The following is a 105,735-nucleotide window of genomic DNA, read 5'->3' on the forward strand; positions in this document are numbered from 1 at the left end:
TACCCGGCGGGCGGCATCGTATCGATGCCGCCCGCCTTTGCGTGTCTGCCTCTGCGGGATTGCCGGATAAGGCGCCGTAATCCCGTAGCGGCACAGACGCAACAAACATGGTTTATAGCAATACTTTCAGAATAATTACTTTGCTAAACTGGCGCCGGTTCTTGCCAAGGAGATCACACATGAAGGTTAAAAAAGCTGCGCTGCTGCTCGCGACTCTCGGACTGTTTACGGTTGGCGCGCATGCGCAAGACGCTGGTACGCTGAAAAAGATCAAAGATACGGGCGTCATTTCGCTGGGACACCGCGAATCGTCGATCCCGTTTTCGTACTACGACGACAAGCAGAATGTCATCGGCTACTCGCAGGAATTCGCGCTGAAGGTGGTTGAGGCGGTCAAGCAGAAGCTGAACATGCCTAACCTGAAGGTCAAGCTGACGCCTGTCACGTCGCAAAACCGTATTCCGCTGGTGCAAAACGGCACCGTCGACATGGAATGCGGCTCGACCACCAATAACGCCGAGCGCCAGCAACAGGCTGCGTTCTCGAACACGATCTTCGTGATCGGCACGCGTCTGATGACCAAGAAAGACTCGGGCATCAAGGACTTCGCGGACCTGAAGGGCAAGACCGTCGTCACGACGGCCGGCACCACCTCCGAGCGCCTGCTTCGCAAGATGAATCAGGACAAGAGCATGGGTATGAACATCATCAGCGCGAAGGACCATGGCGAGTCGTTCCTGACGCTCTCCACCGGCCGTGCTGCTGCGTTCATGATGGACGATGCGCTGCTGGCAGGCGAGCGCGCCAAGTCGAACAACCCGGGCGACTTCGTGATCGTCGGCACGCCGCAGTCGCATGAAGCGTACGGCTGCATGATTCGCAAGAACGATCCGGAGTTCAAGAAGGTGGTGGACGACGCCATCGCGAAGGTCGAAACCTCGGGCGAAGCCGATCAGATCTACAAGAAGTGGTTCGAATCGCCGATTCCGCCGAAGGGCCTGAACCTGAACTTCCCGGAAAGCGACGACATCAAGGCGCTCTACAAGAGCCCGAATGACAAGGCAATCGATTAAACCTTAGCTGTTTTTTTGAAACGCTGAACGAAACGGAAGGGGCCACGCGCTTCTTCCGTTTCTTTTTGCTGGAGTCTTGGTCATGTCATATCACTGGAACTGGGGCATTCTGCTGAGTCCGGTCTCCACCGGCGAGCCGACCACCTACCTGGGCTGGCTGATGTCAGGCTTCTGGGTGACGATTACCGTGTCGCTGTCGGCATGGGTGATCGCGCTGATCGTCGGTTCGTTTTTCGGTGTGCTGCGCACGGTGCCGAACAAATGGGCGTCGGGCATCGGCACGCTCTATGTCGCGATTTTCCGCAACATCCCGCTGATCGTGCAGTTCTTCATCTGGTATCTGGTGATACCGGAGTTGCTGCCTGCGTCGATCGGTAACTGGTACAAGCAACTGCCGCCTGGCGCGCAGTTCTTTTCGTCGTCGATCGTGTGTCTTGGGCTCTTCACCGCCGCGCGCGTGTGCGAGCAAGTGCGCTCGGGCATCAACGCGTTGCCGCGCGGCCAGCGCGCCGCGGGTCTGGCAATGGGGTTCACGCAATGGCAGACGTATCGTTACGTGCTGCTGCCGGTTGCGTACCGGATCATCGTGCCGCCGCTCACGTCCGAGTTTCTGAATATCTTCAAGAACTCGGCGGTCGCGTCGACGATCGGTCTGCTGGATCTGTCCGCCCAGGCGCGCCAACTGGTCGACTACACGTCGCAGACGTATGAGTCGTTTATCGCGGTCACGCTGGCGTATGTGCTGATCAATCTGGTCGTGATGCAACTGATGCGCTGGGTCGAAGCCAAAACCCGGTTGCCCGGCTATATCGGAGGTAAGTGATGCATCATTTCGACTGGAGCGGTATTCCGGGCGCACTGCCTACGTTGTGGACCGGCGCTATTGTCACCATCAAGATCACGCTGCTTGCGATTGTGATCGGCATCGTCTGGGGCACGATTCTCGCGATGATGCGGCTCTCGCCGATCAAGCCGTTCGAATGGTTCGCGAAGGCGTATGTCACGGTGTTTCGTTCGATCCCGCTGGTGATGGTGCTGCTGTGGTTCTTCCTGATCGTGCCGCAGGTGCTGCAAAACGTGCTGGGTTTGTCGCCGGATATCGACATCCGGCTGGCTTCGGCGATGGTCGCTTTCTCGCTGTTCGAGGCAGCGTACTATTCGGAGATCATCCGCGCCGGCATTCAGGCCGTGCCGCGTGGCCAGGTCAATGCCGCGTTCGCGCTCGGCATGAGCTACCCGCAGGCAATGCGCCTTATCGTGCTGCCGCAGGCGTTCCGCGCGATGGTGCCGCTGCTGCTTACGCAAGGTATCGTGCTGTTTCAGGATACGTCGCTCGTCTACGTGATCAGCCTCGCTGACTTCTTCCGCACCGCCACGAATATTGGCGACCGTGACGGCACGAATGTCGAGATGGTACTGTTCGCGGGCGCGTGTTATTTCGTGGTCTGTGTGATCGCGTCGAGCCTCGTCAAAGGTCTTCAGAAAAAGGTCGCAAGATGATCTCTATCAAGAATGTTTCGAAGTGGTACGGCCAGTTTCAAGTGCTGACCGACTGCACGACGGAAGTCAAAAAAGGTGAAGTGGTGGTGGTGTGTGGCCCGTCGGGTTCGGGCAAGTCCACGCTGATCAAAACCGTCAACGGCCTCGAGCCGTTCCAGAAGGGCGAGATCGTCATCAACGGCCAATCGCTGACCGACAAGAAAACCAATCTGTCGAAGCTGCGTGCGAAGGTCGGCATGGTGTTCCAGCACTTTGAGCTGTTCCCGCATCTGTCGATCGTGCAGAACCTGACGCTCGCGCAGATCAAGGTACTCGGCCGCTCGAAGGACGAAGCCACGACCAAGGGCTACAAGCTGCTCGATCGCGTCGGTCTGCGTGCGCACGCAGATAAGTTTCCGGGACAATTGTCGGGTGGTCAGCAGCAGCGTGTGGCGATTGCGCGCGCGCTGTCCATGGACCCGATTGCGATGCTGTTCGACGAGCCGACTTCCGCGCTCGATCCGGAAATGATCAACGAAGTGCTCGACGTGATGGTCGAACTCGCGCAGGAAGGCATGACGATGATGTGCGTCACGCACGAAATGGGCTTTGCCAAGAAGGTCGCGCACCGCGTGATCTTCATGGATAAGGGCTTGATCGTGGAAGACGATCGCAAGGAAGACTTCTTCGCGAATCCGAAGTCGGATCGTGCGAAGGATTTTCTGGCGAAGATCCTGCACTGAGTGTTCTATCGGGTCACGCTGCTTATGCGGCGTGGCCGGCGCAGAAAAAAGCCGCTTCGGAAGAAGCGGCTTTTTTGTTTCTGGCGTGCTGGTGTGCGCGAGGTGAGCACGGGTTGCTCGTTCTGCCGAGCGGGATGCGGACGCGGGTTAAGAAATCACGCGTTTGTGCACACAGGCATAGAGCCGGTGTTCCGACGTTAGCGAGCGCATTCGCAGGTCAGGATTCGAACGCGGCGGCGTCGTCCGCCGCTTCGAGGTCGACCTCGGCCGTGGTCACCGCCTCAACCGAGGCTGCAATCGTGGTCGCCGAAGCCGATGCATCCAACTCCGGATTGCGCAGTTTCTCCAGCACCGAAGCCGGCACGGGAACGTTGACACGGCCGATGACTTCGCCATGCTGGAACATCATCAGATCGCCTGGCTGGAAGGCGGTCCAGATTTCGTTATCGGTGAGCGGTTTAGTCGCGATCACGGCGACGCGGTCTTCCGGCGTGGTGTATTTGGCGAAATCGATCGATACATCCGCATCGACCAGATGGGCGGTCGAGAACGGCCAGCGCCGCACGATGTAGTACAGATGCGTCGAGCAATGCGCGAATAGCGCCTGGCCATTCGACATCAGGAAATTGAAAACGCCGAACTGCGTGATCTCGCGCGTGAGGGTTTCGAGCGCCGCGAATAGTTCTTCCAGCGGCGGCTGCGCGCCCGGGAAAGCCTTGCGCAAGCCTTGCAGCAGCGCGCAGAAGGCGAGCTCACTATCGGTTGTGCCGACCGGTTGATAGACGCCGTTTAGCGCCGGCGAATAATCTTTCAGGTCGCCGTTGTGCGCAAAGATCCAGTGACGTCCCCACAGTTCGCGCATGAATGGATGGCAGTTTTCGAGCAGAATGTGCCCTTGCGTCGCCTTGCGAATATGCGCGATCGTGTTCTTCGATTTGATCGGGTAGCGCTTGACCATCTCGGCGATCGGCGAGGTGGCCGACGATTGATGGTCGATGAACAGGCGGCAGGCTTTGTCTTCGAAGAAGGCGATGCCCCAGCCGTCCGCGTGGTGATCGGTGACGCCGCCGCGCGCCGCAAAGCCGGTGAACGAGAACGTGACGTCCGTCGGCGCGGCGCAGTTCATTCCGAGAAGTTGGCACATGTTGCGGGTAAGCCTGTGAACGGGGCGAGCCGTTACAATGATGATTTTCCAAGCATATCACCGAGCCAGAAGCGCCAAATAGCAAAATTGACGTGTGTTCAGGCCGCAACGGCACGAATTGCCGGGGTGTGCCCACGTCGGCCACGCTTTTATCGCCGAATCTCGTTCCCCTCTCGCCATGACCGCTTCCAACGCCTCCCTCGATTCCATCGACACCGTTACGCTCGCCCGCCCGGACGACTGGCACCTGCACGTTCGCGACGGCGAGATGCTTGCTGCCGTGTTGCCGGATACCGCGCGCCAGTTCGGCCGCGCGATCATCATGCCTAACCTGAAGCCGCCGGTCACCACCACCGCGATGGCACAGGCGTACCGCGAGCGCATCGTCGCCGCGATCCCGGCCGGGGCGAAGTTCGAACCGCTGATGACGCTGTACCTGACCGACAACACGCCGCCCGACGAAATCCGCCGCGCGCACGAAAGCGGCTTCGTGCATGGCGTGAAGCTGTACCCGGCGGGCGCTACCACTAACTCGGACGCGGGCGTAACCGACATCATGAAGTGCGCCAAAACGCTCGAAGTGATGCAGGAAGCCGGCATGCCGCTGCTGGTGCACGGCGAAGTGACGGATTCGTCGATCGATCTGTTCGACCGCGAGAAAGTGTTCATCGACCGCGTGATGACGCCGCTGCGCCGCGAATTTCCGGCGCTGAAGGTGGTGTTCGAGCACATCACCACGAAAGATGCAGTCGACTACATCCGCGATGCCGGCGTGGCGCCGGGGCTGCTGGGTGCGACGATTACCGCGCACCATCTGCTGTACAACCGCAACGCAATTTTCCAGGGCGGCATTCGCCCGCATTACTACTGCCTGCCGGTGTTGAAGCGCGAGACGCATCGCGTGGCGCTGGTCGAGGCGGCGACCTCGGGTAATCCGCGCTTCTTCCTCGGCACGGATAGCGCGCCGCATCCGAAGGGCTTGAAGGAACACGCGTGCGGTTGCGCGGGTTGCTACACGGCGCTGCATGCGCTCGAACTCTATACGGAAGCATTCGACAAAGCCGGCGCGCTGGACAAGCTCGAAGGCTTCGCCAGCTTCTTCGGCGCAGACTTCTACGGTCTGCCGCGCAGCGACGAGAAGGTCACGCTGCGCCGTGAAGAATGGACGCTGCCGGCTGAATTGCCGGTCGGCGACACGCCTGTTGTGCCGCTGCGTGGCGGCGAGTCGATTGGTTGGCGGCTCGTCTAAGGTTGCGCTAGATGCAGGTGCAAGAGGCGGCGCGTGTGGTCCCAGGCTTGGGTTTCGCCGATATCGACTGGTCGAAGCCGTGGTTCGCGCCGTTTGCGGCGCGCGGCGAGCGCTGGCAGCAGGGCTCGCTGACGAGCTACGCGGCTTTGCTCGCAGAAATGAATGCCGATGCCGGCGAGATGCGGCAAGTCACGGGGCGCGGTCAGAGACTCGCGTTCATTGCGCAGGACGATCTGCCGCCGGGCGCGGCTTACGAGGCGCACATCGCGGCGACGGGCTGCGTGCCGACGCGCCACAACCTGCATGACTTCTTCAACGGGTCGATGTGGTTTGCGTTTCCGCGTATCAAGGCGGCGTTGAATGCGCGGCAGTCAACGGCGATCGACTTATTAGGCGTCGGTCCAACCCGCGGCGGTGTGCGTGACGCGTTGACCTTGTTCGACGAAAACGCGCTGCTGTTTGCCTGCGCTGACCCGGCGTTGAGCGTGGCCTTGCGCGGGTTTGACTGGCAGACGCTGCTGGTTGCTAACCGTGATGCCTGGGGGATGCGCTGTGAAGTGCGCTGTTTTGGTCACGCGCTGCTGGAAAAGCTGATCGCGCCGTTCAAGGCCTGCACGGGTCACGCGTGGATTGTCGACGTGCCATCCGAATACTTCGGCTGGGGCGCCGCGGCACGAGACGCATGGCTGGACGAGTCTGTCAGCGCGACATTACTGAATACCGATGCATTGACGAGCCGCATGTTTGCTCCGCTGCCCGAACTGGGGATTCCGGGCTGGTGCGCCGGGAACGAATCGCCTCTGTTTTACAGCGACACGTCCGTATTTCGCACGGGGCGGCGTTCGCGCTAAAGGTCGGCGGTTCACGTGAACCAGTTCGCCTGGCTTAAGCGATTGCCCAACGTAGGCGCGGCTCGGACCGAAGCGTCGACGGGGTTGAACGTGATAGATGGCCATCGGACTATTCCAGCCGTCAAAGCCACTCCCTATCCGTCACAGTGTTAAAATGCGCCCCAGCAAAGCAGGCCAGGCAGTCGCGGCCTCTGCGGCTTCGGCCAAAGAGGGCGAGGAAAGTCCGGACTCCATAGGGCAGGGTGATGGCTAACGGCCATCCGTGGTGACACGCGGAACAGGGCAACAGAAAGCAAACCGCCGATGGCCCGGCGCAAGCCGGGATCAGGTAAGGGTGAAACGGTGCGGTAAGAGCGCACCGCGGCTGCTGCAAGGCAGACCGGCACGGTAACCTCCACCCGGAGCAATTCCAAGTAGGCAGGCTAGCATCTTCGAGATGCAGGACGGGGCCCCCGTCACGTCTGCGGGTAGGAAGCTTGAGCGCGTCAGTAATGGCGCGCCTAGAGGAATGACTGCTACGCGCGTCGCGTTTTCGAACGTGATGCGCGCACAGAATCCGGCTTATCGGCCTGCTTTGCCACCCAACAAAAAATGCCGGCGTCCGTATGGACGCCGGCATTTTTACTTTGCCCCGCGCTTTGAGTTACCTGCGCCGAAGCGCCGTGCTCAACCCGCGACGATGTCGAACGAGTGCGTGAGTTCGGCCGTCTTCGCGATCATGATCGACGCCGAGCAGTATTTGTCGTGCGACAGATTGATCGCGCGTTCCACTGTAGCCGGGTTCAGATTCTTGCCCGTCACGGTGAAGTGGAAGTGGACTTTGGTGAACACCTTCGGATCTTCGCTGGCGCGTTCGGCCTTTAGCGTCACCGAGCAACCGGCGATTTCCTGGCGGCTCTTCTTCAGGATCATCACGACGTCGTATGCCGTGCAGCCGCCCGTGCCGAGCAGAACCATTTCCATCGGACGCGGCGAAAGATTGCGGCCGCCGCCTTCCGGCGCGCCGTCCATCGTGACCAGATGACCGCTGCCCGTTTCGGCCGCAAATGCCATCCCGTCTTGCCCCATCCAGCTCACTTTGCATTCCATGCTGTGCTCCACCGCGCTGCGCTTATATCGAAACGGCATTGTAGCCCGGTGTTTGCGTGTCCGCCCGAAGGGACTTTCGCCAAAATTTATGCTCAATGACTGCTTGCGTGTTGCGATGCGGCATGTTTCGCCGGTTCGGGAATGCCCTGACGGGTTTAGGGGTTTTACTCTAGCTGATGTCTGCTTAGGCAGTCGCCTGAAATGGTTTTTGCTATTGATTTTAAAAGGAATTCAGCGTTTTTCGGCCTGCGGACGTATCTGTCACATTGTGAAGTCATATTTCACAATGCAAATGTTCTTGCGTCGCACAAGGCTGCCTCATATAATCGATCCCATCGGTTGCAGCAGTTCTGCAACCTCCGCTGTCTCCTCCACCTCCTCCTTTGGTGGATTAAACCCGAACCACTAGTTCGGGTTTTTTTTCGCCCGCACTTTCGATCTCGCCGACGCCGGTTTCAGGGCTAGTGGGAAGGGCAAATGGTTGTATCTGGCCACCGGATCGCCCGATTTCTCGCCCAAACCCCCGCAGACTTTGACTCGGCGTGACAAATTCCTTTATAATTCAGAGCTTTTCCGCATCCGCGCCCGCGGAGGAAGAACCAGGGAGAGCCTGCACGCGCCTCGATGCGCACACTACAAGCAGGAAAAAATACATTGGGCGCAGCAATTTTTTTGGATCGATCATGAAGACGTTTTCCGCAAAAGCCCATGAGGTTACGCGTGAATGGTACGTGATTGACGCGACGGATAAGGTTCTCGGGCGTGTCGCCAGCGAAGTGGCACACCGTCTTCGCGGCAAGCACAAGCCTGAATTCACTCCGCACGTCGACACCGGTGATTTCATCATCGTTATCAACGCCGGCAAGTTGCGCGTCACGGGTAACAAGGCTACTGACAAGAAGTACTACCGTCACTCGGGTTACCCGGGCGGTATTTATGAAACGACGTTCGGCAAGATGCAAGAACGCTTCCCGGGCCGTGCGCTCGAGAAAGCGGTCAAGGGCATGCTGCCGAAGGGCCCGCTCGGCTACGCGATGATCAAGAAGCTGAAGGTCTACGCTGAAGCAACGCATCCGCATTCGGCACAACAGCCGAAAGCGCTCGAGATCTAAGGGGAGCCCACATGATCGGTAACTGGAATTACGGCACGGGCCGCCGCAAGAGCGCCACTGCACGTGTGTTCATCAAGGCAGGCAAGGGCGATATCGTTGTGAACGGTAAGCCCATCGCTGAGTACTTCTCGCGCGAAACGTCGCTGATGATCGTGCGTCAGCCGCTGGAACTCACGAACCACGGCGTCACGTTCGACATCAAGGTCAACGTGTCGGGTGGCGGTGAAACGGGTCAAGCCGGTGCGGTTCGCCACGGCATTACCCGCGCGCTGATGGACTATGATGCAACGCTGAAGCCGGAACTGTCGAAGGCTGGCTTCGTTACGCGTGACGCTCGTGAAGTCGAACGTAAGAAGGTCGGCTTCCACAAGGCACGTCGCAGGAAGCAATTCTCGAAGCGTTAATCGCTTCGTGTGCGATCCGGCTTTCGGGCTGGAACGCTGCAAAAGCCGCCAACGCTTTCGCGAAGGCGGCTTTTTTCATTGGTTCGCGGCCTGGCTTCACGCTGACGGCTTCGTTGCCGGGGTCGCGATGTGGCCCGCTCAGGCCGGCCGGTGGCAGCATCAGGGCCGTCCATTGAATTTGTGGAAGAACCCATTGATTTTGTGGGCTTCGGCACGATATCGAGATCAGCCCTACAATAGCGGTTAGAAGCTTTTTGGAGAGTTCGAATGAACGCAGTCACCGATACACCCGTGACCGAGATGCCCGCCCCCTTCGTTTTTACCGACGCAGCGGCTGACAAGGTCAAGCAACTGATCGAAGAAGAAGGCAATGCGGACCTCAAACTGCGCGTTTTCGTGCAGGGCGGCGGCTGCTCGGGCTTTCAGTACGGTTTTACGTTCGACGAAGCCGTCAACGAAGACGACACCGTCATGAACAAGAGCGGCGTCCAGCTGCTGATCGATTCGATGAGCTACCAGTATCTGGTCGGCGCAGAGATCGACTATAAGGACGACATCAACGGTGCGCAGTTCGTCATCAAGAACCCGAATGCTCAAACCACGTGTGGTTGCGGCTCGTCGTTCTCGGTTTGATCGCCTGCCGGTTAGGCGACAGGTTGTAAAGGAAAACGGGGCTTTGGCCCCGTTTTTTATTGCCTGAGTTCAAACCCCGGCTCTTCGATTAACGGGGGTAGATCGCACCCAGTACGCGCTCGTCAGCAGCGCCAGTGACTGCCGGCAAATTGCCCGGCAGCCGCGCCACGCAGCGCATCGCCAGCCATGCGAACGCCAGCGGCTCGACCTGGCTCGGCGGTACGCCGAGCGCGTCGGTTGTCATCACCGGCACGCCACTTACGCCGCTATCCTCCAGCGCCTGTTGCAGCGCTTTCAGAATCTCCGGATTGCGCGCGCCACCGCCACACACATAGACCGCTTTAGCGTCCGACGCATGCCGTTCGATTTCGCGAGCAACTGTTACCGCGGTTAGCGCGACTAGTGTGGCTTGCACGTCGGCGGGGGCGAGCGCGGAGAACGGCTGGAGCTTTGCATCCAGCCATTGCGGATTGAACAAGTCGCGGCCGGTGCTTTTCGGCGGTTGTTGCGAGAAAAAGGGCTCGTCGAGCAGTGCGTTCAGCAACGTGCGGTCGACCTGTCCGCCCGCGGCGAAATGGCCGTTCTCGTCGAAAGGCTTGCCGAGATGGCGCTGCGCCCATTCGTCGAGCAATGCGTTTGCCGGCCCGCAGTCGAAACCGCGCACCCCGCCGGTTGCGTTGAGGATCGTGATATTGCTGATGCCGCCAAGATTGCAGACCACCCGCGTTTCGTCTTTCGCGCCGAATACCGTGGCGTGAAACGCCGGCACGAGCGGCGCGCCCTGTCCGCCGGCCGCGACGTCGCGGCTGCGGAAGTCGGCGACCACGTCGATGTGCATCATTTCCGCGAGCAGCGCAGGGTTGTTAATCTGCCGCGTGTACCCCTTTTCCGGCCGATGCCGCACCGTCTGGCCATGCACGCCGATCGCGCGAACTTCCGAGGCTGGCACCCGGCTGCCTTGCAGCAATTCGTGGCAGCACACGGTGTAGCGCGTGGCGAGCGCGTTGGCCGCCAGCGCTTCGCGTTCGATCTCGTTGTCCCCCGGCTGTTGAAGCGCGAATAACGCCTCGCGCAAGCCTGCCGCGAAGCCGACAAACGCCTCGGCCAGCACCACAGGCGGCTTCCCTCGTGCAAATTTGACGGCGACACCGTCCACGCCGTCCATGCTCGTGCCGGACATCAATCCAAAGTAGACGCCGTCTGCGGGGTCTTGCGCCACGTTGCTGCTCCTCTCGATGATTCGTTGCCGTCTGTTTTAGCAGATTATCGACTCAATATCGACTCAAGCGCGGCCGAATATAAAGCGCCACGATGCCGATGGCGCGGCGCGGCAGCCCGAAATCGTGTGCCGGCGGGCGCTCGTGGCTGAGTCAGTGGGCGCGGCGGCGCGCATCTATGGGACAATCTCCCTTTTTCGCGACTTCAAGTTTCCAGCATGAGCACCGAGTCCACCAAGCCCAGCCCCGCCTTCCCGATCACCGACGAAGTCCGTCACGCACTCGCCGTCACTAAACGCGGCGTCGACGAACTGCTGATCGAAGACGAATTCGCGCAAAAGCTCGCGAAGAGCGCGGCTACGGCCAAGCCGCTGCGCATCAAGCTCGGTCTCGATCCGACCGCGCCTGACATCCACATCGGCCACACGGTCGTGTTGAACAAGATGCGTCAGTTGCAGGACCTCGGTCACACGGTGATTTTCCTGATCGGCGACTTCACCTCGCTGATCGGCGATCCGTCGGGCCGCAACGCCACGCGCCCGCCGCTCACGCGCGAGCAGATCGAATCGAACGCGAAGACGTATTTCGAGCAGGCCGCGCTCGTGCTCGACCGCGACCAGACCGAAATTCGCTACAACAGCGAATGGTCGATGCCGCTCGGCGCCGACGGCATGATCAAGCTCGCATCGCGTTACACGGTGGCGCGTATTCTCGAGCGCGAAGACTTCACCAAGCGTTTCCAGGGCGGTGTGCCGATCTCGATCCACGAACTCCTGTACCCGCTGATGCAAGGCTACGACTCGGTCGCGCTGAATGCCGACCTCGAGCTCGGCGGCACGGATCAGAAGTTCAACCTGCTGGTGGGTCGTGAACTGCAGAAGCAATACGGTCAGGAACAGCAGTGCATCTTGACGATGCCGTTGCTCGAAGGCCTGGACGGCGTCGAGAAAATGTCGAAGTCGAAGAACAACTACATCGGCATCAGCGAAAAGCCGACGGACATGTTCGGCAAGCTAATGAGCATTTCCGACGTGCTGATGTGGCGTTACTTCGAACTGCTGTCATTCCGTCCGATGGACGAGATCTCCGGCTTCAAAAAAGAGATCGAAGCGGGCCGCAATCCGCGCGATTTCAAGGTGATGCTTGGCCAGGAAATCGTCGCGCGCTTTCACTCACAAGCCGATGCCGAGCGCGCGCTCGAAGACTTCAATCATCGCGCGAAGGGCGGCGTACCGGACGATATCCCGGCCGTGACGCTCGCGGGCGCACCGCTCGCAATCGGCCAGTTGCTCAAGCAGGCCAACCTCGTGCCGTCGACCAGCGAGGCCTTGCGCAATATCGAGCAAGGTGGCGTGAAGATCGATGGTGCGACCGTGTCCGACAAGGGCCTGAAGGTCGAGGCCGGCGAGTACGTTGTGCAAGTCGGCAAGCGCCGTTTTGCGCGCGTCACGCTGACGGCCTGATGGCTCGCGATAACACGATGATGATTCAGGCGTTGCATCTGGAGTCGAGCCGATGATCGCGCTGATTCAGCGCGTGCGGCGCGCGGAAGTGCGCGTGGGCGACCATGTGACCGGTGCGATCGAGGCGGGCCTGCTCGCACTCGTGTGCGCCGAACGTGGCGACACAGAGGCTGCAGCTGACCGGCTACTCGCCAAGGTGCTCGGCTACCGCGTCTTCAGCGATGCGGCCGGCAAGATGAATCTCTCCGTACAGAATCTCGACGGCGCCGGGCGTGCGGGCGGCTTGCTGCTCGTTTCGCAGTTCACGTTGGCCGCTGACACCAACAGCGGCCTGCGTCCGAGCTTTACGCCCGCCGCACCGCCCGATGAGGGCAAGCGGCTGTTCGACTACTTCGTCTCGGCCGCTCGTGCAAAGCACCCGATCGTCGAGACAGGTGAATTCGGCGCCGATATGCAGGTGTCGCTCGTCAATGACGGGCCGGTCACGTTCTGGCTGCAGACCAACGCTTGAGATTCAATCGCCGCTGCGTGGCGCAAGCGGTGGCATGTGTCTACTCCTACTCCTCCAGCCGCCTTTTGCGACAATAGCGGCTCGGCATAACCTGCTACTGGCGCTCACTTTCATTCCATGACCACGCAGATTCTGTTCATCCGCCACGGCGAGACCGACTGGAACCGCATCAAGCGCATTCAAGGTCACATCGACATTCCGCTCGCGACGACCGGCCTTGCCCAGGCGCAACGCCTTGCACGCCGAATCGCAAGTGAGGTGAAAGAGGGCGCGCGGCTCGACGCCATTTATTCGAGCGATCTGCTACGTGCACAGCAAACCGCGCTGCCGATCGCTGACGCGCTCGGTCTGCCGTTACAGCTGCGTGAAAGCTTGCGAGAGCGCTCGTACGGCGCGTTCCAGGGACATGACAGCGACGAGATCGCCGTCCGTTTTCCCGATGAGTACGCGCACTGGCAAACCCGCGACGCGGGTTTCGCGCCCCCTGAAGGTGAATCGCAGCGCACGCTTTACCATCGTGTGCTGCATGCGATTGAGCCGATCGTCGCCGCGCATCAGGGCGGACGGGTCGCTGTCGTCGCCCATGGTGGCGTGCTGGATTGCGCGCGGCGGTTCGCCTGTGGATTGTCGCTCGATGCGCCGCGTGACTACGCGTTGCTGAATACGAGCGTCAACGTGGTCGACTATGCCGACGACGCCAGCAAGGCGACGATCGTGTCGTGGGCGGACGTGTCGCATCTCGACGCGCCGAGCGATGACGATAGCTTCAAGAGGGTGCCGGAACCGGGACGCTGAGCGCTCAGGGTGCGGCGGAATCCCATATGCCGGCTATGGGGCTCGAAGCGTCTGGCGCGGCGAGACCGAAATGCCGGTACGTGAGCAGCGTGGCGACGCGGCCGCGCGGCGTGCGCTGCAGGAAGCCCTGCTGGATCAGATACGGTTCGAGCACGTCTTCGATCGTGTCGCGTTCTTCGCCGATTGCCGCTGCGAGATTGTCGACGCCGACCGGGCCGCCGTCGAATTTATGCAGAATCGCTTCGAGCAGCTTGCGGTCCATCAGGTCGAAGCCGACCTCGTCCACGTCGAGCATTTTGAGCGCGGCGTCGGCCACTTCCGCGGTGATGTTGCCGTCTGCTTTCACCTCGGCGAAATCGCGCACACGGCGTAACAGCCGGTTCGCGATCCGTGGCGTGCCACGCGCACGCTTGGCGATTTCGAAGGCGCCATCCGGATGGATCTGCGCATGCAGCAACGACGCCGAACGCGTGACGATGCGCGCCAGTTCTTCCGCGTTATAAAACTCGAGCCGCGCGACGATCCCGAAGCGATCGCGCAGCGGATTGGTTAGCATGCCCGCGCGAGTGGTCGCGCCGACCAGCGTGAACGGCTGCAGATCCAGCTTCACGCTGCGCGCAGCGGGTCCCTCGCCGATCATGATGTCGATCTGATAGTCCTCCAACGCCGGATAGAGAATTTCTTCGACGACCGGCGAGAGCCGGTGGATTTCGTCGATGAACAGGACGTCGTTGGCTTCGAGATTGGTGAGCAGCGCGGCGAGGTCGCCGGCGCGTTCGAGCACCGGGCCGGAGGTTTGCCGCAGATTGACCCCCATTTCCCGCGCGATGATGTGCGCGAGCGTGGTCTTGCCGAGACCCGGCGGCCCGAACAGCAAGACGTGGTCGAGCGATTCGGAACGGCGCCTGGCGGCCTCGATGAAGATTTCCAGCTGACCGCGTATTTTTTCCTGCCCGACATATTCTTCGAGCTGGCGCGGGCGCAACGCGCGCTCGAACGCTTCTTCGTTCGGCGAGACGGGCGTGGCCGCAATGATGCGCTCGGCGGCGAGTTTGTCGGTTTCGATCATGCGTTCATTGTACCGCGCGCCCCCGCCTTAACTTCAGCCCTTGGAGAGCGCCTTCAGCGCGAGCTTGATACCTTCGGAAACGCCGGTGCCCGCCGGCACGTTCTTGACGGCTGCCAACGCTTCTTTTTCGGAGTAACCCAATGCGATCAGTGCGTTCAGGATATCGGAGGCGTGGTCGGATGCCGACGCCGCGCCCGCCATCGCGCCCAGGTCGGCGCCGATCTTGCCCTTCAGTTCGAGGAGCAGCCGCTCAGCGGTTTTCTTGCCGATGCCAGGCACGCGAGTGAGACGCGCCGCGTCCTGCATCGTGACCGTTTGCGCCAGTTCATGCACGCTCATGCCGGAGAGCACGGCGAGTGCCATGCGCGCGCCGATGCCCGTGATCTTCAGCAGTTCACGGAAGGTCGAGCGTTCGTCGGCGGAGCCGAAGCCGTAAAGCAGATGCGCGTCTTCGCGCACGATCATTTGCGTGAGCAGCACGACGCGTTCACCGGTCGACGGCAGGTTGTAGAACGTGCTCATCGGCACATCGACTTCGTAGCCGACGCCATTGCAGTCAACGAGCAGATGCGGCGGGTTTTTTTCCAGCAGAACGCCGGCAATGCGACCGATCATGGCGGATTCAATCTTGAGAGAAAGGGCGAGTGTAGCGCAGCGAGAGGGCAGCGGTAACCTGCAAAAGGGCGCTGAGCAGCGGCGAGCCCGGATCGGGGCGGCTAGTGAACGCGCGGAATAGTCGCGGCGCACTACGCGCAATCGCGGTTGACCCGCGCATTGCAGCCCCCTAGACTGAGATCCCTTTTGGCGGGTTCTCGCCCGGCACAACCCAGAAGGAGTTTCCATGCTGAGCCTCACCACGCTCGCGCTGTTTGCCGGCGCGTGTCTCGCCTTGACCGCCACGCCCGGCCCCGACATGTTGCTGATCACTTCGCGCAGCGTGAGCCAGGGACGTCCTGCTGGTTTCGCCTCGTTGGCGGGTATTCTGGTTGGCACTTACTGTCATGCACTGGCCGCCGCCTTCGGTCTGTCGCAGCTGTTTCTGGCCGTACCGATGGCTTATGACGTCGTGCGTTTTGCCGGCGCCGCTTACCTGCTGTATCTCGCCTGGAAGACGTTCCGCACGCAAGGTACGGTGCTGTCGCCGAATGCGTCGATGAGCCGTTATCCGGTCGGCCGCATTTTCCGGCAGGGTCTCTTCACCAATTTGCTGAATCCCAAAGTCGCGCTGTTCGTGCTCGCGCTGTTTCCGCAATTCGTGCGGCCCGAAGCGGGTTCGGTGGCGTTGCAGATTATGGTGTTGGCTACGGTGCTGAATCTGATCGGGTTCTGCGTGAACGGCGCGGTGATTCTGATGGCGAGCAAGTTGAGCCGCAAGCTGTCGGCGGGGCGCCGGCCGTCGCGGGTACTGCAGTATCTGCTGGGGACCGTGTTCGCCGGGTTAGCTTGCCGGTTGGCGCTGGCGAGTCGGAACTGAGTGCCTACCCAACCAACCGTCCACGCCTGACGCGCAGCCCCTTCTTCGCCAGCGAAGGCGCAATGCCGCCCAGCGTACTAAGCGTCGAGCCGCTGTGCGCGTGGCAGATCGCCATGCCGAGGGCGTCAGCGGCGTCGGTGCCGGGCACGCCGGAGAGGTTGAGGAGCCGTACCACCATCTGCTGCATCTGCTCCTTGGTCGCGCGGCCGTAACCGACCACAGCCTGCTTCAACTGCAGCGCCGTATATTCCGCGACCGGCACGCCGCCCGCCACCAGTCCACAGATCGCCGCGCCGCGCGCCTGGCCGAGCAGCAGGGTGGATTGCGGGTTGACGTTGACGAATACCTTTTCGATCGCCGACTGATCCGGCGAATGCTGGCGGATCAGTGTCGAAATGCCGTCGAAAATGGTGCCGAGACGCGATGGCAGATCGGCGTCGGCGGTTTTGATCACGCCGCTTGCGACGTAGCTGAGCGTGTGTCCGGTTTGATCGATGACGCCAAAGCCGGTCACGCGCAAGCCGGGGTCGATGCCGAGAATTCTCATGAGGTGCCGCACATGCGGTAAAAACCAGGTGCTTGCGATACTACAACGAACGCGTTGTGTGGCGGTCGGCGTGCCAAAAGAAAACGGCCCGGTGGAAATCTCCACTGGGCCGTTTCGCTCAAGCTACGTTAGCGACTACCGCACCGCAAAGAACCAGGCGGTGTCCGCGAAGCCGAAATCAATGCCGGAAGTGACGCACCCCGGTCAACACCATCGCGATGTTGTGCTCGTCCGCTGCGCCGACTACTTCATCATCACGCATCGAGCCGCCCGGTTGAATCACGCAGGTCGCGCCTGCCGCGACCACCACATCCAGACCGTCACGGAACGGGAAGAATGCATCCGAGGCTACGGCCGAACCGGTCAGGGTCAAACCGGCGTTCTGCGCCTTGATGCTCGCAATACGCGCCGAGTCCACCCGGCTCATCTGGCCCGCGCCGACGCCGAGCGTCATGCCGTTGCCGCAGAACACGATCGCGTTCGACTTCACGTACTTCGCGACGCGCCACGCGAACAGCAGATCGTCCATTTCCTTCGGCGTCGGGTGACGCTTCGTGACTACGCGCAATTCGTGCGGTTGCACGTTCTTCGAATCGAGCGATTGCACCAGCAGACCGCCGCCGACGCGCTTCAGATCGAACGCGTTATGGCCTTCGCCCAAAGCGATTTCCAGGAGACGCACGTTCTGCTTGGCCGCGAACACCTGGCGAGCCGCCGCGCTGAACGACGGTGCGATCAGCACTTCGACAAACTGCCTGGCCACCGCTTGCGCCGCCGTTTCGTCGACTTCACGGTTGAAAGCGATGATGCCACCGAACGCCGAGGTCGGATCGGTCTGGAACGCCTTCGCATACGCTTCGTTCGCGTCCGCACCCACGGCCACGCCGCACGGATTCGCGTGCTTGACGATCACGCAGGCCGGCACGTCGAACGTCTTCACGCATTCCCACGCTGCATCGGAATCGGCGATGTTGTTGTACGAGAGTTCCTTGCCTTGCAACTGGCTGTAGTTCGCCAGCGCGCCTGCGGGCACCGACAGGTCGCGGTAAAACGCGGCGCTCTGGTGCGGGTTTTCGCCGTAGCGCAGATCCTGCACCTTGTTGAAAGCCAGGTTGAACGTAGCCGGGTAAGCATTGCGCGACGAATGTTGCAGTTCGTCGGTCAGGCTTGTCAGGTAGTTCGTGATCGCGCCGTCGTACTGCGCGGTGTGCGCGAACACCTTGGTGGCCAGACGGAAATTCGTCTTGTACGACACCGCGTTGCTGTTCGCGCGCATTTCGTCGAGCACGACCGCGTAGTCGGCCGGATCGACCACCACCGTCACGTCGCGATGATTCTTCGCGGCCGAGCGCAGCATGGTCGGGCCGCCAATGTCGATGTTCTCGATCGCGTCTTCGAGCGAGCACTCTTCTTTCGACACGGTCTGCACGAACGGATACAGATTCACGACCAGCAGGTCGATCGTCGGGATGTCGTGCTTTTCAAGCGCTGCCATGTGTTCCGGCAGGTCGCGGCGCGCGAGAATGCCGCCGTGCACCTTCGGATGCAGCGTTTTCACGCGCCCGTCCAGCATTTCCGGGAAGCCCGTGTAGTCGGCGACTTCGGTGACGGACAGACCCGCGTCCGCGAGGAGTTTCGCGGTGCCGCCGGTCGACAGGATCTTGACGCCGAGGTCCGACAGCGACTTGGCGAAGTCGACGATGCCGGACTTGTCGGAAACGGAGATGAGCGCTTGCTTGATCATGATGAAGACGAAAAGCCGAAGGGAAACGTGGCAGGGCGCAAAAGAAACTAAAACGAGCTACAACGAGCTACAAGAGGCCGTGCTGTTGCAGTTTCTTGCGCAGCGTATTGCGGTTGATGCCGAGATACTCGGCGGCCAGCGACTGGTTGCCGCCGGCCTGCTCGAGCACCACTTCGAGCAATGGTTTTTCTACGCATGAAATGACCATGTCGTAGACGTCATGCGGATTGGAGCCGTCGAGATCCTGGAAATACATCCCCAGGCTGTCGCGGACAGATTGTTCGATATTGTTCTTGCTCATGCTGCTAGTCGGTCGGTATGGTCCGGCTCGCCGTCGTTCTTGGTGAGCGTCTCGTCGACGTAGACGAGGCGCTCGGAGATCGCCTTTTGGGCGTCGAAGAACTCGTTGACGGCGAGGAGTTGTTCGCGCGTGGTGTCCAGCGTATTCATGCGGTGCCGGAACACGTTGGCGCCAGAAAGGCCGCGAGTGTACCAGCCGATATGCTTGCGCGCTGTGCGTACGCCCGTAAATTCGCCGTAGAACGCGTAGTGATCTTCGAGATGCTCGTTCATCACCTGCTGGATTTCGTCGATGCGCGGCGGCAGCAGCAATTCGCCCGTTTGCAGGAAATGCTCGATCTCGCGGAACAGCCACGGACGCCCCTGTGCGGCGCGGCCGATCATGATGGCGTCGGCGCCGGTGGCGGCGAGCACTTCGCGGGCTTTTTGCGGCGACGTTATGTCGCCATTGGCGACCACCGGAATGCGCACCGCCGCTTTAACGGCAGCGATGGTCTCGTATTCGGCGTCGCCGTGATACAGGTCGGCGCGCGTGCGGCCATGCACGGTCAGCATGGAGATGCCGGCGGCCTCCGCCAGACGCGCGACCGAGAGCGCGTTCTTGTTGTCGCGGTCCCAGCCCGTGCGGATCTTCAGCGTGACGGGCACGGCATCAGGCCCGATACCCACGGCGCCTACGACCGCCTCGACGATGCGCTGTACCAACGGTTCGTTCTGCAGCAAGGCAGAACCCGCGGCCACGTTGCACACTTTCTTGGCCGGGCAGCCCATGTTGATGTCGATGATCTGCGCGCCGTTCGCCACGTTGTAACGTGCCGCTTCGGCCATCATGGCCGGATCGGCGCCTGCGATCTGCACGGCGATCGGCTCGACCTCGCCCGTGTGGTTGGCACGGCGCATGGTCTTTTCACTTTTCCACAGCTGCGCGTTCGAGGCGACCATTTCCGACACCGCATAGCCCGCGCCCAGCCGTTTGCACAACTGCCGGAACGGCCGGTCGGTCACGCCGGCCATGGGGGCGACGAACAGGTTATTACGCAGATTGTGGGAGCCGAGAGTGGGCATGACTAGGACGCGCCTGCGACCGATTGTTCAATTTCTGTCAATCGGCGCATTCGCGAAATGCGAGGGAAAACAGCTATTTTAGCGTTAACAGATAGCCGACACCCGACTTGCCTCTGTCGTAACTCATTAAATCTTCTATGAAAGTGGTCCGGTTCATAGAGCCGGCACCGCTCGCGCGGCTTCGCCTAAATGCCTGATTGTGGTGCCTAAAAAGCTTGCAGAGGCTGTGGGGCGCGACCGGGTGGCGCGCTCAGCGGCGTTGACCGAACATCATTTGCCGCGCCAGCGCGGTTTTCACCGGCGGCACGAATTCGAGCGCAGTGAGGGCGAGGCCGCGCAAGGTGGCAAGCGGCGCGAAGTCGACAGTGAAAAGACGTGCGAGTGTGTCGGTCGCGCCGATCGTCAGGCGCCGGTCGAGCGCGCGGCGTTGCGCGAACTTCGCTAGTGCGAGCGGAGTGGGACCTTCCGCCGACAAAGCATCGGCGAGCGCATGCGCGTCGCGCAGACCGAGATTCAGCCCTTGGCCCGCGACCGGATGCAGTGTCTGTGCCGCATTGCCGATTGCGACGACATGGCCCTTCACAAGCGTATCGACCGCGTTGAGTCCCAGCGGGAACGACGCGCGTCCTTTTATTTGCGTAAAACTGCCCATGCGGTTGCCGAATGCGGCACCGAGTTCGCGCAGGAACTCCTCGTCCGGGAGCTGCGCGCGTCGTGCCGCTTCGTCGGGTGCGCAGCACCAGACCAGCGCGTAATTCGCGCCGCGCACACCGCCCATCGGCAGCAGCGCGATCGGCCCTTGCGACGTGAAGCGCTCCCACGCCACATGCGGTTGCGGCGCCGAGACGCTGACCGTGCCGACCAGCGCGGTTTGCCCGTAATCACGCGTACCGCCGCCGTCGCTGTGGCCAGCGCTCCTCGCTGTTTTCTGGTCGCCAAACAGGCCGCCTTCGGCATTCACCAGAATCCGCGTGCGCAGATTGCGTGTGACGCCCGCGGTTTCGATTGGCAGCGTGACGCCGTCGAGATCCTGAGCCGGCGCCGCGGCGGAAGTGGAGCGGAACCAGTGCACGGACGTCGCGTGAACCGCGTCGGCGAGACCATGCACGATCGAGCCATAACGCAGCACGTAGCCGAGCGCCGGCAAGCCGTGCTCGCTGTGGTCGATCAGCGTGCGGCCGAAGTGGCCGCGCTGAGACACGTGGATGCGCTGGATCGCGGTAGCGTCCGCGGGCCAGCTAAGCGGTTCGAGAATCATCCGGCTGCCGTGCGACACGGCGATCGCGCGTGGATCGGCAATGGAATCTTCCGGCTCGCGCGCGTCGATCAGCGCGATCTTCAGCGCCTGCGTCGCGCTGCGGCGCGCCAGCCAGCCGGCAAGCGCCAGCCCGACCGGCCCGGCGCCGACGATCGTCACGTCGAAATCGAACGGATGGTCGGACGCGGCGGGTTTCAGAATCACCGTCGACTGGGAAACGTCGTTCATTGCGGGTTACTTCCTTGGGTTACTGCCTGGGTTGCTTCTGGGGCGCTTCTGGGTCAGTCGCCAGCTTCCTGGGCCGCGCGGGCTTCCTGCATCAGCGCCTCGATCTCGTTGGCCGCCACCGGGGCGTCGCGCGTGATCAGCTCGCAACCGGCCGGCGTGACGATCGCGTCGTCCTCGATGCGGATGCCGATGTTCCAGTAGCGCTCGGGCACGCCTTCGGTCGGACGGATATACAGACCGGGCTCGATGGTCAGCGTCATCCCCACCTGCAGCGTGCGCCACGGTAGCGCGCCCGCTTCGTCGCGCGGGGCGCCTCGTTCGCGATAGTCGCCGACATCGTGCACGTCCATGCCGATCCAGTGGCCGGTACGGTGCATATAGAACGGCGCATAGGCGCGCTCGGCGATCACGTCGTCAACCGAGGCGAACTTCGTGCGGTCGATGATGCCGGTGTCGAGCAAGCCTTGCGACAGCACGCGCAGGGCGGCCTGGTGCGGATCGTCGAAGGTGGCGCCGGCGCGGGTAGCGTCGACGGCAGCCTGCTGCGCGGCCAGCACGATGTCGTACAGCTCGCGCTGCGCCGGCGTGAAGCGGCCGCTTGCGGGGAAGGTGCGGGTGATGTCGGATGCGTAGCCGTCGAGTTCGCAGGCGGCGTCGATCAGGATCAGATCGCCGTCCTGGGCAATCGCATTGCCGGCCGGGTAGTGCAGCACGCAGGCGTTGGCGCCCGCAGCGACGATCGACGTGTAAGCCGGTGCCTGCGCGCCGAATTTGCGGAACGTGTAGAGCAGTTCGGCTTCGAGTTCGTACTCGCGCACGCCTGGGCGGCAGGCAGCCATGGTGCGGCGATGCGCCTGCGCGGAAATCTGTCCTGCGCGGCGCATGATGGCGAGTTCGTGGGCATCTTTGAAGAGCCGCATGTCGTCGAGCAACGGGATCAGGTCACACGCAACGGTGGGGGCGGCGACGCCGCCGCGGCCTTGTGCACGCACTGCGTCGAGCCAGCCGCGCACCTGTTCGTCCAGTTCCGCCGACGTGCCGAGCGCGTAGTGCAGCGAGGGCTTGTCAGCGAGAATGCGCGGCAGTTGCGTATCGACTTCGCTCACGGCGAAGGCGGCGTCGAAGCCGAACACCTCGCGCGCGCCGTCCGGCCCGAAACGGAAACCTTCCCACGTTTCGCGCTCGACATTCTTCTCGCGACAGAACAGGATCGAAACCGGCTCGCCAGACGCCGCGCTTGCGTCGAGCACCAGCAGCGCATCAGGCTCGCTGAAGCCGGTCAGATAGTAGAAGTAGCTATCGTGCCGGTAGGGGTAGTCGGCGTCCCGGTTGCGCACCTTTTCCGGCGCGGTGGGGACGATGGCGACGCCCCCGCCCGCTGCGCGCAGCGCGGCGAGTACGCGCTCGCGGCGCGTGCGGTAGACGTCGATGGCGATGGAGGGTTCGGTAAGCTGGTTCATCTTGCGATTGTAGCGCCCAATGCGGAGACTTATTTTGCGCGGATACTGGCGGTGAGAAGGTGGTCACCTCAACCGCGTTAGCCATTCGGCCGGGTAGACGGCGCGTGAGCGTCGCGGCAATGTTGCAATCCATCCACAGCGAGCATCCATGCGGCTTGCGAAGCGACTGCGCTGTGCTCGGGAATGCCGCCGACCACTTATACTTTCGCCGAATTCAAGAAAAGGCAGATGGTAATGATGAAACTCATCGGTTCGCTCGCCAGCCCGTTCGTGCGCAAAGCGCGGATCGTTCTGGCCGACAAGAAGATCGACTACGAACTCGTGCCCGAGAACGTCTGGGCGCCGGAGACCACGATTCACACCTTCAATCCGCTCGGCAAGGTGCCGTGCCTCGTGATGGAAGACGGTGAAGCGGTGTTCGACTCGCGGGTGATCTGCGAATACGTCGATACGCTGTCGCCGGTTGGCAAGCTGATTCCGCCGTCGGGCCGCGAGCGCGTCGAAGTGCGCTGCTGGGAAGCGCTCGCTGACGGCATCCTTGACGCCGCGGTGCTGATTCGCCTCGAAAGCACCCAGCGCACGCCCGAGCAGCGCGTGGACGCGTGGGTCGCGCGGCAGCAACGCAAGATCGACGAAGGCCTGATCGCGATGTCGCAGGGCTTGGACAGCAAGCCGTGGTGCACGGGCAATCACTACACACTCGCGGACATTGCAGTGGGTTGCGCGCTGGGCTACCTCGATTTCCGCATGCCTGAGTTGAACTGGCGCGAAGGGTATCTGAATCTGGATAAGCATTTTCAGAAGCTGTCGCTGCGTCAGTCGTTTATTGACACGGCGCCGGCGAATTGAGCCAAGTGTTCGCGGTTGCCTGACGGTGCGGTTGTCTGGATCACGCCGCCTGCAATTTCTGCCAGATTGCAAAATGATGTCATTGAAGCTTCCAGAATCATGAATATAAGCTTACGTTTGTGGTAAAAATGCGCCTGCTCGTCAGGCGCATTTTTTTGTCTGTCGCGTGGTGCAATGGTTTATGTAATCGACATACACGGAGTTTTTCTCCGGTGATATGCAGCCATTGCGAATGGCGGTGCATTGATGGCGCCGTCGACATTAATAACGTCCGCAAAAGAGACTTCCACCATGAAACCGTACCGCTTTGTCATTGCCGCTTCCGCCTGCGCATTGCTTGCTGCGTGCTCGAACATCAGCAACGTCAATCCGACCGCGTTGATCCAGTCCGGCCAGCAGGCCGCTCAGGCCGCCACATTAAGCGACGCTGACGTGCGCGCGCTGACCGACAAGTCGTGTGCGCAGTTGGATAGCGAAAATCAGATTGCCGCCCCGAGCAGCAAGTACCAGAAACGTCTGAACAAAATCGCCACGCAACTGGGCAATAACATCAATGGCGTGCCGGTGAACTACAAGGTGTATGTCACCAAGGACGTGAATGCATGGGCGATGGCAAATGGTTGCGTGCGTGTCTATAGCGGTCTGATGGACATGATGAACGACAACGAAGTGCGCGGCGTGGTCGGCCATGAAATGGGCCACGTCGCACTCGGCCATACGAAGAAGGCGATGCAGGTGGCGTACGCGACCTCGGCGGCGCGCTCGGTGGCATCGTCGGCGGGTGGCGTGGCGGGGTCGTTGTCCGGTTCACAGCTCGGCGATTTCTCCGAGAAGCTGATTAATGCGCAGTTCTCGCAAACCCAGGAAAGTGCCGCGGACGATTATTCGTTCGACCTGCAGAAAAAGAAGAATCTCGATCCGTCGGGATTGGTGACGGCGTTCAACAAGCTCTCGCAACTGGACGGCGGTAAGTCGAGTATGTTGAGTTCGCATCCGTCTTCGCCGGCACGCGCACAGCATATTCAGCAGCGGATCGCTTCGAATCAGTAAAACCCGATTCTTTATAAGCACGCGCTCACGGTGTTCCGGAGCGCGCGTTTTTCTATTGGGCGGGTTTTGTGCTGCGATTCATCACGACGTATTCGCGTATAAACGCTATGCACACAGTCACACGGTTTGTCGCCGGTTATTTCTTGCCGTTTTGACGCCGCATAATCCCCGGCCCAAACGCAAACCCGAACGCCAGCAGCAGCAACGAAACCGCCAGCACCGTGTTGTTGCCGCTCGTCACGTAAGGCGTGCTGCCCGAGGTCCCTTGCACCGTCACATCGAGCGAACCGATCGTGTACGGCGTCAGGCGTCCTATCACCTTGCCGGTCGCATCGATCGCGGCCGTCATGCCGGTATTGGTTGCGCGCAGCATCGGCCGGCCGGTTTCCAGCGACCGCATGCGCGCAATCTGCAGGTGCTGATCCAGCGCGATCGTGTTGCCGAACCAGGCGAGGTTAGTCGAGTTGACCAGCACGCCCGCCGGCGTGTCGCTCTCGCGGATGTTCCGCGCGATCTCCTCGCCAAAAATATCTTCATAGCAGATGTCGACGGCCACCGGCTGGTTGTGCACGATGAACGGTTTCTGCACCGGTGCGCCGCGCGCGAAATCGCCGAGCGGAATGCTCATCAGATTCACGAACCAGTGGAAGCCCCACGGTACGAATTCGCCGAACGGCACGAGATGGTGTTTGTCGTAGCGATACACGTCGCGGGTGCCCGGCGTGACGCCGAACAGGCTGTTCGTATAGTCGATCACCTGGCCTTCCGGCGTGATCGTGCCGCCGATCGCACCGAACAGAATCGCAGTGCCAGTCGTATCTGAGAAGGTGCGCACCGCCGACGCGAACTGCGGCGGCAATTGCTGTGCGAGCACCGGAATGGCGGTTTCCGGCGTGACGATCAGGTCAGCTGGCTTCGACGTGATCATCTGCTGATACTGGTCGATCGCGGCGCGCATGCCGGCTTCTTCGAACTTCATTTCCTGTTTGACGTTGCCTTGCAGGAGGCGCACCGTCAGCGGCGCGTTGGCGGGCAGTGTCCATTGCACGAGCGGCAGCAGCAGGCCTACCGCGATCAGCACAATCGCGATTCCGCCTGGCACCGCGACGCGCGCGATACTGCGTTTAGCCCCATTCGCCGTATTTCCCGCATTGCCGCCGTCGGTGGCATCGAGCTGCGCGCGCGAAGCCAGCAACGGCGCCAGCGCCTGCACGATCAACGCCGCCACCAACGCCAGCATCCAGCCGACGCCGTACACGCCCGCTACCGGCGCAAATCCGGCGAACGGGCCGTCCACCTGCGCGTACCCGCTCGCGAGCCACGGAAAGCCCGTGAACACGGTGCCGCGCAACCATTCACCGATTGCCCATGCGCTCGCAAAAGCCAGCGTGCCGTGCCAGGTCGGCGAGAACGGTTTGTCGGTGTCTGACGCACCGTTGCGTGCGTGACCCGCGCAGAACGACCAGACGCCTGCAGCGAGCGCCGGATACACCGCCAGATATAGCGAAAACAGCCCGACCGCCGCGCCCGCGAGCGGTGCGGCCATGCCACCGTAGTAGTGCATGCTGACGTACAGCCACCACACGCCCGTGACGAAGTTGCCGAAGCCGAAAGCACCGCCGGTCAACGCGGCACTTTTCCAGCCGGTCGTCCGCGTGAGCCATGCGAAGAAGAACACGAAGATCACGAGTTCGAGCCAGCCGCCATGCGGCGTTGGCGCGAACGACAGCGTGTTGGCCGCACCGGCGACCAGTGCGACGAGGTAATGCCAGCGGGGCAATGCACGGCCGCGTGTTTCTCGGGCGGCAGGGGCACTCACGCCGCGGCGCGAACGGGAAGTAATCGGGTCGGCCATTGTTGCGCGGTCGGCGTGAGGAGTTGAAGAAGCGAAGAAAAGAAGCGGATCAGGTCTGCACGTGCTGTGCTTCGCGCTCGCGCTGGCCGGCGAGCGGGTCGCGGCGCACCAGCAGCATGTGAATCTGGCGGGCGTCGCCGCGCAGAATCTCGAAGATCAGATCGTCAAGGCGGACTTTTTCGCCACGATGCGGCACCCGTCCGAAATGGTGCGTGACGAGACCGCCGATCGTATCGACTTCGTCGTCCGAATAGTGGGTGCCGAAGGCTTCGTTGAACTGCTCGATTTCGGTGAGCGCGCGCACGCGGAAGCGCCCGTCCGGCGAGGCGATGATGTTGCCGCTTTCCTCGTCGAAGTCGTACTCGTCTTCAATATCGCCGACGATCTGTTCCAGCACGTCTTCGATCGTGATCAGGCCGGCCACGCCGCCGTATTCGTCGACCACCACCGCGAGGTGATTGCGATTCACGCGGAAGTCGTGCAGCAGCACGTTCAGGCGCTTCGACTCCGGAATGAAGACGGCCGGGCGCAGCATGCCGCGCACGTCGAATTCGTCTTCAGCGTAGTAGCGCAGCAGGTCTTTCGCGAGCAGCACGCCGATGATGTTGTCGCGATTGCCTTCGAAGACCGGATAGCGCGAGTGCGCTTTCTCCAGCACGTAGGGGATGAATTCGGCGGGATTGTCCGCGATGTTGATCGCGTCCATTTGCGCGCGCGGCACCATGATGTCGCGTGCGCTGAGTTCGGACACCTGGAACACGCCCTCGATCATCGACAGCGAGTCGGCGTCGATCAGGTTGCGCTCGTGCGCGTCCTGCAGGATTTCCAGGAGTTCTGCGCGCGAGTCGGGCTCGGGCGAGATGAAGTCGGTCAAACGCTCGAGGAGTGAGCGCTTTTCTTGCGGTTTGTCGGTTTGTCGTCGACTGGGATACGTGTCGTTCATGGTAGTGCGCCCGGCGAGACTGGGCGCGCTGTTGCAGAGCATTAAGGATACACCAGGCACATGGCAGGACCGTGTCCTGCCTGGCTGGGCGATGAGTTGATGTGACAAAACTGCCCGGCCGCGTGCGGCGGGCGTAGGTCAATCCTAACTGATTACGAGAGGAAAAGCGTTTTCGAGCAAAAAAGCGCGCCTTACGGCTGCCGTGCGGTGTCGGCACGGCGACGTGGCGGGGAGTGCTTATTTGCTGGTCTCGGACTGCGCTTGCTGGTCTGGGCTTGACGAGTCAGCTTCGCGACCCGCTTCACGGCTTTCTTCGCGGCAACGCTCGAGCAGCGCTTCGAGCGCGCGGTCGGGCATGCCGCTTTCGCGCAGCGCATGGACGGTGCGGCTGACGTAGTCGAGCGTGGTGCCGTAGCGGCCGCATGCGCAGCCAAACACGGTTTTGACCACCTCGTCGCGCAGCTTGCCGGTGTAGGTTGGCACGTCGCGGCGCATCACGAACGCGAGCGCGTCGACGCGCCGGCCGTCGGCGAGCACGCAGGGCAGCCACGCCGGGCGGTATGAACCCATCGGCATTTCACGGCGCCACAATGCTTCCAGATGCGGCATCGCACCCTCGGCGGCGAGGCGGAAGGCAATGCCGGAGCACGAGCCGCCGCGATCCAGCGCAAGTACGAGGCCTGGTTGTTCAGGGGTGCCGCGATTCACGCGCGACCACAGATACAGTCCGCGGTGGTAGCCATGCACCTTCGAGCGGGCCGCTTCGACGGTGGGCAGACCGGGATTCCAGATCAGCGAACCATAGCCGAACAGCCACAGATCGCTCTTTCGGTCCCAGTCGCGCAACGTGCATTCAAGCGACGCGCGTAACTCCTCCGCCGTCAGCAGCCGCGATTCACCGAGCGCGGGCGGATAGTCCGGGCAAGGCGTGCTTTGGGTATCGGCTTCAGGGGACGAAGTGCTCACGGTGGTTTCTGACGATGACGGCAAAGACTATTGATAAGGATCCGGGAAACCGAGCTTGCCGAGGATTTCGGTTTCGATCGCTTCCATCTCCTCGGCTTCTTCCTCGACCTCATGGTCGTAGCCTTGCGCATGGAGGGCGCCGTGCACCAGCAGATGCGCGTAGTGCGCGAGGAGCGGCTTGCCCTGCTCGGCGGCTTCTTTTTCCACCACTGGACAGCACAGGATCAGGTCGCCCGTCACCGGATCGTCTTCCGATTCGGCATACGCAAACGTCAGCACGTTGGTCGAATAATCCTTGCCGCGATAGGTGCGGTTCAGCGTACGGCCTTCTTCGGCGTCGACGAAACGCACGGTCAGCTCACCGTCTGCGAAGAGCGCCGCCTTGATCCAGCCGGCCACGGTGGCGCGCGGCAGCAGCGCCTTGTGTTCCGGCCAGGCTTTGGCGGCCGGGAATTGCAGATTCAACGTTAGTTTCGGTGCGCGGCTCATGCGGTGTCGATTTGTTGCTTGGGTTGCTGCGGCATATCCAGTGGAATTCAACGCAAATATTAATGACGCAAATCGCGCCGCGAATTAGCGGGAATCCGCCGGATTGGCGGTCTTCTGCGAATGCGCATCGTACGCCTCCACAATTCGCGCGACCAGCGGATGCCGCACCACGTCCGCGCTGGTAAAGCGCGTGAGCGCAATGCCGCGCACGTCCGCGAGGACCTGCTGTGCTTCGATCAGCCCGCTCTTCGCCCCGCGCGGCAAGTCGACCTGGGTCGTGTCACCGGTAACCACCGCTTTTGAGCCGAAGCCGATCCGGGTGAGGAACATTTTCATCTGTTCGGGCGTGGTGTTCTGCGCCTCGTCGAGGATGATGAACGCGTGATTCAGCGTGCGGCCGCGCATGTACGCGAGCGGTGCGATTTCGATCATCTGCCGCTCGAACATTTTGGCGGTCTTGTCGAAGCCGAGCAGGTCGTACAGCGCGTCATACAAAGGACGCAGATACGGATCCACCTTCTGTGCCAGATCGCCCGGCAAAAAGCCGAGGCGTTCGCCCGCTTCGACGGCCGGACGCGTCAGCACGATGCGTTTGACCTGATCGCGCTCCAGCGCGTCCACCGCGCAAGCCACGGCCAGATACGTCTTGCCTGTACCCGCCGGACCGACGCCGAAGGTCACGTCATGCGCAATGATCTGCTTCAGATACTCGCGTTGCGCCGGCGTGCGGCCGCGCAGATCGGCGCGCCGCGTGTACAGCTTCGGGCCGAGTTCTTCGAGGTCTTCGTCGCCGTTGTCGGCTGGCTGGTCGAACGGATGATCCGGATTGCCCGGAAAGCGCGAGTCGACGGTTTCATCGACGTGGCCATGACTGTTGCCGTTCGTGCGATGCCGTGCCGGCTGACGCACTTCGACGAGCGCGAGCTGAATGTCGTCGACCGACAGCGGCGCCTGCGAGTTGTTGTAGAACTTTTCGAGCGCGGTGAGCGCGAGTTTCGCGCCGCGCCCGCGAATCGTGATGCGGTGGCCACGGCGTTGCAGCGTCACGTCGAGCGCCTGCTCGATCTGCCGCAGATTCTCGTCGAGCGGTCCGCAGAGGTTGGCGAGCCGCGCGTTGTCGTCGCGCGGTGCGGTGAATTCCAGATGCTGCTGAGTGGTCTTCAAGGCGGTGGATCGATCCTGTCGGGTTTGTGACGCTGGCTGGCGTCGCTCAGTGGGTGGTTGCGGGCATGTCGTCGTGCACCAGCACGAGTTCGCCACGTAACGAATGTGGGTACGCATGGACGATTTTCACGTCCACCATCTGACCGATCAGCCGCGCGTGCGATGCAATCGGCGCCGGGAAATTCACCACACGGTTGTTCTCGGTGCGGCCCGCGAGTTCGTTCGGGTCTTTGCGCGCCGGGCGCTCGACCAGAATCCGCTCGACCTTGCCGACCATCGAATCGCTGATGCGCTGTACGTTTTCTTCGATCGTAGCCTGCAGATGGTACAGACGCTTGAGCTTCACTTCGTGCGGCGTATCGTCGTGCAGATTCGCGGCCGGTGTGCCGGGACGCGGGCTGTAGATGAACGAGAAGCTCGTGTCGTACTTCATCTCGTGGATCAACGTCATCATCTTGTCGAAGTCTTCTTCCGTTTCGCCGGGGAAGCCGACGATCATGTCGGTCGACAAAGACAGGTCCGGGCGGATCGCGCGCAGCTTGCGGATCACCGACTTGTATTCGAGCACGGTGTAGCCGCGCTTCATCGCCATCAGGATGCGGTCGGAGCCATGCTGCACCGGCAGGTGCAGGTGGCTGACGAGCTTCGGCACCTTGGCGTAGGTGTCGATCAGGCGCTGCGTGAATTCCTTCGGATGCGACGTGGTGTAGCGGATTCGTTCGATGCCCGGAATATCCGCGACGTATTCGATCAACTGAGCGAAGTCGGCGATTTCGCTCGAGCCAAGCGTGATGCCGGCACGGTACGCATTCACGTTCTGACCGAGCAATGTGACTTCACGCACGCCCTGGTCGGCGAGGCCGGCGATTTCGGTCAGCACATCGTCCAGCGGACGCGACACTTCTTCGCCGCGCGTGTACGGCACGACGCAGTAGCTGCAGTACTTGCTGCAACCTTCCATGATCGACACGAACGCGCTCGCGCCATCGACGCGCGCGGGCGGCAGGTGATCGAACTTTTCGATTTCCGGGAACGAGATGTCGACTTGCGCACGGCCGGTTTCGCGGCGCTTGTCGATCATTTGTGGCAGACGGTGCAGCGTTTGCGGCCCGAACACCAGATCGACATACGGTGCGCGCGCCACGATGGACGCGCCTTCCTGGCTCGCCACGCAACCGCCCACACCGATGATCAGATTCGGGTTCGCTTCTTTCAACTCGCGCACACGGCCGAGTTCGGAGAAGACTTTCTCCTGCGCTTTTTCGCGCACCGAGCAGGTATTGAAGAGAATGACGTCCGCGTCTTCCGGCGTGTCGGTCTTGACGAGCCCTTCAGCCGCGCCGAGTACGTCGACCATTTTGTCGGAGTCGTACTCGTTCATCTGGCAGCCGTAGGTCTTTACATAAACTTTCTTGGTCATCGATTTTCGCCGGTCGCAGTGGTTAACCTGGGGGCGTCGTTTAAAAGGTGAAGAGAGGTGAAAACGTGCGAAGGGGCATGGGGCGGCGCTTGGGCCTTGTTTTAGTCCCTGTTTGTGTCCCGTTTGGGTCCATTGGGATCCACTGTCAATGCACGTTTGCAGCGTAGCTCAATATTATAGCCCTTCATCGGATGCGGTTTCTGCCGCGGCTATGGCTCGAGGACGCTCCGGCGGCAAGCCCAGCAGGCCTTCCAGTTCGTCCGACACCTGCGCGAAGCGCTCGCTCAGAAAATCCAGCAGCACGCGCACGCGCGGCGCCATGAAGCGGTTGCGGTGGTAGAGGGCGTGCAGCGGCGCATCCGGATAGCGCCATTCGGGCAGCAGGATTTTCAGGCAGTCGCCGCGCAGGTCCGCTTCCACGTCCCACATCGACTTGATGACGATCCCGTAGCCGCGCCGCGCCCATTCGCGGGCCACGGCGCCGTCGTTCGTTTCCCGGGAGGTTTCGAACGGCACCGTGTAGTGCTGCACTTCGTCGCCGCGTGTGAAACGCCACTCGTTGACCGGACCCGACGCGGTGCCGAGCACGATGCAATCGAAATTCGCCAGATCGTGCGGGTCTTTCGGCTCACCCCTGCGTGCGATGTAGTCCGGCGACGCACACAGCACACGCCGGTTTGGCGCGAGTTTGCGGGCGACCAGCGAGCTGTCCTGCGGCACGCCGAAGCGGATCGCCAGATCGATGTCTTCCTGCACCAGATTCGCTAGCGAGTCCGACAGCGTCAGTGCGAACGTCACTTCCGGGTAAAGCGCGTTGAACTCGTCGAGCCAGTGCATCAGCAGATTGCGGCCGAAGTCCGAGGTCGCGGAGATCCGCACCTTGCCGCGCACTACGCCCTGGCCGGCTTGCAGCACAGCTTCGGCGTCGTCGAGCGATCGCAGTGCCTGGCGGCAGCAGTTCAGGTAGAGGCGCCCCTCGTCCGTGAGCCTGAGCTGGCGGGTCGTGCGCTCGAACAGACGCGCTTTCAGACCGGCTTCGAGTTTGGCCAGCCGCGCGCTGGCGGCGGCCGGCGTCAGGCCCATCTTGCGGCCCGCCGCCGAGAGACTGCCTTGCTGCGCGGCTTCGACGAACAGGCGGATATCACCGAGGTTATCCATCGCGATCTTCCAAAAGAATTTGAAAATGCTTCAAATGCTACGCCAATTATCAAATTGACGTATTCCGCTCACAATGCACTCCTCGTAAACCCTTCGTGCTCCGCGGAGCCTCCGCCATGCAACTCGATCACGCAACGATCGTTACCGCCGACCTCGACACCGCCCGACGTTTCTTCGTCGACGTCGTCGGGTTGGCGCAGGGCGCGCGTCCGCCGTTTTCGATCGACGGCTACTGGTTGTATGCAAACGGCCGCCCGGTGATTCATCTGATCGACGCGACAGTGCCCGCCATAGCGGGCAGGGCGGCGCCACGCATCGACCATATCGCCTTCCGGCTGGAGAGCGCCGACGAGTGGCAGGCGCTATTGCAGCGCCTGCATGCGGCGGACATGCCGTATCAGCGCGCCGAAGTGCCGCAGATGGGGGCGCAGCAAGCCGAATTGCAACTGTTCGTCGCGCTCGCGCCCGGCGTAGTCATCGAATTCGTGACGGCGCAGCGCCACGCTCATTACAGCTAACACGCTCAACTTTAGAACCGGAGTAGAAAAATGCCCATTCCATTACTGGCGCTAGCGATCAGCGCTTTCGCGATCGGTACGACCGAGTTTGTGATCATGGGCTTGCTGCCCGAGGTCGCGCGCGATCTGTCCGTGTCGATTCCGTCGGCCGGTTTGCTGGTGAGCGGTTATGCGCTCGGCGTGGCAGTCGGCGCGCCGCTGCTCGCGGTGGTCACTAGCAAGATGCCGCGCAAGCTCGCGTTGCAGTTGCTGATGGGCGTGTTCATCGTCGGCAATACGCTGTGCGCGATCGCGTCCAGCTATTCGGTGCTGATGATCGCGCGCGTGGTGACGTCGTTCGCACATGGGTCCTTCTTTGGCATCGGCGCGGTGGTGGCGGCTTCGCTCGTGCCGGCTGAAAAGCGGGCGAGCGCGATTGCGCTGATGTTCACCGGCTTGACGCTGGCGAATGTACTTGGCGTGCCGTTCGGCACGTTCGTCGGCCAGGAATTCGGCTGGCGTGCGGCGTTCTGGATTGTCAGCGCGTTCGGCGTGCTGTCGCTGGCGGGCGTGTCGCTGCTGGTGCCGAATCGTCATGATGCCGGCCCGGTCGGCCTGGGCCACGAAGTACGCGTACTGAAGGATCCGCAGGTCTGGACCGCGCTCGCGATGACGGTGCTGGGCTTTGGTGGGGTGTTCGTCGTGTTCACTTATATCGCGCCGATTCTCGAGCAGGTCAGCGGCTTCTCGCCGCGTGGCGTGACGTTGATTCTGGTGCTGTTCGGCGTGGGTCTCACGATCGGCAACACCGTGGGCGGCAAGCTCGCGGACCGTGCGCTGATGCCTTCGCTGATGGGTATTCTGGTGGCGCTCGCGGTGGTGATGGCAATTTTCGCGCGCACCAGTCATTCGCAGGTGGCTGCGGCGATTACCATTTTCGTCTGGGGTATTGCTGCGTTCGCGACCGTGCCGCCGTTGCAGATGCGCGTGGTCGAGAAGGCCGCTGCCGCGCCAAATCTGGCTTCGACGTTGAACATCGGCGCATTCAACGTGGGCAATGCGGGCGGCGCGTGGCTCGGCGGTCTGGTGATCAATCATGGCCATTCGCTCGATACGCTGCCGTGGGTCGCGGCGGCGGTCAGCGTGGCGGCGTTGCTGCTCACGTGGTTCGCGGCGCGGATGGATGCGCCGGCATCGGTCGTCGCGCAGCGCGCATGAGCGTGCCTGGGTGTGCATGAGTCGCACCTGATCTCCCGGATGGATGTGCCGAGTGCGTGTACGCGCTCGAGCGCATCTGGGTCCGAACACGTCCATATGAAAAATTCGCACAAGCTTTGCGAGAATCGTCCTCCGCAATGCTGATAACAGTGTGAAGATAACTTCGTTGGGCGCGGCAAGGCGCGATGCTATCTTGCTTCCACTAACCGCTTGCCCGCCGTCCGGCGGCGCTACTGGAGGCAATCATGCATTCCCCGCTTGCGCTGGTTCGCGATCCCACGGCTGACACCGATGCGTCGCCGCGTGCCGCCGAACCCTTCGATGCTCTTGAATATCTGGTCGGCGTGAATCTCGCCCGTTTGCGCGCCGAGCGCCAACTTTCGCTCGACGCCCTGGCCCGCGCTTCCGGCGTCTCGCGAGCGATGCTCGCGCAGATCGAGTCGGCGCGCAGCGTGCCCTCCATCAAGGTGCTGTGCAAGGTCGCAGCGGCGTTGAAGGTATCGGTGGCGGCGTTCTTGCGGCGTCATGCGACCAACGGCTTCGAGCATTTGCCGGCTGAGCGGTCGTCGCGGCTCGTCAGTTCGAATGGACGCTACTCGGCCCGGCCGCTTTATCCCGACGCCGAGCCGACTGCCGCCGAGTTTCACGAGTTGCGTATCGCGCCGTTGCATACCGAGGCCGGCACGCGCCGCGCGCCGGGCACCACGGTGAATCTGGTGGTGAGCGAAGGCACGCTGGAAGTCAGCGTGCACGATCAGCGCCAATTATTGGCCACCGGCGACGCGATCGTGTTCGACGCCGACCAGCCGCACAGCCTGCGCAATCCTGGTGACACCGAAGCGCGTGCGTTTCGTGTGACGCTGAAGGCGGAAACGCCGCCGCGTTGGGATGTGCCTGCGCCGCACGATTTGACACGGCAGGCCGCGCCGGTCTGATACGTCAGGATTTTGATGACGGATCCGCTGCGAAGCAGAGATGTCCGTCTAATCAGTAGGGGTTGCGCTGCAGGTCTCGCGCGACTGTTGTATGCTTTGCCAGCCGGTCGATCCGGCAATCAGTGCGTCTTCAGGGCGGGGCGAAATTCCCCACCGGCGGTATGCCGGCAGCGCGAAAGCGTGAGCCGGTGAGCCCGCGAGCGCCCGCGTCGTCAATGTATTTGGCACTGTGCAACTAGGTTGCATGGGACCAGAGTAAGCGCTAAAGCGCTAACTCTGTTCGACACGGGGTCAGCAGATCTGGTGAGAAGCCAGAGCCGACGGTTAGAGTCCGGATGGAAGAAGATGTGCAGATAGTCATGTTCGTTTCCGTGGCGCCGCCCGAGGTTGGAGCGGTGCGCGAGCGCCGCTTTGCGCGGTGTTCAACGGCGCGTCTTTGCCTGTTTGCAATGCCCTGAAACGTTTTTCGCCCAACTTTTGCGATGAGCGTTTCAACTATGTCCTTTGCTACTTTTCCTGCTCCGTCGGTGATTGCGGATAGCGCAATTCTCGATCTCCCCCTGCTCGCCACCGAGCCCGTTCCGCCGCGTATCGCGGCTGCCTTGCAAGCCATGCGCGATGGCCGCGCTGTCGTCCTGCAAGACGATCACGACCGCGAGAACGAAGCTGATCTGATCGTCTCCGCCGAGCGTCTTTCCGTCGAAACCATGGCCTTGCTGATCCGCGAATGCAGCGGCATCGTCTGCCTGTGCCTGCCCGACGACAAAATCCGCGCGCTTGAACTGCCGCCGATGGCAGTCAACAACGAAAGCCGTCACGGCACCGCGTTCACGGTCTCGATCGAAGCCCGCGATGGGGTGACGACCGGCGTGTCCGCACTCGATCGCGTGACGACGATTCGCGCGGCAATCAGCGATACGGCGAAGCCTGCCGATATCGTGCGCCCGGGTCACGTCTTCCCGTTGCGCGCGCAGCCCGGCGGTGTACTCGCGCGTCGCGGCCACACCGAAGGCACGGTCGATCTGGCAATTCTCGCGGGTCTGAAACCGGCCGGTGTGCTGTGCGAACTGATGAACGCGGACGGCACGATGACGCGCGGCGCGGACGTGGAGCGCTTCGCCGCACAACACAATCTGCCGATGCTGACGATCGCCGAGCTGGTTGAATTCCGCCAGGCGCTGGCGACGGCGCGCGAATGCGTTGCCGACGAGGCTTGATGCGTTAAGCGGTGCCGCGTGCGGCGATCTGTTGGCGGTGGAGCGCGGGCGTTCTTTCGCGCTATACGACGGCAGCGATGCCCGCCAGAGCGAACTTCACGCATTCTCGCGCGTTTGAAAAAAGCCAGCTTCGATGAACTGCACCCCGAATCATTGGACGGATGTCCAGCCTTGCGGGGTTAGTTCACGATAGCCGGCTTTCTTATTGCTGCGCCCGTTAAGACTGCACGTCGCCGAATTCGCCTCGCACACCGGCTTCAACCAGTGCGGGCAGCTCATCCATATGCTTCATGATGCGTGTCATGCCCATTTTGCGCAGCGCATCCGCGTAACCATCTGGGATATGGCTCGCACCGACGAAGGCAATCGTCTTCATGCCTGCCGCACGCGCCGCATTCAAACCCGCGACACTATCTTCCACGACGACGCATCGCGCCGGGTCCACGCCTAGCGTATTCGCAGCGAACAGATACACATCCGGATAAGGCTTTGGCCGCGCCACCTGTTCGGCGCTAAAAATCCGCTCGCCGAAAATTTGTTGCAGGCCCGCGCGCCGCACCGACGCATTCACGCGCGCCATCCGGCTGTTCGACACGACCGCGGCCGGCAGCGTCACGCGTTGCAAGGCCTCGCGCACGCCGTTGATCGGGCTGAGCGATGCGGCGAGCGCAAGCTCGACATTGTGTTCGATCGTACTGAAGAAATCGGCGGGTAGCGTGATATCGAACGACTTCTCGATGCCTTCGAGAAAGCGCGAGGTCTGCTGGCCGAACGCCGTTTTGACGACCGGTTCGAAATCGAGACCGGGGAAGGAGGCGGACAGTGTTTCGAGCAACACGCGGTCAGCGATGATTTCGCTGTCGACGAGCACGCCGTCGCAGTCACAGATGAGGTGGTCGATCATGCTTTAAAACGGAAAGCGAGAGGCACGCGAGCAGGACAGTTGCAAGCTCATGCGCGGAGATTGAAAGCATCATGATACGTGCTTTGGCGCCGCGTGCGCGGCGCCATCGCTTTCCGCCGGCGCTTATTTGCGCCGTTGAACGTGCTTTGAGTGGGGCTTTGGTGGCCCCTTTAGTGCGTGCTCTATGCGCGCGGCCAGATCAGTGCGCGTGCAGGTACAGATACAGACCCGCTGCCACCGCGCCGCCCAGCAACGGACCGCACACCGGAATCCACGAATATCGCCAGTCGCTGTCGCGCTTGCCCGGAATCGGCAGCAGCGCGTGCATCAGGCGCGGGGACAGGTCGCGCGCTGGGCTCATCGCGTAACCGGTCGGGCCACCGAGTGAAATACCGATGCCGAGCACGAGCAGGCCGACCGGCAGCGCGTCGAGCGCACCCAGGCCGACTTGCGGCGAAGCCAGATACAGCACGCCGAGAATCAGCACGAAAGTCGCGATCATTTCGGTGAGCAGGTTATGCGGCACGCTGCGAATCGCGGGCGACGTGCAGAACACGCCGAGCTTCACGTCGGCATCGCCTTCTTTGTTGAAGTGCTGACGATACGCGACCCACACGAGCAGGGCGCCCGCCATGCCGCCGAGCATCTGCGCCGCGATGTAGCCAGGCACTTTGGCCCACGCGAATTTACCTGCCAGTGCGAGGCTGATCGTCACCACAGGATTCAGGTGCGCGCCGCTGTACGATGCCGTGACGTAGACGGCGATGAACACGGCCATCGCCCAGCCCATCACGATCACGATCAGGTCCGCGCCTTTGCCTTTGGTGCGCGCGAGCAGCACGTTGGCGACCGCGCCGTCGCCGAGCAGCACCAGAATCGCTGTGCCGATGAATTCCGCAATGTAAGGGGACATCGTTGGTTATCCGAAATATAGTTGTTGGGGAAGCCGCGGAATAAGCGGCTTCGTTATGTCGAAAGGTGTCTTGGCGCTATTGGAAAGCGATCAGGGCGTGTCGGCCCAGGCCTTCGCGGCGCGGATCGCGCGCTTCCAGCCGTCGAGGCATTCCTTGACGTCGGCGTGCGGCAGGGCAGGCGTGAAACGGCGATCTAGCGCCCACTGGCTTTGCAGTTCGTCCACGTCTTTCCAGTAGCCGACCGCGAGACCGGCCAGATACGCCGCGCCCAATGCGGTCGTTTCCGATACCTTCGGCCGTACTGCATCGACGCCGAGAATGTCCGCCTGGAACTGCATCAGCAGATTGTTCGCGCAAGCGCCGCCGTCCACGCGCAATTCGCCAATGCGAATGCCGGAGTCGGCCTCCATGGCTTTCAGCACGTCGAGCGATTGATAGGCGATCGAGTCGAGCGCAGCGCGGGCGATATGCGCCGAGCTCGTGCCGCGAGTCACACCGAACAGCGTGCCGCGAGCACGGGCATTCCAGTGCGGCGCGCCGAGCCCTGCAAATGCGGGCACGAGATACACGCCATCGCTGTGCGATACGCTGCGCGCAAGCGTTTCGATTTCCGTGGCGTTCTTGATGATGCCGAGGCCGTCGCGCAGCCATTGGACCACCGCGCCGCCGATGAAAATACTGCCTTCGAGCGCGTAGTTGATCTGGTCGCCGATCTGCCACGCGATGGTGGTGACGAGATTGTTCTTCGATTCGATCGGCTTGTCGCCAGTGTTCATCACGAGGAAGCAGCCAGTGCCGTAGGTGTTCTTCACCATGCCCGACTGCGTGCACATCTGGCCGAACAGGGCCGCGTGCTGGTCGCCGGCAATGCCCGCGAGCGGAATCTTGGAGGCGAACACGGTGGTCTTGGTCGGTCCGTACACTTCCGATGACGCACGCACTTCCGGCAGCATGTTGCGCGGAATGTCGAGCGCTTCGAGCAGTTCGTCGTCCCACTTCAGCGTGTGGATATTGAACAGCATCGTGCGCGACGCGTTGGTCACATCGGTGACATGCAGACCACCCTTGGTGAAGTTCCACACGAGCCAGCTATCCACTGTGCCGAAAGCGAGACGGCCTTGCTTCGCTTTTTCGCGTGCACCTTCGACGTTGTCGAGAATCCAGCGGATCTTGGTCGCCGAGAAGTACGAGTCGATCGGCAGACCGGTTTTCGCGCGGACTTTTTCTTCGAGACCTTGCTCTTTAAGCTGATCGCAGAAGTCGGCAGTGCGGCGGTCTTGCCAGACGATCGCGTTATAGATCGGGTGGCCGGTTTCGCGGTCCCACACGATGGTGGTCTCACGCTGATTGGTAATGCCGATCGCGGCGATTGAGGTGCCGTTCATGCCGGCACGCGTGACCGCTTCGGCTGCGACGCCGGCCTGCGTCGACCAGATTTCCTGCGGATCGTGCTCGACCCAGCCCGGACGCGGATAGATTTGCTGGAATTCTTTCTGAGCGGTCGACACGATATTGCCGAGCCGGTCGAACAGCATCGCGCGGGAGCTGGTAGTGCCTTGGTCAAGCGCGAGGATGTACTGATCCTGCATTGTCTCTTCTCCATGCGTTTTATGAATCGCCGGGCTGCTGACCGGCGACGGGAACGGCTTGTTGTTTTAAGCGGGCTGCAACAGTTTGAGCTTGTGCGTCCCGGCTTTGTCAGTAGCCGAGGGGTGAAAATCGATTCGGTTCGTGCGGGTTCATCCGCGTAGCCAGGCCGCGTTGCTATAGCCTGACTCAGTGACCTAACTCAGTGACCTGATTAACGGGCTTAACTAAGCGTTCTGTCGGACCGGCTCGCGGTCGAGCCACGTGTCGATGTCGCGTGTGATCGAATCGAGCGTGCCCGGTTCGAGGTGCAGGCCGAGTTTCGAGCGGCGCCACAACACGTCCTGCGCGCTGCGCGCCCATTCGGTGTCGCGCAGGTAAGCGAGTTCTGCTTCGTAGAGACCTGGCGCGAAAGCACGGCCGAGGTCTGCGACCGAACGCGCGTTGCCAATGACGTGCTTCACGCGCGTGCCGTACGCACGGGCTAGGCGGTGAGCCAGGTCGGCGGGCAACCAGGGATTCTGCTGCTTGAAGCCGGCGAGGAAGCGCTCGAAGCTGGCTTGCGGAATATCGCCACCGGGCAAGGGCACACCGGCCGTCCACGAAGGCGTGCCGTTATGCAACGCGTGCGCGAGTTTGTCGACGGCTTCTTCCGCCAGCTTGCGGAACGTCGTGATCTTGCCGCCGAACACTGACAGAAGCGGCGCCTCGCCTGCGGGCGCATCGAGTTCCAGCGAGTAATCGCGCGTGACCGCCGACGGGTTGTCCGCGCCTTCTTCCTCGAGCAGCGGACGCACGCCCGAGTAGGTCCAGCGCACGTCTTGCGGCGAGATCTTCTGCTTGAAGTAGCGGTTGATCGAGTCGCACAGGTACTGTATTTCGTCAGCGTCGATCGCTACTTTCGACGGGTCGCCGCGATATTCGAGGTCGGTCGTGCCGATCAGCGTGTAATCGTGTTCGTACGGAATCGCAAAGATGATCCGCTTGTCCGGATTCTGGAAGATGTACGCATGATCGTGTTCGAACAGACGGCGCGTGACGATATGGCTGCCTTTCACCAGGCGCACGCTGTGCGTCGCCTCGCGGCCGAGCGCGCCATGCAGCAATTCGCCGACCCACGGGCCCGCCGCATTCGCAATCGAGGCCGCGCGCACGTCGAGGATCGTGCCGTCCGAGCGCTTGAGTTGCGCGCGCCATTCGCCGCCGGCACGCACGGCGCTCAGCAGCTTGGTGCGCGTGAGAATCTTTGCGCCGCGCTCCTGCGCATCCAGCGCGTTCAGCACGACCAGACGCGCATCGTTCACCCAACCGTCCGAATACACGAAGCCGCGCTTGATCGAATCGACCAGCGGTGCGCCGGCAGGGTGGTTGCGCATCACGATGCCGCGCGAGCCTGGCAGCAGTTCGCGTTTGGCGAGGTGATCGTAAAGGAACAGGCCGGCGCGGATCAGCCAGGCCGGCCGCAGATCGGGCATGTGCGGCATGACGAAGCGTAGCGGCCACATGATGTGCGGCGCCGCGCGCAGCAGCGTTTCGCGTTCCTGCAGGGCTTTGCGGACCAGCCTGAACTCGCGGTATTCGAGGTAGCGCAGGCCGCCGTGGATCAGCTTGGTACTGGCCGACGACGTATGTGCCGCCAGATCGTCCTGTTCGCAGAGCAGTACCGACAGGCCGCGGCCCGCCGCATCGCGTGCGATGCCTGCGCCGTTGATCCCACCGCCCACGACGAGCAAATCGTATCTCGAGCCTTGCGTCACCTGCTGTGTCCCCTGCGTCTGTTCCGGAAGCCGTTTGGAAAAACTATCGAACCGATAGTGTTCGTTTTCGAACTTTAATGAACATATTCGAAAAAGTAAAGTTCGGTTTTCTTACGCGCACTTCTAACGGCTGGCTAAGGTGGTGGCGTAACGCGCGGCCACGGACGATACTCACGGCAGCAGTCATTTCGAGGTGAATTCATGCGTGGACTTTGGATGATCGGCGCTGCTGCGCTCCTGACGGGATGCGTCAGCTCGCCGAGTTTGAACGGAACGATGGGCGCGCCCTCGTTCGCATCGTTGCAGCAGATGTGCAGTGCCCAGACGGTCGATTATGGCAACGACGCGCAAGGCGTCTACGCGACGCTGTTCGACGCGTACGTGGCGAATCGGCGCGGCAAGTTGCCGAAGGACGATTACTGCGCGTTCCAGGCGTCGCTTGCGCAGCATTACACGAGCCTGGCAGTGAGTCCCGACCCGCAGGTGCGTAATCAATGGGTGACGTTCTTCACCGACCAGCGAGCCAAGGCGTTGAGCTGGCGCGCGGCGGCTGATCCGACCTTGCGGGCGGGCTGAGCTTCGCGCCCGGACCTCGCTTCCCGGTGCCGCCCACCGGGTTATTCGCGTTGAGTGAGTTGAAGTGCTGAAGGGCTAGCCGCGCTGCGGCTGGGCCCCGCGCCACAACATCCCGCGAATCTGCGCGAGCACAGCCTCGCGCGTCGGCGCGTTGCTCGCGGCGGCTTGCTGCGCCTGTGGCAACGGCAACTGGTTGGCGAGTGCCAGCATGGTGAAGCCGTGCAGGCTTGCCCAGTAGGCATAGCCGATCAATTGTGGATCGCCTTCCAGAATGCCCGCGGCAACCAGTTGCTCAAAGTGCACCCCGAGCATGCGCCAGGCACGCTGCGACGCGGCGGTGAGTTCCGGGTACGCGCCTTCCTGCTGATTCAGATCGAACATCAGGCGGTAGGCGTGCGGTTCGTCGAGTGCGAACGACACGTAGGCGTCGCTGATAGCGGAGCGGTCGGTCGCGGACGTTTCCTTGGCCACTGCCTCGAGCCGCGCCGCGAAGCGGTTGAACGCCGCGGTGCGGACCATTGCAAGGATCTCGTCCTTGTCGCGGAAGTAGCGATAGGGCGTCATCGCGCTGCAACCCAGCTCCTTCGCCAGTTCGCGCATCGTCACGCCTTGCGCGCCGCGCGTGGCGAACGCATTTTCGGCCACGCGCCGCATGGTTTCGCGGAAATGCTGGATGTCGTCGGAGGAGAGCGTTTTTGGCATGCGCGAAGGCAGAAGGTCCGTCGCGTCAATTTACTGTGTAAATGAATTGGGCACAACAAAGCGGCCGTTTATGCGGCCGCCTGGCTCGAGACAACAAATGCGCGGCGGCATGAAAGAGACAAGGATGCGCGCAATGTCACTGCGGCGCAGCCCGTTGTCATGCTGCCGGTCCTTGGCTTCAAAACCCAGCGTGCTACGACAAACGCTTGATGGCCCGGAGTGCGTTGTCGCCGATTTCTGTCACGCGCCATTGTTCGTTGCCCGACGCGAGCCGTTCGAGTTGCACAAGCTGGCGTTCCAGCAGGGCGTCGAGTTCTTCTCGCTCCATGTCGACTTGATTGGGAGCGTCCTTGACGAGCAACAACGTGGCGAATTCATGCGGACTCAGCATCGTTCTCTCCATGTCAAGCTAACGCGGACGGCCTTGCCGGCGACTGGCCAGATGCCAGTGAAGTCCGCTAGAGGATCAGGCGGGAGGTACGGCTATCACGACAGGTTCACGCTGCCAGCACTCCGTGCAACGCGGAACGGACGCTGGGGAACTGGAGTGTAGTCAAACGCCCGTTAAACACCAAAGGGGCCCCAGTAAATTTTCCCTTTGACAATTGGAGCCCGCAGAGGCGGTTTGGAGCAGCGGCCAAATCCTTGATTTCACTCGAAGTTTCGCGTGCACTGCAACATGGCCGAAGACGCCTGGAATTACTCGGCGATATACACCTGGCAGTTGGCGGCGGCGAGTATTTCGTTCATCTCGGCGGGCGGCGTGGCGTCGGTGAAAAGTGCGTCGATCTGATCGAGATGACCTTGACGGACGAGCGCCGGGCGGCCGAATTTGGAGTTGTCGGCGGCGAGAAACACCGTGCGCGCATGCTGAATGATCGCCTCGGCCACGCGCACTTCGCGGGTGTCGAAATCGCGCAGCGTGCCATCCGTTTCAATGCTCGACGTTCCGATGATCGCGAAGTCCACCTTGAATTGCCGGATGAAGTCGATTGCCAGTTCGCCGACGATGCCCTTGTCCCACGGCCGCACGATGCCACCCGTCACCAGCACTTCGCAATCCGGATAGCCGCTCATCATGCTGGCGACGTTCAGATTGTTCGTGATCACGCGCAGGCCGCGATGCCGGTTGAGCGCGCGGGCGACTTCTTCGGTGGTTGTGCCGAGGTTGATGAAGAGCGACGCCTGATCGGGAATGTGAGTGGCCACTAGCGTCGCGATGCGCCGTTTCTCGTCATGGAACATCCGCTGACGCGCCGTGTACGAGACGTTCTCGGAGCTCGTCGGCAGGCTGGCGCCACCGTGATAGCGGCGCAGCAGGTTCATGTCGGCGAGCCAGTTGACGTCGCGGCGGATCGTCTGCGGCGTCACGTCGAAGTGGGCCGCGAGGTCGTCCACGGTCACGAAGCCGTCGCGTTGCACCCACTCCAGCAGTTCCTGTTGCCGGGCATTGAGAGTCAGGCGGGGGTCTCGGGTCATGTGTCTCGGGTCGTGGGTTTTTATCGGCGCTGCCCGTCAACGGCGCGATAAGCTGAGCCGGAAAGCGGGTGATGCGTGAACAGGGGTGAACGTATTGTAAGACCATCACACGTCCTGTCCGCTAACTCGTGCGTCATGGTCCGGATCAAGGACGACCGCGCGGCGACCCATTCAGATCATTTGCGCATTTATTCATTTGATAAATGAATTTGTTTTTTGTGCCGGATCGCGCTGCAATTCAAGGTTCCGCGTTTTACTCCGTTTTTACCCGTTTCCCATGGTTTCCGGCGTTCGAGAGCGCGCCGGCCCGCGCTTTCGAGAGTGTTCGACATGACTGGCTTCAACTGGCAAAACCCCTATCCGACACCGCGTCTGCCTGTATTTGCGCGCAACATCGTTTCGACTTCGCACCCGCTCGCGGCACAAGCCGGTCTACGGATGCTGTGGAAAGGCGGCAATGCCGTCGACGCTGCGATCGCGGCGGCCGCCGCCATTACGGTGGTCGAGCCGGTGTCGTGCGGCCTTGGCGGCGACGCCTTCGCGCTGGTGTGGGACGGCAAGAAACTGCACGGCCTGAACGCTTCAGGCGTGTCGCCGGCGGCCTGGAACGTCGATTACTTCAAGCGTAAATACGGTGAGGAAAACGGTCTCGCCAAACAACCCAAGCGCGGTTGGGATGCGGTGACCGTCCCGGGCGTGATTGCTGGCTGGGAGGCGCTGCACCAGAAATTTGGCTCGCTGCCGTTCGCCGATCTGATGGAACCGGCAATCGAAATCGCCGAGCGTGGTCACGCGGTGGCGAGCATCGTCGCTTACAAATGGGCGGCCGCCGTGCCGGAATTGAAGGACCTGCCGGGCTTCGCGCAAACCTTCATGCCACGCGGCCGCGCGCCGGAAGTCAGCGAGCTGGTGCGCTTTCCCGGTCACGCGAAGACCCTGCGCAAGCTCGCTGAACAAGGCCCGCGTGCGTACTACGAAGGCGAGATCGCCGAACAGATCGCGGCGTTTGCGCGTGAAGGCGGCGGCGCGTTGACTCTCGACGATCTGCGCAACTACAAAGCGGATTGGGTCGAGCCGATCGGCAAGGATTATCGCGGCTACACCGTGCATGAAATTCCGCCGAACGGCCAGGGCATCGCGGCGCTGATCGCGTTGGGCATCCTCGAAAAATTCGATGTGAAAGAACTCGCCGTCGACAACGTCGAGTCGCAGCATTTGCAGATCGAAGCGATGAAGCTGGCGTTCGCCGATGTCTACCGCTACGTCGCCGATCCGCGGTCGATGGAAGTGACGCCCGAGCAGATGCTCGACGATGCCTATCTGACCTCGCGCGCGAAGCTGATCGATCACAAGCGCGCCACGCAATTCGACTTCGGCATGCCGAAGGCCGGCGGCACGATCTACATGTCGGTCGCCGACGAGCGCGGCATGATGGTCAGCTTCATCCAGTCGAACTACATGGGCTTTGGCTCGGGCATCGTGGTGCCGGACAGCGGCATCGCGATGCAGAACCGCGGCTGCGGCTTCTCGATGGATCCGAAGTCGCCGAACGTGGTGGAAGGCGGCAAGCGGCCGTTCCATACCATCATCCCGTCGTTCCTGACGCAGCAGGTGGACGGCAAGCAGGAAGCGGTGATGAGCTTCGGCGTAATGGGCGGCGATATGCAGCCGCAAGGGCACCTGCAATCGATCGTGCGGATGCTCGATTACGGTCAGCAACCGCAGGCCGCCTGCGATGCGCCGCGCTGGAAGGTCAACCGCGACTTCACCATCGACATCGAATCGACGCTCGATCCGAAGACCGCTGCGGCCCTGCAGAAGTTGGGCCACACGATCAAGTCGGTCGACGATCCGTACATGGATTTCGGCTCTGGCCAGTACATCTGGAAGCTCGACCGGAACGATCCGGACCGTGGCTATGTGGCGGCGAGCGATAGTCGTCGCGACGGGCTGGCAGCCGGGTTCTGATCGACGCAGACGAAGCGCGACGCCGTCTACGCGGCGGTCGCGCTTCGCTGCATCCGGCGGCGATGCATGAAGCATCGCGTATGGATCAGCATCAAGAAATCGTAATTAAAGCAAGGCGTTGCGCGCAACCTGAACGGACTGCGCGCAACAGCCTCGCATCGAGCACCTCATGCGCATTCAGCGCAACCAGCATCAGGCAGGGCAGGAGACATCATGAATACCCCCACGTCGCAATCCGCGACAGCATTCCCCCATTCCACGTCCGCACCGCTTTCTAAAGCGATGGTGCGGCGTATCGTGTTTTCGTCCTCGGTTGGCAATGCGCTGGAGTGGTTCGACTTTCTGGTCTACGGCTACTTCGCGACCATCATCGCGAAACAGTTCTTCCCGATGCAGGACGAATGGCTCTCGACGCTGCTCGCCATCGCCACCTTCGGCATCTCCTTCCTGATGCGGCCGCTTGGCGCCGTCGTGTTGGGCGTCTACGGCGATCGCAAGGGCCGTAAGGCGGCGCTCACCCTCGCTATCGCGCTGATGATGGTCGGCACCTTCACGATGGCGGTGATGCCGTCGTACGCGTCGATCGGTATCGCCGCGCCCGTGCTGATCCTGTTTGCGCGGCTCGTGCAAGGCTTCGCGGTGGGCGGTGAGTTCGGCAGTGCGACAGCCTTCATGGTCGAGCACAGCGCGTCGCGGCGTGGCTATTACGCAAGTTGGCAGTTCGCAAGCCAGGGCCTCGCCGCGATCACGGCGGCGGCCTTTGGCTCGCTTCTGACCGCCTGGATGCCACCCGAGCAACTCAATAGCTGGGGCTGGCGCCTGCCGTTCATGTTCGGTCTGCTGGTTGGGCCGGTGGGTTATTACATCCGTTCGCATCTCGACGAGACGCCGGAGTTTCTCGCGTTGCGTGAAGCGCGTGAGACTGCGGGCAAGCCTCACGCGACGCCTGAAAAGGGCGCGTCGTTCAGCAACCAGTGGGTGAATCTGCTGCTGGCCGTGGGTATCGTTGCGCAGTCGACAGTCGGCGTGTACGTGTTGCAACTCTACATGCCGATGTACGCGGTCAAGCAGTTGCACATGCCGGCGGCGGCGTCGTTCGGCGTGGTGGTGCTCAACGGCGGCTTGCAGTTCATTTTGTCCCCGGTGATGGGTGCGTTGTCAGATCGCATCGGCCGGATTCGCATCATGCTGACCACGTCGATTCTGATGGGCACGCTGATCTATCCGATGTTCGCGTGGTTGCAGACTCATCCGACGATTGGTTGGCTGCTGGTGTTGCAAGGCACAGCCGGCATTTTCAAGGCGGCTTACTCTGGACCGATGCCCGCGCTGATGTCCGAGATCTTCCCGACGCAGGTGCGCTCGACGGGTCTTTCAATCGGTTACAGCATCGGCGTGACGATTTTCGGCGGCTTTGCGCCGACAATCGTGGAGACCTTCATTCATTTGACCGGCGACAAGCTCGCGCCAAGTTACTACGTCCTGATTGCCGCGGTGCTGTCGGGGTTGTCGCTCGTCGTGGTCGCGTGGCGTATGCGGCGCGTCCGGCGTCTTGAAAGCGTTCAGCTCGCATGAAGGTGTTGCTGACGGCCGTTGTGCTCCGCAGCAAGCCTTGCCGCGCTTAACGCGCACAGTCTGTTCAGGCCGAAGCCAGCTCGTCGAGCTGGCTTTTTTTTGTGCCTTGCGTGTTCGCTTGTAATCAACCGAAGGATTCGACTACCGTGAAATTGGAACTGCGGCGGTCCGGCATGGTCTGTGCTGGGTTATCTGCAGAGTTGCTAAACACCGGCTAAGATGCAAGATACAAGGGGTTAACTCTAATTCAAGGCGCTGTATCTGACACGGCGGACCGCCCTTGCGATAGTGGGCGGTTTCGATCGCTCCACGAGTCGATACAGCTTTCGGAGCAAAGACACAATGCACACTGAGCTGAACCATGTGATGCCCTGGCGGATCGAGGATATCGACCTCACACGCATAGATCGCCAGAAGGCAGTTGCTAACGAAGACCTGCTGCTTCTGTTGTGCGCCGCTTCGTTTATCGAAAGCGGCACCGATCTTTACACCAGTAATCTGAGCACTTTCTTCGACGGTGACCCGGAAGTCTCGGCCTGGCTCAACCAGGAATGGGAGCCCGAAGAGATGCAGCACGGCCTGGCTCTCAAGACGTATATCGCCTACGTCTGGCCCGAGTTCGATTGGGACACCGCGTTCCGCCATTTCATGGAGGAGTATTCGCTGACCTGCTCGGTCGAAGACTTCGAAAAGACCCGCGCGCTTGAGATGGTCGCCCGCTGTGTGGTGGAAACGGGTACGGCAACGCTGTATCGCGCGATCGGCGAATGTTCGGACGAGCCGGTGCTCAAGCAGATCACCGACAACATCCGCACCGACGAAGTCCGTCACTACAAGCACTTTTTCAAGTTCTTCAAGAAGTACAACAAGATCGAAGGCAATGGCCGTCTTGCGGTTCTCGGCGCGCTGATGCGCCGTGTGATGGAAATCAAGAACGAAGACTCGGAGATCGCGTTGCGTCATGTCTTTGCGATTCGTTATCCGGAGCGCGTGCACGATTCGGCCTACAACCGCGAACGCGCGGCACGCATCAATGCGCTGGTACGGCGCAATCTGTCGGCGGACATGTGCGTGAAGATGCTGCTCAAGCCGCTCGATCTGCCGGCCAAGATTCAGCCGGGCGTGCATTATCCGCTCGCCAAGATCACGCAGCACGTGTTCTTTCGCTGATGTTTTTCTGCTGAGTCTACGGCGTACAGAGATGAAGATGAATGGCCCGTTTATGCGGGCCATTCGCTTTTCGAGGCATGATCGATCCTGGCAACCTTGGCAACCTGTTTCAGACTGGATCGACACGATGAGTGATTCCCCTGCACCCGAACGTCCACGCGAACAGAACGTGTTCGACGAATGGCCTGACGCTGTCCGCACGTTGTTCGACGGTTCATCGCTCGCGAGTAAGACGGGTTTCACCGCATCGCTACTCACCGTCGATGCGAACGGTCATGTGCGCACGTCGCTGCTCGGCGTCGGCGAGTTGTATGCGCCTGATTCGCGCTCGCTATGCATTGCATTGTGGCCGCAGGCTCGGGCGGCGCGCGTGATCGCGCAAAGCGGCAGCGCCGCGCTGACGTTCGTCTGCGACGAAGCGTTCTATCAGGTGCAGTTGCGTTTGACGCGGCTAGCGGGCGTGACAGGCGATGACAGCGGCCTCGTGTACCTCATCGGCTCGATCGACACAGGAGAGGCGCAGAGCGTGCGTTATGCGCGCCTGACGAGCGGCATTACGTTTGAGCTGGCAGGGGAAGGGGAAGGAGAGACGGTGCTCGATCGATGGGAACGGCAGATCGAGCACCTGAAGCAAGCTGCCGCCGCGGCTAGCCGGTAGTCTGGGACTACGGCTAGAGAGCTAACAGTTGCTTGATGCTTAACGGCCGCGCTGGCCGCTGCGCGTCGGCTGGCCGCCACGCGGTGCGTCGTTGCGCGACTTCGTGCCGCCCAGCAACGCGCCAGGATTGCCACCTTGCGGCTTTGCTGCCTGCGGCTTGCGCGGTGCATGTTGCGCGGCGCTGCCTTCGTGTGCCGCTGCGCGCGGCTGGCCGTCATGACGCTGGCCGTCGCGGCGAGGTTGCCCACCGTTGCCGGCCGGCTTCGCACCTTGCGGCTTCGGCTGCTGCTGACCATTCGCCGGACGCTGACCCGAACGTTGCGCCGGCTTGGCCGCTGCTGCGCCGTCGCGGCGGCCACCTTCACGCTGACCACCACCCTCGCGCTTCGGCGCGCCTTGACCCTGGCGCGGCGAACGTCCACCGCCACCGCCGCCACCCTGACCACGGCGCAGGATCGGCTCTGGCTTCGCAGTCGGATCCGGCTCAAAACCGGCGATCACTTCCTGTGGCACCTGGCGCTTGATCAGCTTCTCAATGTCCTTCAGCAGTTGCAGTTCGTCGACGCACACCAGCGAGATCGCTTCGCCCGATGCGCCTGCACGACCCGTGCGGCCGATGCGGTGCACGTAGTCTTCCGGCACGTTCGGCAGATCGTAGTTGACCACGTGCGGCAACTGATCGATATCAATGCCGCGTGCAGCGATGTCGGTCGCAACCAGCACTTGCAGGGTGGCGTCCTTGAACTCGGCGAGCGCGCGCGTGCGGGCCGATTGGCTCTTGTTGCCGTGAATCGCCAGTGCGCTGATGCCGTCTTTCGTCAGCTGTTCGGCAAGGCGGTTCGCGCCGTGCTTCGTGCGCGTGAACACCAGCACCTGAAACCAGTTGTATTGCTTGATGAGGTGCGTGAGCAGCTCGCGTTTCTTGTCGCGGTCGACCGGGTGAATCTTCTGTGCAACGAGTTCAGCCGTCGTGTTGCGACGGGCGACTTCGATCAACGCCGGCGAGTCGAGCAGGTTGTCGGCGAGCGTCTTGATTTCGTCGGAGAAGGTGGCCGAGAACAGCAGGTTCTGACGCTTCGGCGGCAACTTCGCGAGCACACGCTTGATGTCGTGGATGAAGCCCATGTCGAGCATGCGGTCAGCTTCGTCCAGCACGAGGATCTCGAGATGCGACAGATCGATCGTCTTCTGCTGCATGTGGTCGAGCAAACGGCCCGGCGTCGCGACGACGATGTCCACGCCGCTGCGCAGCGCACCGATCTGTGGATTGATGCCGACGCCGCCGAACATCACGGTCGACTTCAGCTTCAGGTACTTGCCGTAAGCGCGCACGCTTTCTTCGACCTGTGCGGCAAGCTCACGCGTCGGCGTGAGGATCAGCGCGCGTACGACGCGCTTGCCCGAGGCCGTGGTGACGGCGGGCATGGTGTTCAGACGCTGGAGGATCGGCAGCGTGAAGCCGGCGGTCTTGCCGGTGCCGGTCTGCGCGCCGGCCAGCAGGTCGCCGCCGTTGAGCACGGCCGGGATCGCGTGCGTCTGGATCGGAGTCGGAGTGGTGTAGCCGAGTTCGAGTACAGCGCGGACCAACGGTTCGGACAAGCCGAGGGAATCAAAAGACATAAATGTTCTTTGCAATGCAGTTTCGCGAACGGCACCAGACGGCACCAAATGGGCCCAAGCTGGTACAAGCGCGGCATGAACACGCCCGCATGGCGCGTTCGAGGCCAAAGCCCGGTTCCGGTCGCAGAGAAATCGGCGGCACGCGGGAAACGCGTGCCGAATGCTTCAACGCGCTATGCAGACACGTTGACTGGCCTTTAGTTGCATTTCGCCGCCGTGGGGTGTCACGCGACGTAGCGCGCGACACTGACGAATTGACACAGACTGCCCGCCAGTACGAACAGGTGCCAGATACCATGTCCGTGCCGGATGCGCTCGTCGTTGATGAAGAAGTAGATGCCGGCGCTGTAGATGACCCCGCCGGCCACGAGCCAGGCGGTACCCGCTGCCGGTAAGGCTTGAACCAGCGGGCGGACGGCAACGAGCGCGAGCCATCCCATCAAGACATACAGCACCATCGAAACGCTGCGGGTGCGTCGCCCGAGCGTCAGTTCCTGCACGATGCCGAGAGCGGCAAGCCCCCAGCTTACGCCGAAAAGCGACCAGCCCCACGGTCCGCGCAACGTAACAAGTGTGAACGGGGTGTAACTGCCGGCAATCAGCAGGTAGATCGCTGAATGATCGCATTTTTGCAGAACGGCTTTCACGCGCGGGTTGCGCACGCTGTGGTAAAGCGTGGAGATAGCATACAGCACGAACAACATTGCACCGTACACACTGAAACTCACCACTTTGTACGCGTCACCGTCGAGCGCGCCCATTGTCACGAGCGCAGCAAGACCCGCCACCGACAGTACGGCGCCGACGAGATGGGTAATGCTGTTGAAACGCTCACCGACATGCACGGCTCTTTCCTCCTGCGCGGTTTCATAAGGGTTTATCCCCACATGATACCGGTCCTGAAAAAACGAAGGGCGCGGCCGCGAGTTTCGCTGGCCGCGCCCCCGGTGCATCGAACGCTGCTTAGTCGAGCGGCGCCGAACGCAGATCCGACACTTGCTGCGGCGAGACAGCCGTACCGTGGTTGCCCCACGACATACGAATGTACGTCACGACCGCTGCCACTTCCGTGTTCGACAGCGCCTGCGCGAACGGCGGCATGCCGTACGGATGCGGGTTGGCTGTCGTGCTCGGCGGATAACCGCCGTTCAGCACCATGCGGATCGGGTTGACCGCCGACGGCATCTGGATCGACTGATTGTTCGCGAGCGGCGGGAAGGCCGGCGGCATGCCGAGGCCATTCGTCGCGTGGCACTTCGCGCAGTTGTCAGCGTAGATCTTCTGACCTTGCTTCAACAGTTCGCCACCGAACTTTTCCGAGGTTTCGAGCTGCAGCGGTTCCGGTGCTTCGCTCTTCTGCGGAATTGTCTTCAGGTACGTGGCCATTGCGTTGATGTCTTCGTCCGACATGTACTGCAGGCTGTTGTGAACCACTTCAGCCATCGGACCGAACACCGCGCCACGGTTCGACACACCGGTCTTCAGCAGGTCGGCGATGTCTTTGGTTTCCCAGTCGCCGAGGCCGGCTTCCTTGTTCGACGTCAACGACGGCGCATACCAGTTCTGCAGCGGGATCAAGCCGCCGGCGAACGCAGCCGAGCTGACCGGGCCGCCCATTGCGTTGATCGACGTGTGGCACATGCCGCAGTGGCCGAGGCCTTCGATCAGGTACGCGCCACGGTTCCATTCGACCGACTTGGTCGGATCAGCCTTGTACTCGCCTTCGCGGAAGAACAGCGTGCGCCAGCCGATCAGCATGTTGCGCTGGTTGAACGGGAATTTCAGTTCGTGCGGACGGCTCGCCACATTGACCGGCGTAACCGAGCGCAGGTACGCGTAGATCGCGTCCGAGTCGGCGCGCGTGACCTTCGTGTAGCTCGTGAACGGGAAGCCCGGGTACAGCAGGCTGCCGTCTTTCGAACGGCCCGTGTGCATCGCGCGGTAGAAGTCGTCCTGCGTCCACTTGCCGATACCGTACTGGTCGTCAGGCGTGATGTTCGGCGTGAACATCGTGCCGAACGGCGTAGCCATCGGCAGGCCGCCGGCAAACTGCTTGCCGCCGCGCACCGTGTGGCAGGCGATACAGTCGCCTGCGCGGGCGAGGTACTCGCCCTTTTTGATCAGCGCGGCCTGGTCGGCGGGCGTTGCCGCCATAGCCGTGCCGTTATGCAGGTTGTCGCCGCCCGACCACAGGACGGGAACGAGTGCGGCAGCCGCAACGACGACGACTGCCGAGAGGGCGAACAAAGACTTGCGTTTCATTTGAGTGTCTCTCCCGGTGCCTTATTGCGGTTCGCTGCCGCAGGCAAGCGGAGTCTTCATCGAGCGGGCCGGAGCCGGCACGGGGTTTTGTGGGGCCGTTTGCGTGGCAAGCCATGAAGCGACGGCATTCACGTCGTCATCGGTCAGACGGGTGGCGATGGTGTGCATGCAATCAGGTGCGATGGCATGACGCGAGCCCGAACGCCATGCGCCCAACTGCGCGCTGATGTAGTCCGAATGCAGGCCGACCAGACCCGGGATAGCGGGTTCCATACCGGTCAGCGCCTTGCCGTGGCAAGCCGCGCAGGCCGGAATCTCTTTCGATGCGTCGCCGTGCAGCACGATCTGCTGGCCGCGCGCGACGATGGTTGCCGATACGGTCGGCTTGGACGGCGTGGGGTACGGCGGACGTTGCTGCGAGAAGTACGTGGCGATCTGATGAAGGTAGTCGTCTGAGAGATACGTGACGAGGTAGTTCATCGGCGGGTACTTGCGACGCCCTTCGCGGAAATTCTGCAACTGGTTGTACAGATAGTCGGCCGGCTTGCCCGCCAGACGCGGGAAGTAGTCGTTGTCGGTACCTTGGCCATGCGAGCCGTGGCAAGCCGTGCAGCCTTGCACGCGCGCTTCCATCGTATCGGGGGCCTTCGGTTGAGTCTGCGCTTTCGCAGCGCTATAGACACCCGCGGAGCCGATCAGCAGAAGGGCAAGCAACGGGCGGAAAATGCGTCTTGAAGACACGCGTAACTCCATCAAAATCGGGGACCTGACCGAACTTCGAGCGGCTCGGTGTGAAGGGCAGCCGGCGCTGCGGCGACGCAGCATTCTATCATCGAAGGGTGATGATGACTATTTGCCACAGAAGAGAAGGTTCCGGGTGTGACAGGCGTGCGACAGTTTGACGCGCATCGCCGCGTTGCCGGCGGCCGTGTATCTCGATTTCGTCTGCGGGATCACGGGCGCAGGTGCCGCTCCCGTTGGCATCGATAACAAAGCGGGTTGAACCGACGCGCGCGCCGGCCATCGAAGCGTACACTTCCGGGCGCGCCGGCGTCTGTCCGGCGCCCTCGCTCCCCGGCTCAACGTCCACCGTTTTACTTTCCACACGCTATCGGCCTTACATGAAGCTATTCAATTTTTCCCGTCCGGCGCTGTGCGCGTTGACGTTCGGCGCCGCGGCGCTGGTGATGACGTCCACGGCTTTTGCCCATGCGCATCTGGTGTCGAGCGAGCCGGCGGCGAACGCTGAAGTGGCCGCGCCCACTGAAGTGACGATCCATTTCACCGAGCCGCTCGAGCCGGCTTTCAGCAGAATCGATCTGAGCGACACGAGCGGCAAGCCCGCCGCGCCCGCGGCGTCGCAAGTCGACAAGAGTGACGCAAAGGCGATGCACCTGGCGCTGCCGCAGTTGACGGCGGGCCGCTATGCCGTGCACTGGATCGCGGTTGCCACGGACGGCCACCGTACCCAAGGTGACTTTGCGTTCATCGTCAAATGAGCATCGACGGACTCTGGATCGGGCAGGTCGCCATGGCCGCGCTCATGAATGTCGCGTTTGCGTTTGCTGTTGGGTCGGCGTTGCTCGGCGCGTGGCTCGCCAAGGACGCGCAGGTCAAGATCGCGCCGGCGCGGCCCGCCTGGTTGCGCGCGCAACGGTCGATGCTGACGGCGACCGTCGTGCTGGTGCTCGCGGATCTCGGCTGGCTGTTGTACCAGGCGGCGTCGATGAGTGGCGTCGCGTTGCCGTCAGCCATCGGCGTGGTGCCGACTGTATTGACGCAAACCCATGTCGGTTACGGCTGGAGCGTGGCCTTCGCCGGCGCGCTGGTGTTGCTGGGCACGGCGATGGCCAGTCATACGGGCATGCTGCGCAATGCGCTGCTGTGGTTCGCGGTGATTGCGATTGCAGCGGGCAAGGCGTCGCTCGGGCATGCGGCCGACGCCGGCCCAGCCTCGGCGGCGATCGGCATGCAGACGCTGCATGTGCTGGTCACGAGCGTCTGGGGCGGGCTGGCAATGGCGGCGGGGCTTTCGGTATTGCCTGCGCTCGGTACGTCGACCGCTCGCGGAATGTTGATCCGCACAGCGACCCAGGTGTCGCACGTATCGGTGGTCGCGGTTGGACTGGTGCTGCTGACGGGCATCTTCAATGCCGTGCGCGGTTCGGGCGGCTCGTTCGAAGCCATCGAGATGAGCACATGGGGCCATGTGCTGACGCTGAAGCTCGCGCTGGTCGCGCTCGCACTGGTGCTCGGCGGACTCAACCGCTTCCTGGCGCTGCCGCGCTTGCGCCGCACGGCCTCGACGATGGACGCGCATACCTTCGTCAACGTGCTGTATCTGGAAGCGCTGGCGATGATCGGCGTGTTCGTCGCAGCGGCCGTGTTGTCGCACAGCGTGCCGGCATTCGCCGCGTTGGGCTGAGGTCAAAAAAAGCGCCGCACAGCAAAGGCGTGCGGCGCAATACACACGGTCGCCCGGCGGTGGCCGGCTGATCCGTTACTGCCCTCTAGGCGGCAAGCGCGTTGTGCGTCGGCTCCAGCGTCTCTTCCGGAAACATCTCCTGCTGCAGCTCGCCGTCGTCGCCGAACCACTGGCAGATCAGCCAGTTGCCTGGCGCGAATAGCACTGGCCCGGTCCAGGTGGCCGTCATCGGGCGTCCGCCGGATTTGAGCGTCAGGACGTCGCCGGCGCGGTAGGCGGGTTTTGCAGGTCTCTTTCCCAGTCGCATGGTGGGCTTCCGTTCGATCAAACCGGTTATTCGAGGCCGAGCCGGTGTCCGAGAATCGGTGCGCAGAAGAGCGCGATCGCGCAGCCTGCTGCCTTACCTTCCAGTGCCGCGCCTGCGGCGCGCGAGCCGTACATATGCGTCAGCAGATCGAAGAGTTGCGGCAGGCAGTACAGCACCGCGGCAGCGATAAAGCATTTTTCGACGACCGAGATGCGCCAGCCGCGTTCATAGGCGAGCATCGCGCCGAGGATGCGAAGCACGCCGAACACCACCAGCGCGCCGACGGCAGCCTGTTCGCGGATCAGATAGTCAGGAAGAAATTCGCCCATGATGTTCCCCAATGCATTTGTCGTTTGAATACATTTGAGCAAGGACTGGGCCATGCGTATGTCTGATGCCGAACAAACGGCGTGAAAGCCTTTATCAGAAAGGCTTTGAGCGATGCAGGGGAGCGCTAGGAAAGCGCCGGAGAATGCGGTTTTCGACCCTTTCGGTCCGGGATGTTACGTAACTGCGAGGCCGCGAACGTGACGCGACCGTAACGCGTGGCTACCGTCTGGCTGAGGCGTACCCGGCTCGATGTATCGCCGGATTCGAACCATGCGGCTGGCCGGCGGCAGAAAAGACAACGCCGCCCGCAGGCGGCGTTCGATCATTCAGGCAAACCAGTCACACGCTTACCATTCCGCGACGCTGCCATCCTCGTGACGCCACACCGGATTGCGCCAGCGGTGGCCGACCTTCGCCATTTCGCGCACCTTCTCTTCGTTCACTTCGATACCGAGGCCCGGGCCTTGTGGAATCGACACGAAGCCATCTTCGTATTTGAAGACTTCGGGGTTCTTGATGTAGTCGAGCAGATCGTTGCCCTTGTTGTAGTGAATGCCCAGGCTCTGTTCCTGGATAAACGCGTTGTAACTCACCGCATCGATCTGCAGACAGGTGGCCAGCGCGATCGGACCGAGCGGGCAGTGCAGCGCGAGCGCGACGTCGTATGCCTCGGCCATCGACGCGATCTTGCGGCACTCGGTAATCCCGCCCGCGTGGGACGCGTCCGGCTGGATGATGTCGACGTAGCCGCCCGACAGGATGTGCTTGAAGTCCCAGCGCGAATACAGGCGTTCGCCCAACGCGATCGGCGTGTTGGTCTGGTTGACGATGTCGCGCAAGGCTTCCGCGTTTTCCGATAGCACCGGCTCTTCGATGAAGAGCAGCTTGTACGGGTCGAGTTCTTTCGCCAGCACCTTCGCCATCGGCTTATGCACGCGGCCGTGGAAGTCCACGCCGATGCCGATGTTCGGTCCAACCGCTTCTCGCACGGCGGCGACGTTGTTGATGACGCCTTGCACCTTGTCGAAGGTGTCGATGATCTGCAGTTCTTCCGAGCCGTTCATCTTCACGGCCTTGAAGCCGCGTTCGACCACGGCGCGCGCGTTATTCGCGACATCGCTCGGCCGGTCGCCGCCGATCCATGAATACACCTTGATCTTGTCGCGCACCTGGCCGCCGAGCAGCGCATGAATCGGCACGCCATGATGTTTGCCCTTGATGTCCCACAGCGCCTGGTCGACGCCGGCGATCGCGCTCATGGTGATCGGGCCGCCGCGGTAGAAGCCCGCGCGATACATCACCTGCCAGTGGTCTTCGATCAGCAGCGGGTCTTTGCCGATCAGGTAGTCGGACAGTTCCTCGACGGCGGCCGCCACGGTATGCGCGCGGCCTTCGACCACCGGTTCCCCCCAGCCGACAATGCCCTCGTCAGTCTCGATCTTCAGGAAGCACCAGCGCGGCGGGACGATGAAGGTTTCGAGCTTGGTGATTTTCATGGTGTGCGTCTCCTGGCGGCTTGGGCGTCTGCGAAATATTTCGAGGATTCACATGCTACAACAAAAGGGTGTTTAAGTACTATTAATAGTACTATTGGCCAAATATTGGCTGGACACCGAGTGCGGGCCGGCGTTGAAACAGTGAGTGCGCCGGTTGAGATGCCGGATAATCGCGGTCGTTCCGGGCTCAGGCCCGCTATCAATAGCGCCGAGAGGCCGCTGGGAGAAAGCTATTCAGCACGATCTGCATGGGCGCGTCGCTCATCTGCTGGCGACCGCGATTCTGCGCGGCGACTACGCGCCTGACTCGATCCTGCCGCGCGAGGCGGAGTTGATGGACACCTTCGGCGTGAGCCGGACGGTGTTGCGCGAGGCGCTTCGCACGCTGACATCGAAAGGGTTGATCGAATCGCGTCCGCGAGTGGGCACGCGAGTGCGGCCGAAAATTGCGTGGAATCTGCTCGATGTCGATGTGCTCGACTGGTACTCGCGCGTCGCCGAGCCGATGGCGTTTGCGCTCAAGTTGCAGGAAATGCGCGAGATGATCGAGCCGTACGCGGCGGGTCTGGCGGCGGCCTCGCATATGGACGGCACCTTCAATGCGCTGGCGGCGGCGCATGCGTCGATGGTCGGAGCGCGCAATGTCGACGAATGGGTGCGCGCCGATCTGCAGTTTCATTTGAGCGTGCTGACGGCATGCAGCAACGAATTGCTGATTCCGCTCGGCACGCTGATCGAGCGCACGTTGGAGGCGCAACTACGCCTGAATGCAAAACGCGCGGACGTGTTCAATGCATCGCTCGCGGAGCACACCGCAGTGTTCGAAGCGATTCGCGACCGTGACGCGGCGGCGGCGCGCGAGGCGATGGCGGGATTGCTCGGGGTGACGCGCGGAAGAATCGAAGGGTGAGCACGGCGCGAACGCGCCATGTGTTTCGCCCGGCAATTCATCCCCGGCCTTCGTTAGTCCATCGCGGCGTGCGCCACCGATGCATCCGGCGCTTGGCGTGACGGGCGGATCAACAACAGCAGCGGAATGACCAGCAGTGTTGCCAGGAACATCAGCTTGAAGTCGTTCAGATAAGCGATCATCGACGCCTGCTGTGTAATCGATACGTTCAGCGCCGCCAGGTCGTAGTTCGAGCCGCTGTTGAGCATCGGCTGGATCGCCGGATTGAAGGGCGTGATATTCGCGACGAGGTCCGCGTGCGACACCTGCGTGTTGCGCGTCATCAGCGTCTGTACGATCGAAATGCCGATACTGCTGCCGATATTGCGCATCAGGCTGTACGTCGCGGTGCCGTCCGCGCGCAGTTCCGGCGTAAGCGTGGAGAAGGTGAGCGCGCTCAACGGCACGAACACGAGGCCCAAACCGAAGCCCTGGATCACGCCAGGCCAGACGATATCCGACGCCGACAGCACGATCGTGTAATGCATCATTTGCCACAGCGCGAATGCAGAGATCAGAAAGCCGGCAAGCAGGAGAAGCCGCGCATCGACCCGCTTCAATAGCCGTCCGGCGATCAGCATCGCGACCATGGTCCCCGCGCCGCTTGGCGCCGTGACGAGTCCCGTGGTCGCGACCGGGTAGTTCATCAGGTTTTGCAGCATCGGCGGCAGTAGCGCGCGTGTCGCGTACATCACCGCGCCGATCACGAAGATGAAGAACGTGCCGGTGGCGAAGTTCGGGTCCTTCAGCAACTCGTATTTGAAGAACGATTTCTTGCCGACCGTCGCCGTATGCACGAGGAAGAACGCGAAGCTGATCGCCGCGATCAGCGCCTCGATCACGATTTCATGCGAGCCGAACCAGTCGAGCTGTTCGCCGCGATCGAGCATCGCCTGCAGCCCGCCGATGGCGAGCCCCAAGGTGGCAAAACCGAATGCGTCGAACTTCGCGTCGTGCTTTGGTTCACGCGCGGGCAGGAAGGTTGCCACGCCGAACAGCGCGAACGCGCCGATCGGCACGTTGATGAAAAACACCCAGCGCCAGTTGTAGCTATCGGTGAGCCAGCCGCCGAGCGTCGGCCCGAGAATCGGTCCGACCATCACACCCATGCCCCACACCGCCATCGCCTGGCCCTGCTTTTCGCGCGGATTGATGTCGAGCAGGATCGACTGCGAGAGCGGCACCAGCGAGGCCCCGAAAACCCCCTGCAGCAAACGCGATGCGACGATCTGCGTCAGCGTTTCCGATAATCCGCACAGCGCCGAGGCGACGGTGAAGCCGCCGATCGCGAAGATCAGCAGCCGCTTGACGCTCAGCCGGTCGGACAGCCAGCCGGTCAACGGCGTGGCGATCGCGGCCGCGACGATATACGAGGTCAGCACCCACGTGATCTCATCCTGCGACGCCGACAGCGTGCCCTGCATGTGCGGCAGTGCGACGTTGGCGATGGTGCTGTCGAGCGTCTGGATCAACGTCGCGAGCATGATCGAGACGGTGATCATCGGCCGGTTGAGCGGGGCGGCGCTCGTCGGCGGGAAGTCGGAGGGCATGGGGGAGCCGGATTGTCGATATAGTAAGCATGCTTAGTATATCGGCTGCAAGCGCGTGCGCCCATCAGGAATTATGCGGAGCCTGAATTGCACCCGTTTTGACCATTCCGACGATGACAAACGAAAGCCTTTCGTATAATCCGCGCATGACCACCCAACTCGAAGAACGCTTCGGCTTTCTGATTTCCGACGTCGGCCGCCTGACAGGCAAGCGTTTTGACGATCTCGCGAAGTCATCGGTCGATCTGACGCGCGCGCAGTGTCGCGTGCTGGCCAACCTCGCCCATTACGGCGACGTCAACCAGGCTCGGCTCGCGGATCTGCTCGAAGTCGCGCCGATTTCGGCGGGACGTCTGCTGGATCGCATGGAAGAGGGGGGCTGGATCGAGCGCACGGCCAATCCGCAGGATCGCCGCGAGCGCCAGGTGCGCATGACGCCGAAGGCCGAGCGCACCCTCGGCAAGGCCCGCAAGGTAGGTGATGAAGTTGCGCTCGAGGCGCTGAACGGTTTTACCGACAACGAAGCGAAGCAGCTCATCGCGTTGTTGCAACGCGTGCGCGGTAACCTCAGCCGCCTCGTGGATCGTTGAGCGCGGGGCTTGCCAGGTTTAGCTCGCGCTACACCGGACAAAGGTACTGCAAAGGAGCTAGCGCAAGCCCGCTCCTTTTTCGTTGCGAGCCTTGAAGCCGATGGCTCGCATCCGCAAAGCCATTCGCCTATTTGGATTCGGACGCGGCACCCGAGGGCTGAACCAGTTCGAAGCACGCTGCCCTGGTTTTCGCATCAGTCGGCGACGGGTCGATGCATTTGAAAGCGCTCTGATCGCGCTGAACGAAAATCGTATTGGCCGAGCCGGCATCAACGTGGGCGCCATTCACTACCGCGACGATTTTGTAGCCGTCCTGCAGCAGCGTCGCAAGCATGAGCGAACTGGCGCGCCACTGACTGTCGGGCGGCGTTTGAGCGTTAGCGGTAAGCGGCGACGCGGTGGCGAGAAGCGCGAAGGATGCAGTGGCCGCGGCAAGCGCGGCGGTGCGGAACGTCATCAAGAAACCTCCTTGAAGTTGCTGTTTGGAAAGCCAAAAACAAAAAAGCCGCTGACCTTATGGATCAGCGGCTTTTTCTTGCAACTGGTGGCGAATCAGGGAGGACAACCCGCTCCCGAGAGTTCGTCAGCAAAATCAGACGCTTAGGCGATGGTGAGCCAGAAATCGTATGAAAAATAAACGGCTCACTGATAGTATCACGTTCGTTTTCGATATGTGCGTCAGTCCCAAAGGACGCCGGGCCCGCAACTTCACACTCCGCTCGCAAAGAAGAATGAAATCTCTCTTGCCACCCAAAAAGCCGTGGACCTTCACGCGATGCCTGAATGTGTTTGGAACGATCGGCTATTTGATCGTTATCTTGGTGGTTGGCCTTCTACCTCTTCCGCACTATCCGTGGCATCTTATTGCGATTGAGCAATGGTTGATCGAATCAGTGAGTCCGATGCATTTCGGAATCGGCGCGGTCGCTCCGACAATACTCTTGTTTGGGACGCAGAAATGGAAGCACCTTCCCGATTTTTTTGCTTTTCTCTTGCTTCATGCCTTTGAAATCGTCGAGGCCATTTTTTTAGCGATGGCGATCGCGTCTCTCATTGGAAATGAAACGAAGGAGTGGGTTGAGTGGCTGGGATGGTTTTGGGTGTTCTTCTGCTCTCGGCTTATTGTTCACGAAACGATCCATTGACAATTTGACCGCGACGCAAGCAATTCCCAGAATAATGCCTGCCTCTCCGATAGTAATGACCATGTCAGTCTCCTGTTTGCTTCAAACTCTATTGATCTCACTCGGATGCGCCCTGCCAAAGGCTAGTTTCGTCCGCACAGGCCTTCGAAGAACCTATCCGCAGTGCTGTCTTCTCACCTCATCGGCGGACTGTCAAGGAACGAGATAAGGCTTTCGGTTGGCGCCTCCCCCATCTCTGATGAACGGTCTGATGGGTTTGATGACGGGGCGGCAGGCATTTCTCGCGGCAACATACGGGAATCGACGAGATCGGGTCAGCCTCGGCAAACTCAATACTGATAGAAACCGCTTCGGAGCCGAATCGGCGGCAACGGCCGCCAGTCCCGCACCGCACCGTTTTTTCGCCTACACGCGTCGGTCGTCTTGAACGCGCGACCTCGCGCTTAGCGAGCCGATTTCCGAGCATACGAGCTACTGAAAAATGCAGTGAGCATAATCAGCAAGCCACTCTGGTGGATCGTCCATGTTGATGCCACGGGGCCGACGCCGGTCGCTCATCTAGCGCAGAAATCTTCCGGGCGGCGGATTATTGTTGCTCGTCGTGCTGTTCCTCCCCACATCTCAATCGCGACTTGGCCTGCGCCTTATGAAAGACTCCCTTCCACTGATCGCAGCCGCCTTTTCGTTTCTTGGCGTCGTCATAGGCGCTCTTCTTCAATATTGGCTCACCCGCCACCTCGATCGGCAGAAGCATCACCAAGAGCTTCGAACGCAGGCTTACACGGACTATCTGAAATGTGTGTCCGAGCACGCCAATGCGAGAAACCCGCGCGACTCTGCCGAAGGGCGCGACCTGGGGTTTAGAACAGCGGACGCCAAATGCCGCATTTGCCTATACGGAGCCCCCGTCGTTGTGAGTGCGTTCTCAGCGTTTGAGCGGCTTGGAGCGACGATGAGCACGAAGGAGCAGCGAGCGGCATTCACTCAAATGGTCTTGGAAATGAGAAACGACTCGGCGCGCAATGGACACGTTGAATCGGCTGAACTCGAAACGGTTCTTCTTGGATACGGCGAGAAAAAGAATTGACGCGCAGCGCCGAAAGCGATTGGACGGGGCGAGCGACACCGATCATTTGGGCCTGCCTGCGCGACCACGAAGCGCGGTGGCAAGGCTTTCTTCGCGAGGGCGTTTTCGCCTCCTCAGTCGGCCTCATGGCAGCCACCTCAACAGCAGGCGAAACTTCCTATGCGCCGTCGTTGGCCGGGATGCGCTTCACCGCGCAGGCCCGAAGCGCAAGCTCTTTCGCGGCAAACTGCGGATAGTCGCTCCCAAGCGGAGTTTCACCCGGCCCCTTAAACAGGTCGGCCCGGGCGTCTGAGGCGTCGATCATGCAAAGCGTGTTGTCGTAATAGGCCGCTGCCGCCGCAAGCGTGTTGAGCGACCGAATGATTTCGCGAAGATCGGTCTTTCGCGTTGCCCGCCAGTGCCTTGGCCAATCAAGAACGCTTCCTTGGAACAAACCGTCGCGAGCGTCTTTCAGATGCTTGTCGAACGGCACCAGATACCTCGGCGGAACGATCTGATTCATGAATGAGCGCGTGAACGACGCTCCAATGATCCGTTGCGAGTGCTCCATTCGCGCGGCGTCGATGAGCGGCTGGCCGAGATACACGCAGCGCTCTTTGTGCAGCACCGCCTCGCCAAGAGCAAGCGCGCCACGCAACGGCAAACCGATTTCCAGACTATGGCAAATCATCTCGTTGCAAACGTCGAGCAGGTTGTCACACGGAATGGGGTGATACTGCCAGCCGTGGGCAGGCTCAGACGCGCGACGCTCGCGCTCGGCTGGCGTCAGGTCAAGCGCGGTTGGGTGTCGAGCCTCAGGAAAATCAGTGTGCGTCCACACAAGCAGAGAATCGCTTGCATAAGCGCCATGAAGACGGGAAAAGACAAAGGCGTCGCCGTCTGATAGCCAGTAGGCGCTTTCAGAAAACCCCATCTCTCCGAAAACGCGGCCCATGTGTTCATTCTTCGCGTCCACCAGGTCGATCAGCGCGACATATTTTTGAAGCATGCCGCCTAAGCCGAGATCGGAGAACCGCGTTTCAAATCCCAGCACGTCAAAGAAACAAAGCGAAAAGCGATTGAATTTCATGTGGAACGCTCCGCATCGACCCGGACACTTTGGATTTTGCCTTGTCTGGCAAGCTTTTGCGAAGTAGCGCCCACTCACTATGCCGCAAACGCAGCGAAGGGGATGATTGACCGCAAAGTGATTTAGCATTGAGAAGACGCCATATGGGCGTGGTCATTTTCAGCGCGAAGCGCGGGTGGACTATGGGATTGCTCTTGACGCTGCAAGAGGCGGAGGGGTGGCACGGGCAATACCGTCGCATGCTTCGCTGGCGCGATCGCGTTTGCGCGATCGACGCCGAGCGCTCATCGGCCGACCAGCTTGATTTCCTTATAGCGTTCTTCGTCGCTTGCTTCCATCTGCGGGACTGGCTCAAAGACTCGGGCGTCGACGCCGAGCGCCTGAACGCGTTGTTTCAGGCGAACGTCGAGCTGCGCGTGTGCAGGGACATCGCGAACGGCTTCAAGCATTCCCGCTTGGACCGGGAGCCGTTCCACGATCCAACGTTCTCCGTGGTTCGCGAATATGTTCCGGCCGGTTGGCCGTCCAACCTGGGCCACGCGAACGCGCGTTGGTCGATCGTGGCGGGAGACAGCAAGCTCGATTTGGTCGAACTTGCTGGCCGATGCATCGCGATTTGGGATGGCTTCTTGGAAAAAACTCTTTGCCCTTGGTTTCCGAAAGACTTCGATCTTCTCGGCATGGTTGAAGGGGCTGAGTCTCGCCGACGGGTGTTGCGAGGGCGCCGATCGTGAACGGCGCGCAGCAAGTTGCTGCGTCGGCAAAGGACAGTTTTCGCGTTCGAGAAGCGCACCGCAAATGCACCGCGAAGCGGTGCGTCGGGTGTATAGGAAAGAAACTACAAGCAAAACGAGGCGAGAGCAAACATGCCTCGGCTCAGGCTGGCGGACTCGCAGAGCCGACGCCATGGGCGCAATATTTTGACTTGTGCGCTGTTTGCTTCTCTTTTTTTGGCTATACACCCGACGCACCATTTTTATGGTGAAAACCCACCGGGCGCGATTTTTCGAAAACGGCGCGAAACTCCGCCGCCGCTCATGCGGCGAACGAATCAAAAATCTCCCAAAGATTTCTCTCGCTGTCGATCGGATTGGCGTCGATTTGTCATCGGCCGTTTTGCGCAACGCAAACTACGCCTTCAATCGCCGGACCGCCGCGTCGTATTCGGACGCCAACCCCTGCGCCTCGCCGATCGTTTTTTCGCCCGAAGCCGCGACCGCCGATTGCTCTTCGCGCGCCTCGCTGGGCGTGCACCCAAACCGCTCTTTGAATGCGCGGCTGAATGTCTTCTCGCTTGAAAAGCCGGTCGCGTAGGCGATCTCTGAAACGCGCTCGCGCGCGTGCCGGGGGCTGACGAGGCGGCGCATCGCTTCGTCCAGGCGCTTGCCCCGAACATGCCGCGCCACGCCGCCGGACTCGTTGAACAACTCGTACAAGGTCGTCCGAGACACTTTCAGCGCCTTACACAAGGCGTCCGCGCCAAGCTCAGGGTCCAGCAAATGCCGCTCAACGTGCGCGAGCGCTTGCGCCCGCAGCATCGGCGCGAGCCTCGGGTCGTCCCGTGTCGCGTCGAGCTGCGCCTTCGGCAAAAGGCAAGCCGCCAGCAGGTCGAGCGTGGCCTCCGCCGCCACTTTTGATTGCTCGACCGACATCTCGGTCAAGACGGCCGCCAAAGTCCGGACGTGCGACGCCACCAGCGCGCCAATCGGATCGTTCTCGGCGAAGCATGCGCCGTGGAGGCGCGAGCCCTCGGGGAGCCGCTTGTCCAAGGCCAAGCGCGGGATGCTCAGGGTCAGCATCGGCGCGTTTCGGGCGAAGCCGATGTTCTCGACCGACATGTCTCGAACCGCCACGGAATTCAACGGCACCGCCTGCTGCCCGTCCGCGAATTCCGATGTCAACGAGCCGCCCAGCAAACAATGGACGAGATATTGATCGACCCCGGATGTCGCTATTCGCTTTCTCGTTCTTTGGAATTGCACCTCGTCTCGCGCCGCATGCTGGGTCAAAAGCATCGCCCCGCCCAAATCCCAAGTCTGGATTTTGGCTCGAAACTCGATGCCCTTCGGCCGCTTTATCTCATACATCGCCCGCAGGCTTTCCCGCCAGATTTCCTCGGCGTCGCCTGCGCGCATTTGCGCGCTGTCGAATCTCAATGGTTTTGGCATTCCCAACCCCGTCGCGTTTTTTGCAGTTTATTGGACGAAGGGCTCGCTTAACACCGCGCGGAAATCATTTCTCGGCGCTCTGGACGAAATGAGGCTCAAACGCGGACGATTTGTCCGACGCCGCCAAAAAATCGAACGGATCATACGCCCCATGCGAGTGGCATTTGTCGCTCGCGAAAACACAAAAGCAAATCGGGGAAGCGATGAAACGGATTTCGAGCGACAAAGCGGCGACGGGTTCGCCAGCATGCGTTCAGATTTTGACGCGCGGCGGCTTGCCATCCGTTGTTTGCAAGGCGATCTCAAATCGCTGGCGCATGACCTCCCGTTCCCGGGCGATCGCCGCCACCTCCGAAATGATTCGGAGAATCGCCCGCCGATCATCCTGCGGCAAACCGGCCACCAATTGCGCGATCGCGCCCGCGTCCTCGGCTCCGCCGCCTCTGTATTCTCCAAAAAGGGCGCTGAGCGGGCAGCGAAACAGATCGGCGAACTGGGCCAACCGATGGATCGACGGCACGATGACGCCGGTTTCGATTCTGGAAATGGTTTCCTTTTCCAGCCCCAAGGCGTCGCCCACCCGAGCTTGGGTGTATCCGGCGATTTTTCGCTCGCGCGCGATCGCGCGACCCACTTTGCGCGCCAAATCTTCGCCCCGGGCGTCGCTTTCGGCTTTCATCCTAACGTCTCCACGCGTCACAAAAAAACGACGCTTCACGTCATTTTCATTCTGCTTGCGCGCTGCGAATTGACGCCTGGCGTTATGATGTTGACGCATTAAATCAATTTAGGCGTTTCGAACATTCAACAAATTTGCGCGCGGCCTCAGCGCGAGCGGGGGCTCGCGCCGCCCGCGCGCGCATCGAGGGGCATCAAGTGAAAACGACCAACAAGACCATATTTCTCGCGGCGCTGGCCGCCGCAGCCCTCGCCGCGTGCGGCGGCGGAGGGGGCTCGTCATCCAATCCGACGGGGCAAACCAGCTCAACAGGGCAAACCGGGTCAACTGCGTCAACGCCCCAGCCCATCTCCTTGCTCGCAGCGACAGGGGCGTCCGTTGGCTCCCCGACGTTGACGGGCGACGCCGTCGCAGACTCGTTCGCCTACGCGAACAACAAGCGAGCTCAGCTTGGCCTTTCCCAACTAAAACAAATCGCCGCTGTGAACACTGCGGCTCAAAACCACGCGATCTACATGCATGATGCCAACGCGGTGGGCCACTATGAAGTCGCTGGCCAGCCGGGGTTCACCGGCGTTGCTCCTTCGGATCGCGTAAAGGCTGCTGGCTACACCACCAACTCCGTCGGCGAAATCGCCGCGGGGATCGGCGGCCCGTTCACGTCGTCTGCCGAAGCGGTCGATGGGCTGTTCGACGCGCCGTTCCACCGCGCGATTTTCCTGTTCGACACGACCGGCGTCGGCTTAGGCCAAGGCCCGGCGAACACCGACCCCGCGAAATATTCGACGTTGGTTGGCGATTTTGTTGACTACGTCCAGCAGACGCCCGACTACAAGCTCGTGGCTTATCCCTACGACGGGCAGACGAACGTGAAGCCGTCTTGGGTCGCCAACGAGTCGCCGAACCCCATGGCGAACGCGCCAACCTACATCGGAAAGACGGTCGGCTATCCGGTCACGCTGAGCGCTGCGGGCAACGGCGCGTTCTCCAACATCAACTTCTCGATCGCTGACGCTTCGGGCAACGCGGTGCCGTGCCAAGAGACGGACAACACGAACAACAGCGAATCGACCCGCTTGGCGATGTGCGTGCCGTTCCAGCCGCTCGCCAACAACGCAACCTACAAGGCAACGGTGTCAGGGTCTCTGACGAACACCAGCATTCCGACGGCGCAAGCGTTCTCCGTCTCGTGGTCGTTCACGACAGGCGTCGCGGCGGCGGTGCAAGCGCGCCAGCTTCCGGCCGGATCGGGCACGGCGCTTCCATCCGTTTTCAATTGAGGCGGGTCTCTCCGTGCCACTTGCAACCCTAGCCGCATCCGCCGCCGTGGCGGCTTCCGCTGCGCTCGGCGCATCTCTGCCCGCGCCTGTTTCCGCGCCTCCGACCGAAGCGCAAGCGCCGACTTTCTCTGTCGGAGAAGAATGGGATTTCGAATTCACGAACGCCCTCGACCCAGGGCAAAACTCCCGCTACACGCAAAAAGTCGTCGGTGTCGCGAACGGCCAAACGAGCTTGGCGCTCGGCGGCGGGCGAAGCGGATCGCTGACTCTTGACGAGAGCGCGAACATCGTCCGCTCAGGCTCCGCGAGCTACTCGCCCAGCGATCAAAAGCTGAGCTTTCCGCTCAGTGTGGGCAAAACATGGTCCGCGTCTTACGTCTACGCCAACGGCTCTTGGAAGACTCAATGCGATCGCGACGCGAAAGTGGTCGCGGTTGAACGCATTGAGACCGAGGCTGGCGCGTTCGACGCGTTCAAGATCGAAGAAAAGACGCTTTGGCAAAGCAACGATCTGTATGGAGGGCGAGGCGTCTCCCGAGAAACGGATTGGTATGCGCCCGCAGTCGGCCGGATCGTGAAGCAGGAGTATCAGGACTTGCCGACAAAAGGCCCCGCGACCACGACCCGCCTCCAATTGACACGGCACGTTCCCGCGACGCGCTGACCCGCCCGCGAATTCATGTCCCATCGCCGCCACGCGGCTTTAACCCTTCGAGGCACTTATGGCAAATCCAAAACTCGCGAGCGCGAACACCCAAGCCAAACGCGGCACCGCGTTCTCTAAAACTGCGCTGCTCGTCATGTTCGTGTTGTTTATGTCCATCCCCATTCTTAACCTGCTCTTTGGGATGGGTTTCATCATTTGGTATTCAGTCAACATCTTCGCGCGCAGCGCACAGCGCGGAATCGACTTTCTCTGGCTCTTTGTCGGCACAGTAATTTGCCTGATCGGCATGGCCCTGCCGGTGTTCACCGACTCGAACCACACGAGCTACGCGACATGTTGGTTTGGTGGTGTCATCTTGAATATTTTTGTCGGAGTGTTCATCGCGGGCGGTCGGCTGGGGCATTTGTTGCAAGCCGATCCGACCCCCGGCCAAGAAGCGTCTTGAAGACAATCGAAAGCGAGCGCTTGGGGCGGGCGGCGGCTTCACTCCGAGCGAGCCGCCGCCTCGATCGCCGCAGTGTCCCAGCGGCCCGCGCGCATCGCGTCAGCGAGCATGCCAAGGGTCAAAGGCTGCGCTGCGGCCTTCCGGTCCCGCTTTGAGAAAAGCGACGCGACCGCGCCGATAAGATCAAGCCCTTCGGGTCCAAAATAGCGGTCGTACGGAAAGCCCTCGGCCGCCACGCCAAACCGCTCCGCCCACTTGTCGATGAACTCGACGGCGTCGATGCCGGTCAGCCCCAATTCGCCTCCGAGCTTGCTGCTGGGCTCAATGCGCAACTGCCCGAAAATCGGCTTGCCGAGCTCTTCGCGCGCAAACGCTTCCAGCTTCCCCCACGTTTCGTCTTTGGCGTCGCTCATCAAAGCACCCGGTCTTCCGGCTTCACTATGCGATTGTATGAGCTGACGGTGTGCCGCGCGATCAGAAACGCGTCATAGCCCATCACGACGACGCCGACGACAGGGATCGCGCGGCCAACGAAGGCTCCGATGTTCCGGGTGAAGGCGATTCTCAGCCCTCTCGCGCCGATGCTTGTGATCGTTGGCAGGCGATACCGCACTTGCCAAGGCAACAGCTTGCGCGCGGCCATCGACACGACCGACGTTCCGGCTGTGGCTCCGCCGAGCTTGCCTGCCACCGGCACATCGTTTTGCCCGAGCAGGAGCGCGGCCGCAGCGGCGAGGTCTTCGAACCCGAGTTGCTTTTGGGTTTCATCGAGCGCGACGAAGAAAAACAACTCGCCAGCCGAAATGTTCCTGTATTGAAAATAAGAGTATCTGTTTTCGCTCATTTTCCGAATTGGGCGCTGCTTTTGGATTTCGCAGAATATCAGAGGAAGGAGCGCGGCAAAACCCAAAATGCCAGGGCGCGATAATTGAACGACCACGAAATCAGTCGTGCCGCTCGTCCGTTTTCAATAAAACAAAAACCGCTCGTCTGCATTTTTTTCTCGTGCAACGTTGCATTCACTGTATGCACTGGCCGCTCGGGCTACTCCGATTAGTAGTCGATTCCGCGACAAACGGCCCGGTGGATTAAAGAGCGCTTTCGCTTTGCCTCATTTTTCCGCAAATGTGCCCGTATAAGATACGCAAGAAGCCCGGCGTAAGCCCGCGATCGAATGCTTTTTTAGGTTGGTTTTTCCACGTTTCCAACACGCCTTGCCCCCTTGCGGGGCAAGGCTGTTTACGAGATGACCCACGCCGTCGGCGAACGACGTTGCACAACGCCTCGAAATTGGCCAATGCAACTCGCGCCGTGCGGCGTCCAAACAAAATCTTGTGGCCGCCGCCCTACCAATACGCGCGCAAGCGCAAAACAGGAGAGTGGAGATGGCAAGCATCATCAAGAAGCCGTTGAAAGACGGAGGGGTCTCGTGGCAAGTGTTCGTGACGATGAAGGGTTTCCCCAGAATCACCGCGACGTTCCCCACGGAGACGGAGGCCAAATGTTTTGGCGAAGCGCAGGAAGATGAGTTCAAGCGGCAGCGAAAGCTCAACGGCCCCGTCCTTCCAATCAAGGCTCCGCCCAAAGGCAATCTGTTCAAGGACCGCATCGCTGATCTGGTCGCGGCGTTCGTCGCATCCGACAAAGCCACCAGTGCGAACAAGCGGAACCACAAGGCGGCGATTCGGCTCGTCGGCAACGCTCGCGTTGGCGACATCGATGAATACTGGATCGAAGACTACATTGCCGCAGCAAGGGCCACGCAGTCCCAACAAGCTCGCCCCTACGCCTACGCGACCATCCAAGCGCAGGTGCTCTTGATCAAAAAGGCGATCAGAATGCGTGCGCGCGAATTGCGGGTTCCGCGACCGCCGTTTCCATTCAAGAACTCCATGCTTCCAAAAGGCTGGAACGCTCCGCGCAAGCGTCGTTTGGCGCCGAAAGAGCAGCGCGCTTTGTTTGGCCGGTTGCGCCAAATCCCCGGCCTGCGCGGCGAGCACTGGTGGCTGATGGCGCGAATGGCCATGCTCACGGGGGCGCGTTTGCAAGAGGTCGCGTTGGCGGAATGGAGCGACTTTGACCTCGACGAGAGGGAGTGGATCATTCCCGCGCATCGATGCAAGACGGGAGCCGAGCGCGTCGTCCCTCTCGGCGGCCGCGCGCACCACGTCATGCGGCTCTTGGCTGCGAGGAAAAGCGACGACAGCCCTCGGGTGTTCCACACAATGGGAACGCCGTCGGCCTGCTCGCAGGAGTTTCGCAAGCTTCGCGAATCGACGGACGTCGTTGATTTTCGATTCCATGACTTTCGACATGAGGCGATCAGCCGCATGTATCTGCACGATCACGATCTCGAAGAGCGGGAGATCATGGTGATCGCCGGACACAGCTCAATGGAGCAAACGCGCAACTACGTCGCCCTGCGCGCGAAGGAAGTCGCGTCTCGAATGCGTTGATCCGCCGCAAGGCGCGGCAGGCTGGGGGCGCGACTTTGCCGCGCCCCCAGCCTTTTTTCATTGTTCGGCTTTTCGCGCGTCAAGGGTTCGCTTCGCCGGGCTGCGCCCGCCCTTGACCCGGCATAATATCCCGGGACATTCGCGACCCTTGGCGAAGTCCAAACAGGAGCGCGCCATGCGCTGGCGCTCATAGAAAACGGAGAACGCCATGGCGACGGCAAGCACGGTTTATCACTATTGCGGGGCGGAGTCTTTTCTCAGCATTTTAAGGACTGGCCGCTTGTGGGTTTCGGACGCGAGAAAAACCAATGATCGGCGAGAGCTCGATTGGTTCAAGGACCTCGCACTAAAACACATTGCAAAATCGGCGGCGAAGGGCGACAAGGTGATGAGCGACCTGCATTTGGCGCTGAGAGTCCGCTTCGAACTGGTCGAGGACGTCAGCGATTACTATGTCTGCTGCTTTTCCGAGAAGAAAGACTCTGTTCCGCAATGGGTCGCTTACGCGGATCGCGGAACCGGCTTCGCCATCGGGTTCGACGTGAACGCCCTGCGGAAGAAAATTGGCGCCGCGTTGCTCTCTTCAAACTATTCCCCTGTCCCATTCGGGGCCAGCGCCAGCGGATGGGGTTTCGGTCCCGTCGTTTACGCCGAAGATGGAACGGCCAACACTCAGATCGATGACTTGATGGGTTTGATCGTCTCTGCCCCCTTCGAAGGCGAGGACGCGGCCGACAGCGCCCGCGACTACATTGACCGCGTGTGCGCGTTCTGCAAGCACCCTGATTTCCAGACAGAGCACGAATGGAGGATCGTTTGCAACACGAGCCTCCTGCGGAAGACTGCCGGACTGGCCGGAAGCGACATGCTGCCCGACACGAAATGGCGAAAGGGGGCGTACGGGTTCACGCCTTATCGCGAAACCGTCAGCGTTCTCGATTGCGTCAGGGAGGTGATCGTTGGCCCAGGGAACGCCGACCGGGATTCGATTGAATACGTGAAACAGTTTTTGCGGTTCTCCGGTGTCGAGGCGAAGGTGTTTCCGTCCGCCTCTCCCTATCGGTAGCCCTTTGGCCCCAGCGAAACTCGCGCGGCGAGCTCGGGCAGGTCAAAACCGGCGGGGCAATTGGATGTCGAAGCGGTCGAGCGTCGCTTTGAGCTCAGCCAAAGGCTTGCTGTGCTGGTAGTTGGCGAAGTGCGGACTTGAAAAATCGACTTTCGCTTGATCGTAATGCCCAACCAACGCCATAAGCATCGCCGGGTGAACGTTCAATTCCGTCATGCGCCCGATGAATGTGTGGCGGAAAGAGTGGAACACTTTGCGGTCGTCCTTGATGCCGCATTCGTCGAGGTAGTCGGCAAACCGCCGTGTGACGTTCTTCCCATACCCGTTCTTGCCGGGCCTGAGCTCGGGGAACAGTTGCGTCGCGCCGCTCGCTTTGGTCCGTTCGACGTATTCCATGAATCCGGATTCGACCACGGCTCGATGCAAGGGAATGCGGCGCAGCGAGTTCGCGTTCTTCGCTTTGACGAGCTCGAAAAACCAGACGTCGCCATCCTTTTGAAGTTGCGTAAGGCTTAGGCTCGCGAGCTCTTCAAGCCGCGCGCCAGAGTGGAGGGCGAGAAAGGGAGCCCAATAGTAAGCGGGCTTGTCCATCCGCAAGGCGTAGCGCTCGGGATCGAAGACGGCTTTGAGGTCGTCGGCGGTGAACGGCTTGTAGGAGCGCTTTTGTTGTTCCAGCTTCGACTTTGAAGACACTTTGGCGTTTTCAAACGGATTCGGCCCAAGGTGCTGTCCGTTGGCAATAGCGTAGGCGAAGAGGTCGCGCAGGTAAGAGAGCTTCGAGTTGATCCGGCTTGCGCTTCCACCGAGTTCGATGAGGCGGTTTTTGTAGGAAACGGCGTCGTCGAGCGCGTATTGGTCCATGGGTCGAGCGCCCGCGCTCGCCGAAAAATCGTCAAACGCGCCTTGCTTGGCCGAGATCGTCCGCGCCGTGTTGTCGAGCGCCTTCTCTTTTTTGTAGAGCTTCACAACGTCCGCGAACGGCTTGCCGCGTTTTTTAGGCGCCGAATTGGCTTGTTGCGCGGCGATCGCGGCCATGACGCTCGGCGCGAGGACCGGCAAATCGAGAGAGGCAGGGACTGCGGTTGCGAACCGATCGCCGAACAGGTCTTTCGCTCGGCGCACGTCGTCATCGGTGTTGATGTCTTTGACCTGGGTGCCGTCTGGAAAGACCACGTCGAGCCGTTTGAGCGCGTCCGGGTCAAGGTTGAAATCGGCGGCTTTCGGCTTCTCTGTTGGCGTCTTCATGGCGAGTTCGAGATTGAACGCGAGCGCCAACAGTCTAGCTTGCCGGAAGTCTTTCGTGCGCAGAGACCGTTTGACTTCACGGCCCTGGCGGGTGAGGCGGAGGTAATAGACCCCTAGGCGGTTGCGATACAGGTGCGGAAGTTTGTGCATATTGGCTCACAAACTGGCTCACCGGCGCAAAACGAAAGGCCCGCGCTCAGTTAAGAGCAGCGGGCCTTGCGAGTGATGCTGGTGGCGAATCAGGGACTCGAACCCCGGACCTGCGGATTATGATTCCGTCGCTCTAACCAACTGAGCTAATTCGCCGAAAGAAGCGAGATTATGAGGATAGGGCTGAGGGCTGTCAACCCCCGCCATGCAACTTTTTTAAATCACCTCGTTCGTCAGACGCTTCAGTCCTGCGCGTAGATATCGGAGTTCTTGGTTTCCTTGACGAACAGCATGCCGATCACGAGCGTGATGAGCGCGACCACAATCGGATACCACAGCCCCGAGTAGATGTTGCCCTTCGCCGCGACGATCGCGAATGCGGTTGCCGGCAGGAAGCCGCCGAACCAGCCATTGCCAATGTGATACGGCAGCGACATCGAGGTGTAGCGGATGCGCGTCGGGAACATCTCCACCAGCATCGCCGCAATCGGCCCGTAGACCATCGTCACGTAGATCATCATGATCGTCAGGATCACCACACTCATCGGCCAGTTGATCTGTGACGGATCGGCCTTTGGCGGATAGCCGGCGGTCTTCAGCGTGGTAGCGAGAGTCTTGTCGAACGCCTTGCCCTGGTCCTTGGCGTCGGCGGCCTTGCCGTCATACGTGTTGATCACCGTATCGCCGACCTTGATCTCCGCCAGCGTGCCTGCCGGCGCCGCGACGTTCTCGTAGTTCAAACCGGCTTTCGAGAGTGCGCTTTTGGCGATGTCGCAGGAGCTCGTGAACTTCGCCGTGCCGACCGGGTTGAACTGGAACGAGCACTCGTCCGGGTTCGCAATCACGACGATCGGTGCTTTCGCCGTAGCTGTTTCCAGTGCCGGGTTCGTGTAGTGAGTCAGCGCCTTGAACAGCGGGAAGTACGTGCAGGCAGCAATCAGCAGGCCGGCCATGATGATCGGCTTGCGACCGATCCGGTCCGACAGCGAGCCGAAGAACAGGAAGAACGGCGTGCCGATCAGGAGCGCGATCGCGATCAGGATATTCGCCGTCGCGCCATCGACCTTAAGCGTTTGCGTCAGGAAGAACAGCGTGTAGAACTGACCCGTGTACCAGACCACGGCCTGGCCGGCGGTCAGGCCGATCAGCGCGAGGATCACGATCTTCAGGTTCTTCCACTGGCCGAATGCTTCGGTCAGCGGCGCCTTCGAGGTTTTGCCTTCAGCCTTGATGCGCTCGAACACCGGCGATTCATTCAGTTGCAGGCGAATCCACACCGACACGCCGAGCAGGATGATCGACGCGAGGAACGGAATGCGCCAGCCCCAGACGCCGAACGCGTCTTCGCCCATGGCCGTGCGTACGCCGAGAATCACCAGCAGCGAGAGGAACAGGCCGAGCGTGGCGGTGGTCTGGATCCACGCGGTGTAGAAACCGCGGCGTCCCGGCGGCGCATGTTCCGCGACGTAGGTTGCCGCACCGCCGTATTCGCCGCCGAGTGCGAGACCCTGCAGCATGCGCATCACGATGAAGATCACCGGCGACGCAATGCCGATCGACGCATAGCCGGGCAGGAAGCCGACCAGGAAGGTCGACAGGCCCATGATCACAATCGTGATGAGGAACGTGTGTTTGCGCCCGACCATATCGCCGAGGCGTCCGAACACGATCGCGCCGAACGGCCGCACCGCGAAGCCCGCGGCGAAGCTAAGGAGTGTGAAGATGAAAGCGGCTGTCGGATTGACGCCGGAGAAGAAGCTCTTGCTGATGAAGATTGCAAGTGAGCCGGCCAGATAGAAGTCGTACCACTCGAAAACCGTACCTAGCGACGATGCGAAGATCACCCGCTTCTCATCGTGCGTCATCGGCACGTGCGAGATTTGCCCGCCAACGGTAGCCATATGTCGTCTCCAATATTGATATGTGCACGCGGTCCGCCGGCAAAGGCGTTCCCGTGGAACCGATTATTGGAGTGGAAACTTACGGTGTACTGACGTGGCGGGGTGAAATGGCAGCCTCCGGTGCGATGAGGAAATTCGCATCAAAAAACGACAACTGCCAGATAAATTCTTGTAACGTGCAATTAACTTATCTCAATATGGGCGGAGATCGATGCGTGAATCCTGCGCTCTTAGGGTAAGTCCCGTGGCCGTTTGAGCACGTGCAAGCTGACACGCACAAGCGTTCCGGCAAGCCGTGGGGACGTTTGATAGACGTTATCGTCGATCGTCATCTCCCCGCCATGCATCGTCGTGATCTCGCGGACGATTGCCAGCCCGAGGCCGCTGCCGTCGCCTTCGCGGCCGAGAATCCGGTAAAAACGCTCGACCACCCGCGAGCGTTCGGCCACGGGAATGCCGAGCCCCGTGTCTTCTATTTCCAGATGCACGAGCCGCGCGGTCACATCGTGTCGCACCCGCACGGTGATTCGTCCGCCAGCCGGCGTGTAGCGGATTGCGTTGTCGATCAGGTTCGACAGCATTTCCCGCAGCATGACCGGATTGCCGTCGACTTCGACCGGTTCTTCGGGCGCTTCGTAGCCGAGGTCCATCTGTTTGGCGAGCGCGGCTTGAACCCAGTCGCGCACGGCGTTGCGCGCCATCTCCGTGACCTCGACCGGCGTGAAAATCTGCCCGGACATGCGATTTTCCGCACGCGCCAGCGCCAGCAACTGGGTGACGAGACGCGCCGCGTGCTCCGAACTGGTGGCGATTTGTTCAAGCGAGCGGTGGACTTCCGGGGAGGCGTCCTGGCGCAGCGCCAGCTCAGCCTGGGTGCGCAGACCGGCAAGCGGTGTTTTCATTTGATGCGCGGCGTCGGCGATAAAGCGCTTCTGCAACTCCATATTCTGTTCGAGGCGCGTCAGCAGGTCGTTGAACGATGTCACCAACGGCTCGATTTCCGGTGGTGCGAGGCGGGCTTCGAGTGGCGACAGATCGTCCGGGCGGCGCGCGCGGATGTGCGCCTGCAGGGCGTGCAACGGTGCGAGTCCGCGCGACAGGCCGAACCACACCAGCAGGATCGCCAGCGGCAGGATCACGAACTGCGGCAGGATCACGCCTTTGATGATGTCGTTGGCAAGCTGGCTGCGTTTGTCGAGCGTCTCGGCAACCTGCACCAGCACCGGCTGCGCGCCGGGCGTCTGCGGAAACTCGACCGTCGTATAGGCCACGCGAATATCGTTGCCGCGCAGCACGTCGTCACGGAATTCGACGAGGCCCGGCGGCGGCCTGTCTTCCTCGTGCGGCAGCGGCATGTCGCGCTCGCCGCCCACCAGTTCGCCGCGCGTGCCGAGCACCTGATAGAACACGGTGTCGACGTTGTCGGCGCGCAGAAAATCGCGGGTGGAGTCGGGCAACGACAGCTCCGCCACGCCGTTGATCGGATGGATCTGGCGCGCGAGCACGTAGGCGTCGGTTTCGAGCGCGCGGTCGAATGGCCCGTTAGCGATCGACTTGGCGACCAGGTAGGTGACCGCGAGGCTCATTGGCCACAGCAGCAGAAGCGGCGCCAGCATCCAGTCGAGAATCTCGCCGAACAGCGAGCGCGGGCGCGCCTCGGCGGCGGCTTCGGTCTCGTCGGGCGGGGCGAACGGATTGGCGTAGCGGGCGTCGCGCGCCTCGTCGAGGTCCGCCGCGTGCGCCGTAGCGCGGTCTGCGCGTGCGGACATGGGTGTCCTCTATTTGTAGTGATGGCTCGCCGGCATCGCGGCCGACGCCGGCGAGGAGGGCGGCTCGGGCTCGGGGGGCGCGAGCGCGTTGGCGCTCATGGTCGCGTTCGAAGGCAGGGCGGCTTTCTCGAGGCAATAGCCAAGGCCGCGCACGGTGATGATGCGCACGCCGCTCGGCTCGATCTTCTTGCGCAGCCGGTGCACATAGACTTCGATCGCGTTATTGCTGACTTCCTCGCCCCATTCGCACAGATGGTCGACAAGCTGTTCCTTCGACACCAGCCGGCCGATCCGCTGCAGGAGTACTTCGAGCAAACCGAGTTCGCGCGCCGACAGGTCGATTACCTGCTCGTTGACGTAGGCGATCCGGCCGACCTGATCGAACGACAGCGAACCATGCCGCACCACCGTGGGGCCGCCGCCCGCGCCGCGCCGGGTCAAGGCGCGCACGCGCGCCTCGAGTTCATTTAGCGCGAAGGGTTTGGCCATGTAATCGTCGGCGCCGAGATCGAGGCCCTTGACGCGTTCGTCGACGCTGTCTGCTGCCGTGAGAATCAGCACCGGCACGTTCGAGTTGCGGGCGCGCAGACGGCGCAACACCTCGAGCCCCGACATGCGCGGCAGGCCCAGATCGAGGATCAGCAGGTCGAAAGTTTGCATTGAAAGCGCGGTGTCGGCCTCGACGCCGTTCTTCACATGATCGACGGCATAGGCCGATTGGCGGAGTGATCGAACCAGACCGTCCGCGAGTATGCTGTCGTCTTCGGCAATCAGAATTCGCATGGTGCGCCAACCTGGCCTTGCTGGCACCGTGGGGTGACCTCCCGGCGCACAGCGGTCTCCGAAAATTATTGTGGGTAGTTGGGCAGCGTGACGGTAAAAATGCGCGTTCGCATGAGAATCGCGCTTGCCAAAACTACTGTTTTTTTATACAGTGTCTGAGTTTCGTGTGCTGTCCTCCAAGAACGGGCCGCACATCTGCCTCAGACGCCGTTCATCATAGCAAAGGACGATTCATGGAAGAAAGCAAGAAAGGCTCGGCTGGACTGACTGCTGAAAAGGGCAAGGCGCTCGCCGCCGCGCTCGCGCAGATCGAAAAGCAGTTCGGCAAGGGGTCGGTCATGCGACTCGGCGCAGGTGAGGCGGTCGAAGACATCCAGGTATGCTCAACCGGATCGCTCGGTCTCGATATCGCGCTGGGTGTCGGCGGTTTGCCGCGTGGCCGGGTGGTCGAAATTTACGGTCCGGAGTCGTCCGGTAAAACCACGCTGACGTTGCAGGTCGTCGCCGAAATGCAGAAGCTCGGCGGCACGGCAGCGTTTATCGACGCGGAACATGCGCTGGACATCCAGTACGCGCGCAAGCTCGGCGTGAACGTCAACGACCTGCTGGTTTCGCAGCCGGACACTGGCGAGCAGGCGCTCGAAATTGCCGACGCACTGGTGCGCTCGGGCTCGATCGATATGATCGTGATCGACTCGGTCGCCGCGTTGGTGCCGAAGGCCGAAATCGAAGGCGAAATGGGCGACTCGTTGCCGGGTCTGCAGGCGCGTCTGATGTCGCAAGCGCTGCGCAAACTCACCGGTACGATCAAGCGCACCAACTGCCTCGTGATCTTCATCAACCAGATCCGTATGAAGATCGGTGTGATGTTCGGCAACCCGGAAACCACCACGGGTGGTAACGCGCTGAAGTTTTACGCGTCGGTGCGTCTGGACATTCGCCGGATCGGTTCGATCAAAAAGAACGACGAAGTGATCGGTAACGAAACGCGCGTGAAGGTGGTGAAGAATAAGGTTGCGCCGCCGTTCCGCGAAGCGATTTTCGACATTCTGTATGGCGAGGGCATTTCCCGTCAGGGCGAAGTCATCGACCTGGGTGTGCAAGCGAAGATCGTAGACAAGGCCGGCGCCTGGTACAGCTACAACGGCGAACGTATCGGTCAGGGCAAGGACAACGCGCGCGAATTTCTGCGTGAAAATCCGGACATCGCCCGTGAGATCGAAAACCGTATCCGTGAATCGCTGGGCGTGAATGCCATGGCGGAAGCGGCGACCGGTGCTGCCGCCGAAGTCGCGGGCGAAGAAGAGTAACCATCACGTGATACGCAAGGGCCGGCCGTTGTCCAATGCTGGACGTAACGCGGACGGCCCGCGTGACGGTAGCGACGATTCGCTCGAGTCGTCGTCATCTTCTTCCTCGTCGACTCCCCGGTCCACCCGGTCGTTTGGGCGGTCGCCGGAAAACTCGTCCGGAAGTTCGTTTGGCAAATCTTCCGGAAGCTCCTTCGGGCGCCCCACTTCGCGTTCGCCGCGCTATTCGGGCGGCAACTCAGCCACCCGGCGCTCATCCGCGTCAGATTCCGATCCCTCCGCTACAGCCGGCGACGCTGATCCCTTTGAGTCGTTCGATGAGCACGACCGCGCCGCGGGTCGCCAGCCACAGTCCGATTCTTCTGCGCAAGCCGCAGCGGACCCGTCCGAAACCACCTACACCCGCTCGCGTCGCACGCCCGGCGAGACGAAGCCCGGGCAGGACGATGAAAAAAAATCCCAACGCCCGGCCCGTTCGTTAAAAGGACGTGCACTCGGCTATTTGTCCCGGCGTGAATACAGCCGCTCCGAACTGGCGCGCAAGCTAAAGCCGTTCGTCGAAGAAACCGATTCGCTCGACACTTTGCTCGATTCGCTGGAAGCCGAAAACTGGCTGTCCGATTCGCGGTTCGCTGAGAGCCTGATCCATCGGCGTTCGTCACGGTTGGGCGCGAGCCGGATCGTTGGCGAATTGAAACAGCATGCGGTCGACCAAACGCTGGTCGAAGAAGCCAGTGCGCAACTGCGCGAAACCGAACTGGCGCGCGCTCAAGCCGTCTGGCGCAAGAAATTCGGCCGGCTCCCTGAAACAGCGGCCGAGCGGGCAAAGCAGGCGCGCTTTCTGGCCTCGCGCGGTTTCTCCGGCGCCACGATCGGCAAAATCCTCAAAGGTCTCGACGAAGAGTGGAGCGGCGACTAGCCGGCCTCAGCGCAAAAACCTCCGCGCTTCGCCGCCACGCCGCCACTTTGAGAGAGCGTCTGCCGCGCTCCCCGGCCCGCCGGGCGCCCCTGCGCATTCCGAACTGTCTCAAATACCCAGTATGCTAAAATTCATGGGTTTTCCAATCCGGCCTTTCCTTCCCGTATGCCGCTCTCTCCGCCAGTATCCCGTCAGTTGCGCCACCGTCGCGCAATCAGAGCGGAAGCCTATGAGCGAGCCGATGGCCTGTGGGATGTGGAAGCGTGCTTGACCGACGAAAAACCGCGCGATGTGGTGCTTGCGTCGGGCGTCCGGCCCAATGGTCAGCCGATCCATGAACTCTGGCTTCGCATCACCATCGATCGCAAGCTCAATGTCGTCGACGCCGAAGCGTCGTCCGACTGGGTGCCCTATCCAGGGTTGTGCCAAGCCAGCAACCCCGCCTACCGTGCCCTCATCGGGCTCAATCTGTTCCACAACTTCCGTCGCGATGCTGCCCGTTTGCTGGCCGGCACGGCTGGCTGCACGCATCTCGCCGAGTTGTGCGCGCTTCTGCCGACCGCTGCAATCCAGGCCTTTGCCGGCGACGTGTGGAATACCAATGGAGGCGCGCCGGGCGCGAGCGGAAGTTCAGGAGACGATTCGTCTAACAGCACAGGCGAGCATTCCAACGACAAACCGCCATTCCAGCTGGGACGCTGCCACGCGCTGCGTTTCGACGGCGAGGCGGTGCAACAGTTTTATCCGCGCTGGTATGGCCGCGCTCCGTATACAGCGGATCGCGCGGCATCGTCAGGCGACGGGGCGGCCCGCCAGACAGGTGGGGGCGGCAACACGTCCGGCATGAACGACGGCAGCGGAAACGATGTTCAATCCAACTCTCAGACTGAAGGGAATCACGCATGAAGATTCACGAGTACCAGGGTAAGGAAATCCTGCGGAAATTCGGCGTCGCGGTACCGCGCGGCAAGCCGGTCTTCTCGGTGGATGATGCGGTCAAGGCCGCGGAAGAGCTCGGCGGCCCGGTATGGGTCGTGAAGGCTCAGATCCACGCGGGTGGCCGTGGCAAGGGCGGCGGCGTGAAGGTCGCCAAGTCGCTGGAACAGGTTCGTGAATTCTCGAACCAGATCCTCGGCATGCAGCTCGTCACGCACCAGACCGGTCCGGAAGGCCAGAAGGTGAATCGTCTGCTGATCGAAGAAGGCGCTGACATCAAGAAGGAACTGTATGTCGGCCTGGTGATCGATCGCGTTTCGCAGAAGATCGTCGTGATGGCATCGAGCGAAGGCGGCATGGACGTCGAAGAAGTCGCGGAAAAGACGCCTGAGCTGATCCACAAGATCGCGGTCGACCCGTCGACCGGTCTGAAAGACGCTGAAGCTGACGAGCTTGCCACGAAGATCGGCGTGCCCGCCGCTTCGCTGCCGCAAGCGCGCGCGATCCTGCAAGGCCTGTACAAGGCATTCTGGGAAACTGACGCATCGCTGGCCGAAATCAACCCGCTGATCCTGACCGGCGACGGTAAGGTCATCGCGTTGGATGCGAAATTCAACTTCGATTCGAACGCACTGTTCCGTCACCCGGAAATCGTCGCGTATCGCGATCTGGACGAAGAAGATCCGGCTGAAGTCGAAGCATCGAAATTCGACCTCGCCTACATCTCGCTCGACGGCAACATCGGCTGCCTCGTGAACGGCGCTGGCCTTGCAATGGCAACGATGGACACCATCAAGCTGTTCGGCGGCGAACCGGCGAACTTCCTGGACGTGGGCGGTGGCGCCACGACCGAGAAGGTCACGGAAGCGTTCAAGATCATGCTGAAGAACCCGAACCTGACTGCGATTCTGGTCAACATTTTCGGCGGCATCATGCGCTGCGACGTGATCGCGGAAGGCGTGATCGCGGCGTCGAAGGCCGTGTCGCTGAAGGTGCCGCTCGTGGTCCGCATGAAGGGCACGAACGAAGACCTGGGCAAGAAGATGCTCGCTGAATCCGGCCTGCCGATCATTGCGGCAGACAGCATGGAAGAAGCAGCTCAGAAGGTCGTCGCGGCCGCTCAAGGCAAGTAAAGAGCGCGTTTAACCGGGATTAACCAGGATTACGAATGGCGGCGCGTGAGCGACGCGGGTGGAGAACATCCCGCCTGGCTCGCGGCGCCAGACGAACAGAGGTCAATACATGTCGATTCTGATTAACAAAGACACCAAGGTCATCACGCAGGGCATTACCGGCAAGACCGGTCAGTTCCATACGCGTGCTTGCCGTGAATACGCCAACGGCCGCGAAGCGTTCGTTGCGGGCGTGAACCCGAAGAAGGCCGGCGAAGATTTCGAAGGCATTCCTATCTACGCAAGCGTCGCTGAAGCCAAGGCTGAAACGGGCGCGACCGTGTCGGTGATTTACGTTCCGCCGGCAGGCGCTGCTGCTGCAATCTGGGAAGCGGTCGAAGCCGATCTGGATCTCGCAATCTGTATCACGGAAGGTATCCCCGTCCGTGACATGATCGAGCTCAAGGCCCGCATGCGCGCCGAAAACCGCAAGACGCTGCTGCTCGGACCGAACTGCCCGGGCACGATCACGCCGGACGAACTGAAGATCGGCATCATGCCGGGTCACATTCACCGCAAGGGGCGCATCGGCGTCGTGTCGCGTTCGGGCACGCTGACGTATGAAGCAGTCGGCCAATTGACGGCGATCGGCCTTGGCCAATCGTCGGCAGTCGGTATCGGCGGCGACCCGATCAACGGTCTGAAGCACATCGACGTGATGAAGATGTTCAACGACGATCCGGAAACGGACGCCGTCATCATGATCGGCGAGATCGGTGGTCCGGACGAAGCGAATGCTGCTGAGTGGATCAAGGACAACATGAAGAAGCCGGTGGTTGGCTTTATCGCCGGCGTTACGGCGCCTCCGGGCAAGCGCATGGGCCACGCCGGCGCGCTGATCTCGGGCGGTGCGGATACGGCTGAAGCCAAGCTGGAAATCATGGAAGCCTGCGGCATCACGGTCACGAAGAACCCGTCGGAAATGGCGCGTCTTCTGAAGGCGATGCTGTAAAAACGAAATTCGCGCGCAGTCACGGCGCGTTTTTGATACGCTTACGAAACCCTTTCGTGAGCAGGCAGTCCTAAAAAGCGGGGGAGTGTAGACTCCCCCGCTTTTTTATTGCCCGCGCGCCTGATTCCTTCTTATTCTTTCACTCATGCTCGAGTTCTTCGCCACGCTCCATTGGGGCGCAGTCATTCAGATCATCGTCATCGATATCCTGCTGGGTGGTGACAATGCTGTCGTGATAGCGCTTGCCTGCCGCAACCTGCCGCCTGCGCAGCGTACGAAGGGCGTGCTGTGGGGCACGGCCGGCGCCATCGTGCTGCGCGTGGCGCTGATTGCGTTCGCTGTGGCGCTCCTCGACGTGCCATTGCTGAAATTCGCCGGCGGCCTGTTGCTGCTGTGGATCGGCGTGCGTCTGATGGCGCCCGCGCATGATGTCCATGAGAACGTCAAGCCGGCCGACAAGCTGATGTCGGCGATCAAGACCATCATCATCGCGGATGCGGTGATGAGTCTCGACAACGTAATCGCCATTGCCGGCGCTGCCGAGGCGGCTGACCCGGCGCACCGTCTTGCGCTGGTGATTTTCGGGCTGGTGGTGAGCATTCCGCTGATCGTGTGGGGCAGCCAGTTGGTGCTGAAGCTGCTCGACCGTTTCCCGATCGTCATTACGCTCGGCGCCGCGCTGCTCGGCTGGATCGCGGGCGGTCTGATCGTCAACGACCCGGCCGGCGACCGTTGGCCGATCCTGGATTCGCCGGTGGCCGAGTACGGCATGAGCATTGCCGGTGCGCTGTTCGTCGTGATCCTCGGTTATCTGCTCAAGCGGCGCAACGCGAATCGCGCGGCGGTTTGACGCCGAGTCTGAGGCGAGCGGCGCAGCACAAGCCGCACGGCGGGCTGGGGCTGAATCCGAAGCACGAGCGGACCAGCGTGATGCGAACCGCACGCCGATCTGACCTGACCTGAACGCCGCCGCGTCAGCACAACGTTAGCCATTCGGCTGACTGTGTGGAACGAGCACCGCTGGCTACGATTGAAACGCCTGTCCCCGATTCGAGGGGCCGGCGTTTTTTTGTTTCAGGAGCCTGCCTATGATCGTTACTTTGCCGTACTCCCCTTATTCATACGCCTCGCATTCCCCACGGAATGCGTTCGAACGGGCGCGCTGCGCCGCGCCGCTCGCACGCGTCTGCCGCCGTTTCGGTTTCGGCTTTACGTTGATCGAACTGATGATCGTGCTGGCGATTGTCGGTGTAATCGCGGCCTATGCGATTCCTGCGTATCAGGACTATCTGGCCCGCAGTCGTGTGGGCGAGGGCCTCTCGCTGGCCGCATCCGCACGGCTCGCGGTGTCCGAAAACGCCGCTAGCGGCAATGCATTCGGCGGCGGTTATGCGTCGCCGCCCGGCACCCGCAACGTCGAATCCGTTCACGTCGACGACGACACCGGCCAGATCACCGTCGCTTTCACGACGCGCGTCGCGCCTGCTGGGTCGAACACGCTGACCCTGGTGCCCTCGGTGCCGGACAATGCCGATGCGCCGACTGCGCGGATCGCCTTGAGCAAGGGCGCCGTGCAGGCTGGCGCAGTCACCTGGGAGTGTTTCGCCGGTGGCAAAACGGCCTCCTCGTTGCCTGCACCGGGCGCCGGGCCCGCACCTGCCGATGCGCCGTCCTTGCCGTCGAACCTTGCACCACCGGAGTGCCGTTCATAAGCGATGGGGTGAAAGATCGGGTGAGTTGTTATCCGAACGTAAAAGGATGATTTTCGGGATATTTCAGCCCGGCCGGCGCACAGCAGGAGGATTTTTTTGTATAGTGCGCCGGTTGCTGACGCCCACCGGTTACTCGATGCCCACCCCATTTGCGCGCTACCTGTCTCTCATTCTGTTGGCTCTCGCGTTGGTGCTGCCTTATGCAGTCGTCAACCACACGTATCCGATACCGACCTTCTACGCTGAATTCACGGCGCTCGCGCTGTATCTGCTGATGGGCGCGGGTGTCGTGCTGCTGGTGTGGACTGCCAGGCCGCGCGTGACGTTTGCGTCGCCGGTTGTCGCGCTGGTGCCCTTGCTGTTCGGGCTGGTGCTGGTGGCGCAATCGGTGCTGCTGCCGGTCTCGCAGCCGTCGATGAACTGGCTCGGCGGCGGTTATCTGCTCGCCGCACTCATGGCGACGCACGCCGGCTACGGCTTCACACGCGCCAAGCTGAACGAAACAGCGCTGCGCTGGGCGGCCGGCGCGTTGATCGTCGGTGGCCTGTTTGCTGTGTTCTGCCAGGTGATCCAGCTGTTTCACCTCGAGACGCGCGTGTCGCCGCTGGTCGTCGCGTATAACGTGACCGTCGAGCGCCGGCCGTTCGGCAATATGGCGCAGGCGAACCACCTCGCCACTTATATCGCGTTCGCGATGGCGGGGGCGCTGTTCCTCGTGCAGACACGCCGCCTTGCCGTCAGCATCTGGCTGCTCGTGTCGACGATTTTCGCCGTCGGGCTCGCGCTGACCGTGTCGCGTGGCCCCTGGCTGCAGATGGGCGTGATCGTGGTGGCGGGTTTCTGGATGGCGTTCGCGCAAACGCGCAGCGAGCCGCTTCTTCGCCGCAGCAATCGCGAATGGCTGATCCCGATCGCCTTGGCGGTCCTGTTCTTCGTGGTCAACGCGTTGATCCGCTGGGCCAACGTGCACTACCACCTGGAGCTCGGTCAGTCCGCGGCTGAGCGTTTCAAGGACGCCGGCCAGATCGCGCCGCGCCTTGCGCTGTGGAAATACGGTTGGACGATGTTCAAGGCGCATCCGCTGCTGGGTGTCGGCTGGGGCGAGTTTCCGAGCTATCAGTTCGAGTACGCGAAGTCGCTCGGCGGCGTCGAGATTGCCAATAACTCGCACGACATCTTCATCGACCTGCTCGCGAAGACGGGCTTGATCGGCCTCGCGATCGTGCTGTTCGGCCTGATCACATGGCTGATGCGCGTGGTTCGCGCGCCGCAGAGCGCCGCACGCGTGTTCGGTATCGCGCTGATCGGTGTGCTGGTCATGCATGCGCTGGTCGAGTATCCGCAGCAGTACATGTTCTTCCTGCTGCCGGCGATGTTCGTGTTCGGCTTGCTTGAGACACGGCCGCTGCGCCTCGTGCCTGGCCGTCTGTCGTTCGGCGCGTTTGCCGTGATCGTGTTTGGTGGCCTGGCCGCGCTGTATCCGGTGTATCGCGACTACGCGCGCGCCGAGGTGCTGTATTACGGCTCGCGTCCTGCCGAGCAGTATCGCGCGGACCCGTCGTTCCTGTTTCAGGCGTGGGGCGAGTATGGTCTCGCGACGCTGCTGCCGATGAATTCGATGGACCTGCAGCACAAGCTCGCCATGCACAAGCAGGCGATTGCACTGCTGCCGGGTGAAACCGTGCTGCGCCGGTATGCGGTGCTGCAGGCACTGAGCGGTGATACGGCGGGGGCGTTCGACACCGTCGAGCGTCTGAAGATCTTTGCTCAGGAGTTGAAGGACTGGCCGTCGCAGTTGGCCTACGTGTATGAATTGTGCGACGAGCAGAAGACGCTGGGCGGTTTCAAGGCGGAACTGGTCAAGCGCTACGGCATGCCGGCGGGCGACGTCAATCAGGACGACGACAGCGACGAGGATTGAGCCGCGCCGTCGTTTTGCAGTCTCATTCTTCGCTGTAGCTGTAGCTGTAGCTGTAGCTGTAGAGATGGAGCGGGGCGATGACGCCAGCCGTCATCAACCCGCCACCCAATCCCCCGACTTCCCGCCGTGCTTCTCCAGCACTTTCACGTCGGTGATCGTCATGCCGCGATCCACCGCCTTGCACATGTCGTACACCGTCAGCAGCCCGACCTGAACGGCGGTTAGCGCTTCCATCTCCACGCCCGTGCGTCCCAGCGTCTCGACCTGCACCGTGCAATGCACGCCAGGCAGCTTTTCGTCGAGCTCGAAGTCCACTTTCACGCGCGTCAGCGCGAGCGGATGACATAGCGGGATCAGATCGGCGGTGCGCTTCGAACCTTGAATCGCGGCGATGCGCGCGATGCCGATCACATCGCCCTTCTTGGCGTTGCCGTCGCGGATCAGCGCGAACGTCTCCGGCAGCATGCGAATCGAGCCACGCGCGATGGCGATGCGTTTGGTCTCCTGCTTGCCGCCGACGTCCACCATATGTGCCTGGCCGGCAGCGTCGAAATGAGTGAGTTCAGGCATGGTTGGGCTCCTTCAGAGGGCGCCTATCATAGCAGTGTGGTCGGGCGAGTCAGGGTGATTACAATTACCCTATGTCCGCTATCTTAGTCCGAGCGGCGGGCGTCGCTTTTCGACTTCGTCATACCGACCTCGCGATGCGTACGAAACGGTTTCTTGCTGCGTTGTTGTCTGTCGCGCTCGCGGCTCCGCCGGGCGTGTTCGCGCAATCGCGCGCCGCTTCGAGCACGAGCCTCGCGCTCAACGTGCAGTCCGCGGAACCGCCGTTGGAAAGCGGCCTGGTCGAAATCTTTGCCGATCCCATCGTGCCGCCCGACATCGCCCAAGGTGTCTTCGGCGTTTATGGTGGCGCACAAAGCCGCCTTTCCGGTAAGCCGGGTGCGACCGCCAACTGGCGCACCCCAATCGTCACGCAGCAACTGCCGGACCTCGGCAACGGCGGCTCCGGCTCGCTGACGCCACAAGCGGAGCGCAAACTCGGCGAGCGCGTGATGCGCGAGTTACGCCGCGACCCTGACTATCTCGACGACTGGCTGGTGCGCGACTACCTGAACTCGGTCGCTGCGAAACTCGCGGCGGCGGCGAACGCGCTATACCTCGGCGGCTACCGTCCGGACTTCGAGCTGTTCGCGGTCCGCGATTCGCAGATCAACGCCTTCTCACTGCCGGGCGGTTTTATCGGCGTGAACACCGGTTTGATCGTGACGACGCAAACCGAGTCCGAACTCGCCTCCGTGCTCGGCCACGAGATGGGGCACGTCTTGCAGCGGCACATTTCGCGGATGATCACCACCGGCGAGCGCAGTTCCTATGCCGCGCTTGCCGGCCTGTTGTTCGGCATTCTGGCGGGCGTGCTCGCGCATAGCGGCGACCTTGGCAGCGCGATTGCGATTGGCGGCCAGGCCTATGCGCTCGACAACCAGTTGCGTTTCTCACGCTCCGCCGAGCATGAAGCGGACCGCGTCGGTTTTCTGCTGCTGGCCGGCGCCGGCTACGACCCTTATGCGATGACGACGTTTTTCGGCCGTCTCGACCGCGCGGCAATGAGCGACACCGGCATACCGGCCTACGCGCGTACCCACCCGCTGACCGGCGAACGGATCGCCGACATGGAGGACCGTGCGCGCCGTGCGCCTTACCGGCAACCGCACCAGACGTCCGAATATGGTTTTGTGCGAGCGCGGGCGCGCTTGCTGCAGGACCGCTCGCGCAGTGAATACGCGGACGAGATTTCGCGCCTGCGCTCCGAAATCGAAGACCGTACTGCGCTGAACGTCGCCGCGAACTGGTACGGGATCGCATATGGGCAGATGCTGCTCGAGCGATATGACGATGCCGTGGCGTCCCTGGCTTCGTCGCGCGCTGCGTTTGCAGCAGGCGAACGCCGTGAAGGTGAACCCATGCATAGTTCGCCGAGCCTCGACGTGCTCGCGGCCGACATCGCGCGCCGCGCGGGGCGTGATGACGAGGCGGCTCGTCTTGCCGAGTTTGCGCAGAAGCGCTGGCCGCAGTCGAACGCCGCGATCGACATGCATATCCAGACCTTACTAACCCTGAAGCGATTTGCCGATGCGCAGGCTCTGGCGCTGCAGGAAACGCGTGCGCAACCCGATCAGCCCGCCTGGTGGATGTATCTTGCGCAGGCAAGCGCCGGCAGTGGAGATGCGTTGACGCAGCATCGGGCGCTGGCCGAAAAATTCGCTATCGAGGGGGCCTGGCCGTCGGCCATCCGGCAACTGAAGGAAGCGCGGGATATGAAGGCGATCGGCTACTACGATCTCGCTACCGTCGACGCCCGGTTACATGAAATGGAGAGTCGCTATAAAGAGGAGCGGCTTGACGAGAAGAGCTAGCGGTTGCGAGTCTTCGCTATCTGACCAGAGCGTGGCCTGTGCAAAGGACTCAGGCGGGTAAATAGACAAAAGATCTAAGCATTCGCCGCCGGACTATCGACAAACCCGAACCGCGCGGCCACCTCATTTCGCTGCACGCCCTGCAAGGGCAAAACAATCCCATTGTTCCAGCGAAACGCTCCGCTCAGCGAGTCATCACCCAGCGCGGCGTGATCAGAAAAAACCTCGAGGTCGTGATCGTGCAAAACCGCGACTCTCGGTGGCGCCGAGCCATCGACAAACAGAATCCCACCTTCGTCATCGACAAACGCAGCAGAAGGCTCGAAAGCCCCTCCGGCCTGGTCCGTCAAGGAAAGCACCCCAGCGGCATCGGCAGACAACCTCACCACCCACGGCGTATAACCCAACTCGATATACACCCGCTGCGGCCCATTCTGGAAAAACCACTGACCGTGTTCATCGGCGTCGTAATTCCGATTGATGAATCCGAGCAGCGCCTCATGCCGGATCGGCGTACCTGGCGCACCGCTGGCCTGAGCGGCTTCGTCCCGCATGCGCCAGTTGCCACGCCGGTCCAGCATCAACCATCCGGTGCAACTCGGGACGTTCGGCCATTTGGCCAAGGCCTGCTTGACGATGTCATCCATGATCGATGTGCCGCTCCAGATAACCGAGCACGCGCCGCGACAACCAGTCGATGCGGCCAGGGAAAGGTCCGGTCATAAAGCCGGCGTGGCCGCCGTGTCTGGGTTGATCGAGTTCTACCGATGCCGACACCTCATGCCGGGCCGGTAATGCTTCCGCAGGCAAGAACGGATCGTTGCGCGCGTTCAGCACCAATGTCGGCACGGCAATTCCGCGCAGCAGCGGCCGCGTGGTCGCGCTGCTCCAGTAGTCGTCGGTATCGCGAAAGCCGTGCAGCGGCGCCGTCACCACGTTGTCGAAGTCGTACATTGTGCGGCTCGCCAGCATGGCGTTGCGGTCAAACAGCCCCGGAAACTGCACCAGTTTCTGCTCAGCCTTCTGCTTCAGCGTCTTCAGAAAATTGCGCGTATAGATCATCCCGAAGCCTTGCGATAACGCACGGCCGCCGGCATGCACGTCGATCGGCGTCGAAATCGCCGCGGCAGCCGAGATTACTGGCGACGCATCTTCACGCTGCTCGCCGAGCCAGCGCAGCAGCACATTGCCGCCCAGCGACACGCCCGCCGCCACGATCGGCCCACGATGTGTGGCGCGTAAGCGCCGCAGAATCCAGTCGACTTCGTTGCTGTCGGCGAGATGGTAGAAACGCGGCAAGAGATTCAGCGTTCCGCTGCAACTGCGGAAGTGCGGCACGACGCCGTGCCAGCCGTATTCGCGCGCGGCTGCCATCAATGTGGCAGCGTAGTGCGACGTGGAACCGCCTTCAAGGCCGTGAAACAGGACGAACAGCGGCGCGTCGTCTGCGGGAACTTGAGGCGGGGACGCGGGGGCCAGCGCGGAGGCTGTCGCGCTGTCATGCACCACCCAATCGAGATCGATGAAATCGCCATCAGGCGTATCCCAGCGTTCGCGCTGGAAGGTAATGGCTGGACGGCGCGCAAACAGCGACGGGACAATGGTCTGCGCATGCCGGTTTGGCAGCCAGAGCGGCGCGCGGTAGAGCAGATCGACAGTGGCCTCGACAGCGGCCGCGGCGCGCACTGCGCCGGTAGACACGGATTTATTGTGCGTCATCTCCCAATCCCCTGGTCCCCCAAGAGGACTTCCTTCGGGGCGGGGGATTTCCTTCGGAGCGAGCGACTTCCTGCGGGGCGTACTCATACCAGCGTCGAAGCAAAAAAAGTAAAACCTGTGAAACAGAGGAGACGCCCATCAGGCGTCAGTGCAGCGACCCCTGACCATGCCGCATCTTTGTGGCGAACTGACTGGCGGCCTCATTCGGCATCGGACTCGCGTGGATATGCGCAATCCGCCATTCGCCGCGTTCATGGACCATGACGTAAGTGGTGAACACCATCGCAGGCGTAGCCTTCGGATCGGCCGGCCGGTGTGCTTCGGCAATGGCGTAGACGACGGTGCCGAGGCTGTCGTAGACGCGAATGTCGAGCGGTTCGATTGAAACGGGCGTGGTTTCGAGCTGAATTTGCAAGCCGGCGCGAATGCTGTCGAGGCCGTGCAGGTGCGAGCCGTCGGCACAGATGCAGCTAACGAACTCCTCATCGATCCACAGGCCCATCAAGCTGTCGATATTCACCTCGGCAATGGCCTGGTAATAGGCATTCAGCGTATCGGCGGCGGCTTCGAAGATATGGGCAAAACGTGGCATGGCTCGTCAGTCTCTTGTGCGCGGCGCGCGGTTGCGGGGCAGCGGTCAGCGGGACAGTCCGGAGCACCGGACAATCGCACCTAAGCGCGAGAATGCCCGCGCCGCAAGGCGCGAACATGACGCGACGCGCTCAGGGGCGTGCGGTGTTGCGTGCAAGTATCAGTCGAATCAACCGGGTTCAACGTTGCGCAAGCAACATGCCGCGCAAATCGCCGAAGACCTGCTCGGCGCTCAATTGCTTCAGACAGTTCAGATGCCCGAGCGGACACTCGCGCTGAAAACAGGGGCTGCATTCAAGATGAAGCCATTGTACCTTCGCAAGCTCGGACAGGGGCGGCGTGTGGCGCGGATCGGTCGACCCGTACACCGCCACCAGCGGCCGACGCAGCGCGGCGGTTACGTGCATCAGGCCGGAATCGTTGGTGACGACTGCATTGGCCCGCGAGATCAGCGCACAAGCCTCACCAAGCGCGGTCTGGCCGCACAGATTACGCACGTTCGGCGCTTTCTCGGCGATGGCCTGGGCAAGCGGCGCATCTTTCGGCGAGCCGAGCGCGATGATCTGCGTATACGGGAACGACTGGCCGACCATCTGCGCGAGCGCTGCGAAATGCTCGGGTGGCCAGCGCTTGGCCGGACCGTATTCGGCGCCCGGGCAGAACACCAGCAGTGGCACGCGCGTATCTAGATTGAAGCGCGCGGAGACTCGCGAGGCTTCGTTCAGGTCTGCGTCGAGCCGGGGCATCGGCAGGTCGTCGGGGATCTTGGCGCCTGGCGCGTAGGCGAGGGCGGCGTAGTGGCCAACCATCGGCGGGCGCTCGTCCTTGCGCGGATTCGCGTGGCGCACATTCAGCAAGCCGTAGCGGCTTTCGCCCGTGTAGCCGATGCGCAGCGGAATGCCCGCCATCCACGGAATCAGCGCCGACTTGAGCGAATTCGGCAGGACATAGGCCGCGTCGTAGCCGACATCGCGCAAGTCGCTCGCCAGTTGCCAGCGGCGCAGCATCTGCAGCTTGCCGTGCGCGAGGTCCGTGGCGTAGACGTCGCGGATCTCGGGCATGCGTTCGAGTACGGGCGCGACCCACGAGGGCGCAACCGCGTCGATCACGATGCGCGGATGCAATTTCACGAGGCGCGCAAACAGCGGCTGCGCCATCAATGCGTCACCGATCCAGTTCGGTGCGATAACCAACGCGCGACGCATCAGAGTGAGTGTCCGGTGTCAAAACGAAGCGCCGCGCGAGCTGTACGCGTGGTGTTCGATTGTGTAAAAGGGGAAAAGCCACGTGCCTTGCGGCGCAGATCCGGCATGGCCGGCATCGCTGCGGCTGTACTGCGAAGCGCTTGCCTCGCTACCCTCTGCTGCAAAAGTCCGTCACATGACGATCCAGGCAGCAGGCGCGTTGGCAAAGAGCGCCGCAAGCGATCAGTGCGCAGTGTTCAAGGTTAGTGACCCTTGACCACTTCGCCGTCGCGCAGCTTGTAGCGCGTGCCGCAATACGGGCAGCGTGCTTCGCCGTGCGTCACGTCGATAAACACACGCGGGTGCGTGCTCCAACGCGGCATCGACGGATTCGGGCAATACGCAGGCAGATCTTTTGCCGACAGTTCGACCAGCGGCATTTCCTTGATTTCGCTCATGGGGACTTTCTCGTTGTATGCAGAGTGCGTGCGTTGCACCGCCGGGAGGCCGAGGGCCCAAGGGCGGCGCAGCGCGCGTTAGATCCTGGTCAGCCAGTGCGCGTACTTGTCGCTCTTGCCGTTCACGATATCGAAGAAGCCCGATTGCAGCTTCTCGGTGATCGGGCCACGTGCGCCCGAGCCGATCGTGCGGTTGTCGAGTTCGCGGATCGGCGTGACTTCTGCGGCGGTGCCGGTGAAGAACGCTTCGTCGCAGGTGTAGACCTCGTCACGTGTGATGCGCTTTTCGATCACCTGGATGCCCGCGTCGCGCGCCAGCGTAATGACCGTGTCACGCGTGATGCCGTCGAGGCACGACGCCAGATCCGGCGTGTACAGCTTGCCGTTGTTCACGAGGAAGAAGTTTTCGCCCGAGCCTTCCGACACGTAGCCGTCTACGTCCAGCAGCAGCGCTTCGTCGTAACCGTCGGCGATCGCTTCCTGGTTGGCGAGAATCGAGTTCACGTACCAGCCCGAAGCTTTGGCGCGAACCATCGACACGTTCACATGATGGCGCGTGAACGACGAAGTCTTCACGCGGATGCCCTTGGCAATCCCGTCTTCACCGAGGTAAGCGCCCCACGGCCAGGCGGCGATCGCCACGTGGATCGTGTTGCCCTTGGCCGACACGCCGAGCTTTTCCGAGCCGACCCAGATGATCGGGCGCAGGTAGCAGGATTCCAGCTTGTTTTCGCGGACCACTTCGCACTGCGCGGCCGCCAGCGTTTCGTGGTCGAACGGGACGTCCATCTGGAAGATCTTGGCCGAGTTCAGCAGGCGTTTGGTGTGCTCCTGGAGGCGAAAAATCGCTGTGCCGCCGTCCGCCGTCTTGTAGGCGCGTACGCCTTCGAAAACGCCCATGCCGTAATGCAGCGTGTGCGTGAGCACGTGGATCTTGGCATCGCGCCAGTCGATGAGCTTGCCATCCATCCAGATCTTGCCGTCGCGGTCGGCCATTGACATACGATTCTCCAGCGGGTGCGGTGTAGGGTGTGGGAGCGTCATTTTAGCGTCTTTTGCACACGAAACGGGCATTTGGCCGCACGGCGGGCGCTATAATTCGGCGCACGCATAATTCATATCCGGATGCGCCAGCGGGTGCTTGACGACTTGGCGCCGACCTCCCTTCGTTGCGGCGCCCCTTGGTGCCAAAGCGTTTCGCCTCATGCTCGCTCGTCTGTCAGATACTGATCGCCGTGCCTTTCGTCAGGGCGCGCGCGACTATTCGCCCACGCTGATGGCGATTTTCTCCTGGGGCCTCGTCACCGGCATTGCGATGAGCAAGTCCGTGCTCACGCTGCCGCAGGCGCTCACCATGTCGCTGCTGTGCTACGCCGGATCGTCGCAATTGGCCGTGTTGCCGCTGCTCGCCGCCAAACTGCCGATCTGGACCGTGCTGCTCACGGCCGCGATGGTCAATACGCGTTTCGTGATCTTCAGCGCCGGCCTCGCGCCGCATTTCTCCTATTTGCCCATGTGGCGGCGCATCGTGCTCGGTTACTTCAACGGCGACGTGATCTATCTGCTGTTCCAGAAGAAGAGTTTCCAGACCGGTTACGTGCCGGGTAAAGAGGCGTACTTCTGGGGCATGGCGACGTGCAGCTGGCTGTCGTGGCAGGTGTCGTCGATCGTCGGCATTCTGCTGGCGAGCCTGATCCCGGACAACTGGGGCCTCGCACTCGCGGGTACGCTGGCACTGCTGCCCATCATGGTCTCGGCGATCGCCACGCGTTCCACGCTGGTCGCCGTCAGCGTCGCCGGCGTGGTGTCGCTGCTCGCTTTCGACCTGCCGTACCGGCTCGCACTGCCGCTCGCGGTAATCGCGGCGATTGTTGCCGGCAGCGCGGCCGATCTGATGGTCGAGCGCGCCGACTTGCGCCGCATCCGCAACAGCGCCGGAGATTCCCGATGACATCCACGCAGATCTGGCTGGCCATTATTGGCATGACCTTCGTCACCGCGGTGACACGCGCGATGTTTCTAATCGGCGGCGAGCGCACGGTTTTGCCAGCGCGCGTCCAGCGGATGCTGCGCTATGCGCCGGCCGCGGCGCTTGCCGCCGTCGTGTTGCCCGACGTGCTGGCGACACCGGACGGGCTCTCGTTCGCACCGTCGAACCACGAGTTTTACGCAACGCTGTCCGGTCTCGCGTGGTTTTTGTGGCGGCGCACCATGCTCGGCACGATTGTGCTGGGAATGGTCGTGTTCACGCTCTTGCGCCTCTTCATGTAATTGATCGAGCTGGAAATGCTGCGCCGCGACATGCGCGGTGCATCCTCCAAATACGGGACATTCGCCTGGTTGCCGGTCAGAAGGTAGTGTGGATCAGTTAAAATGGTCGTTTCCGGGATAAGCGCGCCGGTGCATGGCGCGACAGCCGCGGCCATGCCGCCGGCACCCGATTCAGTGGAGCCGCTGCCGTGCCGAAGCGCTGGAGTTTGCCGCATTCGGTCCCTGGCGCGTTGTCCGCCACCGCCTTCCCATCAACTCGCATGCACAAAAGCCCATGAACAAGGTATTGCGTCTCTCCGATCTGATCGCCGAAGGCAAGCTATCCGGCAAACGTGTGTTCATCCGCGCCGATCTGAACGTGCCGCAGGACGATCAAGGCAACATCACCGAAGACACCCGTATCCGCGCCTCCGTGCCGGCGATCAAGGCCGCGCTGGACGCGGGCGCCGCCGTGATGGTCACGTCGCATCTGGGCCGCCCGACCGAGGGCGAATTCAAGCCGGAAGATTCGCTCGCGCCGGTTGCGAAGCGCCTCGCCGAGCTGCTTGGCCGTGACGTACCGCTGGTCGCCAACTGGGTCGAAAACGGCGTGAACGTCGCGCCGGGCCAGGTCGTGCTGCTGGAAAACTGCCGCGTCAACAAGGGTGAGAAGAAGGATTCCGACGAGCTCGCGCAGAAAATGGCGAAGCTCTGCGACATCTACGTGAACGATGCCTTCGGCACCGCGCACCGCGCCGAAGCCACCACGCACGGCATCGCCAAATACGCGCCGGTCGCCTGTGCCGGCCCGCTGCTGGCCGCTGAACTCGAAGCCCTCGGCAAGGCGCTGGGCGCGCCGAAGCGTCCGCTGGTGGCGATCGTTGCCGGCTCGAAGGTGTCCACCAAGCTGACCATTCTGAAATCGCTGGCCGACAAGGTCGATCAGCTGATCGTCGGCGGCGGCATCGCCAATACGTTCATGCTGGCGGCCGGCCTGAAGATCGGCAAGTCGCTCGCCGAAGCCGATCTGGTCGCCGAAGCCAAGGTCATCATCGACGCAGCGAAAGCCCGCGGCGCCTCGGTGCCGATCCCGACCGACGTGGTCACGGCGAAAGAGTTTTCGCCCACCGCGAAGGCTGAAGTCAAGGCTGTCGCCGATGTCCAAGACGACGACATGATCCTCGACATCGGACCGGAAACCGCCAAGGCGCTCGCCGCACAACTGGAAAAAGCCGGCACGATCGTGTGGAACGGCCCGGTCGGCGTGTTCGAATTCGACCAGTTCGGCAACGGTACGAAGACGCTGGCTGACGCGATCGCCAAATCGTCGGCGTTCTCAATCGCTGGCGGTGGCGATACGCTGGCGGCGATTGCCAAGTACGGCATCCACGACAAGGTCAGCTACATCTCGACGGGCGGCGGCGCTTTCCTCGAGTTCCTCGAGGGCAAGAAACTGCCCGCGGTCGAAGTTCTGGAATCACGGGCTTAACGTGGTGACGCGCTCCCCCTCAGCGAAGTCTGCAAAAGCGCGCGGCAGCAAGTTGCCGCGCAACACCGCAGCAGCAACGGCAGGGGAGCGCGAAGCGCGCTCCGCCGCCACACCGGCCGTGGCTGAAGCTGCGGCCCCGCAGCAGCAAGAATCCGAGTTGTCCCTCGCGCTCGCGGAGTTGACCACTGGCAGCGAGGCAGCGGAATTGTCCACCGGACAAGCCGCCCACTCGCCGGCAGAACTCCCGGACGGCGAGGTCACGCTCGCACCCCCACCGGCAGCCCCCGTGCCGGTATCGAACACCGCTTCACCCCATAAAGCGACGCTGGTTTCAACCGGCGCGCAGCCCCCAGCAGCACCCTTCGGTGCGCAGCCTCCGCATCCGACTCGCAGCGCTCATTCCAGCGATCCCACCCAGACGAGGAGACTCATGCATCGCGCCACCAAGATTGTCGCTACCATCGGACCGGCTTCCAGTACGCCGGAAATCCTGCTGCAAATGATTCAGGCAGGAGCCGACGTGGTGCGGCTCAATTTCTCGCACGGCACCGCCGACGACCACCGCCAGCGCGCCGAATTCGTGCGCGAGGCGGCCCGTCAGGCCGGCCGTGAAGTTGCCATCATGGCTGACCTGCAAGGTCCAAAGATTCGGGTCGGCAAATTCGAAAACGGCAAGACCACGCTCGTTCCTGGCAACGCGTTCATCCTTGACGCCGAGTGTGAACTCGGCAACGACGATCGCGTCGGGCTCGACTACAAGGACCTGCCGCGCGACCTGAAGCCGGGCGACGTGCTGTTGCTCAACGACGGCCTGATCGTGCTGGACGTCGTGCGCGTGCTCGGCAGTGAGATCCACACCACCGTGAAGATCGGCGGCGATCTGTCGAACAACAAGGGCATCAATCGCCAGGGCGGTGGCCTGACGGCGCCGGCCCTGACGGCCAAAGACATGGAAGACATCCGCACGGCGATGTCGCTCGGTGTGGATTTCGTCGCGGTATCGTTCCCCAAGAACGCCACCGACATGGAAATGGCCCGCCAGCTCGCGAACATCGCGGGTGCGCCCTACGGCATCAAGCCGAAGATGATCGCGAAGATCGAGCGGGCGGAAGCGATTCCGGCACTGCAAGGCATCCTCGACGCATCGGACGGCATCATGGTCGCGCGCGGCGACCTGGCCGTGGAAGTGGGCAATGCCGCAGTTCCCGCGCTGCAAAAGCGCATGATTCGTATGGCGCGCGAATCGAACAAGTTCGTGATCACCGCGACCCAGATGATGGAATCGATGATCTACGCTCCCGTGCCGACCCGCGCTGAAGTGTCGGATGTCGCCAACGCGGTGCTGGACGGCACGGACGCGGTGATGCTGTCGGCCGAGTCTGCAGCGGGCAAGTACCCGGTGCAGACCATCGAGACGATGGCGGCGATCTGCCTCGAAGCCGAAAAGTCGGAGCAGTCGGAGTTGGACAAGGACTTCCTCGACCGCACGTTTACGCGAATCGACCAGTCCATCGCCATGGGCGCGCTGTTTACGGCGTTCCATCTGGGCGCGAAGGCGATCGTTGCGTTGACCGAATCGGGTTCGACCGCGCTCTGGATGTCGCGTCACTGGACGCACGTACCGATTTTCGCGCTCACGCCGCGCGTCGGCAGCGAACGGGCGATGGCGATCTACCGCAACGTCACGTCGCTGCATCTGGACACCAGCACCGACCGCGACACCGCGTTGCAGCAGGCGCTGGAAACCGTGGTCAGCAAGGGCTACGCGTCGCGCGGCGACATGGTGGTGCTGACCGTCGGCGAGCCGATGGGCCAGGCAGGCGGCACGAATACGTTGAAGATCGTGCGCGTCGGTGAGCCGTATTGATTCGGTGTAGACCGAAGACTGCTCGATCGGCACGCAGGCTTGATTGAGCGAAGCAGGCTGTCATGCCCCGCGAGAGGCGGCGCACAGACTCCAATCGCGCGTGCGGCGAAGGTCCGCAAGTGACGCGCTTTAGGGAAGGTGTGAACGGGTATGCAGCTTGCTACGCGATAAAATCGCCCCAAAAGATGCCGGCGGCACAGAATTCGTTTCAATCTAAGGAGTTAAGCATGCCTCTCGTATCAATGCGTCAACTGCTGGACCATGCCGCCGAAAACGGTTATGGCATTCCGGCATTCAACGTGAACAACCTGGAGCAGGTGCAGGCCATCATGGCGGCGGCCGACAAGGTCAACGCCCCGGTCATCATGCAGGCGTCGGCCGGCGCGCGTAAGTACGCGGGCGAGCCGTTCCTGCGTCACCTGATCGAAGCGGCGGTGGAGTCGTACCCGCACATTCCGGTCGTGATGCACCAGGACCACGGCCAATCGCCGGCGGTCTGTATGGCGGCGATCCGCAGCGGTTTCACCAGCGTGATGATGGACGGTTCGCTCGAAGCCGACGGCAAGACGGTCGCATCGTACGAGTACAACGTCGACGTGTCGCGCAAGGTGGTTGAAGCGGCGCACTCGATCGGCATCACGGTGGAAGCGGAACTGGGCGTGCTTGGTTCGCTGGAAACCATGAAGGGCGACAAGGAAGACGGCCACGGCGCGGAAGGCACGATGACCCGCGAACAATTGCTGACCGACCCGGAGCAGGCTGCCGACTTCGTCAAACAGACGCAATGCGACGCGCTCGCGATCGCGATCGGTACGTCGCACGGCGCGTACAAATTCAGCAAGAAGCCCACGGGCGACATCCTGTCGATCCAGCGCATCAAGGAAATTCACCAGCGCATTCCGAACACGCACCTGGTGATGCACGGTTCGTCGTCGGTGCCGCAGGAACTGCTCGCGGAAATCCGCGAATTCGGCGGCGACATGAAAGAAACCTACGGCGTGCCGGTTTCAGAGATTCAGGAAGGTATCAGGAACGGCGTGCGCAAGGTCAATATCGACACCGACCTGCGTCTGGCGATCACCGGTGCGATCCGCCGCTACATGGCGCAGAATCCGGGCAAGTTCGATCCGCGCGACTACCTGAAGCCGGCGCGCGAAGCCGCGATGAAGATCTGCCTCGAGCGCTTCACGCAATTCGGCTGCGAAGGCCAGGCTGGCAAGATCAAGCCGGTTTCGCTTGATAAAATCGCGGAGAAGTACAAATCGGGCGACCTCGCGCAAGTCGTCCGCTAAGCTATAACCAAGCTCTACACCTGGCTGATTGGCCAGGTTGTCGTTCGATCGCCGTTCCCGCATCATCCGGGGAACGGCGTTTCCCTTTTGTTCCGGTCACACTTTTTGCCCTACTTTTAGCGAACCACGACGATGTCTACCCTTTACGAATCCACGCTCCACTCGCTGCCGCTGCTCGGCCGCGGTAAAGTCCGCGACAACTATGCGGTGGGCAACGACCAGTTGCTGATCGTCACGACCGACCGTCTGTCGGCGTTCGACGTCATCATGGGCGAGCCGATTCCGAATAAGGGCCGCGTGCTCAACGAAATGGCGAACTTCTGGTTCGAGAAACTGAAGCACGTGGTGCCGAATCACCTCACGGGCGTGGCGCCCGAGTCCGTGGTGGCGGCTGACGAAGTCGAGCAGGTCAAGGGCCGCGCGGTGGTGGTGAAACGCCTCGAGCCGATCCTGGTCGAGGCCGTGGTGCGCGGTTATCTGGCCGGCAGCGGCTGGAAAGACTATCAGGCAACCGGTTCGGTGTGTGGCGTAGAACTGCCGCCGGGCCTGCAAAACGCACAAAAACTGCCTGAGCCGATTTTCACGCCGGCAGCCAAGGCCGAAATGGGCCATCACGACGAGAACATCACCTACAACGAGATGGAACGCCGCATCGGCACCGAACTGTCGGCCACGATCCGCGACATCTCGATCAAGCTGTACAAGGAAGCCGCTGACTATGCTGCAACGCGCGGCATCATCATCGCGGATACGAAGTTCGAATTCGGTCTGGACAACCATGGCCAGCTGTATCTGATGGATGAGGCGCTGACCGCCGATTCGTCGCGTTTCTGGCCGGCTGACCAGTACCAGGTTGGCACCAACCCGCCGTCGTTCGACAAGCAGTTCGTGCGCGACTGGCTCGAAGCCCAACCGTGGAAGAAAGAGCCGCCCGCACCGAAGCTGCCGGACGACGTGGTCACGAAGACGGGCGAGAAGTACCAGGAAGCGCTCGAACGCCTGACCGGACACAAGCTCGCTTAACTACGGTTCGCACCGCTCAAGAAACAAGGAAGCCGTAAGATGAGTGAAGTCCAGACTGCCCATACGCATGGCGCGCCGGTTGTCGGCGTGCTGATGGGCTCCAGTTCCGACTGGGAAGTGATGAAGAACGCCGTCGCGATTCTGCAGGAATTCGGCGTGCCGTATGAAGCCAAGGTCGTATCCGCGCACCGGATGCCTGACGAGATGTTTGCCTATGCCGAAAGCGCGCGTGAGCGCGGTATTCGCGCGATCATCGCGGGTGCGGGCGGCGCGGCGCATCTGCCGGGCATGTTGGCCGCCAAGACCACGGTGCCGGTGCTCGGCGTGCCGGTGGCGAGCAAGTATCTGAAGGGTGTCGATTCGTTGCATTCGATCGTGCAGATGCCCAAGGGCGTGCCGGTTGCCACGTTCGCAATCGGCGAAGCGGGCGCGGCGAATGCGGCGCTGTTCGCGGTGTCGATTCTGAGCGGCACGAGCGCCGAATATGCGGAGAAACTGGCTGCGTTCCGTGTGCGCCAGAACGAAGCAGCCCACGCAATGGTGCTGCCGGCGCTGTAAGCGCCAGGGCTGATTGCATTTAGACGTCCCCAATGTCTGACCCCCGGCCGGATGCTGTTATTGCATGTTTTGCATGCGCATCCGGTTGTGACCGACCACTAAGATGAACCCAGACAACACACCGGTTTCACCGATTCTGCCCGGCGCATGGCTTGGCATGGTCGGTGGCGGCCAGCTCGGCCGCATGTTCTGTTTTGCCGCTCAGGCGATGGGCTATCGCGTCGCCGTGCTCGATCCGGACGAAAACAGTCCCGCAGGCGCGGTCGCCGATCGCCATATCCGTGCGGCTTATGACGACGAAGCGTCGCTCACCGAACTCGCGCGGTTGTGCGCGGCGGTGTCCACTGAATTCGAGAACGTGCCGGCCGCGAGCCTCGATTTTCTCGCTAAAACTACGTTTGTCAGCCCGGCGGGCCGTTGCGTCGCCGTGGCGCAGGACCGGATCGCCGAGAAGCGTTTTATTGCGTCGTCAGGCGTGACGGTGGCGCCGCATGTCGTGATCGAATCGTCGGACGCGCTGGCCGCGCTCGACGATGCGAAGCTCGACGCCGTGCTGCCGGGCATTCTCAAGACTGCACGCATGGGCTACGACGGCAAAGGCCAGATCCGCGTGCGCAACGCCGAGGAAGTGCGTGAGGCGCATGCGTCGCTCGCGGGCGTTCCGTGCGTGCTGGAAAAGCGCTTGCCGTTGAAGTTCGAAGTGTCCGCGTTGATCGCGCGCGCGGCGAGCGGCGCGTCGGTGGTGTATCCGCTGGCGCAGAACACGCATCGCGACGGCGTGCTGTCGCACACCATCGTTCCCGCCCCGGATGCGAGCCCGACCCTGGTCGGGCAAGCGCAACAGGCCGCGCTGCAAATCGCGGACAAGCTCGGCTATGTCGGCGTGCTGTGCGTGGAGTTCTTCATTCTCGAAGACGGATCGCTGGTCGCCAACGAAATGGCGCCGCGTCCGCACAATTCCGGCCACTACACCGTCGACGCCTGCGCGACCAGCCAGTTCGAACAACAGGTCCGTGCGATGACCAGTATGCCGCTCGGCGACACGCGCCAGCATTCACCGGCGGTAATGCTGAACATCCTCGGCGACGTCTGGTTCCCGGGTGGGCCGAAGCAGGCGGCGGTGACACCGCCGTGGCACGAAGTCGCCGCGATGCCGGCTGCGCGTTTGCATCTGTATGGCAAGGAAGACGCGCGTTGCGGCCGCAAGATGGGTCACGTGAACTTCACGGCCGCGACGCTCGAAGAAGCCCGCACGGCGGCGCGCGATTGCGCGCGGCTTCTGCATATCATCACGAGCTGACGCGAGCGCCATGCCGGATCAAAGCAAACCTGCCGAGGGAGGCGCCACGAGCGTCTTGCCTGTGAGCGCTGCGCAGATCGAGCATGCGGCCGCGCTGCTCGATGCGGGCGGCCTCGTCGCGTTCCCGACGGAGACGGTCTACGGACTCGGTGGCGACGCCGAGAGTCCGGACGCGGTCGCGCGTATTTACGCGGCGAAGGGCCGGCCGGCGAATCATCCGGTGATCGTGCATCTGGCGCCGCAGGGCGATCCGAACTACTGGGTCGAGCATTTGCCGGCGGAGGCGCAGCGCTTGATCGATGCGTTCTGGCCAGGACCGCTCACGTTGATCCTGAGGCGCGCGGCGCGAATTAATGCAGCGGTCAGTGGTGGGCAGGATTCGGTGGGTTTGCGCTGCCCATCGCATCCGGTTGCCCAGGCTTTGCTGGAAGCATTCAGCGCGTTGCGTGGCGGGCATGGTGGCGTGGCTGCGCCGTCGGCGAATCGCTTCGGCCATGTGAGCCCAACTACAGCGCAGCATGTGCGTGATGAGTTCGGCGGCGCGATTCATGTGCTGGACGGTGGTGCATCGGATGTCGGGATTGAGTCGACGATTCTGGATCTGTCACGCGGCTTTCCGGCGCTGTTGAGGCCGGGGCGGGTCACGCCGCAAGATATCGCCGATGTCCTCGGCGAGGCGCCACGTTTGCCCGATGGGTCGGATGCGACGGCTCCGCGGGCTTCGGGTACATTGAAGGCGCACTATGCGCCGCGTACGCCGTTGGCTTTGTTGCCGTTTGATGCGTTGCAGACTTTGCTCGCGGCGCGCCCAGGCGACGAACGCGTTGCCCTGGTGGCGCGAGCTTCTCGCGCAGGCGACTGGGCTCATGCTGAAGGCGTGCATTTCATTGCCGCGCCTGAAGATCCGCATGTTTATGCGCGTGAGTTATATGGGTTGCTTAGGGCGCTGGATCGCGCGGATGTTAGCCGGATTCTGATCGAGAAGCTGCCGGATACGATTGAGTGGATTGCTGTTAATGACCGGTTAGGGCGGGCTGCGGCTGCTTTTGAAGCGCAAGGTTAGTGAGGTGGTTTTTTTGCCTTCGCGGCGCTTGTTTCGGTGTAGCTGCGGTGTTGGTCTTCCTTGACGTGTTTCGCCGCTCGGCGGCTTTTGGCTATCTGCTTGCGGTGTTGGCTTTTGCTTGATCTGGTTTTTTTGGCCTTTCCTTGAATTGGTGTTGGTCTATTAGCGTTGCCCCTGTGCGGGGCGGCACCTACTTTCTTT

At 61.8% G+C, this 105,735-nt stretch carries 105 protein-coding genes, 1 tRNA gene, 1 other RNA gene and 1 riboswitch; of the genes, 55 read left to right on the forward strand and 52 right to left on the reverse strand.

The window, feature by feature from the left end:
* Window positions 1-179 precede the first annotated feature (179 nt).
* The 4 genes from PQR40_RS30045 (at window position 180) to PQR40_RS30060 (ending at window position 3,295) form a co-directional block, all read left to right on the forward strand.
* Window positions 180-1,073, forward strand: coding sequence for a glutamate/aspartate ABC transporter substrate-binding protein (locus PQR40_RS30045; RefSeq protein WP_325046353.1), 894 nt, complete (start codon window positions 180-182; stop codon window positions 1,071-1,073).
* 82 nt (window positions 1,074-1,155) lie between these two features.
* On the forward strand, window positions 1,156-1,896 hold the full coding sequence (locus PQR40_RS30050; RefSeq protein WP_408231414.1) for an amino acid ABC transporter permease: 741 nt from the start codon (window positions 1,156-1,158) through the stop codon (window positions 1,894-1,896).
* Entirely contained in the window at window positions 1,896-2,573 is a 678-nt protein-coding gene (gltK, locus tag PQR40_RS30055; RefSeq protein ID WP_408231417.1) for a glutamate/aspartate ABC transporter permease GltK, read from the forward strand. The genes PQR40_RS30050 and gltK overlap by 1 nt, the downstream gene beginning before the upstream one ends.
* A complete protein-coding gene (locus PQR40_RS30060) occupies window positions 2,570-3,295 on the forward strand; it encodes an amino acid ABC transporter ATP-binding protein (protein WP_074282222.1) in 726 nt (241 codons plus the stop codon). The genes gltK and PQR40_RS30060 overlap by 4 nt, the downstream gene beginning before the upstream one ends.
* Before the next feature lie 217 nt (window positions 3,296-3,512).
* Here PQR40_RS30060 and PQR40_RS30065 read toward each other — a convergent pair whose 3' ends face one another.
* A complete protein-coding gene (locus tag PQR40_RS30065) occupies window positions 3,513-4,439 on the reverse strand; it encodes a class II glutamine amidotransferase (RefSeq protein WP_408231421.1) in 927 nt (308 codons plus the stop codon).
* A 178-nt stretch (window positions 4,440-4,617) separates the two neighbouring features.
* On the opposite strand from PQR40_RS30065, the gene pyrC reads away from it, so the two are divergent.
* From pyrC to rnpB, 3 genes are all read left to right on the forward strand, one after another.
* Complete coding sequence (pyrC, locus tag PQR40_RS30070; RefSeq protein ID WP_408510486.1) at window positions 4,618-5,688, forward strand: dihydroorotase; 1,071 nt, start codon at window positions 4,618-4,620, stop codon at window positions 5,686-5,688.
* Between the two features lie 11 nt (window positions 5,689-5,699).
* Window positions 5,700-6,539, forward strand: a complete 840-nt coding sequence (locus PQR40_RS30075; RefSeq protein WP_408510487.1) for a DUF3025 domain-containing protein — start codon at window positions 5,700-5,702, stop codon at window positions 6,537-6,539.
* Between the two features lie 166 nt (window positions 6,540-6,705).
* An RNA gene (gene rnpB / locus PQR40_RS30080) (RNase P RNA component class A) lies at window positions 6,706-7,119 on the forward strand.
* 86 nt (window positions 7,120-7,205) lie between these two features.
* Here rnpB and PQR40_RS30085 read toward each other — a convergent pair.
* Window positions 7,206-7,628 (reverse strand): OsmC family protein, encoded by a 423-nt coding sequence (locus PQR40_RS30085; RefSeq protein ID WP_408231429.1) that lies wholly within the window; start codon window positions 7,626-7,628, stop codon window positions 7,206-7,208.
* A gap of 683 nt (window positions 7,629-8,311) precedes the next feature.
* Here PQR40_RS30085 and rplM point away from each other — a divergent pair.
* The 3 genes from rplM to erpA all read left to right on the forward strand — a co-directional run bounded on the left by rplM (window position 8,312) and on the right by erpA (window position 9,777).
* A complete protein-coding gene (gene rplM, locus PQR40_RS30090; RefSeq protein ID WP_007180422.1) occupies window positions 8,312-8,740 on the forward strand; it encodes a 50S ribosomal protein L13 in 429 nt (142 codons plus the stop codon).
* Between the two features lie 11 nt (window positions 8,741-8,751).
* A complete protein-coding gene (gene rpsI, locus PQR40_RS30095) occupies window positions 8,752-9,144 on the forward strand; it encodes a 30S ribosomal protein S9 (protein WP_074302436.1) in 393 nt (130 codons plus the stop codon).
* A 267-nt stretch (window positions 9,145-9,411) separates the two neighbouring features.
* Complete coding sequence (erpA, locus tag PQR40_RS30100; RefSeq protein WP_054034493.1) at window positions 9,412-9,777, forward strand: iron-sulfur cluster insertion protein ErpA; 366 nt, start codon at window positions 9,412-9,414, stop codon at window positions 9,775-9,777.
* An 88-nt stretch (window positions 9,778-9,865) separates the two neighbouring features.
* Here the strand turns inward: erpA and PQR40_RS30105 are convergent, their stop codons facing one another.
* Window positions 9,866-10,996, reverse strand: coding sequence for an anhydro-N-acetylmuramic acid kinase (locus tag PQR40_RS30105; RefSeq protein WP_408231432.1), 1,131 nt, complete (start codon window positions 10,994-10,996; stop codon window positions 9,866-9,868).
* A gap of 216 nt (window positions 10,997-11,212) precedes the next feature.
* Here PQR40_RS30105 and tyrS point away from each other — a divergent pair, with 216 nt between their 5' ends.
* From tyrS to PQR40_RS30120, 3 genes are all read left to right on the forward strand, one after another.
* A complete protein-coding gene (gene tyrS / locus PQR40_RS30110) occupies window positions 11,213-12,457 on the forward strand; it encodes a tyrosine--tRNA ligase (protein WP_408339471.1) in 1,245 nt (414 codons plus the stop codon).
* 52 nt (window positions 12,458-12,509) lie between these two features.
* The gene (gene dtd / locus PQR40_RS30115; RefSeq protein ID WP_408339473.1) at window positions 12,510-12,968 is read left to right on the forward strand and encodes a D-aminoacyl-tRNA deacylase; all 459 of its coding nucleotides are present in this window, start codon (window positions 12,510-12,512) and stop codon (window positions 12,966-12,968) included.
* Between the two features lie 117 nt (window positions 12,969-13,085).
* Window positions 13,086-13,763, forward strand: a complete 678-nt coding sequence (locus PQR40_RS30120; RefSeq protein ID WP_408510488.1) for a histidine phosphatase family protein — start codon at window positions 13,086-13,088, stop codon at window positions 13,761-13,763.
* A gap of 4 nt (window positions 13,764-13,767) precedes the next feature.
* Here PQR40_RS30120 and ruvB read toward each other — a convergent pair whose 3' ends face one another.
* Both ruvB and ruvA read right to left on the reverse strand, forming a co-directional pair.
* Window positions 13,768-14,832, reverse strand: coding sequence for a Holliday junction branch migration DNA helicase RuvB (ruvB, locus tag PQR40_RS30125; protein ID WP_408231443.1), 1,065 nt, complete (start codon window positions 14,830-14,832; stop codon window positions 13,768-13,770).
* 33 nt (window positions 14,833-14,865) lie between these two features.
* Window positions 14,866-15,447 carry a Holliday junction branch migration protein RuvA gene (gene ruvA, locus PQR40_RS30130; protein ID WP_408231446.1) on the reverse strand — a complete coding sequence of 194 codons (582 nt, stop codon included), beginning with the start codon at window positions 15,445-15,447 and terminating at the stop codon, window positions 14,866-14,868.
* A 226-nt stretch (window positions 15,448-15,673) separates the two neighbouring features.
* On the opposite strand from ruvA, the gene PQR40_RS30135 reads away from it, so the two are divergent.
* Window positions 15,674-16,306, forward strand: a complete 633-nt coding sequence (locus PQR40_RS30135; RefSeq protein WP_408510489.1) for a LysE family translocator — start codon at window positions 15,674-15,676, stop codon at window positions 16,304-16,306.
* Window positions 16,307-16,310: 4 nt separating this feature from the next.
* Here the strand turns inward: PQR40_RS30135 and ruvC are convergent, their stop codons facing one another.
* The 6 genes from ruvC to PQR40_RS30165 form a co-directional block, all read right to left on the reverse strand.
* Window positions 16,311-16,853 carry a crossover junction endodeoxyribonuclease RuvC gene (ruvC, locus tag PQR40_RS30140; protein WP_408231451.1) on the reverse strand — a complete coding sequence of 181 codons (543 nt, stop codon included), beginning with the start codon at window positions 16,851-16,853 and terminating at the stop codon, window positions 16,311-16,313.
* A gap of 178 nt (window positions 16,854-17,031) precedes the next feature.
* Entirely contained in the window at window positions 17,032-18,597 is a 1,566-nt protein-coding gene (purH, locus tag PQR40_RS30145) for a bifunctional phosphoribosylaminoimidazolecarboxamide formyltransferase/IMP cyclohydrolase (protein WP_408231454.1), read from the reverse strand.
* 67 nt (window positions 18,598-18,664) lie between these two features.
* Window positions 18,665-18,898: a Fis family transcriptional regulator gene (locus PQR40_RS30150; protein WP_007180440.1), complete on the reverse strand. Its 234-nt coding sequence runs from the start codon at window positions 18,896-18,898 to the stop codon at window positions 18,665-18,667.
* Complete coding sequence (gene dusB, locus PQR40_RS30155) at window positions 18,895-19,962, reverse strand: tRNA dihydrouridine synthase DusB (RefSeq protein ID WP_408231457.1); 1,068 nt, start codon at window positions 19,960-19,962, stop codon at window positions 18,895-18,897. The genes PQR40_RS30150 and dusB overlap by 4 nt, the downstream gene beginning before the upstream one ends.
* A 250-nt stretch (window positions 19,963-20,212) precedes the next feature.
* Complete coding sequence (locus PQR40_RS30160) at window positions 20,213-21,448, reverse strand: UbiH/UbiF/VisC/COQ6 family ubiquinone biosynthesis hydroxylase (protein ID WP_408231460.1); 1,236 nt, start codon at window positions 21,446-21,448, stop codon at window positions 20,213-20,215.
* Between the two features lie 53 nt (window positions 21,449-21,501).
* Window positions 21,502-22,908, reverse strand: a complete 1,407-nt coding sequence (locus PQR40_RS30165) for an aminopeptidase P N-terminal domain-containing protein (RefSeq protein WP_408510490.1) — start codon at window positions 22,906-22,908, stop codon at window positions 21,502-21,504.
* A 234-nt stretch (window positions 22,909-23,142) separates the two neighbouring features.
* Here PQR40_RS30165 and PQR40_RS30170 point away from each other — a divergent pair, with 234 nt between their 5' ends.
* Window positions 23,143-23,757: a glutathione S-transferase N-terminal domain-containing protein gene (locus PQR40_RS30170; RefSeq protein WP_408231466.1), complete on the forward strand. Its 615-nt coding sequence runs from the start codon at window positions 23,143-23,145 to the stop codon at window positions 23,755-23,757.
* Between the two features lie 291 nt (window positions 23,758-24,048).
* The gene (gene loiP, locus PQR40_RS30175; protein ID WP_408231469.1) at window positions 24,049-24,807 is read left to right on the forward strand and encodes a metalloprotease LoiP; all 759 of its coding nucleotides are present in this window, start codon (window positions 24,049-24,051) and stop codon (window positions 24,805-24,807) included.
* A 136-nt stretch (window positions 24,808-24,943) separates the two neighbouring features.
* Here loiP and lnt read toward each other — a convergent pair whose 3' ends face one another.
* The 7 genes from lnt to PQR40_RS30210 form a co-directional block, all read right to left on the reverse strand.
* The gene (gene lnt / locus PQR40_RS30180; protein ID WP_408339481.1) at window positions 24,944-26,662 is read right to left on the reverse strand and encodes an apolipoprotein N-acyltransferase; all 1,719 of its coding nucleotides are present in this window, start codon (window positions 26,660-26,662) and stop codon (window positions 24,944-24,946) included.
* 49 nt (window positions 26,663-26,711) lie between these two features.
* The gene (locus PQR40_RS30185) at window positions 26,712-27,605 is read right to left on the reverse strand and encodes a CorC family transporter (protein WP_169485256.1); all 894 of its coding nucleotides are present in this window, start codon (window positions 27,603-27,605) and stop codon (window positions 26,712-26,714) included.
* 237 nt (window positions 27,606-27,842) lie between these two features.
* On the reverse strand, window positions 27,843-28,571 hold the full coding sequence (locus tag PQR40_RS30190) for a gamma-glutamylcyclotransferase (protein ID WP_408510491.1): 729 nt from the start codon (window positions 28,569-28,571) through the stop codon (window positions 27,843-27,845).
* Between the two features lie 27 nt (window positions 28,572-28,598).
* On the reverse strand, window positions 28,599-29,060 hold the full coding sequence (ybeY, locus tag PQR40_RS30195) for an rRNA maturation RNase YbeY (protein ID WP_408231479.1): 462 nt from the start codon (window positions 29,058-29,060) through the stop codon (window positions 28,599-28,601).
* Between the two features lie 84 nt (window positions 29,061-29,144).
* Window positions 29,145-30,224, reverse strand: coding sequence for a PhoH family protein (locus PQR40_RS30200; RefSeq protein WP_408510492.1), 1,080 nt, complete (start codon window positions 30,222-30,224; stop codon window positions 29,145-29,147).
* A 46-nt stretch (window positions 30,225-30,270) separates the two neighbouring features.
* On the reverse strand, window positions 30,271-31,644 hold the full coding sequence (gene miaB / locus PQR40_RS30205; RefSeq protein WP_408510493.1) for a tRNA (N6-isopentenyl adenosine(37)-C2)-methylthiotransferase MiaB: 1,374 nt from the start codon (window positions 31,642-31,644) through the stop codon (window positions 30,271-30,273).
* A 174-nt stretch (window positions 31,645-31,818) separates the two neighbouring features.
* The gene (locus tag PQR40_RS30210; protein WP_408510494.1) at window positions 31,819-32,802 is read right to left on the reverse strand and encodes a LysR family transcriptional regulator; all 984 of its coding nucleotides are present in this window, start codon (window positions 32,800-32,802) and stop codon (window positions 31,819-31,821) included.
* Between the two features lie 116 nt (window positions 32,803-32,918).
* On the opposite strand from PQR40_RS30210, the gene PQR40_RS30215 reads away from it, so the two are divergent.
* From PQR40_RS30215 to ribB, 4 genes are all read left to right on the forward strand, one after another.
* The gene (locus PQR40_RS30215) at window positions 32,919-33,320 is read left to right on the forward strand and encodes a VOC family protein (RefSeq protein ID WP_408510495.1); all 402 of its coding nucleotides are present in this window, start codon (window positions 32,919-32,921) and stop codon (window positions 33,318-33,320) included.
* A 30-nt stretch (window positions 33,321-33,350) separates the two neighbouring features.
* Entirely contained in the window at window positions 33,351-34,517 is a 1,167-nt protein-coding gene (locus tag PQR40_RS30220; RefSeq protein WP_408510496.1) for an MFS transporter, read from the forward strand.
* 245 nt (window positions 34,518-34,762) lie between these two features.
* Entirely contained in the window at window positions 34,763-35,452 is a 690-nt protein-coding gene (locus tag PQR40_RS30225; protein WP_408231497.1) for a helix-turn-helix domain-containing protein, read from the forward strand.
* Between the two features lie 122 nt (window positions 35,453-35,574).
* A riboswitch (FMN riboswitch) is annotated at window positions 35,575-35,803 on the forward strand.
* Window positions 35,804-35,949: 146 nt separating this feature from the next.
* Window positions 35,950-36,669 carry a 3,4-dihydroxy-2-butanone-4-phosphate synthase gene (ribB, locus tag PQR40_RS30230; RefSeq protein WP_408231500.1) on the forward strand — a complete coding sequence of 240 codons (720 nt, stop codon included), beginning with the start codon at window positions 35,950-35,952 and terminating at the stop codon, window positions 36,667-36,669.
* A gap of 217 nt (window positions 36,670-36,886) precedes the next feature.
* Here the strand turns inward: ribB and PQR40_RS30235 are convergent, their stop codons facing one another.
* The 4 genes from PQR40_RS30235 to glpD all read right to left on the reverse strand — a co-directional run bounded on the left by PQR40_RS30235 (window position 36,887) and on the right by glpD (window position 41,831).
* On the reverse strand, window positions 36,887-37,573 hold the full coding sequence (locus tag PQR40_RS30235; protein ID WP_408339502.1) for an HAD family hydrolase: 687 nt from the start codon (window positions 37,571-37,573) through the stop codon (window positions 36,887-36,889).
* A 199-nt stretch (window positions 37,574-37,772) separates the two neighbouring features.
* Window positions 37,773-38,486, reverse strand: a complete 714-nt coding sequence (locus PQR40_RS30240; protein WP_408231506.1) for an MIP/aquaporin family protein — start codon at window positions 38,484-38,486, stop codon at window positions 37,773-37,775.
* Window positions 38,487-38,576: 90 nt separating this feature from the next.
* Window positions 38,577-40,076 carry a glycerol kinase GlpK gene (gene glpK / locus PQR40_RS30245; RefSeq protein WP_408231509.1) on the reverse strand — a complete coding sequence of 500 codons (1,500 nt, stop codon included), beginning with the start codon at window positions 40,074-40,076 and terminating at the stop codon, window positions 38,577-38,579.
* A gap of 225 nt (window positions 40,077-40,301) precedes the next feature.
* A complete protein-coding gene (glpD, locus tag PQR40_RS30250; RefSeq protein ID WP_408510497.1) occupies window positions 40,302-41,831 on the reverse strand; it encodes a glycerol-3-phosphate dehydrogenase in 1,530 nt (509 codons plus the stop codon).
* Between the two features lie 201 nt (window positions 41,832-42,032).
* On the opposite strand from glpD, the gene PQR40_RS30255 reads away from it, so the two are divergent.
* Entirely contained in the window at window positions 42,033-42,407 is a 375-nt protein-coding gene (locus PQR40_RS30255) for a hypothetical protein (RefSeq protein WP_408510498.1), read from the forward strand.
* Between the two features lie 75 nt (window positions 42,408-42,482).
* Here the strand turns inward: PQR40_RS30255 and PQR40_RS30260 are convergent, their stop codons facing one another.
* The 3 genes from PQR40_RS30260 to PQR40_RS30270 all read right to left on the reverse strand — a co-directional run bounded on the left by PQR40_RS30260 (window position 42,483) and on the right by PQR40_RS30270 (window position 44,588).
* Window positions 42,483-43,109 carry a TetR/AcrR family transcriptional regulator gene (locus PQR40_RS30260; RefSeq protein ID WP_408510499.1) on the reverse strand — a complete coding sequence of 209 codons (627 nt, stop codon included), beginning with the start codon at window positions 43,107-43,109 and terminating at the stop codon, window positions 42,483-42,485.
* A gap of 193 nt (window positions 43,110-43,302) precedes the next feature.
* Window positions 43,303-43,500, reverse strand: coding sequence for a hypothetical protein (locus tag PQR40_RS30265; protein ID WP_408231521.1), 198 nt, complete (start codon window positions 43,498-43,500; stop codon window positions 43,303-43,305).
* Between the two features lie 308 nt (window positions 43,501-43,808).
* Complete coding sequence (locus PQR40_RS30270; protein WP_408231524.1) at window positions 43,809-44,588, reverse strand: DeoR/GlpR family DNA-binding transcription regulator; 780 nt, start codon at window positions 44,586-44,588, stop codon at window positions 43,809-43,811.
* A 330-nt stretch (window positions 44,589-44,918) separates the two neighbouring features.
* On the opposite strand from PQR40_RS30270, the gene ggt reads away from it, so the two are divergent.
* The 4 genes from ggt (at window position 44,919) to PQR40_RS30290 (ending at window position 49,959) form a co-directional block, all read left to right on the forward strand.
* On the forward strand, window positions 44,919-46,556 hold the full coding sequence (ggt, locus tag PQR40_RS30275; RefSeq protein WP_408231527.1) for a gamma-glutamyltransferase: 1,638 nt from the start codon (window positions 44,919-44,921) through the stop codon (window positions 46,554-46,556).
* A 213-nt stretch (window positions 46,557-46,769) separates the two neighbouring features.
* Complete coding sequence (locus tag PQR40_RS30280; RefSeq protein ID WP_408510500.1) at window positions 46,770-48,131, forward strand: MFS transporter; 1,362 nt, start codon at window positions 46,770-46,772, stop codon at window positions 48,129-48,131.
* A gap of 342 nt (window positions 48,132-48,473) precedes the next feature.
* Window positions 48,474-49,301, forward strand: a complete 828-nt coding sequence (locus tag PQR40_RS30285; RefSeq protein ID WP_408231533.1) for a ferritin-like domain-containing protein — start codon at window positions 48,474-48,476, stop codon at window positions 49,299-49,301.
* Between the two features lie 127 nt (window positions 49,302-49,428).
* Window positions 49,429-49,959: a hypothetical protein gene (locus PQR40_RS30290; protein ID WP_408339513.1), complete on the forward strand. Its 531-nt coding sequence runs from the start codon at window positions 49,429-49,431 to the stop codon at window positions 49,957-49,959.
* 39 nt (window positions 49,960-49,998) lie between these two features.
* On the opposite strand, the gene PQR40_RS30295 is transcribed toward PQR40_RS30290, so the two are convergent.
* From PQR40_RS30295 to PQR40_RS30310, 4 genes are all read right to left on the reverse strand, one after another.
* Entirely contained in the window at window positions 49,999-51,579 is a 1,581-nt protein-coding gene (locus tag PQR40_RS30295; RefSeq protein WP_408510501.1) for a DEAD/DEAH box helicase, read from the reverse strand.
* 224 nt (window positions 51,580-51,803) lie between these two features.
* Window positions 51,804-52,424 (reverse strand): PAQR family membrane homeostasis protein TrhA, encoded by a 621-nt coding sequence (gene trhA / locus PQR40_RS30300; RefSeq protein WP_408218312.1) that lies wholly within the window; start codon window positions 52,422-52,424, stop codon window positions 51,804-51,806.
* Window positions 52,425-52,542: 118 nt separating this feature from the next.
* Window positions 52,543-53,841, reverse strand: coding sequence for a c-type cytochrome (locus PQR40_RS30305; protein ID WP_408240913.1), 1,299 nt, complete (start codon window positions 53,839-53,841; stop codon window positions 52,543-52,545).
* Between the two features lie 21 nt (window positions 53,842-53,862).
* On the reverse strand, window positions 53,863-54,594 hold the full coding sequence (locus PQR40_RS30310) for a c-type cytochrome (RefSeq protein ID WP_408240916.1): 732 nt from the start codon (window positions 54,592-54,594) through the stop codon (window positions 53,863-53,865).
* Window positions 54,595-54,962: 368 nt separating this feature from the next.
* Between PQR40_RS30310 and copC the strand changes: the two genes are divergently transcribed.
* Window positions 54,963-55,340 (forward strand): copper homeostasis periplasmic binding protein CopC, encoded by a 378-nt coding sequence (gene copC, locus PQR40_RS30315; RefSeq protein ID WP_408510502.1) that lies wholly within the window; start codon window positions 54,963-54,965, stop codon window positions 55,338-55,340.
* Window positions 55,337-56,266 (forward strand): CopD family protein, encoded by a 930-nt coding sequence (locus PQR40_RS30320; protein ID WP_408340563.1) that lies wholly within the window; start codon window positions 55,337-55,339, stop codon window positions 56,264-56,266. The genes copC and PQR40_RS30320 overlap by 4 nt, the downstream gene beginning before the upstream one ends.
* Window positions 56,267-56,351: 85 nt before the next feature.
* On the opposite strand, the gene PQR40_RS30325 is transcribed toward PQR40_RS30320, so the two are convergent.
* The 3 genes from PQR40_RS30325 to dgoD form a co-directional block, all read right to left on the reverse strand.
* Complete coding sequence (locus PQR40_RS30325; protein ID WP_408240925.1) at window positions 56,352-56,573, reverse strand: YodC family protein; 222 nt, start codon at window positions 56,571-56,573, stop codon at window positions 56,352-56,354.
* Window positions 56,574-56,599: 26 nt separating this feature from the next.
* Entirely contained in the window at window positions 56,600-56,902 is a 303-nt protein-coding gene (locus PQR40_RS30330) for a hypothetical protein (protein WP_408218326.1), read from the reverse strand.
* Between the two features lie 348 nt (window positions 56,903-57,250).
* Window positions 57,251-58,399: a galactonate dehydratase gene (gene dgoD, locus PQR40_RS30335; RefSeq protein ID WP_408240928.1), complete on the reverse strand. Its 1,149-nt coding sequence runs from the start codon at window positions 58,397-58,399 to the stop codon at window positions 57,251-57,253.
* 202 nt (window positions 58,400-58,601) lie between these two features.
* Here dgoD and PQR40_RS30340 point away from each other — a divergent pair, with 202 nt between their 5' ends.
* Window positions 58,602-59,309 carry a FadR/GntR family transcriptional regulator gene (locus PQR40_RS30340; RefSeq protein ID WP_408510526.1) on the forward strand — a complete coding sequence of 236 codons (708 nt, stop codon included), beginning with the start codon at window positions 58,602-58,604 and terminating at the stop codon, window positions 59,307-59,309.
* A gap of 53 nt (window positions 59,310-59,362) precedes the next feature.
* Here PQR40_RS30340 and PQR40_RS30345 read toward each other — a convergent pair whose 3' ends face one another.
* Entirely contained in the window at window positions 59,363-60,850 is a 1,488-nt protein-coding gene (locus PQR40_RS30345; RefSeq protein WP_408510527.1) for a DHA2 family efflux MFS transporter permease subunit, read from the reverse strand.
* 194 nt (window positions 60,851-61,044) lie between these two features.
* On the opposite strand from PQR40_RS30345, the gene PQR40_RS30350 reads away from it, so the two are divergent.
* Entirely contained in the window at window positions 61,045-61,488 is a 444-nt protein-coding gene (locus PQR40_RS30350) for a MarR family winged helix-turn-helix transcriptional regulator (RefSeq protein ID WP_408240934.1), read from the forward strand.
* 127 nt (window positions 61,489-61,615) lie between these two features.
* Here PQR40_RS30350 and PQR40_RS30355 read toward each other — a convergent pair whose 3' ends face one another.
* A complete protein-coding gene (locus PQR40_RS30355) occupies window positions 61,616-61,945 on the reverse strand; it encodes a hypothetical protein (protein ID WP_408394295.1) in 330 nt (109 codons plus the stop codon).
* Between the two features lie 274 nt (window positions 61,946-62,219).
* Here PQR40_RS30355 and PQR40_RS30360 point away from each other — a divergent pair, with 274 nt between their 5' ends.
* Both PQR40_RS30360 and PQR40_RS30365 read left to right on the forward strand, forming a co-directional pair.
* A complete protein-coding gene (locus tag PQR40_RS30360; RefSeq protein WP_408510503.1) occupies window positions 62,220-62,633 on the forward strand; it encodes a hypothetical protein in 414 nt (137 codons plus the stop codon).
* Between the two features lie 646 nt (window positions 62,634-63,279).
* On the forward strand, window positions 63,280-63,720 hold the full coding sequence (locus PQR40_RS30365) for a hypothetical protein (protein WP_408510504.1): 441 nt from the start codon (window positions 63,280-63,282) through the stop codon (window positions 63,718-63,720).
* A gap of 157 nt (window positions 63,721-63,877) precedes the next feature.
* On the opposite strand, the gene PQR40_RS30370 is transcribed toward PQR40_RS30365, so the two are convergent.
* Window positions 63,878-64,789, reverse strand: coding sequence for a hypothetical protein (locus tag PQR40_RS30370; protein WP_408510505.1), 912 nt, complete (start codon window positions 64,787-64,789; stop codon window positions 63,878-63,880).
* A 143-nt stretch (window positions 64,790-64,932) separates the two neighbouring features.
* On the opposite strand from PQR40_RS30370, the gene PQR40_RS30375 reads away from it, so the two are divergent.
* Window positions 64,933-65,523 carry a hypothetical protein gene (locus PQR40_RS30375; protein WP_408510506.1) on the forward strand — a complete coding sequence of 197 codons (591 nt, stop codon included), beginning with the start codon at window positions 64,933-64,935 and terminating at the stop codon, window positions 65,521-65,523.
* Between the two features lie 396 nt (window positions 65,524-65,919).
* Here PQR40_RS30375 and PQR40_RS30380 read toward each other — a convergent pair whose 3' ends face one another.
* Together PQR40_RS30380 and PQR40_RS30385 are read right to left on the reverse strand one after the other, a co-directional pair.
* Window positions 65,920-66,957 (reverse strand): helix-turn-helix domain-containing protein, encoded by a 1,038-nt coding sequence (locus tag PQR40_RS30380; protein WP_408510507.1) that lies wholly within the window; start codon window positions 66,955-66,957, stop codon window positions 65,920-65,922.
* 253 nt (window positions 66,958-67,210) lie between these two features.
* On the reverse strand, window positions 67,211-67,636 hold the full coding sequence (locus PQR40_RS30385) for a helix-turn-helix domain-containing protein (RefSeq protein WP_408510508.1): 426 nt from the start codon (window positions 67,634-67,636) through the stop codon (window positions 67,211-67,213).
* 197 nt (window positions 67,637-67,833) lie between these two features.
* Here PQR40_RS30385 and PQR40_RS30390 point away from each other — a divergent pair, with 197 nt between their 5' ends.
* From PQR40_RS30390 to PQR40_RS30400, 3 genes are read left to right on the forward strand one after another with little or no spacing between them, the layout of a single operon-like run.
* Window positions 67,834-68,916, forward strand: coding sequence for a CAP domain-containing protein (locus PQR40_RS30390; RefSeq protein ID WP_408510509.1), 1,083 nt, complete (start codon window positions 67,834-67,836; stop codon window positions 68,914-68,916).
* A gap of 13 nt (window positions 68,917-68,929) precedes the next feature.
* Complete coding sequence (locus PQR40_RS30395; RefSeq protein WP_408510510.1) at window positions 68,930-69,580, forward strand: TapB family protein; 651 nt, start codon at window positions 68,930-68,932, stop codon at window positions 69,578-69,580.
* A gap of 58 nt (window positions 69,581-69,638) precedes the next feature.
* A complete protein-coding gene (locus tag PQR40_RS30400; RefSeq protein ID WP_408510511.1) occupies window positions 69,639-70,028 on the forward strand; it encodes a hypothetical protein in 390 nt (129 codons plus the stop codon).
* A gap of 38 nt (window positions 70,029-70,066) precedes the next feature.
* On the opposite strand, the gene PQR40_RS30405 is transcribed toward PQR40_RS30400, so the two are convergent.
* Both PQR40_RS30405 and PQR40_RS30410 read right to left on the reverse strand, forming a co-directional pair.
* Window positions 70,067-70,441 carry a DUF1493 family protein gene (locus PQR40_RS30405; RefSeq protein WP_408510512.1) on the reverse strand — a complete coding sequence of 125 codons (375 nt, stop codon included), beginning with the start codon at window positions 70,439-70,441 and terminating at the stop codon, window positions 70,067-70,069.
* Window positions 70,441-70,872 (reverse strand): STM2901 family protein, encoded by a 432-nt coding sequence (locus tag PQR40_RS30410; RefSeq protein WP_408510513.1) that lies wholly within the window; start codon window positions 70,870-70,872, stop codon window positions 70,441-70,443. Before PQR40_RS30410 ends, PQR40_RS30405 begins: the two co-directional genes overlap by 1 nt.
* 541 nt (window positions 70,873-71,413) lie before the next feature.
* Between PQR40_RS30410 and PQR40_RS30415 the strand changes: the two genes are divergently transcribed.
* Together PQR40_RS30415 and PQR40_RS30420 are read left to right on the forward strand one after the other, a co-directional pair.
* Window positions 71,414-72,484: a site-specific integrase gene (locus PQR40_RS30415; RefSeq protein WP_408510514.1), complete on the forward strand. Its 1,071-nt coding sequence runs from the start codon at window positions 71,414-71,416 to the stop codon at window positions 72,482-72,484.
* Between the two features lie 208 nt (window positions 72,485-72,692).
* Window positions 72,693-73,550 (forward strand): DUF2971 domain-containing protein, encoded by an 858-nt coding sequence (locus tag PQR40_RS30420; protein ID WP_408510515.1) that lies wholly within the window; start codon window positions 72,693-72,695, stop codon window positions 73,548-73,550.
* Window positions 73,551-73,592: 42 nt separating this feature from the next.
* On the opposite strand, the gene PQR40_RS30425 is transcribed toward PQR40_RS30420, so the two are convergent.
* From PQR40_RS30425 to PQR40_RS30445, 5 genes are all read right to left on the reverse strand, one after another.
* Window positions 73,593-74,945 (reverse strand): tyrosine-type recombinase/integrase, encoded by a 1,353-nt coding sequence (locus PQR40_RS30425; protein WP_408510516.1) that lies wholly within the window; start codon window positions 74,943-74,945, stop codon window positions 73,593-73,595.
* Window positions 74,946-75,024: 79 nt separating this feature from the next.
* Window positions 75,025-75,101 (reverse strand) — tRNA-Met (locus PQR40_RS30430).
* 86 nt (window positions 75,102-75,187) lie between these two features.
* Window positions 75,188-76,846 (reverse strand): MFS transporter, encoded by a 1,659-nt coding sequence (locus tag PQR40_RS30435; protein WP_408240940.1) that lies wholly within the window; start codon window positions 76,844-76,846, stop codon window positions 75,188-75,190.
* A 230-nt stretch (window positions 76,847-77,076) separates the two neighbouring features.
* On the reverse strand, window positions 77,077-78,615 hold the full coding sequence (locus PQR40_RS30440) for a sensor histidine kinase (protein WP_408240943.1): 1,539 nt from the start codon (window positions 78,613-78,615) through the stop codon (window positions 77,077-77,079).
* Window positions 78,616-78,624: 9 nt separating this feature from the next.
* Window positions 78,625-79,398, reverse strand: a complete 774-nt coding sequence (locus tag PQR40_RS30445) for a response regulator (protein WP_408240946.1) — start codon at window positions 79,396-79,398, stop codon at window positions 78,625-78,627.
* A gap of 233 nt (window positions 79,399-79,631) precedes the next feature.
* Between PQR40_RS30445 and recA the strand changes: the two genes are divergently transcribed.
* The 8 genes from recA to PQR40_RS30485 all read left to right on the forward strand — a co-directional run bounded on the left by recA (window position 79,632) and on the right by PQR40_RS30485 (window position 88,320).
* A complete protein-coding gene (gene recA, locus PQR40_RS30450) occupies window positions 79,632-80,708 on the forward strand; it encodes a recombinase RecA (protein ID WP_408240949.1) in 1,077 nt (358 codons plus the stop codon).
* A gap of 7 nt (window positions 80,709-80,715) precedes the next feature.
* The gene (recX, locus tag PQR40_RS30455) at window positions 80,716-81,627 is read left to right on the forward strand and encodes a recombination regulator RecX (RefSeq protein ID WP_408510517.1); all 912 of its coding nucleotides are present in this window, start codon (window positions 80,716-80,718) and stop codon (window positions 81,625-81,627) included.
* 165 nt (window positions 81,628-81,792) lie between these two features.
* A complete protein-coding gene (locus PQR40_RS30460; protein WP_408510518.1) occupies window positions 81,793-82,533 on the forward strand; it encodes a DUF2889 domain-containing protein in 741 nt (246 codons plus the stop codon).
* Window positions 82,530-83,696: an ADP-forming succinate--CoA ligase subunit beta gene (sucC, locus tag PQR40_RS30465; RefSeq protein WP_408510519.1), complete on the forward strand. Its 1,167-nt coding sequence runs from the start codon at window positions 82,530-82,532 to the stop codon at window positions 83,694-83,696. Before PQR40_RS30460 ends, sucC begins: the two co-directional genes overlap by 4 nt.
* 109 nt (window positions 83,697-83,805) lie before the next feature.
* Window positions 83,806-84,687, forward strand: coding sequence for a succinate--CoA ligase subunit alpha (gene sucD, locus PQR40_RS30470; RefSeq protein ID WP_097390342.1), 882 nt, complete (start codon window positions 83,806-83,808; stop codon window positions 84,685-84,687).
* 145 nt (window positions 84,688-84,832) lie between these two features.
* Window positions 84,833-85,537: a TerC family protein gene (locus PQR40_RS30475; RefSeq protein WP_408218352.1), complete on the forward strand. Its 705-nt coding sequence runs from the start codon at window positions 84,833-84,835 to the stop codon at window positions 85,535-85,537.
* A 238-nt stretch (window positions 85,538-85,775) separates the two neighbouring features.
* The gene (locus PQR40_RS30480) at window positions 85,776-86,399 is read left to right on the forward strand and encodes a pilin (RefSeq protein ID WP_408510520.1); all 624 of its coding nucleotides are present in this window, start codon (window positions 85,776-85,778) and stop codon (window positions 86,397-86,399) included.
* A 136-nt stretch (window positions 86,400-86,535) separates the two neighbouring features.
* Window positions 86,536-88,320 (forward strand): PglL family O-oligosaccharyltransferase, encoded by a 1,785-nt coding sequence (locus PQR40_RS30485; RefSeq protein ID WP_408394305.1) that lies wholly within the window; start codon window positions 86,536-86,538, stop codon window positions 88,318-88,320.
* A 93-nt stretch (window positions 88,321-88,413) separates the two neighbouring features.
* Here PQR40_RS30485 and moaC read toward each other — a convergent pair whose 3' ends face one another.
* Entirely contained in the window at window positions 88,414-88,890 is a 477-nt protein-coding gene (moaC, locus tag PQR40_RS30490) for a cyclic pyranopterin monophosphate synthase MoaC (protein ID WP_211613839.1), read from the reverse strand.
* Window positions 88,891-89,024: 134 nt separating this feature from the next.
* Here moaC and PQR40_RS30495 point away from each other — a divergent pair, with 134 nt between their 5' ends.
* Window positions 89,025-90,740, forward strand: coding sequence for a M48 family metalloprotease (locus PQR40_RS30495; RefSeq protein ID WP_408510521.1), 1,716 nt, complete (start codon window positions 89,025-89,027; stop codon window positions 90,738-90,740).
* 74 nt (window positions 90,741-90,814) lie between these two features.
* On the opposite strand, the gene PQR40_RS30500 is transcribed toward PQR40_RS30495, so the two are convergent.
* The 6 genes from PQR40_RS30500 to PQR40_RS30525 form a co-directional block, all read right to left on the reverse strand.
* Complete coding sequence (locus PQR40_RS30500) at window positions 90,815-91,387, reverse strand: DUF2946 family protein (RefSeq protein ID WP_408394310.1); 573 nt, start codon at window positions 91,385-91,387, stop codon at window positions 90,815-90,817.
* Entirely contained in the window at window positions 91,380-92,459 is a 1,080-nt protein-coding gene (locus PQR40_RS30505) for a YheT family hydrolase (RefSeq protein ID WP_408394312.1), read from the reverse strand. Before PQR40_RS30505 ends, PQR40_RS30500 begins: the two co-directional genes overlap by 8 nt.
* A gap of 145 nt (window positions 92,460-92,604) precedes the next feature.
* On the reverse strand, window positions 92,605-93,051 hold the full coding sequence (locus tag PQR40_RS30510) for a nuclear transport factor 2 family protein (protein ID WP_408240977.1): 447 nt from the start codon (window positions 93,049-93,051) through the stop codon (window positions 92,605-92,607).
* 178 nt (window positions 93,052-93,229) lie between these two features.
* A complete protein-coding gene (waaF, locus tag PQR40_RS30515) occupies window positions 93,230-94,255 on the reverse strand; it encodes a lipopolysaccharide heptosyltransferase II (protein ID WP_408340545.1) in 1,026 nt (341 codons plus the stop codon).
* Between the two features lie 242 nt (window positions 94,256-94,497).
* Window positions 94,498-94,692, reverse strand: coding sequence for a zinc-finger domain-containing protein (locus PQR40_RS30520; RefSeq protein ID WP_017772808.1), 195 nt, complete (start codon window positions 94,690-94,692; stop codon window positions 94,498-94,500).
* 78 nt (window positions 94,693-94,770) lie between these two features.
* Window positions 94,771-95,694 (reverse strand): branched-chain amino acid transaminase, encoded by a 924-nt coding sequence (locus PQR40_RS30525; RefSeq protein WP_011489743.1) that lies wholly within the window; start codon window positions 95,692-95,694, stop codon window positions 94,771-94,773.
* A 202-nt stretch (window positions 95,695-95,896) separates the two neighbouring features.
* Here PQR40_RS30525 and PQR40_RS30530 point away from each other — a divergent pair, with 202 nt between their 5' ends.
* From PQR40_RS30530 to PQR40_RS30570, 9 genes are all read left to right on the forward strand, one after another.
* The gene (locus PQR40_RS30530; RefSeq protein WP_408340543.1) at window positions 95,897-96,643 is read left to right on the forward strand and encodes an AzlC family ABC transporter permease; all 747 of its coding nucleotides are present in this window, start codon (window positions 95,897-95,899) and stop codon (window positions 96,641-96,643) included.
* Window positions 96,640-96,963 carry a branched-chain amino acid transport AzlD family protein gene (locus PQR40_RS30535; protein WP_408394318.1) on the forward strand — a complete coding sequence of 108 codons (324 nt, stop codon included), beginning with the start codon at window positions 96,640-96,642 and terminating at the stop codon, window positions 96,961-96,963. The genes PQR40_RS30530 and PQR40_RS30535 overlap by 4 nt, the downstream gene beginning before the upstream one ends.
* 274 nt (window positions 96,964-97,237) lie before the next feature.
* Entirely contained in the window at window positions 97,238-98,431 is a 1,194-nt protein-coding gene (locus tag PQR40_RS30540) for a phosphoglycerate kinase (RefSeq protein ID WP_408510522.1), read from the forward strand.
* A 430-nt stretch (window positions 98,432-98,861) separates the two neighbouring features.
* Window positions 98,862-100,298 (forward strand): pyruvate kinase, encoded by a 1,437-nt coding sequence (pyk, locus tag PQR40_RS30545; RefSeq protein WP_408240993.1) that lies wholly within the window; start codon window positions 98,862-98,864, stop codon window positions 100,296-100,298.
* Between the two features lie 227 nt (window positions 100,299-100,525).
* Entirely contained in the window at window positions 100,526-101,590 is a 1,065-nt protein-coding gene (gene fba, locus PQR40_RS30550) for a class II fructose-bisphosphate aldolase (protein ID WP_408240996.1), read from the forward strand.
* A gap of 132 nt (window positions 101,591-101,722) precedes the next feature.
* Window positions 101,723-102,613 carry a phosphoribosylaminoimidazolesuccinocarboxamide synthase gene (locus tag PQR40_RS30555; protein WP_408510523.1) on the forward strand — a complete coding sequence of 297 codons (891 nt, stop codon included), beginning with the start codon at window positions 101,723-101,725 and terminating at the stop codon, window positions 102,611-102,613.
* A gap of 39 nt (window positions 102,614-102,652) precedes the next feature.
* Complete coding sequence (purE, locus tag PQR40_RS30560) at window positions 102,653-103,171, forward strand: 5-(carboxyamino)imidazole ribonucleotide mutase (protein ID WP_120289708.1); 519 nt, start codon at window positions 102,653-102,655, stop codon at window positions 103,169-103,171.
* Window positions 103,172-103,274: 103 nt separating this feature from the next.
* Window positions 103,275-104,471: a 5-(carboxyamino)imidazole ribonucleotide synthase gene (locus PQR40_RS30565; RefSeq protein WP_408510524.1), complete on the forward strand. Its 1,197-nt coding sequence runs from the start codon at window positions 103,275-103,277 to the stop codon at window positions 104,469-104,471.
* A 10-nt stretch (window positions 104,472-104,481) separates the two neighbouring features.
* The gene (locus tag PQR40_RS30570; RefSeq protein ID WP_408241005.1) at window positions 104,482-105,534 is read left to right on the forward strand and encodes an L-threonylcarbamoyladenylate synthase; all 1,053 of its coding nucleotides are present in this window, start codon (window positions 104,482-104,484) and stop codon (window positions 105,532-105,534) included.
* Here the strand turns inward: PQR40_RS30570 and PQR40_RS30575 are convergent.
* On the reverse strand, window positions 105,531-105,735 hold a 205-nt coding region (locus PQR40_RS30575; RefSeq protein ID WP_408510525.1), incomplete at its 5' end, for a hypothetical protein. The two genes, PQR40_RS30570 and PQR40_RS30575, sit on opposite strands and share 4 nt — an antisense overlap.

The sequence above is a fragment of the Paraburkholderia sediminicola genome (assembly GCF_046026855.1).
GTDB classification, from domain to species: domain Bacteria; phylum Pseudomonadota; class Gammaproteobacteria; order Burkholderiales; family Burkholderiaceae; genus Paraburkholderia; species Paraburkholderia sediminicola_A.

Coding starts and splice junctions, on each gene's coding strand:
- PQR40_RS30210 (WP_408510494.1), bottom strand. CDS start 32,802: ATGGATAACCTCGGTGATATCCGCCTGTTCGTCGAAGCCGCGCAGCAA.
- PQR40_RS30255 (WP_408510498.1), top strand. CDS start 42,033: ATGCGTGGACTTTGGATGATCGGCGCTGCTGCGCTCCTGACGGGATGC.
- miaB (WP_408510493.1), bottom strand. CDS start 31,644: ATGACCAAGAAAGTTTATGTAAAGACCTACGGCTGCCAGATGAACGAG.
- PQR40_RS30290 (WP_408339513.1), top strand. CDS start 49,429: ATGAGTGATTCCCCTGCACCCGAACGTCCACGCGAACAGAACGTGTTC.
- lnt (WP_408339481.1), bottom strand. CDS start 26,662: ATGGCCGACCCGATTACTTCCCGTTCGCGCCGCGGCGTGAGTGCCCCT.
- PQR40_RS30375 (WP_408510506.1), top strand. CDS start 64,933: ATGGGCGTGGTCATTTTCAGCGCGAAGCGCGGGTGGACTATGGGATTG.
- PQR40_RS30280 (WP_408510500.1), top strand. CDS start 46,770: ATGAATACCCCCACGTCGCAATCCGCGACAGCATTCCCCCATTCCACG.
- pyk (WP_408240993.1), top strand. CDS start 98,862: ATGCATCGCGCCACCAAGATTGTCGCTACCATCGGACCGGCTTCCAGT.
- PQR40_RS30060 (WP_074282222.1), top strand. CDS start 2,570: ATGATCTCTATCAAGAATGTTTCGAAGTGGTACGGCCAGTTTCAAGTG.
- PQR40_RS30510 (WP_408240977.1), bottom strand. CDS start 93,051: ATGCCACGTTTTGCCCATATCTTCGAAGCCGCCGCCGATACGCTGAAT.
- PQR40_RS30495 (WP_408510521.1), top strand. CDS start 89,025: ATGCGTACGAAACGGTTTCTTGCTGCGTTGTTGTCTGTCGCGCTCGCG.
- PQR40_RS30530 (WP_408340543.1), top strand. CDS start 95,897: ATGCTCGCTCGTCTGTCAGATACTGATCGCCGTGCCTTTCGTCAGGGC.
- PQR40_RS30285 (WP_408231533.1), top strand. CDS start 48,474: ATGCACACTGAGCTGAACCATGTGATGCCCTGGCGGATCGAGGATATC.
- PQR40_RS30565 (WP_408510524.1), top strand. CDS start 103,275: ATGAACCCAGACAACACACCGGTTTCACCGATTCTGCCCGGCGCATGG.
- fba (WP_408240996.1), top strand. CDS start 100,526: ATGCCTCTCGTATCAATGCGTCAACTGCTGGACCATGCCGCCGAAAAC.
- PQR40_RS30445 (WP_408240946.1), bottom strand. CDS start 79,398: ATGCGAATTCTGATTGCCGAAGACGACAGCATACTCGCGGACGGTCTG.
- copC (WP_408510502.1), top strand. CDS start 54,963: ATGAAGCTATTCAATTTTTCCCGTCCGGCGCTGTGCGCGTTGACGTTC.
- PQR40_RS30385 (WP_408510508.1), bottom strand. CDS start 67,636: ATGAAAGCCGAAAGCGACGCCCGGGGCGAAGATTTGGCGCGCAAAGTG.
- PQR40_RS30425 (WP_408510516.1), bottom strand. CDS start 74,945: ATGCACAAACTTCCGCACCTGTATCGCAACCGCCTAGGGGTCTATTAC.
- PQR40_RS30295 (WP_408510501.1), bottom strand. CDS start 51,579: ATGTCTTTTGATTCCCTCGGCTTGTCCGAACCGTTGGTCCGCGCTGTA.
- PQR40_RS30075 (WP_408510487.1), top strand. CDS start 5,700: ATGCAGGTGCAAGAGGCGGCGCGTGTGGTCCCAGGCTTGGGTTTCGCC.
- ruvC (WP_408231451.1), bottom strand. CDS start 16,853: ATGAGAATTCTCGGCATCGACCCCGGCTTGCGCGTGACCGGCTTTGGC.
- waaF (WP_408340545.1), bottom strand. CDS start 94,255: ATGCGTCGCGCGTTGGTTATCGCACCGAACTGGATCGGTGACGCATTG.
- PQR40_RS30460 (WP_408510518.1), top strand. CDS start 81,793: ATGCCGCTCTCTCCGCCAGTATCCCGTCAGTTGCGCCACCGTCGCGCA.
- rpsI (WP_074302436.1), top strand. CDS start 8,752: ATGATCGGTAACTGGAATTACGGCACGGGCCGCCGCAAGAGCGCCACT.
- PQR40_RS30225 (WP_408231497.1), top strand. CDS start 34,763: ATGCATTCCCCGCTTGCGCTGGTTCGCGATCCCACGGCTGACACCGAT.
- PQR40_RS30420 (WP_408510515.1), top strand. CDS start 72,693: ATGGCGACGGCAAGCACGGTTTATCACTATTGCGGGGCGGAGTCTTTT.
- PQR40_RS30410 (WP_408510513.1), bottom strand. CDS start 70,872: ATGAGCGAAAACAGATACTCTTATTTTCAATACAGGAACATTTCGGCT.
- PQR40_RS30570 (WP_408241005.1), top strand. CDS start 104,482: ATGCCGGATCAAAGCAAACCTGCCGAGGGAGGCGCCACGAGCGTCTTG.
- PQR40_RS30185 (WP_169485256.1), bottom strand. CDS start 27,605: ATGAACGACACGTATCCCAGTCGACGACAAACCGACAAACCGCAAGAA.
- PQR40_RS30240 (WP_408231506.1), bottom strand. CDS start 38,486: ATGTCCCCTTACATTGCGGAATTCATCGGCACAGCGATTCTGGTGCTG.
- PQR40_RS30505 (WP_408394312.1), bottom strand. CDS start 92,459: ATGACGCACAATAAATCCGTGTCTACCGGCGCAGTGCGCGCCGCGGCC.
- PQR40_RS30475 (WP_408218352.1), top strand. CDS start 84,833: ATGCTCGAGTTCTTCGCCACGCTCCATTGGGGCGCAGTCATTCAGATC.
- PQR40_RS30500 (WP_408394310.1), bottom strand. CDS start 91,387: ATGGATGACATCGTCAAGCAGGCCTTGGCCAAATGGCCGAACGTCCCG.
- PQR40_RS30260 (WP_408510499.1), bottom strand. CDS start 43,109: ATGCCAAAAACGCTCTCCTCCGACGACATCCAGCATTTCCGCGAAACC.
- recA (WP_408240949.1), top strand. CDS start 79,632: ATGGAAGAAAGCAAGAAAGGCTCGGCTGGACTGACTGCTGAAAAGGGC.
- PQR40_RS30045 (WP_325046353.1), top strand. CDS start 180: ATGAAGGTTAAAAAAGCTGCGCTGCTGCTCGCGACTCTCGGACTGTTT.
- PQR40_RS30265 (WP_408231521.1), bottom strand. CDS start 43,500: ATGCTGAGTCCGCATGAATTCGCCACGTTGTTGCTCGTCAAGGACGCT.
- PQR40_RS30065 (WP_408231421.1), bottom strand. CDS start 4,439: ATGTGCCAACTTCTCGGAATGAACTGCGCCGCGCCGACGGACGTCACG.
- PQR40_RS30350 (WP_408240934.1), top strand. CDS start 61,045: ATGACCACCCAACTCGAAGAACGCTTCGGCTTTCTGATTTCCGACGTC.
- PQR40_RS30435 (WP_408240940.1), bottom strand. CDS start 76,846: ATGGCTACCGTTGGCGGGCAAATCTCGCACGTGCCGATGACGCACGAT.
- sucC (WP_408510519.1), top strand. CDS start 82,530: ATGAAGATTCACGAGTACCAGGGTAAGGAAATCCTGCGGAAATTCGGC.
- pyrC (WP_408510486.1), top strand. CDS start 4,618: ATGACCGCTTCCAACGCCTCCCTCGATTCCATCGACACCGTTACGCTC.
- PQR40_RS30520 (WP_017772808.1), bottom strand. CDS start 94,692: ATGAGCGAAATCAAGGAAATGCCGCTGGTCGAACTGTCGGCAAAAGAT.
- PQR40_RS30215 (WP_408510495.1), top strand. CDS start 32,919: ATGCAACTCGATCACGCAACGATCGTTACCGCCGACCTCGACACCGCC.
- loiP (WP_408231469.1), top strand. CDS start 24,049: ATGAAACCGTACCGCTTTGTCATTGCCGCTTCCGCCTGCGCATTGCTT.
- purH (WP_408231454.1), bottom strand. CDS start 18,597: ATGATCAAGCAAGCGCTCATCTCCGTTTCCGACAAGTCCGGCATCGTC.
- PQR40_RS30480 (WP_408510520.1), top strand. CDS start 85,776: ATGATCGTTACTTTGCCGTACTCCCCTTATTCATACGCCTCGCATTCC.
- PQR40_RS30380 (WP_408510507.1), bottom strand. CDS start 66,957: ATGCCAAAACCATTGAGATTCGACAGCGCGCAAATGCGCGCAGGCGAC.
- PQR40_RS30555 (WP_408510523.1), top strand. CDS start 101,723: ATGTCTACCCTTTACGAATCCACGCTCCACTCGCTGCCGCTGCTCGGC.
- ruvA (WP_408231446.1), bottom strand. CDS start 15,447: ATGATCGGTCGCATTGCCGGCGTTCTGCTGGAAAAAAACCCGCCGCAT.
- PQR40_RS30370 (WP_408510505.1), bottom strand. CDS start 64,789: ATGAAATTCAATCGCTTTTCGCTTTGTTTCTTTGACGTGCTGGGATTT.
- ggt (WP_408231527.1), top strand. CDS start 44,919: ATGACTGGCTTCAACTGGCAAAACCCCTATCCGACACCGCGTCTGCCT.
- PQR40_RS30360 (WP_408510503.1), top strand. CDS start 62,220: ATGAAATCTCTCTTGCCACCCAAAAAGCCGTGGACCTTCACGCGATGC.
- rplM (WP_007180422.1), top strand. CDS start 8,312: ATGAAGACGTTTTCCGCAAAAGCCCATGAGGTTACGCGTGAATGGTAC.
- dusB (WP_408231457.1), bottom strand. CDS start 19,962: ATGCCCACTCTCGGCTCCCACAATCTGCGTAATAACCTGTTCGTCGCC.
- PQR40_RS30440 (WP_408240943.1), bottom strand. CDS start 78,615: ATGTCCGCACGCGCAGACCGCGCTACGGCGCACGCGGCGGACCTCGAC.
- PQR40_RS30330 (WP_408218326.1), bottom strand. CDS start 56,902: ATGGGCGAATTTCTTCCTGACTATCTGATCCGCGAACAGGCTGCCGTC.
- PQR40_RS30535 (WP_408394318.1), top strand. CDS start 96,640: ATGACATCCACGCAGATCTGGCTGGCCATTATTGGCATGACCTTCGTC.
- PQR40_RS30050 (WP_408231414.1), top strand. CDS start 1,156: ATGTCATATCACTGGAACTGGGGCATTCTGCTGAGTCCGGTCTCCACC.
- PQR40_RS30305 (WP_408240913.1), bottom strand. CDS start 53,841: ATGAAACGCAAGTCTTTGTTCGCCCTCTCGGCAGTCGTCGTCGTTGCG.
- PQR40_RS30345 (WP_408510527.1), bottom strand. CDS start 60,850: ATGATCACCGTCTCGATCATGCTCGCGACGTTGATCCAGACGCTCGAC.
- PQR40_RS30085 (WP_408231429.1), bottom strand. CDS start 7,628: ATGGAATGCAAAGTGAGCTGGATGGGGCAAGACGGGATGGCATTTGCG.
- purE (WP_120289708.1), top strand. CDS start 102,653: ATGAGTGAAGTCCAGACTGCCCATACGCATGGCGCGCCGGTTGTCGGC.
- PQR40_RS30325 (WP_408240925.1), bottom strand. CDS start 56,573: ATGCGACTGGGAAAGAGACCTGCAAAACCCGCCTACCGCGCCGGCGAC.
- PQR40_RS30220 (WP_408510496.1), top strand. CDS start 33,351: ATGCCCATTCCATTACTGGCGCTAGCGATCAGCGCTTTCGCGATCGGT.
- PQR40_RS30355 (WP_408394295.1), bottom strand. CDS start 61,945: ATGACGTTCCGCACCGCCGCGCTTGCCGCGGCCACTGCATCCTTCGCG.
- gltK (WP_408231417.1), top strand. CDS start 1,896: ATGCATCATTTCGACTGGAGCGGTATTCCGGGCGCACTGCCTACGTTG.
- dgoD (WP_408240928.1), bottom strand. CDS start 58,399: ATGAAAATCACCAAGCTCGAAACCTTCATCGTCCCGCCGCGCTGGTGC.
- PQR40_RS30235 (WP_408339502.1), bottom strand. CDS start 37,573: ATGATCGACCACCTCATCTGTGACTGCGACGGCGTGCTCGTCGACAGC.
- PQR40_RS30525 (WP_011489743.1), bottom strand. CDS start 95,694: ATGTCAATGGCCGACCGCGACGGCAAGATCTGGATGGATGGCAAGCTC.
- PQR40_RS30415 (WP_408510514.1), top strand. CDS start 71,414: ATGGCAAGCATCATCAAGAAGCCGTTGAAAGACGGAGGGGTCTCGTGG.
- PQR40_RS30170 (WP_408231466.1), top strand. CDS start 23,143: ATGATGAAACTCATCGGTTCGCTCGCCAGCCCGTTCGTGCGCAAAGCG.
- PQR40_RS30485 (WP_408394305.1), top strand. CDS start 86,536: ATGCCCACCCCATTTGCGCGCTACCTGTCTCTCATTCTGTTGGCTCTC.
- PQR40_RS30270 (WP_408231524.1), bottom strand. CDS start 44,588: ATGACCCGAGACCCCCGCCTGACTCTCAATGCCCGGCAACAGGAACTG.
- PQR40_RS30400 (WP_408510511.1), top strand. CDS start 69,639: ATGGCAAATCCAAAACTCGCGAGCGCGAACACCCAAGCCAAACGCGGC.
- ribB (WP_408231500.1), top strand. CDS start 35,950: ATGTCCTTTGCTACTTTTCCTGCTCCGTCGGTGATTGCGGATAGCGCA.
- PQR40_RS30160 (WP_408231460.1), bottom strand. CDS start 21,448: ATGAACGACGTTTCCCAGTCGACGGTGATTCTGAAACCCGCCGCGTCC.
- glpK (WP_408231509.1), bottom strand. CDS start 40,076: ATGCAGGATCAGTACATCCTCGCGCTTGACCAAGGCACTACCAGCTCC.
- ruvB (WP_408231443.1), bottom strand. CDS start 14,832: ATGATCGAAACCGACAAACTCGCCGCCGAGCGCATCATTGCGGCCACG.
- PQR40_RS30120 (WP_408510488.1), top strand. CDS start 13,086: ATGACCACGCAGATTCTGTTCATCCGCCACGGCGAGACCGACTGGAAC.
- PQR40_RS30365 (WP_408510504.1), top strand. CDS start 63,280: ATGAAAGACTCCCTTCCACTGATCGCAGCCGCCTTTTCGTTTCTTGGC.
- dtd (WP_408339473.1), top strand. CDS start 12,510: ATGATCGCGCTGATTCAGCGCGTGCGGCGCGCGGAAGTGCGCGTGGGC.
- PQR40_RS30165 (WP_408510490.1), bottom strand. CDS start 22,908: ATGAACCAGCTTACCGAACCCTCCATCGCCATCGACGTCTACCGCACG.
- PQR40_RS30135 (WP_408510489.1), top strand. CDS start 15,674: ATGCTGAGCCTCACCACGCTCGCGCTGTTTGCCGGCGCGTGTCTCGCC.
- PQR40_RS30405 (WP_408510512.1), bottom strand. CDS start 70,441: ATGAGCGACGCCAAAGACGAAACGTGGGGGAAGCTGGAAGCGTTTGCG.
- ybeY (WP_408231479.1), bottom strand. CDS start 29,060: ATGAGCCGCGCACCGAAACTAACGTTGAATCTGCAATTCCCGGCCGCC.
- PQR40_RS30320 (WP_408340563.1), top strand. CDS start 55,337: ATGAGCATCGACGGACTCTGGATCGGGCAGGTCGCCATGGCCGCGCTC.
- PQR40_RS30540 (WP_408510522.1), top strand. CDS start 97,238: ATGAACAAGGTATTGCGTCTCTCCGATCTGATCGCCGAAGGCAAGCTA.
- moaC (WP_211613839.1), bottom strand. CDS start 88,890: ATGCCTGAACTCACTCATTTCGACGCTGCCGGCCAGGCACATATGGTG.
- erpA (WP_054034493.1), top strand. CDS start 9,412: ATGAACGCAGTCACCGATACACCCGTGACCGAGATGCCCGCCCCCTTC.
- tyrS (WP_408339471.1), top strand. CDS start 11,213: ATGAGCACCGAGTCCACCAAGCCCAGCCCCGCCTTCCCGATCACCGAC.
- sucD (WP_097390342.1), top strand. CDS start 83,806: ATGTCGATTCTGATTAACAAAGACACCAAGGTCATCACGCAGGGCATT.
- PQR40_RS30150 (WP_007180440.1), bottom strand. CDS start 18,898: ATGAGCAAGAACAATATCGAACAATCTGTCCGCGACAGCCTGGGGATG.
- PQR40_RS30310 (WP_408240916.1), bottom strand. CDS start 54,594: ATGGAGTTACGCGTGTCTTCAAGACGCATTTTCCGCCCGTTGCTTGCC.